This window comes from Streptomyces sp. NPDC018693 (assembly GCF_044391385.1).
Taxonomy (GTDB): domain Bacteria; phylum Actinomycetota; class Actinomycetes; order Streptomycetales; family Streptomycetaceae; genus Streptomyces.
This window is the reverse complement of the sequence record NZ_JBIRZZ010000022.1, coordinates 1-91,190: the sequence shown is the minus strand read 5'-3', so window position 1 is coordinate 91,190 and position 91,190 is coordinate 1. Positions and strand designations below refer to the sequence as shown.

The window sequence follows — 91,190 nt, the reverse complement described above, 5'->3', positions numbered from 1 at the left end:
GGCTGCACACCTACAATCACCACCGCGGACACACCGCGCTCAAGGGCCAGCCACCCGCCAGCCGCGTTCCGAACCTCACAGGGCAATACAGCTAGGGCGACACCTACTTCCCGGACTCGACGCGCTTCTTCAGGCCCGCCAGCGCGCGGTCGATGATGACCTTCTCCGCCTTGCGCTTGATCATGCCGAGCATGGGGATCTTGACGTCGACCGTCAACGAGTACGTGACCTCGGTGGACCCCGCGCCCGCCGGCTTCAGCAGGTACGAGCCGTCCAGCGAGCGCAGCATCTGGGACTTGACCAGCGTCCAGGAGACCACGTTCTCCCCGGTCCAGGTGTACGCCAGCGTCTGGTCGTCCTTGATCGCCCCCGCGTCCATGACCAGCCGCACCTGCTCGGCGCGCCCCTCCGCGTCGGCCGCCAGGACCTCCGCCTCCTTCACCTCGCCCGTCCAGTCCGGATAGCGGGCGAAGTCGGCGATGACCGCCATGACGTCGGCCGGTGCCGCCTCGATCGTGATGCTCGAGCTGGTGTACTCCGCCATCGCCGTGGCTCCTCCAGATGCGGGCCGGTAGTTCGGGTCGTAGGCTACCGCGCACGGGCCCGCCCCCGGTCATCGCCTACCTGCGCGGTGTCACCATTCGAGCGCCCACGGCCGCCCGCTCCCCGCGAAGTGCCCCACGTTCACGCACTCGGTCGCACCGATCCGCATCCGCCGGACCAGCGGCTGATGCACATGCCCGAACAGCGAGTAGCGCGGCCGGGTCCGCCGGATCGCGTCCAGCAGCGCACGGCTCCCCCGCTCGAAGCGGCGCGCCACCGTGTCGTAGACCAGTTCCGGCACCTCCGGCGGGATGTGCGTGCACAGCACGTCCACCTCGCCGACCGCCTCGATCTTCGCCGCGTACTCCTCGTCGCTGATCTCGTACGGCGTCCGCATGGGCGTGCGCAGGCCGCCGCCCACGAAGCCGAAGACCCAGCCGCCGATCTCCACCCGCTCCCCGTCCAGCACGGTGGTGCCGGGACCGGCGTACTCCCGCCACAGCGGCGGCATGTCGACATTGCCGTACGTGGCGAAAGTAGGGGTCGGGAAGGCGGCGAACAGCTCGGCGTACTGCTTGCGCACCGCCTGCTCGATCACCGCGGCCCGGTCCGAGCCGATGCCGGCCCACAGCCGTGCGCCGAGTTCGCGCGCCTCCTCGTAGCGGCGGGCGGTGCGCAGCTCGACGAGGCGGGTGGCGTTCTCCGCGCCGAACAGGTCGGGGAAGATCCCCCGGGAGTGGTCCGTGTAGTCGAGGAAGAGCACCAGGTCCCCCAGGCACACCAGTGCGTCCGCGCCCTCGCCGGCCCTGGCCAGGTCGCGGGCGTTGCCGTGTACGTCACTGACCACATGGATGCGCGTCCTGCGGTTTCCGGCCGGTGTCGATGCCATGGCGATCAAGGGTAGGCGTGTGCGGCATGCGTGAACAGTGGCGGTCCGCCCCATGGTTACTGGCCAGTCGCCAACGGCCTGGATTACCGTACGCGCAGGAACAGCAACAGGAAGAGCAATCCGTGTGACGCAGGGAACATCTCGCCGGGACCCCCTGTCGAAGAAGCCATACCGGCGGGTAACGTCCGGTCGGTCCAGTCGTGCTCAGGAATTCAACCAGCGGGTCTCCCCACCCGTCGGCCACCCTGGAGCACTTGCCCGAGCCTTGGACCGCACCGTCGCAGCACACAACGTCGTGGCGTCGGCGCCCTGTGAGGAGCAGCAGTCTTGCGCGAGTTCAGCCTTCCGGCTTTGTACGAGGTCCCTGCGGACGGGAATCTGACCGACATCGTCCGCAGAAACGCCGCGCAGCACCCTGACGTCGCCGTGATCGCCCGCAAGGTCGACGGCGCCTGGCAGGACGTGACGGCCACCGTCTTCCTCGCCGAGGTGCGCGCCGCGGCCAAGGGCCTCATCGCCGCCGGCGTCCAGCCCGGCGACCGGGTCGGCCTGATGTCCCGCACCCGCTACGAGTGGACGCTGCTCGACTTCGCGATCTGGAGCGCGGGCGCGATCACCGTGCCGGTGTACGAGACCAGCTCGCCGGAGCAGCTGCAGTGGATCATGTCGGACTCGGGGGCGACGGCCCTGATCACCGAGCTGGACAACCACACGGCGGCCGTGGAGTCGGTGCGTGAGACGCTGCCCGCGCTGAAGCACGTCTGGCAGATCGAGGGCGGCGCGATCGAGGAGCTGCGCCGGCTCGGGCAGGACGTCTCCGACGGGACCGTCGAGGAGCGCAGCTCGCTCGCCAAGGCGGACGACCCGGCGACCATCGTCTACACCTCCGGCACCACCGGCCGGCCCAAGGGCTGTGTGCTGACGCACCGCAACTTCTTCGCGGTCTGCGGGAACGTCGTCGAGCGTCTGCGCCCCCTGTTCCGCACCGGCGAGTGCTCGGTGCTGCTCTTCCTGCCGCTCGCACATGTCTTCGGGCGTCTGGTCCAGATCGCGCCGATGATCGCGCCGATCAAGCTGGGCTGTGTCCCGGACATCAAGAACCTCACCGACGAGCTGGCCTCCTTCCGGCCCACGCTGATCCTGGGCGTGCCCCGGGTCTTCGAGAAGGTGTACAACGCCGCGCGGGCCAAGGCGCAGGCGGACGGCAAGGGCGCGATCTTCGACCGGGCGGCGGACACCGCGATCGCGTACAGCAAGGCGCTGGACGCCCCTTCGGGCCCGTCGATCGGCCTGCGGATCAAGCACAAGGTGTTCGACAAGCTGGTCTACGGCAAGCTGCGCGCGGTCCTCGGCGGCAAGGGCGAGTACGCCATCTCCGGCGGCGCCCCGCTGGGCGAGCGCCTGGGCCACTTCTTCCGCGGCATCGGCTTCACGGTGCTGGAGGGCTACGGTCTGACCGAGACCACCGCCCCGACCGCGTTCAACCCCTGGGACCGGCAGAAGATCGGCACGGTCGGTCAGCCGCTGCCCGGTTCGGTGATCCGGATCGCGGACGACGGCGAGGTGCTGCTGCACGGCGAGCACATCTTCAAGGAGTACTGGAACAACCCCGGCGCGACCTCGGAGGCGCTCGCCGACGGCTGGTTCCACAGCGGTGACATCGGCACCCTCGACGAGGACGGCTACCTCAGGATCACCGGCCGCAAGAAGGAGATCATCGTCACCGCGGGCGGCAAGAACGTCGCCCCGGCCGTGATCGAGGACCGCATCCGGGCGCACGCGCTGGTCGCGGAGTGCATGGTGGTGGGCGACGGGCGGCCGTTCGTGGGCGCGCTGGTCACCGTCGACGAGGAGTTCCTGGGCCGCTGGTGTGCCGACCACGGCAAGCCGGCGGGCTCCACCGCGGCGTCGCTGCACGACGACCCGGATCTGCTCGCGGCGATCCAGTCGGCGGTCGACGACGGCAACGCCGCGGTGTCGAAGGCGGAATCGGTGCGGAAGTTCCGCATTCTCCCCTCCCAGTTCACGGAGGACTCGGGCCATCTCACGCCGTCGCTGAAACTCAAGCGGAACGTGGTGGCGAAGGACTTCGCGGACGAGATCGAGGCGATCTACGCGAAGTGACCGACGGCTCCCTGACGGTGCGTCATGGCGCGGTGTCCTCGGCGAGGACCCGCGCCATGGTGCGTTCGGCGAGGGCGGTGATGGTGACGAAGGGGTTCACCCCTATGGAGCCGGGCACCAGCGAGCCGTCGGTGATGTACATCCGTGAATACCCCTTCACCCGGCCGTAGTTGTCCGTCGCCCTGCCCAGCACGCAGCCGCCCAGCGGGTGGTAGGTGAAGTCGTCGGCGAACACCTTGTTGGACGAGCCGAACAGGTCGTAGCGGTAGATGGTGGCGTTGGCCGCGTTGATCCGGTCGAACAGCTTCTTCGCCATGCCGGAGGAGACCGCGCTCTGGGCGGCACTCCACCCCAGGCGCACGGATCCTGACGAACTGTCGTACGTGAACGACGCCCGCTCCCGGTTCTTGGTGATCGCCAGATAGAGGCTGACCCAGTGTTCCAGGCCGGTCGGCAGTGGGGCGATCTCCGCGAAGACCGGGTTGGCGGCGTTGTCCCAGTCGTCGATGCCCATCACCGGCATGGTCGACTGGTTGGCGCCGACGGTGTCCCACAGGTGGTTGGCCCGCCCGAGCATCACATTGCCGTTGGTGCCCCAGCCGGTGCCGACGCCGGCGTCCAGCGCGGGGAGCGTGCCGGTCTCCCGGGCGCGGACGAGGAGTTCGGTGGTGCCGACGCTGCCGGCGCCGAGGAACAGGTAGGTACAGCCGTACTGCCTGGTCTCGACGACCCTGCCGGTGTCGTCGATGCGGTCGGCGGTCAGGACGTACGTGCCGTCGGCCGCCCTGCTGATGCCGGTGACCCGCTCCAGGGTGTGGATCGTGACGTGCCCGGTGCCGAGGGCGGCGGCGAGGTACGTCTTGTCGAGGGTGCGCTTGCCGTGGTTGTTGCCGTAGATCACCTCGCCGGCGAGGGCCGACTTCGGCGCCGTACCGGCCGCCTCGCGCTGCATGTGGCCGAAGTCGTAGACGTTCGGTACGAAGGTGGTTCTCAGGCCGGTGTTCTGGGCGTGCTTGCGGGAGATGCGGGTGAAGCGGTACCACTCCGTGGACTCGAACCAGGCCGGGTCGATGGTGTTGACGCCGAGTGCGGCGCGGGCGCGCGGGAAGTAGGTGCCGTACATGGCGTCGGCGTCCACGGTCGGGAACTGCTCGGTGAAGTAGGCGCGTGGGGGTGTGACCGCCATGCCGCCGTTGACCAGTGAGCCGCCGCCGACGCCGCGGCCCACGTACACCGACATGTGGTCGAAGCGGACGCGGTCCAGGACGCCGGGGTAGGCGCTGATGTCCTTGTTGACGATGTCCAGCCAGAGGAAGGTGGCCAGGGGGGCCTCGGTGCGGGTGCGGAACCACATGGAGCGGCGGTCGGGGGAGCGGGTCGAGCAGAAGATCCTGCCGTCGGGGGCGGGGGTGTTCCAGAGCCGGCCCATCTCCAGTACGAGGGTGCGGATGCCGGCCTGGGCGAGGCGGAGGGCGGCGACCGCGGCGCCGTATCCGGAGCCGATCACGATGGCCGGCGCGGAGTCGACCGCGTCGGGCTGCGCGGCTTGGGCCGCGTGGAGGTTGATGCGGGTGAAGCCGAGGGCTGCCGCGGTTTGCAGGGCGGCCATGCCCAGGATTTGACGTCTCGTCAGTTTCGCTGTCATGGGCGCAGCATCGGGGGAATCCTGGGTTCCGCCAAGGGGCTTCGCCTGGCGGGTGCGCCATCCGATGTGCCTGGTCCTCGTGGATGGCGGCTGCGGGTTGCGTGTGGCTGGTCGCGCAGTTCCCCGCGCCCCTGGGGGCGCTCCTACAGCAGCGTTTTCAAGTGCTCCGCCAGTAGGTCCCAGCGCCACTTCTCCTCCACCCACTGGCGGCCCCGGTCGCCCATCCTGCGGCGCAGCTCCGGGTCTCCCAGGAGGGCGATGATCCGTTCAGCCGCCTCGTCCGGGGAACCGCCCCTCACCACCCAGCCGGTCTCGCCGTCGAGGACCGCGTCGGGGGCGCCGCCGGAGTCGCCGGCGACCACCGGGAGGCCGGTTGCGGACGCCTCCAGGTAGACGATGCCGAGGCCCTCGACGTCCAGGCCGCCCCGCCGGGTCCGGCACGGCATCGCGAAGACGTCGCCGGCGCCGTAGTGGGCGGGCAGGTCGGACCAGGGGACGGAGCCGGTGAAGCGGACGGAGCCGGCGACCCCGGTCTCGTGGGCCAGGCGGCGCAGGTCCTTCCCGTAGGGGCCGCCGCCGACGATGAGGAGGACGGTGTCCGGCTCGGCCGCCAGGATGCGGGGCATGGCCTGGATGAGCGTGTCCTGGCCCTTGCGGCGGACCAGGCGGGAGACGCAGACGACCACCGGGCGGTCGGTGAGGCCGAGCCGGGCGCGGACCTCGTCGCCGCCCGAGCCGGGGTGGAAGGTCTTCTCGTCGACGCCCGGCGGCAGCTGGACCATGCGGGAGGCCGCCGCGGGGGTGAGCGCGGTCGCGATGCGCGAGCGGGTGTATTCACCCAGATAGGTGATCGTGTCCGTGGCCTCGCCGATCCGGCCGAGCAGCTGCCGGGCGGCGGGCAACTGGGCCCAGCCGGCCTCGTGCCCGTGCGTGGTGGCGACCAGCCGTTCGGCGCCCGCCCTGCGCAGCGCCGGCGCCATCAGCCCGAGCGGCGCGGCCGCCCCGAACCACACCGACGTACAGCCGTGTTCCCGCAGCAGCCCGACGGCCCGCGCGGTGGCCCCCGGGGTGGGCAGCAGCATGGTCGTGCGGGCGCGTACGACGGTGAAGGGCTGCTCGGCGTCGAAGGCGGCCGTCGCCTCGATGCCCTCCCGGCTGCGCTTCCAGGTGGAGGCGTGGACGACGAGGCGCTCGGGGTCGAGGCGGAGCGCCATGTTGTGCAGGAACGCCTGGATGCCGCCCGGGCGGGGCGGGAAGTCGTTCGTCACGATGAGGGTCTTGTGCATCGCCGCCGACTGTATCCAACCGGGGCTCGTCGCCGACCACGGCCGCGCTTCGTGACTCTCTCCCGGTTCGTCACGAGACCATGGGCCGCACCACGGAAGCGGATGAACAGGGGCACAGGTGGAGATCACGGACACAAGGCGATCGCTGCTGGCCGGGCTGTCGGCGGCGTGGGGTGTCACACGGCTGGTGTTGCTGCTGTGCGTGTTCAAGGTGCTGGTCTTCCCCGGCGTGGATGTCACCACCGATGTGTCGGTGATCTACCAGGGCTGGTACGACGTCCTGCGCACCGGGGCCTTCCCGCTGCACGACGTCACCTGGCAGTACCCGCCGGCCGCCGCGCTGCCGATCCTCTCCCCCGCCCTGCTGCCGTTCCTCGGCTACGCCTCGGCCTTCTTCGTGCTGGCCTTCCTCGCCGACCTGGCCGTCCTGGCACTGCTGCTGCACGCGGGCCTGCGCGCCGGCCGTAGCCCGCGCGGCGCGTGGTTGTGGGTGGCGGGCCTGCCGCTGCTGGGCCCGACGGTGTACGCGCGCTACGACGTGATGGTGACCGCCGTCGCGGTGGCCGCGCTGGTCGCCGGGGTGCGGCACCCGCGCGTGCTGGGGGCGCTGGTGGGGTTCGGGGCGCTGCTGAAGGTGTGGCCGGTGCTGCTGCTGGCCGGGGCCGGGAAGCGGCGGGCGTGGGGTGCGGCGGCGGTCACCGTGGTCGCCCTGGCGGCGCTGTTCGCCGTGACCATGCCGGGCGCGTTCGCCTTCCTGACCTTCCAGCGCGAGCGGGGCACCGAGGTGGAGTCGCTGGGCGCGCTGGTCTTCCATGCGGCCCGGCGGTTCGGCTGGGACGGGCTGACGCGGCTGCACTACGGCTCGGTGGAGTTCCTCGGCCCCGGCGTGCACGCGGTGAGCCTGCTCGCCCTGTTCCTGACCGCCGTCGCCTTCGGCTGGCTGCTGCTGTGGCGGCTGTTGTCCCGGCGGCTCCCGCCGCAGACGCTCGCGGAGGCCGCCTTCACCGGGGTGCTGCTGTTCACCGTGACCAGCCGGGTGCTCAGCCCGCAGTACCTGGTGTGGCTGGTCGGCCTCGCGGCGGTCTGTCTGTGCTTCCGGGGCGGGCGGATGGGCCTGCCCGCACTGCTCCTGCTGGCCGCGTGTCCGGTGACGGCCCTGGAGTTCCCGGTGTGGTTCGACCACGTCGTGGCAAGCGACCCCCTGGGCGTGTCCCTGCTCTTCGTGCGCAACGGCCTGCTGGTGTCGGCCGCGCTCCTGGCATGCGTACGCCTGTGGCGCTCGACCGTACCCGAGCACCCCCCGACCGCACTCCCCGGTCAGGCCATCCGTACGAGGGGAACGTCGCTGCCGTCCTGACGCCGGGCGCGCCGGGCCGGCGACATCACCGCCGCGCACTGTGCGCCATAGAGAGTGCCATCGCCAGGCACACGCCCGGCAGTCCGAGCGGTCCCGACAGGGCGTACGCCAGTGGTAGCTGCAGTGCGGTGCCCAGGAGGGTGCTCCGCAGGAGCGCGGGCGCTCCCCCGCTGCCCTCGAAGACCCGGCAGGGCATGCTGCGCGTCGCCCGGGCGACCGGCGAGGCGGAACGGGCCTGGCTGAAGGAGGCCGTCGCCGTGCTCGATCAGCCGCCGAGCTGAGCGACCAGATACCGCCGCCACTCGGCGGTGAAGTCCTCCAGGCTCATCCCCAGTACGTCCCGCAGCGCGCCCTCGACCGCGCCCGCGCGCTTCCCGTGCGCACCGACGGCCCGGTAGAACGCGTCGAGCCGGTCCTCGCCCCAGCGGTCCGCGATCATCCGGCACGCCATCCAGCCGCCCTCGTACGCCTGCGCCAGCCGGGTCGCGTCCCCGCCGAAGCCGAACTCCTCGTCAGCCGGCAGCCCGGCCGGGACCCGGTCCTCGGTGACCGCCCGCCCCAGTTCGGGCGCGGCCTCGGCGGGACCGCGCCCGGTGTCCCGGTAGCCGACCCAGTCGGCATAGCCCTCGGACAGCCACAGCGGGGTCGCGCCGTTGGTGTGGGCGCGGGTGGCGACATGAGTGGTCTCGTGGGTGACGACGACCTGCCGGCCGACGGCGCCGAGCAGCTCGTAGGCGTCCGGGTTGACGACGATCCGGTCCGCGGGTGCCTTGGGCGCGCCGCCGGTCTCCCCGGTGGTGACGGCGGCTATCCCCCGGTAGGCGGAGGCGGGCGAGCCGAGCAGACCGGCCATGCCCTCCAGCGACTTCGGTACGAGGACGACGACGCGCTGCGCCCAGTCCGTGCCCCAGGCCGCCGACACGGCCGGGACGGCGCGGTCGGCCAGGTCGGCGAAGGTCCGCAGCCGCGCCCCGGGCTGGCCGACACCCATGACGAGGCTGTGCTCACCCCGGACGACGGTCACCGTGCCCTGGTCCCACAGTTGTTCGCCTGCCTGCCGCGCGGGCTCCTCCGAGGCCACGGCCCACCCGCCGTCGGCGTCCCGGGCCAGCCGCAGGGTACGGGCGACGGTGAGGGGCGCCCGGTCGTGGTCCCGGACCCGGTAGCTCAGGTCGGCGTCGACGGCGAGGGCGTCCCCGTCGCGGTGCGTCGCGGTCACCCGGTACGACCAGTGGGCCAGCGGCACCTCCCGCAGCTGCGCGTACCCGGCGCTCGTCCCCGTGTCGGCGTAGGCGCCCGCGTCGTGCGCGAGGACCGCGGCGGCCCGCCGGTCGAGGAGCCGCTGCGCGTCCGCGAGGACACTGTCACCCTCGGTCCGCCCGCCGCACGCCACCAGGGAGACGAGCAGCAAGCACACCCCTATGACCCCGGATCCGCGCGCCCGCCTTCGACCAGCCATCTTCCCGATCGTACGGCGACACCCCCCAAGCGGAACCCACCCGGAACCGGGCCGCCCCTGGCCGGCAGGCCGACCGCGACCGAAGCAGGCACCGACGACTCTGCCCGGCACCGCCCCGACCGACGGGCTCACCGGCGACCCCGCCCCCGAGGCTCAAGCAACCCTGCCGTGCGCGGCCCCACCGACGGCCTCATCAACTACCCCCCGACCAGGACAAACCCGAGCAACACCACCCGACCGAGCCCCCACCGACAAACTCACCGACGCCCCCCGACCGGGCCCGACTCAAGGACTCTGACCGATCGAGCCCCGGCCGACAGGCTCATCGGTGGCGGCTGGGGGGAGGGCCCGGACCCGCCGGGGCGGGCTCGAGCACCGGCCCGACACGGACCCACCGGCCCGTGTCCGGGCGGGGTGGGTCAGGGGCGGGTCACCGAGTTGACCGGCATCATTCCGACCGGGTCGTAGCGCACCGGTGCGCCCGGGTACGGGGCGTGGACGACCTGTCCGTTGCCGACGTACATGCCGACGTGGCTGGCGTCGGAGCGGTAGGTGACGATGTCGCCGGGCTGGGCCTGGGAGAGCGGGACGCGCCGGCCTGCGTGGGCCTGCGCCTGGGAGGTGCGCGGCAGGGAGACCCCGGCCTGCGCGTACGACCACTGGACCAGGCCGGAACAGTCGAAGCCGGAGGGGCCGTTGGCGCCCCAGACGTAGGGCCTGCCGACCGCCGAGCGGGCGGCGGCCACGGCGGCGGCCGCACGGCCGGAGACGGGCACGTCGGCGCCGGGGTCCGGCATGTCCGTGCGCCCCGAGCGGGAGGACCGGTCGTAGTCGGCGCGCTCGGCGGACGACAGGGAGTTGAGCAACTGCCGGGCCCGGGCGAGCTTCTGCTCGACGGTCTTCTTGTGGCTCGCCACGGCCTTGCGGCTCTTCTCCAGCTCGCTCAGCCGACCGGTGGCCTCGGAGCGCTCCCGGGCGAGCTCGCGCATGGCGTCCTGGAGTTCCTTCAGCTCCCCGGCCTGGTGGACGGTGATCCGGTCCAGGACGGCCGCCTTGTCGAGGTAGTCGTCGGGGTCGTCGGAGAACAGCAGCGCGAGGGAAGGGTCGAGGCCGCCGGCCCGGTACTGGGCGCCGGCCAGCGACCCCAGCTCGTCCCGCATCTCGTTGATGCGCGCCTGCTGCCGCGCGATGCGGTCCTGCGCGTCACCGACCTGCCGACGCAGCGTGTCGGCGCGCTCATCGGCCTTGTTGTACGCCTCGGTCGCTTTCTCGGCCTCTTCGTACAGGCGGTCCACCTCCGCCCGGGTGTCGTCGTGCGGAGCGGCCGCGGCCGGTACGACGGTCAGCCCGCCGAGTGCCGCGGCCGCGGCGGACAGCAGACCCAGCGCGCCGGCCGCGCCGCGATCGGACCCGGACGGTGCAAGGCGACGATGATGGGACCCCACGAGAAGCCGCGCTCCTCCCACTGACGGACAGGGAAACGCGGCCGACAGTAGCCCCGCGACCAGGGACGGACCAACGACCCCCTCGACTGCACGCAGCGTGACGCCCCGCCGCTGACGCAGGTCACCGGCGGGGCGCGGGGTCAGTTCGACCGATGGCGATTCGCCCGTTCGGGGGGTGTCGTGTCCTGATCTTGGAAGCGACCCGACAGGGTGATGATCAGATCCGCACGCCGAACTGGAACGGCATGTTGTTGATCGACTCGTAGCGCACGACGGTGCCGGTGCGCGGGGCGTGCAGGATCTGGCCGTTGCCCGCGTAGAAGCCGACGTGGTGCAGGTCGCCGTAGAAGAAGACGAGGTCGCCGACCTTGAGCTGGCTCTGCGAGTAGATGCGCGGTCCGGCACTGGCCTGCGCCTGGGAGGTGCGCGGGATGCCGACACCGGCCTGGGCGAAGGCCCAGGACGTCAGGCCCGAGCAGTCGAAGGAGTTGGGGCCGGAGGCGCCGTAGACGTACGGGGAGCCCAGCTTGCTCTGGGCGGCCTGGAAGGCGGCCATGGCGCGGCTGGAGCCGGAGGGGGCATTGCCGAGGTCGACGCGGGCGCTGGAGGAGCGGCTGGCGCGGGCCTCCTCGGCGGCGATCGCGGCCTTCTCGGCGGCGGTCAGGGTGTTGAGGAGCTTCTGTGCCTCGGCGAGCTTGGCCTGGACTTTCTTCTTCTGTTCGGCCAGTTCGGTGCGGGTGGCGGAGAGGTCCTTGAGCTTGGCGGTGGCCTCGGAGCGGTCCTGCGCCAGCTCGCGCTGCTTGTCCTGGATCTTCTTCAGCGACTCGACCTGCTGGGCGCTGAGCTGGTCGGCGGTGGCCGCCCTGTCCAGGTAGTCGTCCGGGTCGGACGACAGGAACAGTTGGAGGGAGGAGTCGATGGTGCCCGTGCGGTACTGCGCGGCGGCCGCCAGACCTATGGAGTCGCGCAGGTTGTTGAGCTCCTCCTGGCCCCGGGCGACGTTGTCCTGGATGGTGGAGATCTCCTTCTGGAGCTTCTCCTGGTTCTCCTTGGCCCCGTTGAGTCTCTCGGTGGCGTGCTCCGCCTCCTCGTAGAGCTTGTCGACCTTGGCCTTGACCTCGTCCTTGGAGGGCTTCTCGCTCGGTGCCGCGTTGGCGGCCTGGGAGCTGAGGGCAACGGCTGCGGCAGCAGCGGTGGTCAGCACGGTCACGCGCGTGCGGCTGGGCTGCTTGGGTCGACGGTGGGACGCCACGGAGACGGGCTCCTTCTTTTGAGTGATCACCCGTGTGGAGGTTCGACGCAAGACCCTAGTGACCCACTCGTGATCACTTCAAATCCTCAGGCGAAAAATCCCGTCACACCGCGCACATTTTCCCCGGAACTCACCTGTAGTGACACCCCCTTGACACTACGTTGCCCGACGATCGACCCAATTCGGGCATTACTTATAGACGTTGACCTTCAGGACAAGCGCTTGAGGAGTACCGCAGAAGCCACCGGCCGCGCCCCCGCCCTGGCGACGCCGTCGGCCACCTCACGGTCGGTGGAGGCGACGATGACGGGCCGGCCGGGCGGCTCCGCGCGCACCAGCTGGCGGATGAGCTCGTCGGCCGTGACGCCCGGCTTGGAGAACAGCACCCGCACCCCGCGCGGCGGCGCCAGCAGCACCGGCGCGGCCAGTTCCGCCCCGTCGAAGACACAGGTGACCTCGGCGCCGGTCTGCGCGGCGAGCTGGGAGAGCTGACCGAGCAGCCGCAGCCGCTGCTTCTCCAACGGCATCTGCGGATAGCCGGTCTTGGTGACGTTGTAGCCGTCGACGACCAGATGCGCCTGCGGCAGGGCGAGCAACTGGTCGAGGATCGCCGGGTCGTGCTCGGACAGCGCGCGGGCGGCGATGTCCTTCGGGGTCATCCGCCCCGGTTCGACCGCGTCCACGGTCTGAGCGGGCCGTACCGAGACGGGCGGCAGGGCCAGTTCGCGGCGCAGCCCCTGGGCCGCGTCCAGCACGGTGTCCAGCAGCAGCCGTACCCGCATGTCCTCCACACTGCGCCCCTCGCGGGCCGCCTTGCGGCTGGCCTCCAGTGCGGCCTCGGTCTCCCCGAGCCGCGCCCGCAGCCGCCGGGTCTCGCTCTCCGCGGCGGACACCTGGGCCTGCCCCTCGGTGCGTACGGCCTCGAGCTCCCCCTGCAGCTTGCGCAGCGCGGCCTCGCCCCGCTTGACGTCACTGAGCGCGGCGCGCAGCTTGCGCTGAAGCGATTCCGCTTCCTTGCGTGCGCCCTCCAGGTCGGCGCGCAGCCGCTCGGTCTCGGCGCGGGTCTGTTCCCGGGCCTGTGCGAGCTGGTCGCGCAGCCGCTCCAGTTCGGCCCGGCTCTCCTCGTCGGCGCGCTCGGCGTCCGCCCGCTGCGCCTCCTCGCCGGCCGCGGTGACCAGCTTCACCCAGCCGGTGGGCCGCAGCACGTAGGCCGCGGCCGCCACGTCGAGCGGGTCCGCGGCCGGGGGCGGCGAGCCGGAGTCGAGGGCACCGGCGAGTTCCGGCTGGGCCTCTCTCAGCTTCTCCCCGATGCGCTGGCGGAACAGCGGATCGGTCTCCAGCGCGGCCGCCATCGCGTTACCCGCGAACTTGGCCCGCCGGTTGGGCGCGAAGCGCGCGTACTGGCGCAGCTGCGCGGGCAGTTCACCGACGGTCAGCCCGCCGAAGCCGTCCGAGACGATCTGTACGACCCTGCGGCGCACTCCGTCGGGCAGCGGACGGTCGAGCACCTCAGCGGCGCCGTCGCCCGGCCCCCCGCCTGCGGTCTCCACCATCCGTCACACCCCACTACCTGTTACGACCGGTCGCCCGGCTCACTCCGCGCCCGGCCTGTCCACGAGTTCCACCTTGTCCACGGCGTTGCACCAGCGGCACCGCACCGACTCGATGGTCTCACTGAGCACCTCGCGCTCCTCGACCTTGGGCTCACCGGCCAGGTCGAGGTGGACGTACTCGACGACCTTCGACGAGCGCGTCACATCGAACCGCGTGAGGTTGCCGCAGAGGGTGCAGCGCCACCGCGTCGTGGCGGTCGGCAGGGGAACCGTCATCGTGACTGTGCTCTTTCCTTCTAGGTCTTCCATTGTCGGTGACGCGCCGGACACTCCCGGTGCGTGTGGCTCGTAACCCTACGGCCTGGCGGGGACTCGCCGCCCGCCCGTCCAGGACGGCGAGGCGGTCTGCGCCATTCCGCCCGGTTACGTCATGCTCTGTGTTCATGATCGGCAAGTGGAGCGGCGGCGTCCGCGGGATGATCCGGAACCCCTCGGCGCCGGTGACGTACGCACTGATCGCCCTGTGCTGTCTGATCTTCCTGATCGGCCCCGCCTCGGGCCTGAATCCGGCGTACGGCACCGGCGACGAGCTGCTCGCCGCGCAGCGGGCCTACTTCCGGCGCTGGGGCGTGGTCCCGGCCGAGCTGTTCGAGGGCTCGGCACGGGCCGCCCTCACACCGGCGACCGCTCTCTTCGTCCATGGCACCTGGGTGCACCTGCTGGGCAACATGCTCTTCCTCTTCGTCTTCGGCGCGATGACCGAGGACCGCATGGGCCGCGTGGAGTTCACCCTGTTCTACGTCGGCTGCGGCTATCTCGCCCTGCTGGCGTACGCGGCCGCCAACGCCTCCTCCGAGCAGTCGCTGGTGGGTGCGTCCGGGGCGATCTCGGCGGTGCTGGGGGCCTTTCTGTTCCTGTTTCCCCGGGCGCGGGTGACCAGTCTCCTGCCGTTCCTGTTCTTCCTGCCGCTGCGCTTCCCGGCGTGGGTGGTGCTGCCGTTCTGGGCTGCGCTGCAGTGGCTGGCGGAGCGTTCCGCGCGGGGGCAGGGGGTGGCGTATCTCGCGCACCTGGTGGGGTTCGGGCTGGGCTTCGGTTACGCGTGGGCCAGGTACGGCCGGAGGACTAGAGTGAGGGCCGCCCCAGCTCCGGCCCCCGAGGGAGAGAACCAGCCGTGATCACCGCGATTGTTCTGATCAAGACCAGCGTGGACCGGATTCCGGAGATCGCCGAGCAGATCGCTTCGCTGGAGAGTGTGAGCGAGGTGTTCTCGGTCACGGGTACGTACGACTTGATCGCCATGGTGCGGGTGCGGCGGCACGAGGATCTGGCGGAGGTCATTCCCGGGTCGATCAGCAAGATCCCCGGGGTGGAGGCGACGGATACGCATGTCGCTTTCCGGACGTATTCGCAGCATGATCTGGAGGCTGCGTTCGCGATCGGGTTGGATTCTTGATCGCCTAGTCGTCTGCGGGGCGCGGATCGTGTGCGAGTGGCGGCCGTTTTTGGCTGGTCGCGCAGTTCCCCGCGCCCCTTGGGCACTCAGCTGAGCGCCAGCTGCTTTGTTGCTGTGACGAAGCGAGTGATGTGCTCTTCCGGGGTGCCCGCGCCGAAGCTGATGCGGATGGCGCTGAGGGGCTCCTCGCCGCAGTCGCCCTGGGTCTCGGGGGTGGCGTTCAGGAGGGTGCGGACCAGGGGGTGGGCGCAGAAGAGGCCGTCGCGGACGCCGATGCCGTACTCGGTGGAGAGGGCGGTGGCGAAGCGGGAGCTGTCCCAGCCGTCGACGACGAAGGAGATCACGCCGACGCGCGGGGCGTCGTCGCCGAACAGGGACAGGATCCTGACCTGCGGGACCTCGGCCAGACCCGCGCGGACCCGCTCGATCAGGTACTGCTCCCGGGCGACCAGGGCGTCGAAGCCGGCCTCGGTGAGGGCCTTGCAGGCCGAGGCGATCGCGTAGGCGCCGATGACGTTGGGCGAGCCCGCCTCGTGCCGCGCCGCGCTCTCGTGCCACTCGACGTCGACCCCGCCGTCCGTACACCTGGTCACCCGGCGGCTGGCGCCGCCGCCCGCGAGGTACGGCTCGGCCGTGCGCAGCCAGTCGGCGCGGCCCGCGAGGACGCCCGAGCCGAACGGGGCGTACAGCTTGTGGCCGGAGAAGGCGACCCAGTCGACGTCGAGGTCACGGACGGACACCGGGTGGTGCGGGGCCAGCTGGGCGGCGTCCAGGACGATCCGGGCGCCATGGGCGTGGGCGACGGCCGCCAGTTCCCGTACGGGCCACAGCTCGCCGGTGACGTTCGAGGCGCCGGTGACGCACACCAGGGCCGGGCCGTGAGGGTCACGGTCGGCGAGGGCGCGCTCCAGGGTGTCCACCGCCTGCCGCGGGGTGCGCGGCGCGTCGAGGTAGGCGACCCGGGTGCCGCGCCAGGGCAGCAGGGAGGCGTGGTGCTCGGTCTCGAAGACGAAGACCTGGCAGTCGGCGGGCAGGGCGGCGGCGAGCAGGTTGAGGGAGTCGGTGGTGGACCGGGTGAAGATCAGCTGGTCGTCGGGGCGGCAGTCGAGGAACTCGGCGACGGTGGCGCGGGCGTTCTCGAAGAGGTCCGTGGACAGCTGGGAGAGGTAGCCTGCGCCCCGGTGGACGCTGCCGTAGTACGGCGCGTAGGCCGCCACGTCGTCCCAGACGCGCTGGAGGGCGGGGGCGCTGGCCGCGTAGTCGAGCGCGGCGTAGGTGGCTTCGCCGCCCGTCGCCAGCGGGACGGTGACATCCTGGCCAAGAACGGGCAGCGGGGCACAAATGGTCTGGTCAGCGGCAAGCGTGGAGACGGACATGGCGGAACTCCCGTGAAGACAGCCGGAATCACCGGCGGAGAAGTGAAGAGGGGTGTGCGGAGGCGGGGCTCTGCGGCCCTATCGCATTCGCTTGCTCACGGAAGGCTCCTCAACGACCAGGACCCCTGGTGCTGCGCCTCATCAGAAGCGTGAGGGGTCCGCGCTTGCCGCAGACCTCTCTGCCTGCGGCCTGGTCTTCACCCGGGGCACCCCGCCACGGACGGAGGGTTGCCGGACAGTCGGCCGGGGCCGTATGACTGTCACTCATGACCTGGTACGGGAACGTACGCCAAGTGATCGCGGTCCCGCAACCCGTGTCCGGATGACGGGACCGCCTCACTCGGTTGGGTTCACGCGTTGCTGACCGCCACCCAGCGCTCCAGCGTCCGCTTCGCCGCGCCGGAGTCGATGGACTCCCCCGCCCTCGCCATGGCGGCGCGGATCTGCTCGGTCAGCGGCGCGTCCGTCGGGTCGAGGGCGACCAGCGCCGCCGCCGAGTTGAGCAGTACGGCGTCCCGTACGGGGCCGGTCTCGCCGTCGAGGAGACGGCGGGCGACCTCGGCGTTGTAGGAGGCGTCCGCACCCCTCAGGGCCTCGACGGGAACCAGCTCGATGCCGACGTCACGCGGGTCGAACGCCTCCTCGGTGACCTTGCCGTCACGGACGACCCAGACACGGGAGGTCGATGTGGTGGTCAGCTCGTCGAGGCCGTCGTCACCCCGGAAGACGAGCGAGGAGTTGCCCCGCTCCGCGAAGACACCCGCGACGACCGGCGCCATACGCGGATCCGCGACCCCCACCGCCTGCGCCTTCACCTGGGCCGGGTTGGTCAGCGGACCGAGGATGTTGAAGGCGGTGCGGATGCCCAACTGCCCGCGCGCGGCGGCGACATGACGCAGTGCCGGATGGAACTTCACGGCGAAGCAGAAGGTGATCCCGGCCTCCTCGGCGACCTCCGCCACCCGGCGCGGGGTGAGTTCCAGGTTCACGCCGAGCTTCTCCAGGACGTCCGAGGCACCGGAGGCGGAGGAGGCGGCGCGGTTGCCGTGCTTGACCACCTTCGCGCCGGTACCGGCGATCACCAGCGCGGACATGGTGGAGATGTTGACCGTCTTCGCGCCGTCGCCGCCCGTGCCGACGATGTCGACGGTCGCCCCCGGCACCTCGATCACATTGGCGTGCGCGTACATCGTGCGGACCAGGCCGGTGATCTCCTCGACCGTCTCGCCCTTGGCCCGCAGCGCGACCATGAAACCGGCGATCTGCGCGTCGGTCGCCTCACCGCTCATGAACCGGTCCATCGCCCAGGCGGTGTCCTCCATGGACAGATCCCGGCCGGTCAGCAGACCGTTCAGCAGAGCGGGCCAGGAACGGCCCGCCGCGGTGTCGCCTCCAGCGGGGGTCACAGCGCTCATCAGCCGCTCCTGAGTGTCGTAAGGGAGTGTGATCCCCAGCCTATCGAGCCCGGGGCATGCCGAAGGGCCCCGTCCGAACACCGGACGGGGCCCTTCAGGTGTGTGGCGTGGCGACGCCGCAGCGATCAGTGGTGGCCGTGGCCGCTCGTGATCTCCTTGTACTCCTCGACGGTGGGCTTCGCGATCTGCGAGTCCTCGCCGTAGTACGCCTCGCTGAGCTTGGCGCGCAGCTTCTCGGTGGTCTTCACCTTGCGCTCGACGCCGTTCTCGTCGACGGTCGCGCCGATCGCGACCGGCTCGTACTGCTCGTGCGCGGTGAGGGTGTGCAGCGCCTCCTGGCTGAGCGGCTCGTGCACCTCGATGAACTCACCGTGCGGCAACCGCTTGATGGTGCCGGTCTCGCGACCGTGCAGCACCTTGTCGCGGTCGCGGCGCTGCAGGCCGAGGCAGATCCGCTTGGTGACGATGAACGCGATCACCGGGCCGGCGATGAAGCCGATCCGGACGAACCACGTCACCGCGTTGATCGACAGGTGGAAGTGGGTGGCCCACAGGTCGTTGCCACCACCGACCAGCGTGATCATGTACAGCGTGATCCAGGCGACACCGAACGCGGTACGCGTCGGGGCGTTGCGCGGACGGTCCAGGATGTGGTGCTCGCGCTTGTCGCCGGTGACCCACGACTCGATGAACGGGTAGACCGCGAGGGCCACCAGCACCAGGCCGAACAGCATCAGCGGGATGAACACGCCCAGGACCAGGGTGTGGCCCCAGAAGTTGACCTCCCAGCCCGGGAAGTAACGCACCAGACCCTCGGCGAAGCCCATGTACCAGTCGGGCTGGGCGCCCGTGGACACCTGGTCCGGCCGGTAGGGGCCGAGCGCCCAGATCGGGTTGATCTGCGCGATCGCCGCGATGGCCGCGATGACACCGAAGACCAGGAAGAAGAAGCCTCCGGCCTTGGCCATGTAGACCGGCAGCAGCGGCATGCCGACGACGTTGTTGTTGGTCTTGCCGGGACCCGCGAACTGCGTGTGCTTGTGGTAGAAGACCAGGATCAGGTGGGCGACCACCAGGCCGAGCATGATGCCCGGCAGCAGCAGGATGTGGATCGAGTAGAAGCGCGCCACGAAGTCGTCGCCGGGGAACTCGCCCCCGAAGAGGAAGAACGAGATGTACGTGCCCACGATCGGCGTCGCGAGGATCGCGCCCTGGGTGAAGCGGACACCGGTGCCGGAGAGCAGGTCGTCCGGGAGCGAGTAGCCGGTGAAACCGGTGAACATGCCGAGGACGAACAGCAGGAAGCCGAACAGCCAGTTGATCTCACGCGGCTTGCGGAACGCGCCGGTGAAGAAGACGCGCATCATGTGCACGAACATGGCCGCGAGGAAGATCAGCGCCGCCCAGTGGTGGATCTGCCGGATCAGCAGACCGCCACGGATGTCGAAGCTGATGTCGAGCGTCGACTTGTACGCCTCGCTCATCAGCTGGCCCTGCATCGGCACGTACGAGCCGTGGTACTCCACCTCGTTCATCGACGGGTGGAAGAACAGCGTCAGCCACACACCCGTGAGGATGATGATGATGAAGCTGTAGAGCGCGACCTCGCCCAGCATGAACGACCAGTGGTCGGGGAAGATCTTGCGCATGTTGGCCTTGGCCAGGGAGTAGATCCCGAGCCGGCCGTCGGCCCAGTCGGCGACGCGCTCGCCGGCCGGTGCCTTCCCGCGGGAGCGGGACTCGTTGTTCTCGTTGGTGCTCATCCGCGCTCCCAGAATGCAGGACCGACGGGCTCTTCGAAGTCGCCGAGCGCCTCGAGGTAGCCCTCGTCGTTCACGCCGATGCGCAGCTGCGGCAGGGCGTGACCGGCGGGACCGAAGATCACCCGGGCACCGTCGGAGAGGTCGAAGGTGGACTGGTGGCAGGGGCACAGCACGTGGTGCGTCTGCTGCTCGTACAGCGAGATCGGGCAGCCGACGTGGGTGCAGATCTTGGAGTACGCCACGATGCCTTGGTGCGACCACTCCAGCTCGCGCTTGTCCTTGATGTCCTCCGGCTGGAGCCGGACGATCATCAGGGCCGCCTTGGCGATCTCGTTCATGAAATCGTGGTCGTGCTCCTCCAGGCCCTCGGGCTTGGCGAAGGTGAGCGAGCCGACGACGACGTCCTCGGGACGCAGCGGCTCGTTCGTGTTCATGTTGACGAGCAGCTTGCCCTTGGACCACAGGGTGTGGCGCAGGCTGGTCCCGGGCAGCGGGCCGAGGTCGCGCAGCAGCACGACACCGGAGAGCGGGACCAGGGCCAGCGCGCCGAACATGGTGTTGCGGATCAGCTTGCGGCGGCCGAGCGCGGACTCCTTGGCGCCCTGCTTGAAGTCGGCCATGACCTTGGCCTTGACCTCGGGGGGAGCCTCGATCGGGTGCCGCTCGTCGGCGATCTCCACGTCGGACATCAGGGTGCGGGCCCAGTGGACCGCGCCCGCGCCGATGCCGAACAGCGCCACGCCGAGGGTCAGGCCCAGCGCGAAGTTCAGCGCGTTGATGTGACCGATCGGGAAGACGAAGACCGACTTGTCGTGCGGGATCGCGACGTAGGAGGCGATGAAGCCGACGGTGGCCAGCATCGACACCGTGAACATCAGGGCGACCGCGCGCTCGGACCGCTTGGCGGCCCGCTCGTCGATGTCCTGGATCCGGTGCTCGTGGGGCGGCAGGCCGGGGTCGGCGAACGGGTGCTTCTCGTCCGCGACGCTCACCGCACCATGGGCGGTGTCCTGCTCGGGCAGGTTCTCTTCAGGAATCTCTTGGCTACTCATGACTTCTTGGCCTTTGCGGTCCGAGCGGCGACCCAGACGGCGACCGCGATCAGGGCGCCGAGACCGAAGATCCAGGCGAAGAGGCCCTCGGCGACCGGCCCGAGGCCGCCCAGCTCCAGACCACCCGGATTGACCGTCTCAGCACTGTTGACCGCGTTCAGGTACGCGATGATGTCCTTCTTGTTCTGCTCCGACATCGTGCTGTCGGGGAACGACGGCATGTTCTGCGGGCCGGTCAGCATGGCCTCGTAGATGTGCTTCGGGTCCACGCCCTCCAGCTCCGGGGCGTACTTGCCCTCGGTCAGGGCGCCGCCCTTGCCGGTGAAGTTGTGGCACTGCGCGCAGTTGTTGCGGAACAGCTCGCCACCCTTGGCGATGTCCGCGCCCTCGGGGTCGTACTGCCCCTCGGTCGGGACGGCCGGGCCGGCGCCGAGGGAGGAGATGTACGCGGCGAGCTGGTCGATCTGCGCCTGGGTGTAGATGACCTTCTTGCGCGGGACCTGGGCGCTCTGGGAGGTGGCCGCCGGCATACGGCCGGTGCCGACCTGGAAGTCCACGGCCGCGGCGCCCACGCCGATCAGGCTGGGACCGTCGGAGCTGCCCTGACCGCCGGTTCCGTGGCAGCTGGCGCAGCCGACGGCGTAGAGCTTCTTGCCCTCGTCGATGGCGAGAGACTGCGAGGATGCAGCGGTTTCGTCGGCCTGCGCCTTGCCCGCGGGCGCGAACGCGGCGTACAGCCCCCCAGTGCATGCCAGCGCGAGGAGTAGGACGACGAGCGCCGCCAGCGGATGGCGTCGTCGTGCGGAGAGCTTTTTCACGGATTACCCCGGTGTCAGGATCTTCTGCGTCGATGCTTCTGGAAGTGGGTGCGGGTTCGGGCCCGGCTACTTGATCATGTAGATCGTGGCGAAGAGGCCGATCCAGACGACATCGACGAAGTGCCAGTAGTAGGACACGACGATCGCGGCGGTCGCCTGCTCGTGGGTGAACCTCCTGGCCGCGTAGGTCCGGCCGAGGACCAGCAGGAAGGCGATGAGTCCGCCCGTCACGTGCAGGCCGTGGAAGCCGGTGGTCAGGTAGAAGACCGAGCCGTACGGGTCCGACGAGAGCGACAGGCCCTCGTGCTTCACCAGCTCGGTGTACTCGAAGACCTGACCGCCGATGAAGATCGCACCCATGACGAAGGTGACGATGAACCACATCCGGAGCTTCTTCACATCACCGCGCTCGGCGGCGAAGACGCCGAGCTGGCACGTGAGGGAGGAGAGCACCAGGATCGTGGTGTTCGTCGCCGAGAACGGGAAGTTCAAGGCATCTGCCTTCTCACTCCAGAACTCGGGACCCGTCACCGATCGAAGGGTGAAGTACATCGCGAAGAGGGCCGCGAAGAACATCAGCTCGGAACTCAACCAGATGATGGTTCCGACGCTGGTGAGGTTCGGCCGGTTGACCGACGGGTGCGCGTGCCCGGTTTCTACTGTCGTTGCTGTCGCCACGACCGACATTATGTCGGTCGCTTATCCCGCCCTCACTCCGGGGGGTGCCGTTCGGAGTGTTGCTGCCCGCCGTACCGGTGTTGACGTGGTCTTCAGGGGAGTAGCATCCGGCTCAACGGGCTTGACTCTACGACTCTCTACGACGCTGACGTCCCGGAGGAACGATGAAGCCGACCGCCACGGTGCTGGTCTACAGCGACGACTCCAACACGCGCGAGCAGGTGCGGTTGGCCTCCGGCCGGCGGCCGGCTCCCGATGTGCCCCTTGTCGAGTTCGTGGAGTGTGCCACGCCGGCCGCGGTGGTGCGTGAGCTGGACAAGGGCGGTATCGATGTCTGTGTGCTGGACGGGGAGGCCGTGCCCATGGGGGGCATGGGGCTGTGCCGTCAGATCAAGGACGAGGTGTTCGAGTGTCCGCCGGTGCTGCTGCTCATCGGTCGGCCTCAGGACGCGTGGTTGGCGACCTGGAGCCGGGCTGAGGCGGCTGTGACGCATCCTGTGGAGCCGGTGGAGTTCGCGGCGGCCCTCGCGGAGCTGCTGCGGCAGAAGAGGCTGCTGAGCGCCTAGGGAGGGTGCGGGCGCGGGTTGTACGGCGGCTGCGGGCCGGTTGCGGCTGGTCGCGCCCACGCGGCGGGGCCGCAGATCGATGCGGCCCCGCGCCCCTGGGTGGGTCATACGGCCGTCGGCTTCAGTGCGAACGTTTCCTTCGGGGTCTGCCGGGTGGCTGTCAGGGCGCTGCCCTGTTGCCACTTCTCCCAGGTGACGTTCCAGTCGCCGAAGCCGTTGCCGAAGGGCTCCATCGTGTTGCCGTAGCTGTTGACGACCTGGACGACGTCGCCCTCTCGGACGTTGTCGAAGAACCACTCGGCGTTGGCGGTGCTCATGCCGGTGCAGCCGTGGCTGACGTTGGCGTAGCCCTGGGAGCCGACGGACCAGGGGGCGGCGTGGACGTACTCGCCGCTCCAGGTGACGCGGGTGGCGTAGTAGACCGGGAGGTCGTAGGACTCGGCGGAGCCCTCGGCGATGCCGATGGTGGTGCCACGCATCCGGACGAAGTACTCCTTGCCGAGTACGACCTTGACGCCGTTGCGGGTCTCGAAGCCGGGCTTGCCGGTGGTGACCGGGAACTCCTTGATCACCTCGTCGTTCTTGTAGAACTTCAGGGAGTGCGCGGACGCGTCGGTGACGGCGATGACGCGGTCGCCGATGGTGAGTTCCAGGGGTTCTGCGGCGCCGCCCCAGAGGCGGTCGCCGATCTTTATGCCGTCCAGGTTGCTGCGGACGGTGACCTTGGCGTGTGCGGGCCAGTACTCCTTGGGCCGGTAGTGGAGCTTCTTGTCGTCCACCCAGTGCCAGGCACCCGGCACCGAGGGCGTGGAGTCGACCTTCAGGCCGCGTTCGACTATGACTCGCTGGGCCGGGTCCTTGACCGGCAGGTCCAGTTCGGCGGTGAGGGGCTGTCCGACGCCGTAGGTGCCCGCCTTGGGGCCGAGGGTGACCTTGAGGCGCTTCTTGTCCTTGGGCCGGCCCGTGTCGAACGTGAGGACCCGGCGGCCGGGTGCGCCGTCCTTGTCCTCGGTGCTCACTCGGACCGTGTAGCGGGCGTCTGCGGCCAGCGGCTCGGTGCTGTGCCAGCGGCGGCCGTCGGCGGAGAGTTCGCCCGCCACGTACCGCCCGGTTGCGTCGACGGCGGTGACGTCCGTGATGCGGCCGTCGTCGTCCTCGGCGGTGATTTCCAGGGGCCGGTCGGGGTCGGCCTTCTGGCCGTCCTTCTGGGGGCCCTTGAAGGCGATCTGGTCTGTCGCGTCGTACGGGCGGGCCGCGAGCGGGTTGCCGTCCGAGCCGCATGCGCTGGCGCCCGCCCCCAGGGCGATCACCAGCAGGGTGCAGCCGACGACGGTGCGGGGACTGGGTGAGGGGCTCATGACCTCACGCTAGGAAGGCTCGTCAACCGCGGCGCGCGGGGTGACACGGATGGAGGATCCGGTTTACTGCAAAAGAGGGAGCCCGGACGCTCCTGACGGAGTGTCCGGGCTCCTGTGCGCTCGGGCGTGTGCTACTGGGTGCGGTTCTCACCGCGGTAGTACTCGAAGACCCAGCCCCAGACGCCGATCAGGATGATCGGCGTGGCGAAGTACAGCAGCCACCAGCCGACGGCCACGCCGAGGAAGGCGAGGGCGCCACCGACGGCCAGGGACAGCGGCTGCCAGCTGTGCGGGCTGAAGAAGCCCAGCTCGCCGGCGTCGTCCGCGACGTCCGCCTCCTTGTTGTCCTGGGCACCGGTGTCGACCCGCCGGGCGGTGAAGCCCAGGTAGAAGCCGACCATGATGCACAGGCCGAAGGCCAGGAAGAGGGCCGTGGTACCGGCCGGCTCCTTCGACCACACGCCATAGACGATCGCCATGGCGAGGACGAAGACGCTCAGCCAGATGAACATCTTGCCCTGGATCTTCACTTGCCGGCCTCCTTGCTGCCCGCGACCGCGGCGGCGCCGTGGCCGGCGTACTCCAGCTGTTCGAGGGCGGCGATCTCGGGGTGGTGCAGGTCGAACGCCGGGGATTCGCTGCGGATCCGCGGCAGGGTGAGGAAGTTGTGCCGCGGCGGCGGGCAGGAGGTCGCCCACTCCAGGGAGCGGCCGTAACCCCACGGGTCGTCGACCTCGACCTTCTCGCCGTACTTGGCCGTCTTCCAGACGTTGTAGAAGAACGGCAGGATCGACGCGCCGAGGACGAACGAGCTGATCGTCGAGATCGTGTTCAGGGCGGTGAAGCCGTCGGCCGCCAGGTAGTCGGCGTACCGGCGCGGCATGCCCTCGGCGCCCAGCCAGTGCTGGACCAGGAAGGTGCCGTGGAAGCCGATGAACAGCGTCCAGAAGGTGATCTTGCCGAGGCGCTCGTCGAGCAGCTTGCCGGTGAACTTCGGCCACCAGAAGTGGAAGCCGGAGAACATCGCGAAGACGACGGTGCCGAAGACGACGTAGTGGAAGTGCGCCACGACGAAGTACGAGTCGGAGACATGGAAGTCCATCGGCGGCGAGGCCAGGATGACGCCGGTGAGACCACCGAAGGTGAAGGTGATCAGGAAGCCGGTCGCCCACAGCATCGGCGTCTCGAAGGACAGCGAGCCCTTCCACATCGTGCCGATCCAGTTGAAGAACTTCACACCGGTCGGGACGGCGATCAGGAACGTCATGAAGGAGAAGAACGGCAGCAGCACGCCGCCGGTGACGTACATGTGGTGCGCCCAGACCGTCACCGACAGGCCCGCGATCGCGATGGTCGCCGCGATCAGACCGAAGTAGCCGAACATCGGCTTGCGGGAGAAGACCGGGATGACCTCACTGATGATGCCGAAGAACGGCAGGGCGATGATGTACACCTCTGGGTGGCCGAAGAACCAGAAGAGGTGCTGCCACAGCAGGGCGCCGCCGTTGGCCGGGTCGAAGATCTGCGAGCCGAACTTGCGGTCCGCCTCCAGGGCGAACAGGGCGGCCGCGAGGACCGGGAAGGCCAGCAGGACCAGGACACCGGTCAGCAGCACGTTCCACGTGAAGATCGGCATGCGGAACATGGTCATGCCGGGGGCACGCATGCAGATGATCGTGGTGATGAAGTTGACCGAGCCGAGGATGGTGCCGAAGCCGGAGAAGGCCAGACCCATGATCCACATGTCGGCGCCGATGCCCGGCGAGCGGACCGCGTCCGACAGCGGGGAGTAGGCGAACCAGCCGAAGTCGGCCGCGCCGTCCGGGGTGAGGAAGCCACCGACCGCGATGAGCGAGCCGAACAGGTACAGCCAGTAGGCGAACATGTTCAGCCGCGGGAAGGCGACGTCCGGGGCGCCGATCTGCAGCGGCATGATCCAGTTCGCGAAGCCGGCGAACAGCGGCGTCGCGAACATCAGCAGCATGATCGTGCCGTGCATCGTGAACGCCTGGTTGAACTGCTCGTTCGACATCATCTGCAGACCCGGGCGGGCCAGCTCGGCGCGCATGACGAGCGCCATGACGCCACCGATGACGAAGAACGCGAACGACGTGACCAGGTACAGCGTTCCGATGGTCTTGTGGTCGGTGGTGGTGAGCCACTTGACCGCCTGCAGACCGGGCTGCTTGCGCCGGACCGGCAGCTCGTTCTCGTACGAGTCTTCAGCTGCCGCGGCACCCTGAGGTTCGTTGAGGATGCTCACAGTTGGTTCGTCTCCCGGTTCTTCTCATGGGCGGTCTGCTCGATGCCCGCGGGAACGTAACCGGTCTGCCCCTTCTTGGCGAGGTCCTTGAGGTGCTGCTCGTAGCGCTCGGGGGAGACGACCTTCACGTTGAACAGCATCCGGGAGTGGTCGACGCCGCAGAGTTCGGCGCACTTGCCCAGGAAGGTGCCCTGCTTGTTCGGGGTCACCTGGAAGGCGTTGGTGTGGCCCGGGATGACGTCCTGCTTCATCAGGAACGGCACCACCCAGAAGGAGTGGATGACGTCACGCGAGGTGAGGACGAAGCGGACGGTCTTGCCCTCGGGGAGCCAGAGGGTCGGACCGGGGTTGTTGGTCTGCGGGTTCCGCTCACCGGGGACACCGCAGGTGTACACGCCGCCCGCGTTGTCCGGGAATTCCGCCTTGAACCGGTCCGGGATCGCGGCCAGGTTCTCGTCGGTCTTCGCGTCACCGGTGGAACCGTCGACGTTCTCGATGTAGTTGAAGCACCAGCTCCACTGGAAGCCGACCACGTTGACCGTGATGTCGGGCTTCTTCGACATGTCGAGGAGCTTCGACTCGTCGCGGGCCGTGAAGTAGAACAGGACCGAGACGATGATGATCGGGACCACCGTGTACAGCGCCTCGATCGGCATGTTGTACCGGGTCTGCGGAGGTACCTCGACCTTGGTGCGGCTGCGCCGGTGGAAGAAAGCACTCCACAGGATCAGGCCCCACACCAGCACGCCGGTAGCGAGCGCGGCGGCCCAGGAACCCTGCCACAGGGAGAGGATCCGCGGAGCCTCTTCCGTGGTGGGGGTGGGCATACCAAGGCGGGGGAAGTCCTTGTATGTGCAACCGGTTGCGGTCGCCAGGACCAGGCCCGCGGTCAGTGCCTGCAGCAGCTTCCGCCGCATCGGGCGCCGCGGCGAGCGGTCGGAGCCGTTGGGACTCACGTAGCGCCTTCCCGAGAGTCTCGCCCGCGCGTTGGCTGCGGCCTGCCTTCTCGCTGGTCGGTCGCCGCCCTGCGTCGGGCAGGGGTTTGATGTTTATGCGGACCAAACCCTACTGGACGCGATTTGGGGTCGCGCGGGAGGGGTGCCTAGTGGGTTGGGTGGTTCGCTGGTTTGGCGGGTGCGGGCCGTTCGGGGCTGGTCGCGCCCCTCGGCGGAGCCGCGCGGGGACACAAGTCCCACGCCCCTGGGTTGGGCACCCCGCTGGGGTCTTAACGTTGCTGTATGGCCTATTTCGACGCTGCCTCCGCCGTTCCCCTCCACCCTGTCGCCCGTCAGGCGCTGTTGGCCGCGCTGGATGAGGGGTGGGCGGATCCTGCCCGGCTCTACCGGGAGGGGCGTAAGGCGCGGGTGCTGTTGGACGCTGCTCGGGAGGCCGCCGCCGAAGCCGTGGGCTGCCGGGCCGACGAGCTGGTCTTCACCTCTTCCGGGACGCGGGCCGTGCACAGTGGGATCGCGGGCGTGTTGGGCGGGCGGCGGCGGGTGGGGCGTCACCTGATCGTGTCGTCGGTCGAACACTCCTCGGTGCTGCATTCGGCCGAAGTGCACGAAGCGGACGGTGGGTCGGTGACGCGGGTGGCCGTGGATCGCGGGGGTGCGGTGAGCGCCTCGTCGTACGCGGAGGCGCTGCGGTCGGACACCGCGCTGGCCTGTCTGCAGTCGGCCAACCACGAGGTGGGGACCGAGCAGCCGGTGGCGGCCGTGGCGGAGGTGTGCCGGGAGGCCGGGGTGCCGTTGTTCGTGGACGCGGCGCAGTCGCTGGGGTGGGGGCCGGTCGAGGGGCCGTGGTCGGCGCTGGCGGGCAGTGCGCACAAATGGGGCGGGCCGTCGGGGGTCGGGCTGCTGGTGGTGCGCAAGGGGGTGCGGTTCGCGCCGCAAGGGCCGGTGGACGAGCGGGAGTCGGGGCGGGCGCCCGGTTTCGAGAACCTTCCGGCGATCGTGGCGGCGGTGGCGTCACTGCGGGCCGTACGGGCGGAGGCGGCGGCCGAGGCGGTACGGCTGCGGGAGCTGACCGAGCGGATCCGGGTGCGGGTGCCGGCCCTCGTACCGGATGTTGAGGTGGTCGGGGATCCGGGGCGGCGGCTGCCCGGGGTCGTCACCTTCTCCTGTCTCTATGTCGACGGGGAGACCCTGCTGCACGAGCTGGATCGTGAGGGTTTCTCCGTCTCGTCCGGATCGTCCTGCACGAGCAGCACGCTGACACCCAGCCATGTGCTGAGGGCGATGGGGGTGCTGAGCGAGGGGAACGTGCGGGTGTCGCTGCCGGCGGGGACGGCGGAGGCGGACGTGGAGCGGTTCCTGGAGGTGCTGCCGGGGGTGGTGGCCGGGGTGCGGGAGAAGCTCGGGGCTCCGGCGTCGGCTCCGGTGGCCGAGGTCCGTGAGGACGCGCTCGTCGTGGACTCCCTGGGCAAGCGGTGCCCGATTCCGGTCATCGAGCTGGCGAAGGTGTTCGGGCAGGTGCCGGTGGGCGGGCTGGTACGGGTGCTGGCCGACGACGAGGCCGCCCGGCTGGACATCCCGGCGTGGTGCGAGATGCGGGGCCAGGAATACGTGGGGGAGGAACCGGCGGAAAGGGGAACGGCGTACTTGGTCCGCCGGGCGACATGACCGACCCTTTCAGAGGCGCGGGGCTGTGTCGACATGCGGCTGGCCACCGCCGCGTGAGCGCGACCAGCCCCCACGCACCCGCACCCGGCACTCAGCCCAGATGCTCCCGGACCTCCGCCGCCGCCTCGTCCCCGTACGCCTTCATGAACCGGTCCATGAAGTGCGCCCGCCGCAGCTGATACTCCTGCGTGCCCACCGTCTCGATGACGAGGGTCGCCAGCATGCACCCGATCTGCGCCGCCCGCTCCAGCGAGACGCCCCAGGCCAGTCCCGACAGGAACCCCGCGCGGAAGGCGTCGCCGACACCCGTGGGATCGGCCTTGCGCTCCTCCTCCGGGCAGGCGACCTCGATCGGGTCCTCGCCGGCGCGCTCGACGCGGACGCCGCGCGCGCCGAGGGTGGTCACCCGGTGACCGACCTTCGCGAGGATCTGCTCGTCGGCGAGGCCGGTCTTGGTCTCGATGAGGCCCTTCTCGTACTCGTTGGAGAAGAGGTAGGTCGCGCCGTCGAGGAGGATGCGGATCTCCTCACCGTTCATCCGGGCGATCTGCTGGGAGAAGTCGGCGGCGAAGGGGATCGAGCGGGAGCGGCACTCCTCGGTGTGGCGGAGCATCGCCTCCGGGTCGTCGGCGCCGATGAGGACCAGGTCGAGGCCGTCCACGCGGTCGGCGACGGTCTTCAGCTCGATCTGGCGGGCCTCGCTCATCGCGCCGGTGTAGAAGGAGCCGATCTGGTTGTGGTCGGCGTCGGTGGTGCACACGAAGCGGGCGGTGTGCAGGGTCTCGGAGATGCGGACCGAGGCGGTGTCGACGCCGTGGCGGTCCAGCCAGGCGCGGTACTCGTCGAAGTCGAAGCCGGCGGCGCCCACCAGGATGGGCTTCGTGCCGAGCTGCCCCATGCCGAAGGCGATGTTCGCGCCGACGCCGCCGCGGCGTACGTCCAGGTTGTCGACCAGGAAGGAGAGCGAGACCGTGTGCAGCTGGTCCGCGACGAGCTGGTCGGCGAAGCGGCCGGGGAACGTCATGAGGTGGTCGGTGGCGATGGAGCCGGTGACTGCGATGCGCACGGCGTGGAATCTCCTGTGTGGAGGGGGATTGACAGTTCACGCTACCCGGTGGACGGGGGCCGCAGAAGCGGATGAAACTACCCGATAGTAGATCTTTCTTCGCAGGCCGGTCCGTGCATACGGTGCCGCTATGACGAACCTCAAGGCTCCCTTCACGCCTGTCGATCTCGAGGGCGATCTCGCGTCGCTGCGCGGTGACTGCGCCCGGATGGCTCCGCACTGGGCGGCTCCGGAGCGGATCATCCCACTGCCGGTCCCGCCGTCGCTCATCCATGGCGTGAGCGTGCCGGCGCGGTCGGCGCGGCTGCTGGAGGCCATGCCGGAGTACGGAAACTAGCCGAGGTACAGGCGCTCCGGGCGCTCTTCGCGCTCTGGGCGCCGCTTCGGGGAACCGTGCGCTCCCCCGCTGCGTCCCATCGCTGTCCCCCGTAAAGGGGATGCGGGATACGACCTCCGGCAGGCCGCCTCTGGGGCGGTGCGGGACCGGGGTCGACCGCAGGGACAGCTGTGCAGCCGAAGGAGCGATGCGGTGAACACCGAGCGACCCGACCACGACGACGCCGCGCGGGACACCGACGGGGCGGCGGAACACGTGGAGAAGGGTTCTCCGCAGGGGAAGGGCGCCACCGGGGACCGGGTGACAGCGGCGGAGCGGACCGCGCCCGGGACCGGACCCGCAGCAGCGGGCACCGAGGCTGCCGAGGTCGGCTCAACCCCTGAGGGCAGGACCGACCAGCAGTTCACCGAGATGGGCGACACCCGAACGGCCGCCGAGCCCCAGCCCGAGGGCACCCACGCGGCCACCCGCGCCAACGGCGAGGACGCCCGCCCGGCCACCGACACCGAGGCCACGGACACCCACCCGGCCCTCGACACCGAGGCCAAGGACAACTACCCGGCCACCCGCACAGAGGCCGAGGGCGACCGCCCGGCCCCCAGCGCGCAGGACGGGCCGCCCGCCGCTGACCCCGGGAGCGCTCGCCCCGCCCCTGACGCCGAGAAGCATCAGCTCGGCCCCGAGGCCGAGCATGCCCACCCGGCCCACGGGCCTGAAGAGCACGTGGACCTCGGTGTGCGGAGTGGGCGGCGTCGGTCTCGGCTGGTCGTCGCGGCCGTGGCCGCTGCTGTGATGGTGGTGGGAGGGGGTGGCGCGTATCTGGCCGCCAGCGCTGATGGTGGGGGCGGGGTGGGGGCGCCGTCCGGGGACGGGACGCCTCCGGTGCTGGTGCTGGACGGGTATTCCGTCGCGTCCGAGACGAACAGCGGCAGCAGTAACGGGATCGCGCCCGGGGAGCCGAATCCGTACGGCGTGGTCTACGAGGCCGACGGCGCCTTGCCCGAGGGGCCGGGGTCGGCTGCCGTGCGGTGGGTCCGGGGCGAGGTCGGCCAGGATGACGTGGTCCGGCTGGCCGAGGCGCTCGGGGTCGACGCGGCGCCGGTGCTGGAGAAGGACGTCTGGCGGGTGGGGGGCACCGCGGACGGCTCGGGACCCGTGCTGCGGGTGGACCGGCAGTCGCCGGGCGCGTGGACGTTCAGCCGGTACGCCGCGGGCTCGGACAACTGCCCGCGCGACGCCACCGTATGCCCGCACAAGACCTCCCCCTCCCCCGCCGGTGACCCGGTCGGCGAGGACGCCGCCCGGAAGGCCGCCGCGCCGGTGCTGAAGGCGGTCGGCCAGGACGACGCCAAGGTGGACGCGAGCCAGGTCATGGGCGCCGAGCGGGTGGTGAACGCGGACCCGGTGGTCGGCGGACTGCCCACGTACGGCTGGTCCACCGGGATCATCGTCAACGCGCTGGGGGAGGTCGTCGGCGGAAACGGGCGGCTGGCGGAGCCGGTCAAGGGTGAGACCTACCCCGTGCTCGACGCCGAGGAGACCCTGGGGCTGCTGAACTCCGCCCAGGGAGGCGGTCACGGCATCGGCATCGGAGGCTGCGCGACCCCCGTGCCGCACGAGGACCAGGCCGACGGCCCCTGCGAACCCTCGACCGTCGCCCCGGACAAGGACACGCTCACCGTCGAGGACGCCGTCTTCGGGCTGGCTCCGCACACCTCGGCCGGCCGGCCGCTGCTGGTGCCGTCGTGGCTGTTCACCGTGCGGGCACCGGGGGCGTCGGACACGTACACGGTGACGCATCCGGCCGTCGACCCGAGGCATCTCGCCCCGGCCACGGCGACCGCCACTCCCCCGCCCGGTGTCCCCACCGAGCAGCCCAGCCCCCGGCCCACCGGCCCCGGCGACGAACCGACCGCCTCGGACGGCACCCGGGACGTGGACGTGGAGGCGTACTCGGCCGAGGGCAGGGAGCTCACCGTACGGTTCACCGCCGGCGTGTGCGCCGACTACACGGTGAATGCGGTCGAGGGTGAGGACAAGGTGACGGTCACCGTGACCGAGAAGTCCTGGCCGAACAAGGTCTGCATCCTGATCGCCAAGGTGTACCACCGGACGGTGCAGCTGGACGAGCCGCTCGGCGGCCGGACGGTCGTCGGCTCGGACGGCGCGGAGATCCCGCTGGAGAAGCCGGGAGCGCGGCTGCCGGACAAGACCTCCGACCAGCCGCGGTAGCCGACGGGAGAAGACATGAAGGCGGCGGCCCCGGGGCAGGGGCCGCCGCCTTCACCGCGTACAGGCGTACCGCGGCTCAGCTGAAGGAGTCGCCGCAGGCGCAGGAGCCGGTCGCGTTCGGGTTGTCGATCGTGAAGCCCTGCTTCTCGATGGTGTCCACGAAGTCGATCGTGGCGCCGCCCAGGTACGGGGCGCTCATGCGGTCGGTGACGACCTTGACTCCGCCGAAGTCCTTCTCCACGTCGCCGTCGAGGGAGCGCTCGTCGAAGAACAGCTGGTAGCGCAGGCCGGAGCAGCCACCGGGCTGGACGGCGACGCGCAGCGCGAGGTCGTCGCGGCCTTCCTGGTCGAGCAGCGCCTTGACCTTGGACGCGGCGGCGTCGGTCAGGATGATGCCGTCGGTGACGGTGGTGGTCTCGTCCGATACGGACATCTACATCTCTCCCGGGTTGGTACGGAGACTGCTTGCCGACGAGTGCAACCGGCGGGGCCGCGGATTCATTCCGCGACGGGTTCTTTCTCGCCCAGGTTCTTTCTCGACTTCCGGCGGTCCTCTTCATGCTCGCACACGCCCCGGGCACCGGAAAGCGACCCAGCGGGATTCACGTCACACCGACGCTATGCCCATCGTCAAAGTGACGTGAAGCAGGTTATGATATATAGCGTCAGTTCGACGAAAAGTAGAAAGGGTGCGTGTCGTGACCACCGCCCAGACCCAGGAGCTCGACATACAGGAGCTCGACGTACAGCCGACTCCGCTCGCCCTGCTGCTCCTCGGCCGTGAAGCCGACCCGAAGAGCGAGCGCGGCGTCGAGTGTCCCGGTGACCTGCCCTCCCCCTCCGACCCGGATCTGGTGGAGCGGGCCCGTGCCGCCAAGGAGAAGCTCGGCGACAAGGTCTTCGTCCTCGGCCACCACTACCAGCGCGACGAGGTCATCCAGTTCGCCGACGTCACGGGCGACTCCTTCAAGCTGGCCCGGGACGCGGCCGCGCGCCCGGAGGCCGAGTACATCGTCTTCTGCGGTGTCCACTTCATGGCCGAGTCCGCCGACATCCTGACCTCCGACGACCAGAAGGTGGTCCTGCCCGACCTGGCCGCCGGGTGCTCCATGGCCGACATGGCCACCGCCGAGCAGGTCGCCGAGTGCTGGGACGTGCTGACCGAGGCCGGCGTCGCCGAGCAGGTGGTGCCGGTGTCCTACATGAACTCCTCGGCCGACATCAAGGCGTTCACGGGCAAGCACGGCGGCACGATCTGCACCTCCTCCAACGCCCGGCGCGCCCTGGAGTGGGCCTTCCAGCAAGGCGAGAAGGTCCTCTTCCTGCCGGACCAGCACCTCGGCCGCAACACCGCCGTGCGCGACATGGGCATGTCGCTCGACGACTGCGTGGTCTACAACCCGCACAAGCCGAACGGCGGGCTGACGGCCGACGAGCTGCGCGCCGCCAAGATGATCCTGTGGCGCGGCCACTGCTCGGTGCACGGCCGCTTCAACCTGGAGTCGGTCGACGACGTGCGTGAGCGCATACCGGGCGTGAACGTCCTGGTGCACCCCGAGTGCCGGCACGAGGTCGTGGCCGCGGCGGACTACGTCGGCTCGACCGAGTACATCATCAAGACCCTGGAGGCCGCCCCGGCCGGCTCCAAGTGGGCCATCGGCACCGAGCTGAACCTGGTCCGCCGGCTGGCGAACCGTTTCGCGCCCGAGGGCAAGCAGGTCGTCTTCCTCGACCGCACGGTCTGCTTCTGCTCGACGATGAACCGCATCGACCTGCCGCACCTGGTCTGGGCCCTGGAGTCCCTGGCCGAGGGACGGCTGATCAACCGCATCGAGGTCGACAAGGAGACCGAGGCGTTCGCCAAGCTGGCCCTGGAGCGCATGCTGGCGCTGCCGTAGCCCCGGCCCGACCGGACCTGGACCGGCGTCGGCGTGTTCCTCACGCCGACGCCGGTGTGCGTTCCGGGTCGGACGGGTCGACGGAGAAGACCGTGCCGTCGGGGGTCGCCACCACCAGGGCACCCTCGTCCAGGAGCACCGAGGGCGAGCCGCCGTTGCCGAGCGCGCCGGCCCGGGGGGAGGACTCCCACAGCACTTCACCCGTCCGGGTGTCCAGGGCCGCCACCCGGCCGCCCGCGGTGGCCAGGTAGAGGGCGCGGGCCTCGGGGTCGACCTTCGGGGTGCCGGGCTCCTCCAGGGTGGTCCGGGTCTGCCACACCTTCTCGCCCGTCTCCGGCGACACCGCGGTGACCTGCCCCTCGGTGGAGGTGAAGTAGACCATGCCGCCCGCGAACTGCACCTCTCCGGCCACGTACCGGTCGGTCAGCCTGATCGTCTTCCGCTCGCCGCTGTCCGGGTCGATCCACTGGAGAGCCGTGTACTCCATGCCGCTGCCGCTCTCCTGGTTCTCCCACCACTGGGCGTAGAGCAGGCTGCCGTCCTCGACGAGACCGACGAGTTCGCCGTCGTCCCTGGTGATGGGCAGCCGCTTCGACGTGCCGTCGGCGGGATCGAGGGCGTACACCTGGGCGGCGTCGGAGCCCTCGGCCATGGTCACGCACTCCATGTACGGACGGCCGTCGAGGTCGTAGTACGAGCAGTAGTGGTTCGCGGGCAGGGCCGTCGTCCAGCGCTCGGCTCCGTCGCGCGCCGACCGGGCGGTCACCGACCTGCCGTCGACGGCGGTGGTCAGGACCAGCCCGCCGGACAGCACCATGTCGGTGAAGTCGGTGTTCGCCTGCCAGGACCAGAGCCGGGCACCGCTGCCGGCGTCCAGGCCGATCACGGAGACCTTCTCGTAGTCCCCGTCGGTGTTCGAGATGGTCTCCTGCACGAGGACCGTGCCGTCGTGCACGCCGAGCGGGGAGGAGTCGTATCTGTCCGGCGCGATGCCCTTGGGCGCGATGTCGGCCCGCCAGACGGTCTCGCCCGTCCGCGCGTCGATGCGCACCGGGAGTACGCCGACGCCGCCGCAGTAGGCGGCCCCCTCGCTGACGTGGCAGAACGGCTGGCCGTCGACGGCCCCCGTACCGCCCAGGGGCTGCTCGGCACCCTGCCGGGCGGTCTTGAGCACCGTGGTCTGCCACGGCTGCCAGCCGTCGGGCAGGTCCCGCCACCGCGAGGCGGCCGAGGGGCCCGCGGAGTCGGCCGTGGCCGTGCCCCGGTCGTCGTTCTCCGGCAGGCCGATCAGGAGATACGCGGTGAGCGCGACGGCCAGGACCCCGACCGCGCCGGTCAGGGCGAGGAGGCGGGAGCGGCCGCGGCGCGCGGGCGGTACGGGGGTGTGGTCGGCGGCGGTCGGGGTGCGGACCGCGTCCGGGGACGGCAGGCGCAGGGTGACCGTGGGCATGTCGCCGGGGGCCGGCTCGGGCAGGACGGCGCCGAACTCCCCCGCGAGGTCGTCCAGCGAGGGCCGTTCGTCGGCCGTCTTGGCCAGGCAGCGGGCCAGCACCCCGCGCAGCGGTTCGCCCACCGCGTCCAGCGCCGGTTCCTCGGTCATCACCCGGTACGCCGTCAGATAGGGGCTGTCCGCGTCGAAGGGGCCGTGTCCGGTCACCGCGTAGACCAGCAGCGCCCCGAGGGAGAAGACGTCCGAGGCGGGGCCCACCGAGCGGGCGTCCGTGAACTGCTCCGGGGACATGAAGGGCGGGGTGCCGATCATGTGCCCGGTCTCGGTGAGGGTCTGGTTCTCGGCGGCCCGGGAGATCCCGAAGTCGATGACGCGGGGTCCGTCCTCGGCCATGAGGACGTTGGCGGGCTTCAGGTCGCGGTGGACGACGCCGGCGCGGTGGATGTCGCGCAGCGCCTCCACCAGCCCGAGCGCCAGGCGCCGCAGTTCCGCGCCGCGCAGCGGGCCGTGGGTCCGTATGCGTTCGGCGAGGGAGGGCGCGGGCACGTACTGGGTGGCCATCCAGGGCCGTACCGCCTCCGGGTCGGCGTCCACCACCGGGGCGGTGAAGGCGCCGCTGACCTTGCGGACGGCGGCGATCTCCTGCTGGAAGCGGGCGCGGAAGACGGGGTCCTCGGCGTACTGGGCGTGCACCAGTTTGACGGCGACCTCACGCCCGGATCTGGATCTGGCCCGGTAGACGACGCCCATCCCGCCGGCGCCCAGCCGGTCGACGATCCGGTATCCGCCGAGTGACCTCGGGTCGTCCTTGTGCACAGGCACCGCCCGGATCCCCTTCCCCCCGCTGAGCAGTTCGGAGCACAGGATATGAAAGCCGCGCGGGGGAAGGGGAACGGGTGGAGCCACCGGGTCGGACTCCGGCCGGTTCAGGTTCGCCCTTGTGCTCTCGCAGCGCCGCAATAGGGCGGCCGCCTGGGCCATGTCCCGGGACACGTTCCTGAGCAAGGTCGTCGGTCCCCACTTCGAGCACCTGTGCCGTGAGTGGGCCTCCTGGCACGCGGAACCCGACACCTTCGGCGGTCTGCCCATCGAGGTCACCTCGGGAAGCGTCCCCGATCCGGCCGCGCGCACCTCCCACGAGGTCGACGTCGTCGTACGCGGCGCCGTCGGCCAGGACCGCGGCATCCTGCTGTCGATCGGCGAGGCGAAGTGGAACAAGGTCACCTCGGACTCCTCACGGCACGAGGCATCGACACGAGCCACACCCGCCCCGCCTGCTACAGCGGCGCCGGCTTCACCCCCGCCCTGCACGCAGCGGCCGAGCGCGGCGAAGTGGTCCTCGTTGATCTCGGGCGCCTGTACGGCGGGGGGTAGGCGCCGGCAACCGTGGGGCGCGGGTGCGACGGGCCGGACGGCGATCAGGATCGTGTGCCACGATCGAGGCAACGGTTCCCGATCCCGTGGCCAGGTGATCTCCCCACATTCGCCCCCAGAAAACTGCGGCTCTACCGGGGCGCCGACTCCTGGATGCCCTGCGACGGCGTCGCCCTGGTGCTGGAGGTGACCTCCACCAAGCCCAAGTCCGACCGAGAGGCCAGACGCCGCTGCTACGCCCGCGGAGGCATCCCGCTGTACCTGCTCATCGACCGGGACGCCTCCTCGATCACGCTGTTCGGAGACCCGGAGAACGGGGACTACCGCGAGCTGTGCACCCGCCCTCTGGGCAAGCCGCTCACTCTGCCCGAGCCGTTCGCGTTCGATCTGGAGACCGCGGATTTCCTCTGAAGCGCATCGCACCGATGCTTACTTCACGACCACATTCTGAGCTCTTTGGTCGCAGCACCCCAACCGCATATATCGTTGCCGCACCGACTACGAAGAGCCCACCGCCGCAGACGACGGAAGCAACGCAACCCGCTGTGAATGCCGCTGCCGCAATGCCCCTGGCCGGGGTGAAGCTGTTGCTTGCCGATCAGGGGGTCGGCGGGCGGGAGTTGCGGTTCGCGGTCGTGCGGCTGGCCGAGGCGCTTCAGGATTCGGTGCGGGTCGCCGTCAGCCGTGGGTACGCGGGTCAGTCCGTTCTGGGGCGTACCAGGCCCGACTCGTAGGCGATGACCACCAGTTGGGCTCGGTCGCGGGCGCCCAGTTTGGCCATGGCCCGGTTGACGTGGGTTTTGACTGTCAGGGGGCTGACCGCGAGGCGTTCGGCGATCTCGTCGTTGGAGTGGCCGCCGGCGACCTGGACGAGGACCTCGCGTTCGCGGACGGTGAGGGCGTCGAGGCGGGCGGAGCGGGACGGATCGGTGTCGGGGCCGTCGCCCTGGGCGAGGAAGCGGGCGATGAGGCCCTTGGTGGCGGCCGGGGAGAGCAGGGCGTCGCCGCCGGCGGCGACCCGGATGGCGTTGAGGAGTTCCTCCGGTTCGGAGCCCTTGCCCAGGAAGCCGGAGGCGCCCGCGCGCAGGGACTGCACGACGTAGTCGTCGACCTCGAAGGTGGTCAGGATGACCACACGGACCTCGGCGAGGGACGGATCGGCGCTGATCAGGCGGGTGGCGGCGAGGCCGTCGGTGCCGGGCATGCGGATGTCCATCAGGACGACGTCCGCACGCTCCTCCTTCGCCAGGCGGACCGCCTCCGCGCCGTCGGACGCCTCCCCCACGACCTCCATGTCGGGCTCGGAGTCGACCAGCACGCGGAAGGCGCTGCGCAGCAGGGCCTGGTCGTCGGCGAGCAGGACGCGGATGGTCATACGGTCTCCCCCGGATCTCCCGTCGTGGCGGTACGGGTCCTGAGGGGCAGGATCGCATGGACGCGGAAGCCGCCGCCGTAGCGGGGCCCGGTGGTGAGGGTGCCGCGGAGGGCGGAGACGCGTTCGCGCATGCCGAGCAGGCCGTGGCCGCCGCCCGGCGCGGGCGCCCGGTCCTCGTCGGGGCTGCCGTCGTCGAGGACCGTCACCTCGATATGGGGGCCCACCCGGACCACGCTGACCTCCGCCTTCGCGTCCGGGCCCGCGTGTTTCTGCACGTTGGTGAGGGCCTCCTGGATGACCCGGTAGGCGGCGAGGTCGACGGCCGCCGGGAGGGGCGTGCCGTGGTCGGCGCGGGCGACCTCCACCTGGAGTCCGGCGCTGCGGAAGGTGCCGGCGAGCTCGTCGAGGCGGTCCAGGCCCGGGGCCGGCTCGGTGGGGGCCTCCGGGTCGCCTGACTGGCGGAGCAGGCCCACGGTGGCGCGCAGCTCGTTCAGGGCGGAGCGGCTGGCCTCCCGTACGTGGGCGAGGGCCTCCTTGGCCTGGTCGGGGCGCCTGTCCATGACGTGTGCCGCGACCCCGGCCTGCACATTGACCAGGGCGATGTGGTGGGCGACCACGTCGTGCAGGTCTCGGGCGATGCGCAGCCGCTCCTCGGCGACGCGGCGACGGGCCTCCTCCTCACGGGTGCGCTCGGCGCGTTCGGCGCGCTCACGGATCGCCTGGACGACGGCTCTGCGGCTGCGTACGGCGTCCCCGGCGGTGGCGCCGATGCCGGTCCAGGCGAGGATGCCGAGGTTTTCCTGGGCGTACCAGGGCAGTGGTCCGGCGAGCATCGCCGCGCCGGTCAGGACGGTCACGGTGAGCAGGCCGACCCGCCAGGTGGTGGTGCGGTCAGTGGTGGACGCGACGGTGTAGAGGGCGACTACGGCGGACATCGCGACCGGGGCGCGCGGGTCGCCGGTGAGGGACTCGACGAGGGAGACGGTGCCGGTGAGGGCGAGGACCGTCATGGGGGCGCCGCGGCGGAAGACGAGGGCGACCGCGCCCAGGGTCATGAGGACCAGGCTGAGGCTGTCCGGGGTGCGGACGCCCCAGGTGACGCCGTTCTCGCCGCGCGGGTCGACGAAGGAGCCGACGACCATGCAGACGAGTACGGCCGCGGCGAGGGTCGCGTCCAGGGCGAGGGGGTGGGCGTGCAGGCGGCGCCGGGCTTCGGTGAGGGGGGTCACTGTGGAGTTACCGTCGCTTTCGGTCACCGTCGCCCGACCCGGCCTTTCATCCCAGGTGAGCCGGCGCTGAGCCGGGCGGGCCTCAGCCTGGGATCAGACCGTCGTCGCTGAGCATGTCCCGGACCTCCTCCAGGGTGGCGTCCGGGGCGGGAAGGATCAGTTCCGAGGGTTCGAGGGCGTCGTCCGGCAGGGGGCTGCCCAGGCTGCGAACGGCGTCGAGGAGGTTGCCGAGGGTGCGGCGGAAGCCCTCCTCGTCGCCGCTCTCCATCTCTTCCAGGAGTTCGTCGTCCAGCTTGTTCAGCTCGGCGAAGTGGGAGTCGGCCAGCTTCACCTGGCCCTCTCCCATGATCCGTACGATCACATCGCCCTCCTCGGCGTGGGCCCTACTGCTTGTCGAAGCGCGGGGTGTCCTGCGGCTGCTGCTGGGACTGCTGCTGGCCGGTTCCGCCCTCGATGGCCTGCCGGTCCGAGGTGCCTCCCGCCAGCTCCGCCTTCATGCGCTGCAGCTCCAGCTCTACATCCGTACCACCGGAGAGCCGGTCCAGCTCGGCCTGGATGTCGTCCTTGTGCATGCCGGACTGGTCGTCGAGGGCGCCGGAGGCGAGCAGTTCGTCGATCGCGCCGGCCCGGGCCTGCAGCTGGGCCGTCTTGTCCTCGGCCCGCTGGATGGCCAGCCCGACGTCGCCCATCTCCTCGGAGATGCCGGAGAACGCCTCGCCGATGCGGGTCTGGGCCTGGGCGGCGGTGTACGTGGCCTTGATGGTCTCCTTCTTCGTACGGAACGCGTCCACCTTGGCCTGCAGGCGCTGGGCCGCCAGGGTGAGCTTCTCCTCCTCGCCCTGGAGGGTGGCGTGCTGTGTCTCCAGGTCGGTCACCTGCTGCTGGAGGGCGGCCCTGCGGGACAGCGCCTCCCTGGCCAGGTCCTCACGGCCCAGGGCGAGCGCCTTGCGGCCCTGGTCCTCCAGCTTGGACGACTGCGACTGCAGCTGGTTGAGCTGGAGCTCCAGGCGCTTGCGGCTGGTCGCCACGTCGGCGACGCCGCGGCGCACCTTCTGGAGCAGCTCGAGCTGCTTCTGATACGAGTAATCGAGGGTCTCGCGCGGGTCCTCGGCCCGGTCAAGGGCCTTGTTCGCCTTCGCGCGGAAGATCATCCCCATACGCTTCATGACACCGCTCATGGGCTTCGCGCGCCCCCTTCTGACGGACTCCAGCTCCAGCTCTGCGACAGAACCCACAGTACGGGCCCTATCTCCATTGACGCACTGTTCGGGGACCGATGCGCTCATCCCCGAGGACGACTGCGGACCGTCCCCCTCCGGCGTGAGGAGTAGGTGATACCCGCAACGTCCCCTCTGTCCCTCTACGACGTCCGGTGTTGCCGGATCGTTCCCCGCCGGGCTGGGGTCCATGCCCGGGGAGCGCTTACCCTTGGGTTTTGTGTTCCGTAGCCGTGCCAAGGAAGAGAAGGCCCAGGCCGCCGACAAGGCGCTGGTGACCGACTCCAAGCAGCCCCGTGACCCGCAGGCCCCGAAGGGCAGGCCCACGCCCAAGCGCAGTGTGGCCCAGTCCCAGCGTCGCAGCGTGGCCAATACGCCGATGACGCGCAAGGAGGCCGCCAAGCGTCAGCGCGACGAGCGCCGCGCGGCGCTGGAGAAGCAGCGCCAGGCGCTGGCGACCGGCGACGAGCGGTATCTGCCCGCGCGGGACAAGGGCCCGGTCCGCAAGTTCGCGCGCGACTTCATCGACTCGCGGTTCAACGTGGCCGAGTTCTTCCTGCCGATGGCCGTGCTCATCCTCGTGCTGAGCATGATCCGGGTGGGCCAGCTGCAGGCGCTCGCGCTGCTGCTGTGGGCCGCGGTGATCGCGCTCATCGTGCTGGACTCGTTCCTCAGCGGCTTCCGTCTGAAGAGGCGGCTCAAGGAGCGCTTCCCCGACGAGAACAAGCGGGGCGCGGTCGCGTACGCGCTCATGCGCTCCCTCCAGATGCGCCGGCTCCGGCTGCCCAAGCCGCAGGTCAAGCGCGGAGAGCGGCCCTGAGCACGAGTTCCTTCTCCGGGCGCGCGGCCGCGTCCTGGCTGAGCAGGCTGGGCGGGCTGCGGGATGTCGTACGACAGGAGCTGGTGGCCCGGCAGCTCGACGAGCAGATAGCCGGGCGGTTCCCGGTCGGGCAGCGGCTGCGGGTGCTCGACGTCGGGATGGGCCAGGGCACGCAGGCGCTGCGGCTGGCCCGGCTCGGCCACCAGGTGACCGGCCTGGAGCAGGACGCGACAATGGTCGCCGCGGCCCGCGAGGCGCTCGCCCGGGAGCCGGAGGGCATCCGGGCGCGGATGCGGATCATCGAGGGGGACGGCCGGGACACCGGTGTGCACTTCCTGCCCGGCAGCTTCGACGTGGTGCTCTGCCACGGCGTGCTGATGTACGTCGAGGAGCCGGACGCCCTGTTGGCGGGGCTGGCCCGGGTGCTCGCCCCGGGCGGTCTGCTGTCGCTGCTGGTGCGCAACGGCGACGCGCTGGCCATGCGGCCGGGCCTGTCCGGTGACTGGGCCGGGGCGCTGGGATCCTTCGACACGGTCGCCTACCGCAACCGGCTGGGCCTTGACGTCCGCGCCGACCGGCTGGCCGCGTTGACCGGCACGCTCGCCGGGATCGGGGCGCCGCTGCACGCCTGGTACGGGGTGCGGGTGTTCACCGACACGGCGGCGGACGGCGCGGAGGTCCCGACGGACGTGGAGACGCTGCTGGCGGTCGAGGAGCGCGCCGGGCGGACGGATCCGTACCGCGGGGTGGCGGCGCTGCTGCACCTGTGCGGGGTGCGGGGCTGACCCCCGATCGGGGGAACAGCGCGGGCCGGGTCCACGGCCCGACCTGAGACTCGGGGGCATGGACCCTTCCCGTGGCCGCGCTGCGCGGCCGGCCGTGCCCGCCGCCGCGCTCGTCGTCGTGGTCATGTGCTGTGCCGCCGTGCTGTCCGGATGCTCCGGGTCGGCCGGGACGCGGGACACCGCCGCGCAGGCCGCCGCCCCCGTCGCCAGGGCCGCGAGCGACCTGGAGGACGACTACCGGAAGGTGATCAGGGACGTCCTGCCGTCGGTCGTGCAGATCCAGGCGGCCCAGGACCTGGGGTCCGGCGTGGTGTACGACGACAAGGGGCACATCGTCACCAACGCGCATGTCGTCGGCGACGAGAAGACCTTCCGCGTGACCACCGCCAACAGCGAGGACCCGCTGGCCGCGACGCTCGTCTTCTCCTACCCGCAGCAGGATCTCGCCGTCATCAGGCTGGACCGGGCGCCGAGCGGGCTGAAGGCGGCCTCCTTCGGGGACTCCTCCAAGGTGGAGGTCGGGCAGATCGTGCTGGCCATGGGCTCGCCGCTCGGGCTGTCGTCGAGCGTGACACAGGGCATCGTCTCGGCGACCGGACGGACCGTCAGCGCGGGCCGTAGCGGCGGGGGTACGGGTGCGACCATCCCGAACATGGTGCAGACGTCCGCGGCCATCAACCCGGGCAACAGCGGGGGCGCGCTGGTCGACCTGTCCGGGAAGGTCATCGGCATCCCGACGCTGGCGGCGACCGACCCCGGGTTCGGGGACAGCGCGGCGCCGGGCATCGGATTCGCGATCCCCGCGTCGATGGTGCGGACGGTCGCCGACCAGATCATCAAGGACGGCAAGGTCACCGACTCGGGGCGGGCGGCGCTCAACATCACGGCACGCACGGTCGTCGACGAGAACTACCGGGCCGCCGGGGTCGCGGTGGTGGACGTGGCGGACGGGGGCGCCGCGGACGACGCGGGGATCGAGCCCGGGGACATCATCACCAGGCTCGGGGACACCGACATCACGACGATCACCTCGCTGGCGGAGGCACTGGCCGCGGACCGGCCCGGGGAGCGTACGACGGTGACGTTCACGCGGAACGGGGACGAGCGGACGGTCGAGGTGACGCTGGGGGCGCAGTGAGCGGGGCGGGGGCCTCCGGGTCCGGTGGGCCCCCGCCGTCCTGACCTGGGGTCAGGATCCCTCGTTCTCGGCGTGCAGGCTCATCGGGCCGTAGATCTCGGTCGCGTCCTCGAACAGCCGCACCTGGTCCGCGCCGCCGGCCAGCAGGGCCTTCCAGTTCTCACCGATCCATGACTCGGCGTCGCCCTGCGTGGTGAACTCCTCCGGCTCCACTGCGGGCTGGACCTCCGTCCCGTCGGCCTTCTCGAACCGCCACGTCCATGCCGCCATGTACGCCTCCCTGGTGTGAACACGTGCGGGCACTTTATCTCGGGTGATCTTTCGGGTGCGGGTGGTTGGTGGGCTGGTCGCGCAGTTCCCCGCGCCCCTCTTGGTTACGCCCCTTCGGGGCTGCCAAATGCGCGGCACATGTCTCTCCGGGTGAAAATCGGGGCGTGGAAGTGACTTTGCTTGGTACCGGTGCTCCTGCGGGGCTGCCCCGCCCCGACTGCCCCTGCGCCGTGTGTGCCACCTCGCTCGGGGTGGATGCCCGGGCTGCCACCGCCCTGCTCGTGGACGGGGCGCTGCTGCTGGACCTGACTCCCGGGGCGGCGTTCGCGGCGGCTCGGGCCGGGCATTCGCTGGGTGGGGTGCGGCAGGTGTTGTTGTCGCATCCGCATGAGGGGCCGGTCGTCGAGGTGCCGGCCGGGCTGCCGCAGCCGGGGCGGGTGCCGGACGGGCGGGAGTTGGCCCTGCTGACGGGGCATCGGGTGCGGGCGCTGGCGATGGACGCGGGCGGTACGGGGTACGCGGTGAGCGGGCCGGACGGGCAGCGGCTGCTGTATCTGCCGCCGGGGAGTGCTCCGGCCGGGCTGGAGGAGGGGGCGGCGCCGGCCGAGCGGTACGACCTGGTCCTCGCGGACGTGGTGGGGCGGCCGGACGCGCTGGCGAAGCTGCGGGCGGTGGGCGCGGTCGGTCCTACGACGGATGTCGTGGCCGTCCATCTGGACCATGACGTGCCGCCGGGGGCGGAGTTGCGGCGGCGGCTGGCGGCGGCCGGGGCGCGGGCGGTGGCGGACGGGGAGACGCTGGTGGTGGGCGTGTACGAGGACGTACCCGATGTGCCGCGGCGGACGCTGGTGCTGGGCGGGGCGCGGTCGGGGAAGTCGGTGGAGGCCGAGCGGCGGCTGGAGTCCTTCCCGGATGTGCTGTACGTGGCGACCGGGGGTACGCGGGGCGGGGACACCGAGTGGGCGGCGCGGGTGGCGGCGCACCGGGAGCGGCGGCCGGGGTCCTGGCGGACGGCGGAGACATGCGATCTGGTGCCGTTGCTCGGGGAGGACGGGGCGCCGGTGCTGATCGACTGTCTGTCGCTGTGGCTGACGGATGCGATGGACTCCGTCGGGGCGTGGGACGACGCGGTGTGGGCGGACGGGGGTGAGCGGGAGTTGCGCAAGCGGGTGGCCGGGTTGGCGGCGGCGGTGCGGGGGGCTCGGCGGACCGTGGTGCTGGTGTCCAACGAGGTGGGGTCGGGGATCGTGCCGGCTACGGCGTCCGGGCGGCGGTACCGGGATGAGCTGGGGCGGTTGAACGCGGCGGTGGCGGGTGAGTGCGAGGAGGTCGTGCTGGTGGTGGCGGGGCAGGCGGTGGTGTTGCGGGGGTAGGGGTGCGGTGCGGGGTGCCTCCCCCGGAGGGGGGGCACGACTGCCCGCAGCTGGGTCAGCTCTTCTTCCGGGCGATCACCCGGTACGTGTTCGAGAAGCGGGTGTGGCGGAGGGCCGGGGACAGGGTCAGGTCCAGGGCTGCTGTCAGGGCGGCGAGGGGGCGGGCGGCGGCGCGTAGGCGGGCGTGGGTCAGGCGGAGGCGTACTGCTGTGGCGAGGTCGTGGGGGATGTGGGGCGTGGTGTGGTCCGTCGAGATGATGTCGCAGCCCTGGGACTCGAGTTCCGCGCGGAGGTTGGCGGGTGGGATGAGGTGGAGGTGGCGGGGCTGGTCGTGGGCCGGCCACCACTTGCCGAGGGCCGTCGCGGAGGCGCTGGACGGGTTGGGGAGTTCGAGGAGCAGGTGGCCGCCCGGGCGGAGGGCGGAGAGGGCGGCGCGGAGTTCCGCTCGGGGGTCGCTGGTGTGCTGGAGGTGGTGGAGCATGCTGACGACGTCGTAGCGGGCGCGTAGGCGGGAGGTGATCTCAGGGGCGGTGAGGCGGCCGATGTGGGCCTCCTCGATCCGGCCGGCCGCTCTGGCCCGTTCCACCCGCGCGGTGGTGTCCAGGCCGTCGAACGCCGTGTAGGTGAACACCTCCTGCGCCGCCTCCGGGAAGCGCGCGTCCCCGGTGCCGACGTCCAGCCAGCTCTCCGGCTCCGGGAACGGCAGCATCGTCCGGGCGATGGCCCGCAGGCGTCTTCGGCCGACGGCGGTGGGCTCCGCCGGGTAGAGGGCCAGTCCCTCGGGCGTCAGGCGGGGGTTCTGGAAGGCGTGGGCGCAGTCGCGGCACTCGTCCAGCGTGAAGGTGCCGGGGCGGTGGTGGCGGAGGTCGGGGGTGCGCAGTCGGGTGCGCAGGCGCTTCGAGCCGCACCAGGGGCAGTCGTCGCGGCGCGGCTCGTGGATGGGCCGTGGGGGGCGGCGTGGGGGCATGGGCGACTCCGTCGTCATTCCGTGACAAAACGGAACGTATGGGATCGTGATCTCCGGCGCAAAGACGCTGCGGGGGTGTGGGCACGATTGCGGCGCGGAACCGTTCGATCGGTGCCGGTACTGTTCGGCGAATGAGCTCGCTTAATCTCGACGACTTCACCGATCTGATCGAGCGCCCCGACGGCGGGGTGCGCCGCGACGCGGAGGCGCGCCGGGAACGTCAGATCGTGCCGCCCGGATCGCTGGGGCGTCTGGACGACCTGGGTGAGTGGCTGGCCGCGGCGCAGGGCCGGGTGCCGGTACGGCCCATCGAGCGGCCGCGTGTGGTGCTGTTCGCCGGTGACCACGGCGTCGCCGGGCTCGATGTGTCGGCACGGCCCGCGGGCAGCGCGGCGGAGCTGGTGCGGGACGTCCTGGCGGGCGGCCGTCCGGTGGCCGTGCTCGCGCGGCGGCTCGGGGTGTCCGTGCGGGTGGTGGACATGGCGCTGGACTGCGAGCCGGACGCGTTCCCGGAGGATGTCGTACGGCACCGGGTGCGGCGCGGCAGCGGGCGGATCGACGTCGAGGACGCGCTCACCCTGGAGGAGGCCGAGGCGGCCTTCCGGGCGGGGATGGCGGTGGCGGACGAGGAGGCCGACTCCGGTACGGACCTCGTCGTGCTCGGCGATGTGAGTGTCGGCGGGACCACGGCGGCCGGGGTGCTGGTGGCGGCGTTGTGCGGGACCGACGCGTCGGTGGTGACCGGGCGGGGTGGGCTCGCGATCGACGACCTGGCGTGGATGCGGAAGTGCGCGGCGATCCGGGACGCGTTGCGGCGGGCGCGGCCGGTGCTCGGGGACCAGTTGCAGTTGCTGGCGACCGTGGGCGGGGCCGACCTCACGGCGATGACGGGTTTTCTGTTGCAGTGCGCGGTGCGGAAGGTTCCGGTCGTGCTGGACGGGGTCGTGACGGCCGCCTGTGCGCTGGTCGGGCAGCGGATCGCCTTCCGGGCGCCGGACTGGTGGCTGGCCGGACACAGGTCCGGGGAGCCGGGGCAGGCGAAGGCGCTGGACCGGATGGCGCTGGAGCCGCTGCTCGACCAGGGGGTGCAGGTCGGCGAGGGCGCGGGTGCGCTGCTGGCGCTGCCGCTGGTCCAGGCGGCGGCCGCGCTGGCCGCGGAGGTCCCGGAGGTCTCCGACGGCGAACCGGACGAGGAGCCCAAGGAGTAGGGACCGGCCTCAGGCCGCGGGGCCGGGGCCGCCCCGTCGTGAAACTGAGCGCCGTCGCAGCACGCAACGCCATCCCGTGCCGCAGGCACCATCGCCCACGCCGCAACACTGACCGGCCCGCTGTACGCGCGCGTGGCGCCCGTGGATGGCGACGGGTGGGACGGACACGGGGAGTGCCCTGCACGCGCGCGGGCGCCCCGCGACGCCCAGGGCGCTCCAGCGGCCCGCAGCGGTGCCCCGCACGCACGCATGGGCGCCCCCTCGCTGCGACGCCCCGCTCATCGACCTGCCGGCCGCCGACGCGCAGCCAGTAGACATTGGCCCGTCGTCGGCGGCGGCAGTCGTCGAGGAGCGCCACCGCGTGTACGCCGACGACGACGGCCCCCTCACCCTCTGGGGCAGCAGCGGCCCCTACAACATCCGCCCCCGACGGAAGTCGACACAAGCGCTCCGACCGGGCATCAGATCGGTCCCCCGGCCGACGGCCGACGGGAGCGACCACCCCGTGCACGCCACAGCGACGGCCACCCTCACCCTCTGGGGCAGCGGCCGCCCTACTCAGCCGCCGTCGGCGGGCACCGGCCGGAGCACCCTCGGCCGCGCGTCCGTACCGGCCTCCGGCCGGGAATCTGTGTCGGCACCCAGCGGAACAGGGACATCCACAACGGCACCCGGCTACGGCCCCCCTCTGGGGCGGCAAACGCCCGCAGGGAATCTCCGTCGGCACCTTGCGGGACATCTGAGGCGGTATCCAACAAGGCATCCGGCCCGCCCCGTAAAGCGTCCAGGCCAGTCCCCGGCAGGAATCTCCTCCACCCCCAGCAGGGACATCCACAACGTCACCCGGCGACGGCCCCCACCCCCTGGGGCAGCGGCGGCCCCACGCTGCCGCCGTCGGCAGCAATCGACCCTCGCGGCCGGGGATCAGGGCCAGCCCCCAGATGGCGGCCTCGGCCGCGCGTCCGCACCGACCCGGCAGGAATCTTCGTCGGCACCCAGCGGGATATCTGGGGTGGCATCCAGTCCGCCCTCGGCAAAGCCTCCAGGCCAGCCCCCCGGCAGAAAACTCAGCCGCCCCCAGCAGGGACATCCGCAACGGCGCCCGGCTACCGCCCCACCCTCTGGGGGCAGCGGCCGCACGCAGCCGGCGGCGGGAATCGGCTGGAGCGCCCTCGTCCGGGCATCAGGACCGGCCCCCGGCCGGCGGTCTCGGCCGCGCGTCGGTACCGGACTCCGGCCGGGAGTCTTCGTCGGCACCCGGCGGGACATCCTCGGCGGCACCCGGCAAGGCATTCGGCCCCGTTCCCGGCGGGACGTCCGCGTCGCGCCCCGGCGAAGCATCCGGGGCGGCATCCGACAAGGCATCCGGGGCGGCCCCCGGCACAGCGTCCGGGGCGGCCCCCGGCGGGGCGTTCGTGTCGGCCGCCGTCAGAGTGTTGGAGCCAGCCCTCGGTCGGGTGTTCGGGTCGGCTCCCGGGGAAGTGTCGGGTGGGTGTTGAGGGGGGCTGTTCGGTTTGCCGCCCAGCCAGTCTTCCAGGGCGCGGCGGGGGCGGGACCAGCGGCGGTCGTGGTGGTAGGCGCGGAGGGTGGCGCGGGCTCGGGCGCGGGGGCGGTGGGTGTAGAAGCGGCGGGACCAGGGGGAGTCGGGGCGGGCGAGGCGGATCGCGCCGATCAGGGCGAAGGCGGGGATGATGGCGCCGAAGACGGCGGTGCGGGTCTTGCCCTTGCTGAGGGCGATGAGCGCGAAGAGGAAGTTGACCGAGACCGTCGCGATGGCCGTGCCGCGGTCCTGCATCTCCTCCTGGGAGAGGTCGTTGACGCCGAAGGGGGCGAACCCGACGAGCACCAGGCCGACCAGGGCGGCCGTGATCACGACGACCTCGACGCTCTGCCGGCCGGCCTCGCTCCAGTAGACGTCGTTGAGGTGAAGGATCAGCGCGAACTCGTCGAGCACCAACCCGGCCCCGATGCCGAAGACGACCGCGCTCAGCGCCGGGCCGAACCCCCGCCCACCACCGGCGACCGCACCGAAGCCGCCGATGACGGTGAGGATGACGCCCGGCACGACGTGGTGGATGTGCAGACCGCCCGCCGCCTCGACGTTGCCGAACGGGCCCTTGCCCGCGCGGATGAGCCGGGTGATGACGCGGGTGATCAGGAAGGTCAGGACGAAGGCGGTGAGGGCGAGGAGCAGCGGGAGTTTGCCCGGTTCGACGATGTTCCGATAGAACCAATGTCCCATATGGGCACTTTGCCCTGACCTCCCCTCTGGCCGCATCCCCAGCCGCATCCCCGGCCGCCGATGAAGCCCGGCCGAGCGCCGGTTACCCTGCGCCGGTGACCGACACCCCGCCCCGCTCCTCCCTCGACGGCCTGCGCTTCGCCTTCGGCACGCTCACCGTGCTGCCCGTCCGGGTCCACCGCTGGGACCGAGGGGCCGCGCGCGGCGGGATGCTGGCCGCGCCGGCGGTCGGCCTGGTCGTCGGCGGCTGCGCGGCGACGCTCGGCCTGCTGCTGCTCGCCTCGGGCGCGGGACCCTTCCTGGCCGCGGTGGCCTCCGTCGCCGTACCCGCCGTACTGACCCGTGGCCTGCATCTGGACGGGCTCGCGGACACCGCGGACGGGCTGGGCAGCGGGAAGCCCGCCGAGGACGCGCTGCGGATCATGAAACAGTCGGACATCGGGCCCTTCGGAGTGCTCACGATCGTCCTGGTCCTGCTCGCCCAGGTGGCCGTGCTGGCGCAGCTCTACGACGGCTCCTGGGCGCGGGGCGCCCTCGCGGCCGTGGTCTCGGCGGTCGCGGCCCGGCTGGCGCTCACCCTGGCGGCGCGGACGGGGGTGCCCGCCGCCCGGCCGGAGGGGCTGGGGGCGGCGGTCGCGGGTGCGGTGCCGGTGGCGGGGGCGGTCGGGGTCGCGGCCGTCTGTGTCGCCTGCGCGGCCGGGGCGGGTGGCACGCTGTTCGGGCCGTACGACGGTGTCCGTACCGCCCTCGCCGTCGCCCTCGCCGTGGCCGCCGCCGAAGTGCTCCTGCACCACTGCACGCGCCGCTTCGGCGGGGTCACCGGAGACGTGTTCGGCGGGCTGGCGGAGACGGCGGCGACGGCCGCGCTGGTGGTCATGGCGCTGGGCTCCTGACACCCGGTCCCGGGCGGGTCTCAGCAGGCGCGGCGCCACGCCCCCAGCTCGTACTTCTTCAGCAGTGAGCTGAGCTTCAGGCGGCGCGACTCGGCGCAGAAGCGGCTGGTGGGGAGTTCGTACTCGACGTGGAAGACGGCCTTGCCCGCCTCGATGAAGGGGCTCAGGGTCTCGCACTCGTCGTACTGGGCGCACTGCTCGTTGACCGCGAAGTCGAAGTCGTCGAGCAGTTCGGGGATCTGGTCGAGGTCGTTCTTGAGGCCGACGGACAGCCCGCGGTCGTGGGCGAGGCGGGCGACCAGGCGGTTGTAGCGGAGCTGGTCGGCGGCGGTCAGCGGGAAGCCGGTGTCGTTGAGGTAGCCGTCCATGTTGTCCGGCTCGACCGCGTCGAAGCCCTTGTCGCGGCACATGTCGAGGCGGGATGCCATCAGGGGCTCCAGGACGTCGGTGCGGCGGATGTCGAGCCAGCGCTCGCCGTCCCAGCCGTTGCCCTTGCCCAGCAGCGCCTCGGGGAACTCGTCGGCGTCCGGGCGCCAGTCCTCCCAGGCGCCGGTGGACAGGTAGCAGATGACCTTGCGGCCGTCGTCGTGCAGGGCGGCGACGGTCGCCTCGGAGTGGTCGAAGCCGTCGATGTCGTAGACCGGCACGTCCACGGAGGTGTCGAGGCGGCCGCTGAGCTGCCACTGCCAGGCCGTGCCGGGGCTGGGCCGCCAGCGCTCCGCCGGGGGCCGTTCGTCGTCCTCGTCGGGGGTCGTCGTACAGCCTGCGAGCAGCAGGGCGAGCAGGGCGGCGGCGAGCGGTATCGGGCGTCTCAACGGAACGGCTCCAGGGTGTGCGGCAACGTACCCCAAGGATGATCTCCCGTGCCGGGCACGCACAGTGGATCCGGGCCCCGAGCAAGCGCGCAAGGGCCGCGCAGTCGGCGTCCGCCGGGACGCCGTGGACGAGGTGGCACTCGCGGGTGTCCAGGGGGGCGGGCGTGCCCGGGTCGGGGCGGAGCGTGCGGTACGTCGTCCAGGGGCCCTCGAAGGTCACCAGGACGTCGGCGATGCGGGCGTAGGCGGGGTGGGGCCGGGTGCCCGGGTTGAGGACGAGGCTGGTGCAGCCGGCGGAGCGGGCCGCGCGGGCCAGGGTCCGGTAGTACGGCAGCTCGTCGGGGCCGGAGGCGACCTGGTCGAGGAACGCGCCGTCGGTGTCGTACCAGGCGTGGTGGCGGGCGAGGTCGCCGGCGATCTCGGCGGGCGGGCGGCGACCGTAGGCGGTGTCGGTGTAGCCGAACACCCGCACCTCCGCCGCCCGCAGCCGGGCCGCGACCTGCGCGAAGGCCGGGTCGGGGGCCGTGCCGGGACCGCTGGCCGGGTTGAGGACGACGCCGTGCAGCCGCGGGGCGGCCCCCAGGATCGCCGCCCACTCGGCGGGGCGGACGTCGGGGTGCTCGTAGTACGGCACGAGGAGAGTGCCGCTCGGGCGGGGGCTCATCGGTGTGCGGTCGCCCTTCCCAGGAGGGCGCAGACCAGGACGGCCTGGGCGGTGGCGGCGGCGCCGTAGACGGTCAGGGCGACCGAGTGTGGGGGGAGGTGGGACAGGAGGGCCGCCGTCTGGGTGAGGGCGGCGGTGCAGGCGATGGCGGTGGCCCCGAGGATCGCGCCGAAGGACTGCAGGAGCAGCCCCGTCCAGAGGACGACGCCCAGCAGGAGCAGCCCGGTCAGGCGGACGCCGGCCAGGCCCGGGGAGTGCGGCCACAGGGCGGAGGTGAGGAGGGCGAGGGTGAGGAGGACCAGGAGGTAGCCCGTGAGGCAGGCGATGACCGTACGGGCCGTGGTGCGGCGGAGGGCGCGGGCGGTGCCGGTGGAGCGCAGGCCGGCCAGGCTGCCGCTGCGGAAGCGGTGCAGCAGCCACTCGGCGGGGCCCATGCTGAGGGTCAGGGCCACGGCTGCGGGCGCGGCGAGCGCGCCGGCCGACTCCCCCGCGAGGACGTCGCCGAGGGCGGCGTACAGCAGGAGTACACCGCTGCCGAGGCCGAACAGGGCGTACGGGAGGGACGCGGTCGGCCAGGGGGAGCCGGTGCGGTCCCGTGTGAACAGCTCTCCCAGTTCCTGGAGGGTCGGCCGGACCTCACGCAGGCCGAGGATCATCACCGCCGCCAGTGAGCCCAGCAGCAGGAGCGGTCGGAGCGGCCCGGGGACGGGGTGGACGAGGGCGACCACCGCGCCGGCCGCCATCGGTGCCAGCGCGGCCAGCAGGAGCTTCTCGCGGCCCAGTACCAGCAGGGTGGTCGAGGCGCCCAGGTAGCAGGACTGGCCGACGGCGAAGACGAGGGCGGCCGGGTGGGCCGGTCCGGTCGCGGCGAGGGCGACCAGGGAGCCGAGCAGGGCGCCCGCGGGTGCGCCGACCAGGAGGCAGCGGCGGGCGGCGGCCCGGTCGCCGAGCCCGAGCCAGGTGTACGCGCGGTGGGACAGGCCCTGGTTCCAGCTCCAGCCGCACAGCGCGCCCGCGAGCAGCGGCACCGTGCCGGCCGGGAGGCCGAGGTCGCCCCGGGGGCCGGCCAGCAGGGGTGCGCCGAGGACGTAGGCGAGACCGGGGAGGGCGACGACGAGGCCGCGCAGGAGGCAGCCCAGCAGGCCGGCCCGCCAGGGGTCGTGGGGCGGGCCGTCGGGTTCGGGGTGGCTGCGTGGGACGCGTTCGTAGAGTTCCTCGGCGAGCGCGAAGGAGTTCTTCACGCCGTAGCGTTCGCGGATCTGGTCGTCGGACAGGCCGTCGGACTCCAGCAGGGCGGCCACCTCGTCCGGGTGGACGGCGGCCCCGACGAAGTCCGCCAGGCGGTCGGCGAGTTCGTCGATGGGGTCGGGTCCGGGCCGGCCGGTGGGGGCGCGCCGGCGCGGGAGCGAGGGCAGGGTGATGGGGCGGGCGCCCGGGGGCAGCCAGAGGGAGCCGCTCACCAGTCGGTTCCGTCCGTCGCGACGGCCGCGTACCAGGGGTCGCGCAGTTCGAGGGTCCAGTCGGCGACCGTCTCGACGGTCGGCTCGTAGACCTCGGGCTGTCCGGCCAGCTCGCGGTAGATGGTGCGGAAGTTGTCGACCGAGCGTTTGAGGGTGAAGCGGTCGATGACGCGCTGGCGGGCCAGCTCGCCCAGGGCCAGGCGGCGTTCGTGGTCCTTCAGGAGGGTGAGCGCGGCGGCGGCCATCTTCTCGGGTTCGCGCGGCGGGACCACCAGGCCGGTGTCGCCGACGGCCTCGCGGACACCGCCGACGTCCGTCGAGACCGTCGTACGGCCGCAGGACATGGCCTCGATGATGGAGAAGGGGAACCCCTCGGAGATGGAGGAGAGCATCACGATGTGGCCGGCGGCGTAGGCACGCCGGACCTCGCTGATGCGGCCCTCGAAGGTGAGGCCGTCGGTGACGCCGAGTTCGGCGGCGAGCTTCTCCAGGCGGGTCGCGTACGCCTCGCCGCCGGCCGGTACCGGGCCGAACAGCCTGAGGCGGGTCTCGGGGAGGTGGGTGCGGACCAGGGCGTAGGCACGGAGCAGGGTCTCCAGGTCCTTGATGGGGTCGATACGGCCGCACCAGCTGAGGGTGGGGACCTCCGGCTCGGGGCCGGCGTGCGGGAAGGCGTGCGGGTCGACGCCGTTGTAGACCGTGCGGATCCTGGTGGGGTCGGCGCCGCCGCGCTCCTCCCAGCGGCGGTTGTACTGGTTGCACGGGGTGATCAGGTCGGCGGCCCGGTAGCCGTGTGAGTTCAGTTCACGGTAGAAGGCGAGCATGAACGCCTTCACGGGCCAGCGCTGGGCGTCGCGCCGATAGCCGAGGTAGCGCTCCCGCAGGTAGATGCCGTGCTCGGTGAGGAGGAAGGGCACGCCCTCGAAGTGGTGGGCGGCGAGCGCGGGGAGGGTGGCGAGGCCGCTGCTGACGGCGTGCGCGACACAGTCCTCGGGCAGTGGGGTGCCGAGCGGGCGCAGGGCGTGTTCCAGCAGGTCGGTGGCGATCAGGGCGTCGTGCACGGTGGGGTGGGCGGCGGCGGTCGGCAGATGCGGCATGGTCCATGTCCACATCAGGGAGCGCAGCGCGGTCTCGGTGCGCAGCGCCGCCGACAGCCGCCCGTCGCGGGCGAGTTCGGCCAGTTCGTACAGGGCGGTGCCGAAGTCGCAGCGGGCGTCGGGGTCGAGGAAGGAGAGCAGGAACCGCTCGTAGGAGTCGACGAAGCGGCGGCGGGCCCGGCCGAGGGGCGCTCGTGCGCGGCCGGGGCGTCGGCCCCAGGTCGGTACGGAGGTGTGGCGGTAGACGTTGGGCGGCAGCTCCCAGGTGACGGGTTCGCGGCCGGTGCCGGTGAGCGAGACGAGGTGGAAGTCGACCTCGGGCATGCCCTTGACGAGTTGGTCGCACCAGGTGCTGACCCCGCCGTGGACGTGCGGATAGGTGCCCTCCGTGAGCATGGTGACATGGCGGCCTGTACGCGACATCGCTGCGCGGCTTCCCCCCTGTTTGCGGATGTTTGTGCGGGGAACTGCTGGCCGGAGGCCGGGTGCGGGTCTCGTTGTGGCTGGTCGCGCAGTTCCCCGCGCCCCTTGGGGCGTTGCCGCTTACGGCAGCTTCAAAGTGAGCGAGGACTGCAGCGCCGCCGGGGTGGTCCAGTCCGAGCGGGCCCCCGCGTACGGTGTGCCGAAGACCGTGGTGCCGAGGAGCAGTTGCTTTCGGGTGCCCTCGGGGGCGGTCACCGGGATCTGGGTGCCGGACGGGGCGGTGACCGTGACGGTCGTGCCGATGCGGTACGCCGTGACCTTGTTGGCGGCGACGGCGGCCTGCCAGGCGGCGCGGTTCTTCAGCTCGGTGCCGATGGCGGACTGGCGGACGTTCTGCAGCGGGGTGTTGTCCGCGAAGAGCGCGCGGTAGTCGGCGAGGACGCGTTCCATGACCGGGTAGAGGATGCGGTCCTCGGCCAGGTTGGACTGGTGGGCGTAGTGCGGGCGCGGGTCGCCCGAGATGGCGTGGCCGAGGGCGGTGCGGGCCTCCATGGGGACGATGTAGTCGTCGTACCCGGTGGCGGTGTCCAGCGGGGTGATGCAGGTCGACGAGGGGTTGTCCTCGCAGACGCCGCTGCCGCCGTCGGCGCGGGAGGTGTAGACCCAGTTGTACTCGTCGGCCATCTCCGCCTTGGTGCCGACGTTGTAGTAGACGTTCATGGGGTGGCGGGGCACGGTCAGTGCCTTGCCGACGGCGCGCTGTTCGGGCTCGCGGGAGTTGTCCGAGCCGGTCCACTTGATGCCGTTGTCGGCGAGGGCGCCGGCCAGGTGGGGGTTGTCGTCGGGCTGCTGGGGCAGGGTGCGCAGGCCCGAGTGCTCGCCGGTGACCAGCTCGGTGCGGTCGAGCGGAAGGCCCTTGTTCACCGCCCAGTTGTGGTTGTTGCGGATCTGGGCCGAGATTTCCGGGCGGCTCATGTACTGGGTGGAGCCGTCGGCGTTCTTCGCGCAGCTCCAGGGCACGGTGGAGGTGTCCTGGACGCAGCCGAGGAAGGGGTGGGTGTAGGTGTGGTTGATCCAGCGGTACCTGGCCCTGTCGGCGAGCAGCCGGTCGGTGAGCGGGTCGCTGCCGCCGTGCTCGCTCTTCCACTCCTCGCCGGAGCCGGCGTTGTAGACCATGTCCATGATGAAGCCGTGCCGGGTCTGCCACTGGGCGGCGTAGGCCGCGTCGTCGGCGGTCATCCGGATCGGTTCGGTGCCCTCGCCGTCGCCGCCGACGCAGTCGAAGTCGCCCGGGGTGCAGTTGCGTTCGGTGTCCCAGCGGGCGTCGGGCGCGAACACGTCGTCGACGTGGACGGCGAAGTGGTTGCGGGTCCGGCCGAGGTGGACGCCCTGGGTCAGCCACTCGACGATGCCGCGCGCCAGCAGCCGGAACTGCTGCTGGTACTGGTTGTAGGCGAAGGTGACCACCAGCTCGCGGCGCCCGTCGTGGGCGTACTCGCCGACCAGGCTGCCGGTGGTGCCGCCCGCGGACACGTCGACGTAGCTGGTGAAGCCCTCGCGGGGCGCGGCCACATAGCCGTAACTCTCCAGAACATCCGGTGAGTTGTCCTCCAGCGCGAAGGTGCCGTCGAGGTAGCCGAACCAGCCGGACCGCCCGGCCGCGGTGACGGTCGCCGGGCGCCCGTCGAGCGAGCCGGCGTACGAGCTGTACTCCAGGCCGACCTCCGGGTGCGCCCAGGTGTAGGCGTCCACCTGGGGGATGCCGTACGTCCGCTCGTACGTCTCCAGCGCGGTCTGCTCGGCCGAACCGGGGCCGAAGGGAGCCTCGTTGGGCAGCACCACCCCTTGGTACTTCGCCCGCGGGGTGCCGCCCACCGTGTCGCTGAGGAAGGCGGCGTTCACAGTGGGCCGGTTCGGGTCGTTGAGGTTCACGGTCGTGTACGGGATGCCGCTGCTCCTGAGCTGGGCGGTGATCGCCTGGACGGGGCTGTCCCCGTTGTCGACCACCAGCACCCTGAGGTCGATCCGCGGCTCCCCCGCCGCCGAGGCGCCCGGGGCCCCCACCCCCAGTGCCGTCAGCAGTCCGGTCGCCGCCGCCACCGCGGCGGCCCTTCTCCCTCTGCTCCGTCCATGCGCGTGCTGCGCCATGGTCTGTCCCTCCCCCAGAAAATGGATCCGCGGACGGACGTCCGGTCGTGGACGTATCGCGGCAGATCCATGGAAATCACGCAACGCGGTGAGCCGGTCGCTGCACCGAACCCGACGAGTGTGACCCACCTCATGGAACGCAAGGATCGGGAAATGGCCACGACACCACCCACGGGTGAACACTCGCAGGAATGAGCGGACGCCCACGCACGCGTAGGCTCATGACGGGGCTTCCTCCACCGGTTCGCCGCGCCGGAGGGGACGACCCCGTGCGACCGCTCCCGAGGCCCCGCTCTAGGGTCGGCTGTCGGGCCCGGTCGACCCACTCCGCTCGACCACAGCAACTTCACATCGGAAGCGAGATTTCACCACCGTGACTGCTCTCACTCTCAGCACCGCCGCGGCGCCCGGCCTGCGGGCCGACGCGATCGTGATCGGTGTCGCCAAGGGCGCGAAGGGCCCGGCTGTCGCCCCGGGCGCCGAGGCCGTGGACAATGCCTACGAGGGACGGCTCGCCGGCGTTCTGGAGACCCTCGGCGCATCCGGCGCCGAAGGCGAGGTGACGAAGCTGCCCGCGCCGGCCGGCTTCAAGGCGCCGCTCGTGGTGGCGGTGGGGCTGGGCGGTGAGCCCGAGAAGGACGCGGGTTACGACGCCGAGGCCCTGCGCAGGGCGGCCGGTGTCGCCGCCCGCGCACTCGCCGGGTCCAAGAAGGCCGCCTTCGCCCTGCCGCTGGCCGACGCCGGCGACGTCGGGGCGGTCGCCGAGGGCGTCCTGCTCGGCGCGTACTCCTTCGACACGTACAAGGAGGAAGGCCGTAAGGCACAGGGCGGCCCCAAGGCCAAGAACGGCAAGGCGCCGCTCGCCGAGGCCGCGCTGCTCGGCGGCAAGCCGCGCGACGCCGCCCACAAGGGCGCGATCGCCCGCGCCACGGCCGTCATCGAGGAGCTGAACCGCGCCCGCGACCTGATCAACACCCCGCCGAACGACCTCCACCCGGCCGCGTTCGCCGCGATCGCGCAGGCGGCCGGCAAGGAGCACGGCATCAAGGTGCAGGTGCTCGACGAGAAGGCACTGGCCAAGGGCGGCTACGGCGGCATCCTGGGCGTCGGCGGGGGCTCCGCCGCGGCGCCGCGCCTGGTGAAGCTGACCTACACGCACGCGAAGGCGGACAAGCACCTCGCGTTCGTCGGCAAGGGCATCACCTACGACTCGGGCGGCATCTCGCTGAAGCCGGCCGGGCACAACGAGACGATGAAGTGCGACATGAGCGGTGCGGCCGCCGTGTTCGCCGCGGTCGTCGCCGCCGCGCGGCTCGGCCTTCAGGTGAACGTCACCGGCTGGCTGGCGCTCGCCGAGAACATGCCGTCCGGGACCGCCGTCCGTCCGGGTGACGTGCTGCGGATGTACAGCGGCAAGACGGTGGAGGTGCTCAACACGGACGCGGAGGGCCGGCTGGTGCTGGCCGACGCGCTGTGGGCGGCGTCGGAGGAGAAGCCGGACGCGATCGTGGACGTGGCGACGCTCACCGGGGCGATGATGCTGGCGCTGGGCAACCGGACGTTCGGTGTCATGGGCAACGACGACGCGTTCCGCTCCGCGATCGTGGAGGCGGCCGAGGAGGTCGGGGAGCCGGCGTGGCCGATGCCGCTGCCGGAGCATCTGCGCAAGGGGATGGACTCCACGGTGGCCGACATCGCGAACATGGGTGAGCGGATGGGGGGCGGGCTGGTCGCCGGGCTCTTCCTGAAGGAGTTCGTGGGTGAGGGGATCACCTGGGCGCACCTTGACATCGCGGGGCCCGCGTTCAATGAGGGCGGGGTCTTCGGGTACACGCCGAAGGGCGGGACGGGGTCTGCGGTTCGTACGCTCGTTCGACTTGCCGAGCTGACCGCCGCGGGGGATCTGGGCTGATTTTCGCCTGGAAGCCCGGTTCATTCCGTCGTAGGGCGAGTGCAGGGGCGTGGGGAGCTGGTCGCGCAGTTCCCCGCGCCCCTGCGGGTTGTAGTGGGGTGTCTCACACACCGGCCCGGCGTCTCGGTTCGGCGGGACTAGTGCGAAGATGGGGCTCGGCAGGACAGGGCCCCACCCACAGGGCCGAAGCAAAGAGCGGCCGGACACCAGCCGCCGACCGGTCACCGACGACCGGCGTACGGCGCACATGCATGGAGGACGTGACGTGGCGAACGACGCCAGCACCGTTTTCGACCTAGTGATCCTCGGCGGTGGTAGCGGTGGTTACGCCGCGGCCCTGCGCGGGGCGCAGCTGGGCCTGGACGTCGCCCTGATCGAGAAGGACAAGGTCGGCGGCACCTGCCTGCACCGGGGTTGCATTCCCACCAAGGCCCTGCTGCACGCGGGCGAGGTCGCCGACCAGGCCCGCGAGAGCGAGCAGTTCGGTGTCAAGACCACCTTCGAGGGCATCGACATCGCGGGTGTGCACAAGTACAAGGACGACGTCATCTCGGGCCTGTACAAGGGTCTGCAGGGGCTCGTCGCCTCCCGCAAGGTGACCTACATCGAGGGTGAGGGCCGACTGTCCTCGCCGACCTCCGTCGATGTCAACGGTCAGCGGATCCAGGGCCGCCACGTCCTCCTGGCCACCGGTTCCGTGCCGAAGTCGCTGCCGGGCCTGGAGATCGACGGCAACCGGATCATCTCCTCCGACCACGCGCTCGTCCTGGACCGCGTCCCGAAGTCCGCGATCATCCTGGGCGGCGGTGTCATCGGCGTCGAGTTCGCCTCGGCGTGGAAGTCCTTCGGCGCGGACGTCACGATCATCGAGGGCATGAAGCACCTCGTCCCGGTCGAGGACGAGAACTCCTCCAAGCTTCTTGAGCGCGCCTTCCGCAAGCGCGGCATCAAGTTCAACCTCGGCACCTTCTTCCAGAAGGCCGAGTACACCGCCGAGGGCGTCAAGGTCACCCTGGCCGACGGCAAGGAGTTCGAGGCCGAGGTGCTGCTGGTCGCCGTCGGCCGCGGCCCGGTCTCGCAGGGCCTGGGCTACGAGGAGGCCGGGGTCGCCATGGACCGCGGTTACGTCCTCGTCGACGAGTACATGCGCACCAACGTCCCGACCATCTCCGCCGTCGGTGACCTGGTCCCCACGCTCCAGCTCGCGCATGTCGGCTTCGCCGAGGGCATCCTGGTTGCGGAGCGTCTTGCCGGTCTGAAGGTCGTCCCGATCGACTACGACGGTGTCCCGCGGGTGACGTACTGCCACCCGGAGGTCGCCTCCGTCGGTATCTCCGAGGCCAAGGCCAAGGAGATCTACGGCGCGGACAAGGTCGTCGCTCTGAAGTACAACCTGGCGGGCAACGGAAAGAGCAAGATCCTCAAGACCGCGGGCGAGATCAAGCTCGTCCAGGTCAAGGACGGTGCCGTGGTCGGCGTCCACATGGTCGGCGACCGCATGGGCGAGCAGGTCGGCGAGGCCCAGCTGATCTACAACTGGGAGGCGCTGCCGGCCGAGGTCGCCCAGCTCATCCACGCCCATCCGACGCAGAACGAGGCGCTCGGCGAGGCTCACCTGGCCCTGGCGGGCAAGCCGCTGCACTCGCACGACTGACCGACCCTCGGTCGAAACACGTCGAACGCGACGACACAGACTTCCGTAATTCGTAAGGAGCAACCGAAACCATGGCGGTTTCCGTAACCCTTCCGGCGCTCGGCGAGAGCGTCACCGAGGGCACTGTCACCCGCTGGCTGAAGGCCGAGGGCGAGCGCGTCGAGGCCGACGAGCCGCTGCTGGAGGTGTCGACGGACAAGGTCGACACCGAGATCCCCTCCCCCGCCGCCGGCATCCTCGCCTCCATCAAGGTCGCCGAGGACGAGACCGTTGAGGTCGGCGCCGAGCTGGCCGTCATTGACGACGGCACGGGCGCCCCCGCTGCCGCCCCGGCCCCCGCTGCCGAGCAGGTCGCGCCGCCGGCTCCCGAGCCGGCCCCGGCCGCCCAGCCGTCCACCGAGCAGGCCGCCCCCGCCCCGGCGCCCACCGCCGAGGCCGCCGCAGGCGCCGGCACCGCCCAGGGCACGGACGTGGTCCTGCCCGCGCTGGGCGAGTCCGTCACCGAGGGCACCGTCACCCGCTGGCTGAAGTCGGTCGGCGACTCGGTCGAGGCCGACGAGCCGCTGCTGGAGGTGTCGACGGACAAGGTCGACACCGAGATCCCGGCCCCCACCTCCGGCACACTGCTGGAGATCGTGGTCGGCGAGGACGAGACCGCCGAGGTCGGCGCCAAGCTCGCCGTCATCGGCGCCCCGGGTGCCGCTCCGGCCGCCGCCGCGCCCGCGGCCCCGGCCGCCCCGGCTCCGGCTCCCGCCCCGGCCGCTCCCGCTGCCCCGGCCCCGGCTCCCGCCGCCCCGGCCGCCGCCGCTCCGGCCCCGGTCGCCCCCGCGGCCCCCGCGGCCCCGGCGCCCGCGCCGGCCGCTCCGGCTCCGGCCGCCGCCCCGGCCGCGCCCGCCGCCGCCCAGCCGACCGACGAGGGTGCCTACGTCACCCCGCTGGTGCGCAAGCTCGCCGCCGAGAACGGCGTCGACCTGGCCGCCGTCAAGGGCACCGGCGTCGGCGGTCGTATCCGCAAGCAGGACGTCATGGCCGCCGCCGAGGCCGCCAAGGCCGCTGCCGCCGCTCCGGCTCCGGCCGCTGCCGCCCCGGTCGCGCCTGCCGCCAAGAAGGCCGCCCCGGCCCTGGAGGTCTCCCCGCTGCGCGGCCAGACCGTCAAGATGACCCGCATCCGCAAGGTCATCGGCGACAACATGGTCAAGGCCCTCCAGGAGATGGCCCAGCTGTCCTCGGTCGTCGAGGTCGACGTCACCAAGCTGATGCGGCTGCGCAACCAGGCGAAGGACTCCTTCGCCGCGCGTGAGGGCGTCAAGCTCTCCCCGATGCCGTTCTTCGTGAAGGCGGCGGCCCAGGCGCTGAAGGCCCACCCGGTCATCAACGCCAGGATCAACGAGGCCGAGGGCACGATCACCTACTTCGACACCGAGAACGTCGGTATCGCGGTGGACTCCGAGAAGGGCCTGATGACCCCGGTCATCAAGGGCGCCGGCGACCTCAACATCGCGGGTATCGCCAAGGCCACCGCCGACCTGGCGGGCAAGGTCCGCGGCAACAAGATCACGCCGGACGAGCTGGCCGGTGCGACCTTCACCATCTCCAACACCGGTTCGCGCGGCGCGCTGTTCGACACGATCATCGTGCCGCCGGGCCAGGTCGCGATCCTCGGCATCGGTGCCACGGTCAAGCGTCCGGCCGTCATCGAGACGGAGGAGGGCACGGTCATCGGCGTCCGCGACATGACGTACCTGACCCTGTCCTACGACCACCGCCTGGTGGACGGCGCCGACGCCGCGCGCTACCTGACCGCCGTCAAGGCGATCCTGGAGGCGGGCGAGTTCGAGGTCGAGCTGGGCCTGTAACCCCCATCACGGCAACAGTCGGTGCCCTGCCCGGAAATCTCCGGGCGGGGCACCGACCCGTTAGGGGCGCGGGGAACCGCGCGACCAGCCACCGACAACCCGCAGCCGCCCGACGGCAGACGAACCGACCCACTGGGCGCCCCGGCCCCCCGTGTAAGTCTCGTCTCACCTGCACCAAAGCACCCCCGTCAGCCCCTCCGGCGGAGCGCACCGGCCTTATTGTCTAAGCGTCAAAGCCCTCCCTAAGGAGCCCTCATGACCGCGCCCGTCGTCCACTCGCTGCGCGAACAGATCCGCGAGCACATCGTGGAGGGGATCGTGAGCGGGCGCTGGAAGCCGGGCGAGCGGATCGTGGAGCGGCGGATCGCCTCCGAGCTGGAGGTCAGCCAGACGCCGGTGCGTGAGGCACTGCGCGAGCTGGAGTCGCTGCGACTGATCGAGTCGGCGCCGAACAAGGGCGTCCGCGTGCGGAACCTGACCGCGGCCGACCTGGAGGAGAGCTACCCGGTCCGGGCCGGTCTGGAGGCGATCGCGGCGGAGCTGGCGGCGCACAAGCTGGCGGCGGACTGCTCGGCCCTGGAGTCGCACGTCACCGCGCTGTACGAGGCGGACCGCAGGTCGGACGGCACGGCGCAGGTACGGCACACGGTGGCCTTCCACCGGGAGATGGTGCGGGCGGCCGGGAACTCCGTGCTGCTGCACACCTGGGAGGGCCTGGGCATCGAGGTGTTCACCGCGCTGTCGATCCGCTGGCTGGGCACCGTGCAGCAGTCGTACGCCGAGGAACACGAGGAACTGGTCCAGGCGTTCCGCCGCCACGACCCGAGGATCGCGGACCTGGTGAAGGCCCACGTCCTGGGCTGCGCGCCGCGGCACGAGGGCGAGTGACGCGGGCTGGATCCGGGCCCGAACACCAGAGCAGACCCCCGCTCAAACGCCCGCTCACCTGCGCAAACCTGCGTTAACCGCGTCACCCGGTGCCACCGCTGGAGGCACCGCGTGCCGACTTTGTCGTGATCAAGAGGTTTTCCCCGTCAACCCTTTGATCGATCATCGATCAGGGGGTTACAGTCGCCGGTGGCTTGCCACCCAAGCCTCAGCCCTGTCCTGCCAAAGACAAAGGGCACCCCCGAACCCTTACCGATGAGGGAACCCCCTTCGACTGAGGAAGGCGGCGACATGACCGACCCCAACGCCATCCAGCCGAGCGCGCTCGACCAGCTCCCCGACCGTGACCCGGAGGAGACCGCCGAATGGCGGGCCTCACTGGACGCGGTCGCCAAGGCGGCCGGGCCGCACCGTGCCGCGTACCTGATGCGCCGCACGCTGGAGCGCGCCGAGGGCAACGGCATCGCGCTGCCGAAGCTCCTCGAGACCGACTACGTCAACACCATCCCCACCGCCGCGGAGCCCGCTGTTCCCGGTGACGAGGAGATGGAGCGCCGGATCACCGCCTGGAACCGCTGGAACGCGGCCGCCATGGTGACCCGCGGCTCGAAGTACGGCGTCGGCGGCCACATCGCCACCTTCGCCTCCGCGGCCTGGCTGTACGAGACCGGCTTCAACCACTTCTTCAAGGGCAAGGAGGGGGACGGCTCCGGCGACCAGCTGTACATCCAGGGCCACGCCTCCCCCGGCATCTACGCCCGTGCCTTCCTCGACGGCCGGCTCGGCGAGCACCACCTCGACAACTTCCGCCAGGAGTCCGGCGGCAACGGCCTCCCGTCGTACCCGCACCCGCGCCGTCTGCCCTGGCTGTGGGAGTTCCCGACGGTGTCGATGGGCCTCGGCCCGCTCTCCGCGATCTATCAGGCGCGCTTCAACCGCTACCTGACCAACCGCGGCATCAAGGACGTCTCCGCCTCGCACGTGTGGGCGTTCCTCGGCGACGGCGAGATGGACGAGCCCGAGTCCACGGCGGCGCTCGCCCTGGCGAGCCGCGAGGGCCTGGACAACCTGACCTTCGTCATCAACTGCAACCTGCAGCGCCTCGACGGCCCGGTCCGCGCGAACTTCAAGATCGTGCAGGAGCTGGAGGCCCAGTTCCGCGGCGCCGGCTGGAACGTCGTCAAGACGCTGTGGGGCACGGCGTGGGACGAGCTGTTCGCCCTCGACACCACGGGCGCGCTGGTACGCCGGCTCCGTGAGGTACCGGACGCGCAGGTGCAGACGTACCAGACCCGCGACGCCGCCTACATCCGCGAGGACTTCTTCGGCAAGGACCCGGCGCTCGCCGAGATGGCGAAGCTGCTGAGCGACGACAAGATCCTGGAGTGCTTCCACCTGTCGCGCGGTGGCCACGAGGCCCGCAAGGTCTACGCCGCCTACAAGGCAGCCCTGGACTTCAAGGGCGCGCCGACCGTGATCCTGGCCCAGACGGTCAAGGGCCACACCCTCGGTGAGGGCTTCGCGTCGAAGAACGCCAACCACCAGATGAAGAAGCTGACGGTGGACGAGTTCAAGACCATGCGTGACCTGCTGGAGCTGCCGATCGCGGACAGCGCCTTCGTCGACGGCCAGGTCCCCTACGGCCACCCGGGCGCCGACGCCCCCGAGGTCCGCTACCTCCAGGAGCGCCGCGCGGCCCTCGGCGGCCCGGCCCCGGCCCGCCGCGTCCACCCGGTCGCGCCGCTGCCCGCCCCGGCGGAGAAGGCGTTCGCCTCCTTCGACAAGGGCTCGGGCTCGCAGAACGTGGCGACGACCATGGCGTTCGTCCGGCTCGTGAAGGACCTGGTCCGCGACAAGGAGACCGGCAGGCGCTGGGTGCCGATCGTCCCCGACGAGGCGCGCACCTTCGGCATGGAGTCGCTGTTCCCGTCGCTGGGCATCTACTCGCCCAAGGGCCAGACGTACGAGCCGGTGGACCGCGACCAGCTGATGTACTACAAGGAGGCCAAGAACGGCCAGATCCTCAATGAGGGGATCACCGAGGCCGGTTCGATGGCCGACTTCATCGCCGCCGCGTCGTCGTACGCGACGCACGGCGAGGCGATGATCCCGTTCTACATCTTCTACTCGATGTTCGGCTGGCAGCGCACGGCCGACCAGATGTGGCAGCTCGGCGACCAGCTCGGCCGCGGCTTCCTCATCGGCGCCACGGCCGGCCGTACGACGCTGACCGGTGAGGGCCTGCAGCACGCGGACGGCCACTCCCCGGTGATCGCCGCGACCAACCCGGCGGCGCTGACGTACGACCCGGCGTTCGCCTACGAGATCGCCGTGATCGTCCGTGAGGGCCTGCGCCGGATGTACGGCGAGGCCAAGCCGGGTGAGGACCAGGACGTCTTCTACTACCTGACGGTCTACAACGAGCCGCTGCCGCAGCCCGCCAAGCCGGCCGGCCTCGGGATCGACGAGGGCATCGTCAAGGGCCTGTACCGCTTCAACACGGCGGAGTCGGCGGGGCTGGCCGCGGCCGCGAACGCGCCGCGCATCCAGCTGCTCGGCTCCGGTACGGCGATCCACTGGGCCCTTCAGGCGCAGAAGCTGCTCGCCGAGGAGTGGGGTGTGGCCGCCGACGTGTGGTCCGCGACCTCCTGGACCGAGCTGCGGCGCGACGCCATGGAGGCCGACGCGGCGCTGCTGCGCGGCGAGGAGCGGGTGCCGTACGTCCGTCAGGCGCTGCAGGGTGCCGAGGGGCCGGTGCTGGCCGTCTCCGACTACATGCGTCAGGTCCCGGACCAGATCGCGCAGTGGGTCGAGCAGGACTACTCCTCGCTCGGCGCCGACGGCTTCGGCCTGTCGGACACGCGTGACGCGGCCCGCCGCCACTTCGGCGTCGACGCGCAGTCGATCGTCGTGGCGGCGCTGGCGCAGCTCGCGAAGCGGGGCGAGGTCAAGGCGACGGCCGTGAAGGAAGCCCGCGAGAAGTACGGCCTGTAGGACATCGAGGCGCCGCTGCGGCGGAGGGGAGTGCCTGGCCGGTTCTGGGCCGGCACACTCCCTTCCGCCGCGGCGGCGCCGAGCTGTGTTCAGCCCTCTGCCGGAGGGATCCTCGCCTCGTCCGGTTCAGGGCCCGGATCGGGGTGGCGGCGGAGTTGGATGATGGCGGCGGTCAGGCCGCCCCATACGATCAGGATCGCGATGATCATCATGATGACGGCGCTCGCGGACATCAGCGGTCCCCCTCTCCGGGCCGTCGGTGCTTTCGATGGGCCTCCGCCTCGTCGGCGGTCTCCATGTCGAGGTCGATGAGCCCGCCCCGGGCCGCCTTCCAGGGGATGAGGGAGAGCAGCACGCCGACCAGCAGCGCGCCGATCGCCACACTCCAGCCGGCGCCCAGCAGGAACTCGGTGGAGTAGCCCTCGTAGTTCTCGTCGAACTCGTCGCGCAGGCTGTCGACCATCATCCAGCCGAGGACCACCGGGGTGATGACGCCGAGGCAGATCCGCCACCAGTGGTTGAGGTGCACGGCGGAGGTGGCGTCGGCGTCCCGCTGGAGTTCGGGCAGCTTCCGCATCAACCAGGCCACCGCGATCACGCCGACGAGTGCGGCCAGCGCGATGCCGTACTGGTTGATGAAGTGGTCGGAGGCGTCGAGGAGATAGACGCCCTCGTTGGTCGGGAACAGCAGGATGGAGGCCACGGCCACGGCGCCGCCGACGCCGAAGACGGCGGGGATGCGGTGCATGCCGGTGCGGTCCTGCACGGCGGAGACGACCACCTGCACGATGGAGATCAGCGAGGACAGCCCGGCGATCACCAGCGACACGAAGAAGATGACGCCGAAGAGCCCGCCCAGCCACATCTCGGAGATGATCGTCGGGAAGGCCACGAAGGCCAGGCCGAGCCCGGCGGTCGCGACCTGGTCGACCGGCACGCCCGCGCTCTGCGCCATGAAGCCCAGCGCGGCGAACACGCCGATGCCGGCGAGGATCTCGAAGGAGCTGTTGGAGAACCCGGCGACCAGCGCGGAGCCGGTGAGGTCGGCGCGGCGCCGCAGGTAGGAGGCGTAGGTGACCATGATGCCGAAGCCGATGGACAGCGAGAAGAAGATCTGGCCGTAGGCGGCCACCCACACGCTGCCGTTGCCGAGTTCGGACCAGTCGGGCGTGAAGAAGGCGTCCAGGCCCTCCGCGGCGCCGTCCAGGGTGAGCGCCCGGATCACCAGGGCGACGAAGAAGACCACCAGCAGCGGGATGAAGACCTTGTTGGCCTTCTCGATGCCGCGCCGGATGCCGAACGCCAGGATGACCAGCACCACCACCCAGACGGCGATGAGCGGCCACAGCACGCCGGAGACGTATCCGGAGACGAAGCCGGGGCTGTCGGCGGCCTTGAGGAAGGTGCCGAAGAGGAAGCCCTCGGGGTCGTCGCCCCATGCCTGGTCGGCGGCGAAGCCGACGTAGCGGACCGCCCAGGCGATGATCACCGCGTAGTAGGTGGCGATCACGAAGGAGATCGCCACCTGCCACCAGCCGAGCATTTCGGCGGGCCGGGCCATCTGGCGCAGCGCGGCGGGGGGTGAGGTCCGGTATCTGCGCCCGATCGCGTATTCCATGATGAGCAGCGGGATACCGGCCGTGAGCAGGGCGATGAGATACGGCAGGAGGAAGGCGCCGCCGCCGTTGTCGTAGGCGACGGCCGGAAAGCGCCAGATGTTGCCGAGTCCGATGGCGGAGCCGATGGCCGCCAGCAGGAATCCGGTGCGGGTGGCCCACTGCTCTCGGGGCTGTCGCGCGGGGTGGTTCGCCGGTTGTTTCGCCATATGCGTGTCCTCGTTCAGGGACGTCCCGATTGAACCGCTGAACTGTGAAACCTTGAAGGGAAACCTGGATCCTGATCGACGTTAACAGCGGTTCAGGGTCTGCCACAGGGTGTGTGCGGCCAGGCAGGTGACGCACCCGGCAGAATGACGGTCATGCGTGCCGCGCGGCTCATCAGGATGGTGCTTCTGCTGCAGTCCCGGCCGTCCATGACGGCGGCCGAGCTCGCCCGGGAGCTGGAGGTGTCCGAGCGGACCGTGACCCGGGACGCGCAGGCGCTGTCGGAGGCGGGGGTGCCGGTGTACGCCGACCGGGGGCGGGCCGGCGGGTACCGGCTGGTCGGCGGGTACCGGACGCGGCTGACGGGGCTGGCGCGCGGTGAGGCCGAGGCGCTGTTCCTGTCGGGGGTGCCGGGGGCGCTGCGGGAGATGGGACTTCAGGACGCGGCGTCGGCGGCGCGGCTGAAGGTGTCGGCCGCACTGCTGCCGTCGCTGCGGGACGCGCCGCGCAGTGCGGCCCAGCGGTTCCATCTGGACGCGCCCGCCTGGTTCCAGGAGCCCCGGACGCCGGAGCTGCTGCCCGTGGTCGCCGAGGCGGTGTGGGACGACCGGCGGATCGGCGCCCGCTACCGGCGCGGGGACGACGCCGTCGAGCGGGAGCTGGAGCCGTACGGGCTCGTACTGAAGGCGGGCGTCTGGTACCTGTGCGCGCGGGTGACCGGCGGCACCTCCTTCCGTACGTACCGCATCGAGCGGTTCACCGCCGTGGAGCCCCGCGAGAAGCGCTTCGGCCGGGACGCGGACTTCGATCTGCCGGCGTTCTGGGAGGGGCAGGCGGAGCGGTTCGCCCGGTCGATCCTGCGCGCCGAGGTCGTCGTACGGCTGACGGAGTCGGGGGTGCGCCGGCTGCGGCACACCGTCGATCCGCTCGCCGCGCGGGAGGCGCTGGCGGCGGCGGGCGAGCCGGACGCGGACGGGTGGCTGACGGTGACGCTGCCGGTGGAGTCCGAGGAGGTGGCGCACACCCAGCTGACCGCGCTGGGCCCGGACGCGGAGGTGCTCTCCCCGGCGTCCCTGCGCGGCCGGATGCGGGACGACGCGGCCCGGCTCGCCCGGTTGTACGGCCGCGGCTGAGGGATTCCCCGGCACTTCCGGGTGCGTACCACGGCCGGAGGGACGATGCTGTAACCCGTGATGGACGAGACGGAGTTCTGGGAGCTGGTGGACACCTCCCGCGAGGCCGCCGAGGGCGACCCGGAGGAACAGGCCGACGTGCTCGTGTCCCGGCTGCTGGAGCTGGACCCGGACTCCGTGCTGGACTTCGCCCGTCACTTCGAGTCCCGTTACAACCGCGCCTACCACTGGGATCTGTGGGGCGCCGCCTGGGTGCTCCTGGACGGGGCGAGCGACGACGCCTTCGACTTCTTCCGGTGCTGGCTGATCGGACAGGGCCGCGACGTCTTCGAGAGCGCCCTGCACGACCCGGACTCGCTCGCCGACCTGCTGGACGACTTCGACGAGGAGATCGACGGCGACGGCGAGGAACTGGGGTACGCGGCCGACGAGGCGTACGAGCAGCTCACCGGCACCGTCGCCCCGGACCTCGGCATCCCGCCCGCGACCGCCGAGCCCGAGGGCACGCCGATCGACTTCGAGAACGAGCGGGTGCTCGCCGAGCGCTACCCGAAGCTCTGGGCCCGCTTCCGGGACTAGCCCTGGCTAGGCCGCGCCGCGGCGGCGGGTGGTGGTGTCCGCCGGGATGTACGCCTGTGTCCGGTCGGCCATGACCTCGTGGTGCAGCGGGGCCTTGTTGGCCTGGTCGAGGGCGGACGCGGTGGTGGCGGCCGGGCCCAGGACGACCGCCGCGACGGTGCAGAGCACCGCCCAGGTCCGGCTCACGGTGCTCGTACGGTTGCTGTTCATGGTGGTTCCCCGCCCTCCGGTCGGCTCGTGTTGTGCATGACCGTAGGGGGCGGGGATGGGAACAGCCTGAACGCCGGCTGAGGCGTTCCTGTGAACGGCGTCCGGCCCTGCAGCCGTGCCGCATCGCGTCTGATGTCCGGGAGGCGGGCCAACAGGGCGGCGCCGGGGCAGCTCGTCAGGTAGCCGTCGTCGTGGCCGGTCACCACGGGCAGCCGGGCGGTGGTGCCGGCGGGGTAGCGGCTGAGGCTGTTGCTGGAGGTGAGGCGGACGGTGGTGCGCGGGTCGATGCCGGACAGGCCGAGCTTCCAGGCGGCCAGCGCGGCGATCGCGTCGGTCATCGCGCGGGGCACCGGGACACCGGCGGTGAAGGTGCCGAGGGCTGCGATACCGGTCGTGCGGTGGTTGAAGCCCTGGGTGTGGGCGCCGGTGACGGGCCGGTCGGGGCCCCCGGCGCGGCCCTCGTAGATGGTGCCGCAGCGGTCGACGAGGAAGTTGTAGCCGATGTCGTCCCAGTCGCGGGCACCGGTCTGGCCTGCGTAGAGGTGGCGGATGATGCGGGGCGCGTCGGCGCAGTCGTAGCCGTTGGGCGAGTCGGTGTGGTGGACGAAGACGGCGACGACCGCGTCGTCGTAGCGCGGGGGCGGCTGGGCGTGCCGGGTGAGGTCGTCGAGCCAGGCGGAGCGCGGCACGATGCGCGGCCGGGGGGCGCTGTGCGTCGGGGCGGGGCGGACGGTGGGCGACCGGGCGGCGACGGCGGAGCGCGCGACCTGGTCGACGCCGCCCGCGCAGAGCGGCAGGGCGAGCAGGGCGGCGAGTCCGGGCAGACAGCCGAGCACGATCAGGGCCGGCCGGGGAAGCCGTCCGCGCGGCCGTGTGCGCAGCCGTATTCGCATGATCCCACTGTGGGGGTGTTCCGGTCCGTCCGCGATGTGTGCTGTGCCACCCGGTGGAACCATCGTCCCGGTCCATGACGTTTTCCTCAGGTGCGCACGCGCGCGTGGCCGGTTCCGGTTCCTCCGGGTGGCACGCGCGCGTGGCTGGCTGATCACAGGGCCCCTCCCCCACGTACTAAGGGGTCCGAGAGAAAGGCGGCTACGTGGACCTCCTCGACATCCTGCTGGTGCTGGTCGTGCTGGCCTACGCCGGTTCCGGCTACCGGCGCGGCCTGCTGGCGGGCTGTGTCTCGCTCGCCGGTTTCGTCGGCGGCGCGGCGCTCGGCGTGTGGGTGCTGCCGTGGGTGATGGAACTGGTGACTCCGGGGAGCACGGCGGCGACGGTGACCGCGGTGTGCACGGTGCTGGTCCCGGCGGTGGTGGGGCACGAGCTGGCGGGCCGGCTGGCGCTGCGGCTGCGGCGGGAGCTGGACCGGGGTCCGCTGCGGGTGGCCGACGGGGTCGGCGGGGCGGTGGCCAACGGGGTGGCGGTGCTGATCGTGGCGTGGGTGGCGGCGAGTGTGCTGGGCGCGTCCTCCTCGCCGTTGGTGACGTCGGCGATCCGGGACTCCAGGCTGCTGGGCACGGTGGAGGACGCCATGCCGGACACCACTCCGGCGTGGTTCGCGCGGGCCACCTCGGCGCTCACCGAGGCGGGCTTCCCGCAGGTGTTCAACCCGTTCGAGAACGAGTCGACGGCCGAGGTGGCCCGCCCGTCCGGGGACAGCGTCACGGCGGCCGCGACCGAGGCGGCCCGGCGGAGCACGGTGAAGATCGAGGGCGTGGTCGGCGACCAGGGCCGCGAGGGCAGCGGATTCGTGTACGCGCCGGAGCATGTGATGACCAACGCCCATGTGGTGGCCGGCATCGACCGGCCCACGCTGCGCGTGGGGGGCGTCGGGCGGTCGTACGAGGCGCGCGTGGTGCTCTTCGACCCGGAAAAGGACGTGGCCGTGCTGTACGTGCCGGAGCTGCGCGCCCCCGTGCTCTCCTTCGACGCGGAGGCCCGTCGGGGCGACCAGGCCGTGGTGGCCGGCTATCCGCAGGACGGCGACCTGAATCTGCAGGCGGCGACGGTCGCCAACCGCGTGAAGGCGACCGGGCGGAACATCTACAACGACGCGGCCGTCACCCGCGAGATCTACTCCATCCGCTCCACGGTCCGCCCCGGCAACTCCGGCGGCCCCCTGCTGACCACCGAGGGCCGGGTGTTCGGCGTGGTGTTCGCCCGGTCCACCTCGGACGCCGAGACGGGCTACGTCCTGACGGCCGCGGAGGTCGCCGACGACGCGCGCCGGGCGGCGACCGCGACGGCACCGGTGAACACGGGCGACCTCGTCAGCTCCTGACCGCTCTCAGAGCCGCTGCCCCATCATCACGTCGTCCACGTACTCCCCGCCGAGCAGGAACTCCTCCGGCAGGACGCCCTCCACCACGAAGCCCTCCGACTCGTAGAGCTTCCGGGCCGGGGTGTTGTGGCCGAGGACGCGCAGGGTGAGGCGGCGGGCGCCACGGCGGCGGGACTCGGCGACGGCGGCCCGGATCAGCGCGCGCCCGACGCCCCGGCCGCGCGCCTCCTCGGCGACGGCGAGGCCCTGGATCTGCAGGACGTGCGCGTTCGAGGCGAGCGGGGTGGGGAAGCCGAGGCGGACATAGCCGACGGGCCGGCCGCCGGCCTCGGCGACGAGGCAGTTCCCGACGGGGTGCCGCTCGTCGAAGAAGGCCGGGTACGGCGGCTGCGGCTTCGGCATCACCGCGTGCAGGGTGGACCAGGTGCGGCGGTCGAGCAGCGCCAGCTCCTCGTCGTCTCCGGGCAGGGCCCCTCGTATGCGAAGTTCGTGCGGCTCTGGCATGCGGGTCAGCCTAGGGCGGGAGTCGCGTGATCAGACATGGGTTTTACGGCGGTGGGGAGCAGGATGGGCGCATGCGACGCATCGCGGTGGCCGGGGCTTCCGGTCTGATCGGCAGCGCCCTGGTGCGGTCCCTGACCGCCGACGGGCACGAGGTGGTGCGCCTGGTGCGCCGGGCGGCCCGCGGCGGCGACGAGGCGCGGCGGGATCCGGAGCGGGAGTACGTGGATCCGGCCGGGCTGGCCGGGTGTGACGCGGTGGTGAATCTGGCCGGTGCCGGGGTGGGCGACCGGCGCTGGACGGCGGCGTACAAGCGGCGCATCCACGACAGCCGGGTGCTGGGCACACGGGCACTGGCCCGGGCGGTGGCCGGGCTCGACGAGCGGCCGCGGGTGTTGGTGAACGGCAGCGCGATCGGCTTCTACGGCGAGACCGGAACTCGGGTGGTCGACGAGGGCGCCCCGGCCGGGTCGGGGTTCCTGCCGGAGGTGTGCGTGGCGTGGGAGGGCGCGGCGGCACCCGCCGAGGCGGCGGGGGTGCGGACGGTGTTCGTGCGCACCGGGCTGGTCGTGGCGCGCGGCGGCGGGGCCTGGGCGAGGCTGTTCCCGCTGTTCCGGGCGGGGCTCGGCGGGCGGATGGGCGACGGGCGGCAGTACTGGTCGTACATCGCGCTGCACGACGAGGTGGCGGCGATCCGGCATCTGCTGGACCGGGACGATCTGTCGGGGCCGTTCAACCTGAGCGCGCCGGAGCCCCTGACGAACCGTGAGATCACCGCGGCGATGGGGCGGGTGCTGCGCCGGCCGACACTGGTGGCGGTGCCGGCGCCGGTGCTGCGGGGGGTGCTGGGCGAGATGGCGGGGGATGTGCTGGGCAGTGCGCGGGTGGTGCCGCGGCGGCTGCTGGAGTCGGGGTTCAGCTTCGCGTTCCCGGGGATCGAGGAGGCGATCCGCGCCGCGTGAGGGTCTCCGTGCGGTCGCATGACGCTCCTTCAGCCCCTATGCGACCGTCGTGCGACCGTGCTCTGTCCATGCGCGACTGTTCCTGACCGGGCGCGGCGCTGACACTCGACCCGACTCGGGTATCCGGGACGCCCGTTGGGGGCATGACGTCTCCACCGGCCGCGCAACCTCGAGGAGGGGCACGTGCTAGAGCCCGCGTACCAGGCAGACGTCGTCGTGGTGGGAGCCGGAGTGGCCGGACTCTCGGCCGCCCATCGGCTGACCGGCGCAGGTGTGACGACCGTGGTCCTGGAGGCCGCCCCGTACGCGGGCGGCCGTATGTCGACCGAGAAGATCGACGGCTTCCGGCTCGACCGCATCGGACAGCTGCTGTCCACCGCGTTTCCCGAACTGGGCCGGACCCCGGGGCTGGACGCCCTGGTGCTGCGCCCCTTCGCCCCGGGTGTCCTGCTGCACAGCGACGGACGGCACCACCGCGCCGGCGCACAGGCGGGCGCGGGAGGCGCAAGGGGCGCACTCCACGTGGTGCGCGCCCTCGCCGGCGCGCCCCGGGGTTCGGGGCTGGCCTGGGGGACGGGGGTGGCCCGGGGGGCGGGGGCGGCCCGGTCGTCTCTACCGCGACCGTCCGGGGCGCTCCGGGCGGCCGGGGCGGCCTGGCCGCCCGGGGTGGCACGGCCGGCCGTCCTGCCCCGGCAGCGGGTGGGCGCTCCGGCCGGTGGCCGGGCGGGGGCGCGCGGGCCGGTGCCGCCGCCGAGGGTGCGGCCGGGTGCGCCGCTGGGCACGGCCGTGGACCAGGCCCGGCTCGGGGCCGCGCTGGCCCGGCTCGCGGGCATGCCGGTCGAACGGCTGCTGGCCCGACCGGAGTCACCGGCCGGGCAGGCCCTCGCCGCCCGGGGGCTGCCGGCCCGCACCGTGGACGGCTTCCTGCGGCCGCTGCTCGCCGCCCTGCTGTGCGACCCGGAGCTGACGACCTCCAGCCGGTGCGCGGACCTCGCGCTGCGAGCCTTCGCGACCGGGCGGCTGTGTCTGCCGGAGGGCGGCGCGGAGGTGCTGCCCGAGCTGCTCGCACGGACGCTGCCGCCGGGCACCGTGCACACCGGCGTCCGCGTCACGTCGGTGTCCACGAACTCCGTGACCACCGCCGAGCACGGGGAGTTCCGCTGCGGGGCGGTGCTGGTCGCCACGGACGCGCGTACGGCGGCGGAGCTGCTGCCGGGGCTGCGGGTGCCGGAGTTCCACCCGGTGACGGTCGTCCACCACACGCCGGACGAACCGCCGGGCACCGGGGCGGCGCTGCTGCTGGACGCGGACCGGGGTGGCCCGGTCGCGCACACGGCGGTGGTCAGCGAGGTCGACCCGAGCCGGGCGCCCGCGGGCCGCACGCTGGTGTCGTCCACCGTCCTGGGCACGCCGCCCGCCGGGATCGACACGGCGGTCCGTATGCACCTGGCCCGGCTGTACGGGGTGCCGACGGACCGCTGGGAGACCCTGGCCATCCACCACACCGCCGAGGCCGTCCCCGCGATGCGGGCCCCGCACGATCTGCGGCGCCCGGTGCGGCTGCTGGCGGGCCTGTACGTGTGCGGCGACCACCGGGACACCAGCACGGTCCAGGGCGCGCTGCACTCCGCCCACCGGGCGGCACGGGCCATCCTGGCGGACCTGGGGGCGGCGGGCTCGATGCATTCGGCCGACCCCTTGCCGACGACGCCGAAGGCCGCGTAGGGCGGGACACGCCGGGGGTTGCGGCCGCTTCGGCACCACCCTGCACCGTCGTAGCTGAGCGCCGTCGCGGGGGAAAGGGCGCGGCGAAAACAGAACGGCGGGGCAGGGAGGCGGCGGCACAGGGAGGGGCGGCGGGCAGGTGGGCGGCTGAAACACGCAGGAGGCCGGTGCCGCGGCCCCGAGGGGCCGCAGCACCGGGGGGACGCCACCGGGGCACCGCACCACCAGGGGCGACACGCCACCCGGGGGGACACGCCACCGGGGCGCGGCCCCCTGGGAGCACTGCGGCGCCGGGGCTGGCGTCGGGTCAGCCCAGGGCTGCCGTCACCCTGTCGCGGTAGGTGCGGACCGCTGCCGCGTCCTTGTAGGGCTCCAGGCGGCGTTCGAAGTCCCTCACGTACTCCACCGCCCGGACCGAGCGCATCTCCGCCGCCTGGCCGGCCGCCTCGGCGGCGAGCTGGCACGCCTGGTCGAGTTCGCCGAGGCCGAGGCGGGCGGAGGCGAGGACGACCCGGCAGAACAGGCGGCTGCGGGCGTGCGCGGCGGGGCGGAGCTGGAGGGCGCGTTCGGCGTGCTGGGCGGCCGCCCGGAACTGCTGGAGGTCGCGGTGGCAGTGGCCGAACTCGTCGGCCAGCTGCGCCTCGTCGAAGAAGCGCGCCCAGAAGGGCACCTCGTCGCCCGGCTTGGCCGCCTCCAGGGCGCGTTCGGCACGCACCAGCGAGCCGGTGCAGGCCCGCACCTCGCCCAGCACCCCGTGCCCGCGCGCCTCGATCGCGTGCAGCAGCGCCTGCACGGTCGGCGGGGCGCTGGTGCCGATGCCCTGCTGGGCCACCCGGGCCAGCTGGACCGCCTCCCGGCCGTGGCTCAGGTAGACGGCCTGGCGGCTCATGGTGATCAGCACATAGGCGCCGTACGCCCGGTCCCCGGCGGCCTGGGAGAGGCGCAGCGCCTGCACGAAGTAGCGCTGGGCGAGCCCGTGCGCGGCGATGTCGTACGACGTCCAGCCCGCGAGCCGGGTGAGGTCGGCGGCGGCGGCGAAGAGCTTGCGGCCGGTCTGCTCGCCGTAGACGCCGCGCAGCATCGGCTCGCACTCGTGCTCCAGGTAGCGCACGAGGGCCTGGCGGGCGTGGCCGCCGCCGTACATGTCGTCGAGGGTGCGGAAGAGGTCGCCGACCGAGCGGAGCGCGCTGATGTCGCCGCTGGTGACGCGCTGGCCGGGGCCGCGCTCGCCCGCGCCGCGCGGCCGGGCCGGCGGCACCCCGGCCACCTGCGGCTCGGCGGGCGTCGGGGGCAGCTTGGCGGGGCGGGTCTGCCCGGGGACGCGGGCGACGGGCAGCTCACCCCGGGCGACCCGCTCGTCGGACCGGCCGATCAGCCAGTCGCGGCTGGGCACGACCAGTCCGGCCGGGGTGAAGGCGATCTTGCGCAGTTCGGCGTGGCTGCCGGAGTCCTTGCGCCACAGCCCGCTGACGATGTCGACGGCCTCCTCGGGGGTGCCGGCGAACTCCAGGCCGGCGTACACCGGCGCACAGGCGTCCAGGCCGAGGTCCTGGGCGGTGAGGCGGCGGCCCAGGCGCCGGGTGAAGACCTCGGCGATCAGGGCGGGGGTGGTGCCGCGCGGCTGCTGCCCGCGCAGCCAGCGGGTGACGGACGTCTTGTCGTATCTGAGGTCCAGCCCGTGTTCGAGGCCGAGCTGGTCCACGCGCCGGGCGAGACCCGCGTTGGAGAACCCCGCTTCTGCGATGAGCGCGGCGAGTTGGCGGTTGGGAGTGCGCTGCGCGGGTCGTTCCGTCATGGTGCGGTGCGGTCTCCTGCCTTCCGGGCCTCTGAAGTGCCCGGATTGCCTGTGAGCAGCCCTTATGGCCTCGTGGACGGCGCGAATGTAGCTGAGCGTAAGCAGGCCGTCGCACATTTCCGCGCTCGTTCATCCGATCGTGTGAGAATTGCCCGCAGGGCTGACGTCCGCCGGGCAGTCGTACAGTGGCGTGGGCGTGTTTCATGCCTTACGACTTCGAGGAGGCGCTTGCCGTGAGTGAGCTGCGGTTCGTCCGGATGGGCTTCGGCGCGGACATGGTCGACTACCGGGTCGCGTGGGACGAGCAGCGCCGGGTGCACGCGGCGCGGTTCGCCGACGAGATCACGGACACCGTGCTGCTCCTGGAGCACCCGCCCGTCTACACGGCGGGCCGGCGCACCGCCGACAGCGAGCGCCCCCTGGACGGCACCCCCGTCGTCGACGTGGACCGCGGCGGCAAGATCACCTGGCACGGCCCGGGCCAGCTGGTGGGCTACCCGATCCAGAAGCTGCCCCGCCCGGTGGACGTCGTCGCCCACGTACGGCGCCTGGAGGAGGCGCTGATCCGCACGTGCGCGGAGTTCGGCCTGGAGACCAGCCGGGTCGAGGGCCGCAGCGGGGTGTGGGTGCTCGGCGACCCGGTCGAGCGACGACCGGCGCTCGGCGGGCTGTCCCTGGACTTCGACCCGCGGCTGACCGACGAGGAGTTCGACCCGCGCCTGAACGGCCCGGAGTACGCCCCGTCCAACGCCGGCCAGCGCCGCGAGGACCGCAAGATCGCCGCGATCGGCATCCGCGTCGCCAAGGGCGTCACCATGCACGGCTTCGCGCTGAACGTGAACCCGGACAACGCCTGGTTCGACCGGATCATCCCCTGCGGGATCCGCGACGCGGGGGTCACCTCCCTGGCCAACGAGCTGGGCCGGGACGTGACGATCGAGGACGTGCTGCCGGTCGTCGAGCGGCACCTGAGGGACGTACTGGAGAACGCGGAGCTGAAGCCGCGGGAGATCGAGCGGGCCTCGGCGTAACCGGCGCCGGGCCACCAAATCCACGGGCGTACCCTGGGGAACGCCGAAGAATCAAACGCTAGGGAGCCGACGTGTCCGCAGTCGCACCGGACGGACGCAAGATGCTGCGCCTGGAGGTCCGCAACAGCCAGACCCCCATCGAGCGCAAGCCCGAGTGGATCAAGACCCGGGCGAAAATGGGTCCCGAGTACACCGAGATGCAGAAGCTCGTGAAGAGCGAGGGGCTGCACACGGTCTGCCAGGAGGCCGGCTGCCCCAACATCTACGAGTGCTGGGAGGACCGCGAGGCGACCTTCCTCATCGGCGGCGACCAGTGCACCCGGCGCTGCGACTTCTGCCAGATCGACACCGGCAAGCCCGAGGCGCTCGACCGTGACGAGCCGCGCCGCGTCGGCGAGTCCGTGGTCACCATGGACCTGAACTACGCCACCATCACCGGCGTCGCCCGCGACGACCTGGAGGACGGCGGCGCCTGGCTGTACGCGGAGACGGTCCGCCAGATCCACCAGCAGACGGCCGGCCGCGCGGCCGGCCGCACCAAGGTGGAGCTGCTGGCCCCGGACTTCAACGCCGTCCCGGAGCTGCTGCGGGAGGTCTTCGAGTCCCGCCCCGAGGTCTTCGCGCACAACGTCGAGACCGTCCCGCGGATCTTCAAGCGCATCCGCCCCGGCTTCCGCTACGAGCGCTCGCTGAAGGTCATCACCGAGGCCCGCGACTTCGGGCTGGTCACCAAGTCGAACCTGATCCTCGGCATGGGCGAGACCCGCGAGGAGGTCAGCGAGGCGCTCAAGCAGCTGCACGAGGCGGGGTGCGAACTGGTCACCATCACGCAGTACCTGCGGCCGAGCGTGCGCCACCACCCCGTGGAGCGGTGGGTCAAGCCGCAGGAGTTCGTGGAGCTGAAGGAGGAGGCCGAGCAGATCGGCTTCTCCGGGGTCATGTCCGGTCCGCTGGTGCGGTCGTCGTACCGTGCCGGGCGGCTTTACCAGATGGCCGTGGAACAGCGTCATTCAGCTGCTCCTCAGCAGGAAGGCTCCTTCGTCGCGACCCAGGCGGTGTGAGCCCGCCCCGTGTGAATTCACGCACAAGCAACTACCGGCCAGTAGTGTCCGGTTCGCTGCGGCCCCGACCGTCCTCGCAGATGAGGGCACCGGTCGGGGCCGCGCCCGTGTTGCGGCGCCCCGAATCCACCCGTATCAAGGCTTCATTGGTGTTTGACCGGTCGGTCACGTCCTGGTAACACCAGACAGTGACGCTGGGTACCTCCCATCCCGCAGCCTTAGGGGGATCACATCATGCAGGCCGCGCCCGTCCGGGCCACCGCCATCCCGTCCTTCACCACCGCCCTGCGCGCCGTGGAGTCGCTGCTCATGAGCGGCGGTCAGCGCACCGCCCGGCGCAACGCCTGGACCTCCGTCCTGGAGGACCGCCGTCGCGCCAAGGACCGCGTCGAGACGCAGCGCGTCCTCGAAGAGGTCAGCTCCGCCCGTCCGTGACCGACCCCGCCCCCTCCCCTGCCGGGGGGCGCCCCGGGACACTGCCGTCGTCGGCACTCCGGGGGCCACGTAGACTTCGTGGCATGGCGAGGAAGGACAACGCGGCCGAGGCCGCGAACCCCGGGCGACTGAAGCAGATCGCCCTGACCTACAAGATGACCCGCAGGGCCGACAAGAAGATCGGTCTTGTACTCGCGGCTGTCGGAATCGTCACCTTCGGTGTCTTCCTCGCGATCGGCTTCTTGATCGGTCACCCCATCTATCTCGGCATCCTGGGCCTGCTGCTCGCCTTCCTCGCGACGGCGATCGTGTTCGGGCGCCGGGCCGAACGGGCCGCCTTCGGCCAGATGGAGGGTCAGCCGGGCGCCGCCGCGGCCGTGCTCGACAACATCGGCCGGGGCTGGACGACCACCCCCGCGGTGGCGATGAACCGCAGCCAGGACGTGGTGCACCGGGCCGTCGGCAAGGCCGGCATCGTGCTGGTCGCGGAGGGCAACCCGAACCGGGTGAAGAGCCTGCTGGCCGCCGAGAAGAAGAAGATGAACCGCATCGTGGCCGACGTGCCCGTGCACGACCTGGTCGTCGGGACCGGCGAGGGGCAGGTCGAGCTGAAGAAGCTGCGCACGACGATGGTCAAGCTGCCGCGGGTGCTGACGGGGCCGCAGGTCACGGCCACCAATGACCGGCTGCGGGCCATGGGGGACCTGATGAGCAACATGCCGTTGCCGAAGGGGCCCATGCCGAAGGGCATGAAGCTGCCCAAGGGCGGGCCCAAGGGACGCTAGTCCGCTGTGCGACTGGGCCCCGGGGAACCTTCGCGGTTCCGCCGGGGCCCTTTGTCGTTTCGTTCGCGGGTGCGGGTGACTGTGGCTGGTCGCGCAGTTCCCCGCGCCCCTGGTGGGTCGGACTCAGATCCGCACTTCTACCGTGCGGGCCAGTCTGTCGTGCAGACCCCGGCCGTCCCGGTCCCAGATCAGGGCAGGGATCGCCAGGCACAGCAGGAAGGTGCGCAACAGGGCGCGCAGGGGGTTCACGGTGCCGGTCTCCAGGCTCAGGACGCGGATGCCGAAGAGGCGCTTGCCCGGGGTGAAGCCGACGGTGCCGACGGTGAGGGCGCTCATGGCGAAGAAGACCAGGAGGGCCCAGTTGCTGGTGGCAGGGGTGTAGCCGTCTGTGATCAGGCCGTATGCGATCAAGACGCACAGACCCCAGTCGACGGCCAGGGCGCCGAGGCGTCGGCCGGGGCGGGCGAGGGAGTTCGGGCCCTCCTCCGGCAGACCGAGCTGCTCACCCCGGTAGCCGAAGTCGGCACCGGCGTCTTCCATGGCCGCGCGCGGCCCGGAGAGCCACGATCCGATTGCTTGCCTGTTGTCCACCCGCCCACGGTACTGCGGGCGCATTTGACCACTGCACCGCGGGGTGTCCTGGGGCTAGGCTCGGAGCGGGGGCGGTTAACTTCTGCGAAACAAATGGGTCACGCACGAGAAATCACCCGTCCCTAGGGTCGACGACAGCGTGTGCCACCGCACTGGCCGCACGAACGAACTACCACCCCGGCATGGCGGTCGGGAGTAGGAGGAGCTGGATGTTCCAGAACGCCGACGAGGCCAAGAAGTTCATCGCGGACGAGGACGTCAAGTTCATCGACGTCCGCTTCTGCGACCTGCCGGGCGTCATGCAGCACTTCACGGTGCCCGTCGAGGCGTTCGACCCGGACGAGGAGCTCGCCTTCGACGGTTCGTCGATCCGCGGCTTCCAGGCCATCCACGAGTCCGACATGGCGCTGCGCGCGGACCTGTCGACGGCCCGTGTCGACCCGTTCCGCCGCGACAAGACGCTCAACATCAACTTCTTCATCCACGACCCGATCACGGGCGAGCAGTACTCCCGTGACCCGCGCAACGTGGCGAAGAAGGCCGAGGCGTACCTGGCGTCGACCGGTATCGCGGACACCGCGTACTTCGGTCCCGAGGCCGAGTTCTACGTCTTCGACAGCGTCCGTTTCGCCACCTCGGCGAACGAGTCCTTCTACCACATCGACTCCGAGGCCGGCGCCTGGAACACCGGTGCGCTGGAGGACAACCGGGGTTACAAGGTCCGCTACAAGGGCGGCTACTTCCCGGTCCCGCCGGTCGACCACTTCGCCGACCTGCGCGCCGAGATCTCCCTGGAGCTGGAGCGGGCCGGCCTGAAGGTCGAGCGCCAGCACCACGAGGTGGGCACCGCCGGCCAGGCCGAGATCAACTACAAGTTCAACACGCTGCTCGCGGCCGCCGACGACCTGCAGCTCTTCAAGTACATCGTGAAGAACGTCGCCTGGCGCAACGGCAAGACGGCGACCTTCATGCCGAAGCCGATCTTCGGCGACAACGGCTCGGGCATGCACGTCCACCAGTCCCTGTGGACCGGCGGCCAGCCCCTCTTCTACGACGAGGCCGGTTACGCGGGCCTGTCGGACACCGCCCGCTACTACATCGGCGGCATCCTCAAGCACGCCCCGTCGCTGCTGGCCTTCACCAACCCGACGGTGAACTCGTACCACCGTCTGGTCCCGGGCTTCGAGGCGCCGGTGAACCTGGTCTACTCGCAGCGCAACCGCTCCGCGGCCATGCGCATCCCGATCACGGGCTCCAACCCGAAGGCCAAGCGCGTCGAGTTCCGCGCGCCCGACTCCTCCGGCAACCCGTACCTGGCCTTCTCGGCCCTGCTGCTGGCCGGCCTGGACGGCATCAAGAACAAGATCGAGCCGGCCGAGCCGATCGACAAGGACCTCTACGAGCTCGCCCCCGAGGAGCACGCGGGCGTCCCGCAGGTCCCGACCTCCCTCCCGGCCGTCCTCGACTCTCTGGAGGCCGACCACGAGTTCCTCCTCCAGGGCGACGTCTTCACGTCGGACCTGATCGAGACGTGGATCGACTACAAGCGCGCCAACGAGATCGCGCCGCTGCAGCTGCGTCCGCACCCGCACGAGTTCGAGCTGTACTTCGACGTGTGACCGGGCCGCGCACGCGCCTCGCGTGACCGGTACGACGCCCCCGTTCCTGTTTCTCAGGGCGGGGGCGTCGGCGTATCGTTCCAGTAATACTGTTGTTCGACAGGGTTGTGCGAGAGGGTCACGGGGGTGGCTGCGGAGATGTCCGGACAGGACGACAACGAGCGTGAGTTCGATCTGCGCTGGGCCGACTCAGCCGAGCACAAGGAGCCGTCCGCGCGGGCGCGGATGCTGGCCGCGCGGTGGAAGGAGAACCCTCCTGGGCCGGTGCCCTTCCGGGGAGAGCCCGAGGGCAGGGGACGTCGGCTGCGGCCCCGGTCGCCCTGGTGGTCGACGGCCCTTGTGCTGGGCTGTGTGGTCGCGGTGATCCTGGTGCTGGGGTATGCGGGCTTCCCGCGGTCCTACTAGGAGTGCCCGCGGGTAGCACAACGCAATGTCAGGGGCGGGGATGCGTGAGGACAGGTGGGGCGGGGAGGCCGCCGTGGCGCGGCTTCTGGAGGGGGCCTCGCTGGAGGAGGCGCTCGACGCGGGGGATCCCGCCGCGTGGACCGCGCTGGACGAGGGCGTGCGTGACGTCGGCTGGTACGGGCGTGAGCTGCTGCCGACCCGCGCGTGGGTCGTAGGTCATCACCCCGAGCACACCGCCGAGGCGCGTCTCGCACTCGCGCTCTGCCACCCCGACGGCCGGGTGCGGGAGGCCGCGGTGCGGCGGGCCGGCGAGTACCCGGCGCTGCTGCCGCTGGTCGTGATCCGCGCCGCCGACTGGGTCGAGCCGGTGCGTGAGCGTGCGTGGGAGCTGCTGCGTGAGCGGCTCGACGCGGGTACGGCGGTGCGGCTGGCGTCGCTGGTCCTGCGTGTCGGGCGGCGGGAGCGCGGTGCCTTCGCGGTCGAGGTGCTGACACAGGTGCTGCGCGGTGCGCCGACAGCCGCCCTCCTCCAGGACACCGACCGCGCCGTGCGCCGCCTGGCCTACCGCATCGCCGTCGAGGAGCGCTCCCTCTCCCCCGCCGAGCTGGCCCGTGTGGCGGCCCAGGACGCGGACGTCGTCGTACAGGACCTGTGCGCGGAGGCCGCCCTGGCCGCCGTACAGCCGGACGGCAGTGCTGACGACGTCCTCACGCCCCTGCTCCGCGCGCGCAGTCCGCGGGCCCGGTCGGCCGGGGTGACCGCGCTGCGGCGGGCCGGGCGGTTCGAGCGGGCGGAGGGGTTCCTCGCCGACCGGTCGGCGCTGGTGCGGGCCTGTGCGCGGTATGTCGTACGGCAGGGCGGGGGCGATCCGGTGGCCTGGTACCGGGCGCGGTGCGCCGACCCCGGTGGTCCCGGGGTGCCGCCGGGCGCGGCGGTCGGGCTGGCCGAATGCGGTGACCGTGCGGACGCGGAGCTGCTCTGGCCGCTCGTCGGCCACCCGGTGGCGGCGGTGCGGGCACGGGCGGTGGCCGGTCTGCGGATCCTGGACGCGGCGGACGTACGACGGCTGTGGCCGCTCCTGGACGATCCGGCGCCCGGGGTGGTGCGTGAGGTGACCTCGGCCGTGCTGCCGTCTGCGGCGCTGGTGCCCGAGGAGTGGCTGAAGGAGCGGCTCGGAGCCCAGTGGCCGGCCGCCGCTCGGGTCGCTGCGGTCCGGTTGCTCAAGGCCCGGGGCTGAGCCGGGGGCGCGCCCGGCGCTGGGGGAGGCACGACTGCCCGCAGCATGTCGGGGAACTGTGCGACCGGCCCGGCAGGGACCTTTTGCCCGGACTGGGGACGTTCAGGACCGCGTCATGGGGACCGGACGGTGCACACTGGCAGTGGGGCGAGTGCCTGACTGCGGGGTGGTTCAGATGCGGAGCCGTTTCCGGAGTGATCGGCGGTTGACCGTTCGGATGACGGTCACCATGTTTTTGCTCGGGTTGTTGTACGTCGCGTTCGTGGCCGCGCTCGTCGTGCTGCTGAAGTCGTGGGTGCTGGTCGTGGTCGTCGCGGCGGCGCTGCTCGGTGCCCAGTACTGGTTCTCGGACCGGATCGCGCTGTTCGCCATGCGCGGGCGGGTCGTGGAGCGGGAGGAGTATCCCGAGCTGCATGCCGTGGTGGACCGGCTGTGTGCCATGGCGGACATGCCGAAGCCGACCGTCGCGGTGTCCGAGATGGACATGCCGAACGCGTTCGCCACCGGGCGGAACGCCGACAAGGCCGTCGTGTGTGTGACGACCGGCCTGCTGCGGCGGCTGGAACCGGGCGAGCTGGAGGGCGTGCTCGCGCACGAGCTGTCGCATGTGGCGCACAAGGACGTCGCGGTGATCACGATCGCGTCGTTCCTCGGTGTGATCGCGGGGCTGATCGTGCGGTTCGCCTTCTACTCGCAGCTCTTCGGGGGCGGGCGCAGGGACCAGAACACCGCGGTGGTGTTCATGGCGGTGATGGGCGTGTCGGCCGCCGTGTACGCGCTGTCGTTCCTGCTGATCAGGGCCCTGTCCCGGTATCGGGAGCTGGCCGCCGACCGGGCCGCGGCGCTGCTCACCGGGCGGCCCTCGGTGCTGGCGTCGGCGCTGACGAAGGTGTCCGGTGACATCGCGCGGATCCCGACGAAGGACCTGCGTACGGCCCAGGCGTTCAACGCGTTCTACTTCACCCCGGCGACCGGCCGGGAGCCCGGTGTCGAGCGGTTCTTCTCCACCCACCCGCCCCTGCAGCAGCGGCTGGAACAGCTGGGGCGGATCTCCGGCGAGCTGGGCGAGGCCGCGGCGCCCGACAAGGGGTGAACGGGAAGCATGGGGATTCTGGACATCCTGCTCGGTCGTTCGAAGCCGGTCGCACCCGATCTCGATCAGCTCTTCGGGCTGCCGTCGGCGGCGATCACGCTGGAGGCGGCCGCCGGGTTCACCCCGACCGGGCAGGGCGCGGTGTGCTTCGCCACGGTGGAGGGTGGGGCCTTCGAGCAGACGCACCGGGAGGTGCGGGCGCTGCTGGACGCGGACACCGGGCGCACGGGTCCGCCGGTCGAGCTGACCCGGGACGACTACGGCTACTCCTGGCTGGTCTCGCACCGCTCCCCCGACCAGCTCGTGGAGCTGGTCAACGATCTGCACGCGGTGAACAGCGCCCTGGAGGCGGGCGGCTTCGGCCCGCAGCTGCTGTGCTCGCTGGCGGGCTTCCGGGACGCGGACAACGGTCAGCGGCGGCTGGCGCTGGTGTACCTGTACAAGCGGGGGTCCTTCTACCCGTTCGCGGCGCGGCCCCGGGCGGGGGCGCGGGGCGGGCCCCCCCACGGCAAGCCGGGGTAGGGGGGGCGGGCGCCCCCCCCCGGGATCGGGCAGGCCCCCCGGCGCGGGGTGGCCGGGGGGGGGCGGGGCGGCTTACCGGGGCGGGGGGGGGGGGGGGGGGGGTGGTGTGGGGGGGGGGGGGGGCGCCGCCGGGGGGGGGGGGGGGGGGGGGGGGCGCCCCCCCCGCGACAACTCACTGGAACTGCAGGTGAAGGCGGCTCTGGCGAACGACCTGAGGATCGAGCAGGACCTCGGGCGCTGGTTCCCGGTGTGGGGCGCCCCCGGCCTGTGATCCGCTCCGTACGAGGCTTGCCGTACGAGGCTTGCCATACGAGGCTTACAGGTTGCGCTCGCGCTTGTAGCGGCGCTCCCACTTGGCCTGCTGGTCGCGGCGGTCGCGGTATGCCTTGTACGTCGTCGGGGCGCCGCCCGGTGCGGGCGCCGAGGGTGTCGAGGATGTCGTCGAAGGTGTCGAGGACGTGTCGCGGGCGGATCGCGCGTACAGGTACAGCACGGCGATCGCGGCGAGCCAGTAGAGATGGTTTCCGAATCCGAGGACGACCAGGACGGCGGTCCCGGAGAGTACGACGGTGCTCATGACGGACCTCCCTGGGCGTGAGTGCGGTGGCGGAAGGGGCTTCCGGTGACTCCGGTGCCTGACACGCCTTCAGGGTAGAAAGCCGGGCGGTCGCCGTGCAGCTCCTTTTCCGCGGGCCGGTGCTTCGCTGACGCAGGCTCATGCTCCCGGTGCCGCCGTGACCACGCCCGCCGCGACGGCCGCGCCGAGGGCCGCGTGGTCGGCGGTGGTCTGGTCGGCGTAGTCCAGCGCGAAGTCGGTGACGGCGCGTTCGAAGGTGTCGGCGGAGCCGAGGTAGGCGGCGATGGCGATGCGGTCGCCGGAGCGGGCGTGGGCGCGGGCCAGCGCCGTACCGCACAGGCGGGCGTAGCCGAGCAGGTCGGCCGGGCCCATGCCGGCGACGTCGGCGGAGCCCTTCGTGTCGCGCAGCTGACGCCAGTAGAAGGCGCGGCCCTGAGGGCCGGTCATCCAGCCGAGGAAGATGTCGCCGGTGGCCTGCAGCAGCCGCTGGCCGGCGACGACCCGGTGCCCGGGGTGGACATAGGGCCCGCTCGGCAGATGCGCCTCCAGGACGGACGGGCTCGCCTCCTTGATCTGCAGGAACAGCGGGTCGTCGCAGTCCCGTCCGGTGAGCAGGACGACGAAGCAGCGGGTGCCGACGCTGCCGACGCCGACGACCTTGCGGGCGGCGTCGACGAAGCGGTAGCGGTCGAGGAGGAGGCGGCGCTCCTCGGCGAGGGTGGAACGGTAGTCGTTGAAGATCTTGCGCAGAGCGGCGGCGTCGGAGGCGCCGGCGGGTTCCAGCAGCGGCGGGTCGTGGACGATACGGCGGCGTCCGTCGACGACCTCGGTGAGCTTGCCGAGCGCCTGGAGGCTGGTGCGGCGGCGGGCGCGGGTGAGGCTGGACTCGACGCGGCGGCGCCGGCCGGCGGAGCGGGCGAGGGCGCGGAGCTGGTCGGCGTCGATGGCCGTGTACCAGACGGCGAGTTCGCCCTGCCGGGCCAGCCGCCGCATGGTGGTGCGGTAGGCGGCCGCGGACTCACGGGCGGCGTGGCGGACCTTGGTGTCCTTGTGCCCGTTCTCGCGTCCGGCGACGGCGATGGAGGCGGCGAGGCGTTTGACGTCCCACTCGAAGGGGCCGGGGTAGGTCTCGTCGAAGTCGTTGAGGTCGAAGAGGAGGGTGCGCTCCGGGGAGGCGTACAGGCCGAAGTTGAGGAGGTGGGCGTCGCCGCACAGCTGCACGGTGAGGCCGGTGTGGGGCTGGGCGGCGAGGTCGGCGGCCATCACGGCGGCGGCGCCGCGCAGGAAGGCGAAGGGGGAGGCGCTCATCCTGCCGTACCGGATCGGCAGCAGCTCGGGCAGCCGGTCCTGCCCCTGCCGTTCCAGTACGGCGACGGGGTCGGCGCGGTCGACGGGCGGGAGCCAGAGGGCGTGCCCGGAGCGGGGGACGCGCTTGCGGGCGAGTCGGCCCTGGTCGGCCCGGTCGGCGGGGGTGGTCATGGGGTGGGCCGTCCGGAGACGGGGCGGGTCCGCGTCCGCGTGTGCTGCTGCCGTGGCGTCATCCGGTCCGGCCTCCCTGTCCGCGGGCACCTCCCTTATGGCAGCAGTGAAGGGCGAGTGGGGGCGTGGCGCATGCGGAGTACGGCAGATGGGTGAGGGGGCGGGGGTGTGGTGGGGGTGCGGGTGGGTGGAGGTGCGTTGTCAGTGGCGGCGGGCAGGATGGTGGCAGGCGCGGGTGGGCCTCGGTCGGCCCGGCGGGGCTCGGGCGGGGGACCGGACGGAGGGGTGGCATGGGTATCAGTGAGGCGCGGCGGTACGTCGATGGGGCCGAGCGGCGGGCCCGGCTGGCGGTGCGGCACGGGCTGGCGGGGAGCGCGCGGGCGGGGAGTCCGGAGGAGGTTGCCGAGGCGCTGGTGGCGTTGCACGGCTCGGATCCGGCGACGGTGTACCTGGCGATAGGCGCGCGCCTGGCGGACCCCGCGGACACCGTGGTGGAGACGGACCGGGCGCTCTACGAGGACCGCTCGCTCGTGCGGATGCATGGCATGCGGCACACCGTGTTCGTGTTCCCGACCGCGCTGACCGCGGTGGTGCACGCCTCGACGGGCCTCGATGTGGCGGGGCGGGAGCGGGCGGCGCTGGTGAAGGACATGGCGAAGGCGGGGGCGCCGGACGCGGTGTGGCTGAAGGAGGTCGAGGAGTCGACCCTGGCCGCCCTCGACCGGCTGGGGCAGGCGACGGCGGCCGAACTGGCGCGTGAGGAGCCGAGACTGCGCGAGCAGTTCGTGTACGCGGCCGGGAAGAGCTACGAGGGCGTGCACACGGTGTCGACGCGGTTGCTGCGGCTGCTCGGGACGGAGGGGAAGGTGGTGCGGGGCCGTCCGCTGGGCTCGTGGACGTCGAGCCGGTTCCGGTGGGCGCCGGCGCCGGAACACCCGGAGCTGGACGCCGCCGAGACCCAGGCGGAGCTGCTGCGCCGCTGGCTGGCGGTGTGCGGTCCGGCGACCGAGGCGGACCTGAAGTGGTGGACGGGGTGGCGGGTGACGGACGTACGGCGGGCGTTGCGGGCGTCCGGGGCGCGGGAGGTGACGGTCGACGAGGGGACGGCGTATGTCGTGGCCGGTGACGAGGAGGCGGTGACCACCGGCCCGGCGGAGCCGTGGGCGGCGCTGCTGCCCGCGCTGGATCCGACGGCGATGGGCTGGCGGGAGCGGGACTGGTATCTGGCGCCGGAGTCACGGGGCGCGCTGTTCGACCGGAGCGGGAATGTGGGGCCGACGGTGTGGTGGGACGGGCGGGTGGTCGGGGGCTGGGCGCAGCGCGCGGACGGGGAGGTCGTGTGGCGGCTGCTGGAGGACGTGGGCCGGGAGGCGGAGGCGGCGATCGGACGGGCGGCGGAGCGGCTGAGGGGCTGGGTGGGGGCGACGCGAGTGCGGCCGCGCTTCCCGACGCCGCTGGACAAGGAGCTGAGCGCCGCCGGGGGGTGACGAGGCGCCAGGATCCCTTCTCAGGTCGGTCACCGGCACCCCGCCACTGCCCACAGCGCGGCACGCGATCCGGCTGCCCGCCTGCGACGCCGCCCTTCCGGTGGTCCTCGACCGGTACCGGCTCACGGAGCGCAAGAGGCAGCTGCCGTTCGCACCGTGAGCCGGGTGCGGCCGAGCCTGACTCAGCGGCTGTAGCGCATCAGGGCGCGGACCATGTGGCACGTCGTGTCGGACGGCGGGTGGACGCCGATCCGTTCGGCCGTGCTGCGGATCTTCTCGTTGCGGGCCTGGTTGGGCAGGTACACCCCCGAGTCGAGGAGGGCTATGGCGAGGCGCATGGCCTTGAGGCGGCGGTTGTGGGTGACGTACCACTCGCGGGGACGCCCGGGCGGCAGCGGCCGCTTCTGCACGGGCGCGCACGGCAGTTCGAGCAGGACGGGTCGCTTGGCGGTGGACTGGGTCGGCAGCGGCTTCGGCTTGGTTGCGGCAGCGGGCACAGGCATCCTCCTGTCGCGGTCAGGGCTCCGACCGGAAACCCCGGCGGAACCCTCGAACACAGCTTCAATTCTACCGCCCCCCACTGACAAAAGGCCCTGGCCAGAAGCCACTTCGGGCCTCGCCGCAACGGCGAGATGCGCGGCCGTCGCCAAGGCGGGGACCAGTCGCCGGCGCAAGCACGCGAGTAGCGTGGGCGACATGGAGATCTGGATCAACCCTGCCTGTTCCAAGTGCCGTAGTGCGCTCACCCTGCTCGACGCGGAGGGGGCCGACTACACCGTCCGTCGCTATCTGGAGGACGTGCCGAGCGAGGACGAGATCCGGGAAGTCCTGGCCGGGCTCGGGCTGGAGCCGTGGGACATCGCGCGGACGCAGGAGGCCGCGGCCAAGGAGCTGGGGCTGAAGGAGTGGCCGCGGGACGAGGCGTCCCGGGAACGGTGGATCGAGGCGCTCGCCGCACACCCGAAGTTGATCCAGCGGCCCATCATCACCGCGGACGACGGTTCGGCCGTCGTCGCGCGTACGGAGGAGGCCGTGCGGGACGCCCTCGGCCGGAAGTGACCGTTCCTAGTGCCGCATCAGGCAACGTTCGCCCTGTCGACCACGGCTCGTAGCCGTTGATCGGCGGCGTGACGGTTTCGCCAGATGATGTAGCGGCGG

General features: G+C 71.7%; 79 protein-coding genes, 7 pseudogenes and 1 riboswitch. Of the genes and pseudogenes, 40 read left to right on the top strand and 46 right to left on the bottom strand.

Going from position 1 to position 91,190, the window contains the following annotated elements:
* Positions 1-103: 103 nt before the first annotated feature.
* A complete protein-coding gene (locus ACH5AC_RS35325; protein WP_398866408.1) occupies positions 104-544 on the bottom strand; it encodes an SRPBCC family protein in 441 nt (146 codons plus the stop codon).
* A 90-nt stretch (positions 545-634) separates the two neighbouring features.
* The gene (locus ACH5AC_RS35320) at positions 635-1,432 is read right to left on the bottom strand and encodes a metallophosphoesterase (protein WP_398866407.1); all 798 of its coding nucleotides are present in this window, start codon (positions 1,430-1,432) and stop codon (positions 635-637) included.
* Positions 1,433-1,759: 327 nt separating this feature from the next.
* Here ACH5AC_RS35320 and ACH5AC_RS35315 point away from each other — a divergent pair, with 327 nt between their 5' ends.
* Entirely contained in the window at positions 1,760-3,556 is a 1,797-nt protein-coding gene (locus tag ACH5AC_RS35315) for an AMP-dependent synthetase/ligase (protein WP_398866406.1), read from the top strand.
* A 22-nt stretch (positions 3,557-3,578) separates the two neighbouring features.
* On the opposite strand, the gene ACH5AC_RS35310 is transcribed toward ACH5AC_RS35315, so the two are convergent.
* On the bottom strand, positions 3,579-5,165 hold the full coding sequence (locus ACH5AC_RS35310) for a GMC oxidoreductase (protein ID WP_398866405.1): 1,587 nt from the start codon (positions 5,163-5,165) through the stop codon (positions 3,579-3,581).
* Positions 5,166-5,344: 179 nt separating this feature from the next.
* Positions 5,345-6,487: a glycosyltransferase family 4 protein gene (locus ACH5AC_RS35305; RefSeq protein ID WP_398866404.1), complete on the bottom strand. Its 1,143-nt coding sequence runs from the start codon at positions 6,485-6,487 to the stop codon at positions 5,345-5,347.
* Between the two features lie 118 nt (positions 6,488-6,605).
* Between ACH5AC_RS35305 and ACH5AC_RS35300 the strand changes: the two genes are divergently transcribed.
* A complete protein-coding gene (locus ACH5AC_RS35300) occupies positions 6,606-7,844 on the top strand; it encodes a glycosyltransferase 87 family protein (protein ID WP_398866403.1) in 1,239 nt (412 codons plus the stop codon).
* On the opposite strand, the pseudogene ACH5AC_RS35295 reads toward ACH5AC_RS35300, so the two are convergent.
* Positions 7,805-8,028 (bottom strand): annotated as a pseudogene (locus ACH5AC_RS35295) (MATE family efflux transporter); the annotation flags it as partial. The gene ACH5AC_RS35300 and the pseudogene ACH5AC_RS35295 sit on opposite strands and share 40 nt — an antisense overlap.
* Here ACH5AC_RS35295 and ACH5AC_RS35290 point away from each other — a divergent pair.
* On the top strand, positions 7,985-8,125 hold the full coding sequence (locus ACH5AC_RS35290) for a hypothetical protein (protein WP_398866410.1): 141 nt from the start codon (positions 7,985-7,987) through the stop codon (positions 8,123-8,125). The pseudogene ACH5AC_RS35295 and the gene ACH5AC_RS35290 sit on opposite strands and share 44 nt — an antisense overlap.
* Here the strand turns inward: ACH5AC_RS35290 and ACH5AC_RS35285 are convergent.
* The 5 genes from ACH5AC_RS35285 to ACH5AC_RS35265 form a co-directional block, all read right to left on the bottom strand.
* A complete protein-coding gene (locus ACH5AC_RS35285; RefSeq protein WP_398866402.1) occupies positions 8,110-9,303 on the bottom strand; it encodes a hypothetical protein in 1,194 nt (397 codons plus the stop codon). The two genes, ACH5AC_RS35290 and ACH5AC_RS35285, sit on opposite strands and share 16 nt — an antisense overlap.
* A gap of 419 nt (positions 9,304-9,722) precedes the next feature.
* Complete coding sequence (locus ACH5AC_RS35280; protein WP_398866401.1) at positions 9,723-10,748, bottom strand: NlpC/P60 family protein; 1,026 nt, start codon at positions 10,746-10,748, stop codon at positions 9,723-9,725.
* A gap of 217 nt (positions 10,749-10,965) precedes the next feature.
* The gene (locus tag ACH5AC_RS35275; RefSeq protein ID WP_398866400.1) at positions 10,966-12,000 is read right to left on the bottom strand and encodes an NlpC/P60 family protein; all 1,035 of its coding nucleotides are present in this window, start codon (positions 11,998-12,000) and stop codon (positions 10,966-10,968) included.
* A 209-nt stretch (positions 12,001-12,209) separates the two neighbouring features.
* On the bottom strand, positions 12,210-13,553 hold the full coding sequence (locus tag ACH5AC_RS35270; RefSeq protein WP_398866399.1) for an NYN domain-containing protein: 1,344 nt from the start codon (positions 13,551-13,553) through the stop codon (positions 12,210-12,212).
* Between the two features lie 39 nt (positions 13,554-13,592).
* Positions 13,593-13,829, bottom strand: coding sequence for a hypothetical protein (locus tag ACH5AC_RS35265; protein WP_398866397.1), 237 nt, complete (start codon positions 13,827-13,829; stop codon positions 13,593-13,595).
* A 167-nt stretch (positions 13,830-13,996) separates the two neighbouring features.
* Between ACH5AC_RS35265 and ACH5AC_RS35260 the strand changes: the two genes are divergently transcribed.
* Together ACH5AC_RS35260 and ACH5AC_RS35255 are read left to right on the top strand one after the other, a co-directional pair.
* Positions 13,997-14,728: a rhomboid family intramembrane serine protease gene (locus tag ACH5AC_RS35260; protein WP_398866396.1), complete on the top strand. Its 732-nt coding sequence runs from the start codon at positions 13,997-13,999 to the stop codon at positions 14,726-14,728.
* On the top strand, positions 14,725-15,006 hold the full coding sequence (locus ACH5AC_RS35255; protein WP_398866395.1) for an Lrp/AsnC family transcriptional regulator: 282 nt from the start codon (positions 14,725-14,727) through the stop codon (positions 15,004-15,006). Before ACH5AC_RS35260 ends, ACH5AC_RS35255 begins: the two co-directional genes overlap by 4 nt.
* 86 nt (positions 15,007-15,092) lie before the next feature.
* On the opposite strand, the gene ACH5AC_RS35250 is transcribed toward ACH5AC_RS35255, so the two are convergent.
* The 6 genes from ACH5AC_RS35250 to ACH5AC_RS35225 all read right to left on the bottom strand — a co-directional run bounded on the left by ACH5AC_RS35250 (position 15,093) and on the right by ACH5AC_RS35225 (position 22,117).
* Positions 15,093-16,382 carry an aminotransferase class V-fold PLP-dependent enzyme gene (locus tag ACH5AC_RS35250; protein ID WP_398866394.1) on the bottom strand — a complete coding sequence of 430 codons (1,290 nt, stop codon included), beginning with the start codon at positions 16,380-16,382 and terminating at the stop codon, positions 15,093-15,095.
* A gap of 155 nt (positions 16,383-16,537) precedes the next feature.
* Positions 16,538-16,654, bottom strand: a riboswitch (SAM riboswitch).
* A gap of 78 nt (positions 16,655-16,732) precedes the next feature.
* A complete protein-coding gene (gene trpD / locus ACH5AC_RS35245; protein ID WP_398866393.1) occupies positions 16,733-17,797 on the bottom strand; it encodes an anthranilate phosphoribosyltransferase in 1,065 nt (354 codons plus the stop codon).
* Positions 17,798-17,922: 125 nt separating this feature from the next.
* Complete coding sequence (locus tag ACH5AC_RS35240; protein ID WP_398866392.1) at positions 17,923-19,560, bottom strand: cytochrome bc complex cytochrome b subunit; 1,638 nt, start codon at positions 19,558-19,560, stop codon at positions 17,923-17,925.
* Complete coding sequence (locus tag ACH5AC_RS35235) at positions 19,557-20,612, bottom strand: Rieske 2Fe-2S domain-containing protein (RefSeq protein WP_398866391.1); 1,056 nt, start codon at positions 20,610-20,612, stop codon at positions 19,557-19,559. The genes ACH5AC_RS35240 and ACH5AC_RS35235 overlap by 4 nt, the downstream gene beginning before the upstream one ends.
* Positions 20,609-21,430 (bottom strand): c-type cytochrome, encoded by an 822-nt coding sequence (locus ACH5AC_RS35230; RefSeq protein WP_398866390.1) that lies wholly within the window; start codon positions 21,428-21,430, stop codon positions 20,609-20,611. The genes ACH5AC_RS35235 and ACH5AC_RS35230 overlap by 4 nt, the downstream gene beginning before the upstream one ends.
* A gap of 66 nt (positions 21,431-21,496) precedes the next feature.
* The gene (locus ACH5AC_RS35225) at positions 21,497-22,117 is read right to left on the bottom strand and encodes a heme-copper oxidase subunit III (RefSeq protein WP_398866389.1); all 621 of its coding nucleotides are present in this window, start codon (positions 22,115-22,117) and stop codon (positions 21,497-21,499) included.
* Between the two features lie 155 nt (positions 22,118-22,272).
* Here ACH5AC_RS35225 and ACH5AC_RS35220 point away from each other — a divergent pair, with 155 nt between their 5' ends.
* Complete coding sequence (locus ACH5AC_RS35220; RefSeq protein WP_398866387.1) at positions 22,273-22,674, top strand: hypothetical protein; 402 nt, start codon at positions 22,273-22,275, stop codon at positions 22,672-22,674.
* A 104-nt stretch (positions 22,675-22,778) separates the two neighbouring features.
* Here the strand turns inward: ACH5AC_RS35220 and ACH5AC_RS35215 are convergent, their stop codons facing one another.
* The 4 genes from ACH5AC_RS35215 to coxB form a co-directional block, all read right to left on the bottom strand.
* Positions 22,779-24,032 (bottom strand): Ig-like domain-containing protein, encoded by a 1,254-nt coding sequence (locus tag ACH5AC_RS35215; RefSeq protein ID WP_398866386.1) that lies wholly within the window; start codon positions 24,030-24,032, stop codon positions 22,779-22,781.
* Positions 24,033-24,163: 131 nt separating this feature from the next.
* Positions 24,164-24,562, bottom strand: coding sequence for a cytochrome c oxidase subunit 4 (locus ACH5AC_RS35210; protein WP_398866385.1), 399 nt, complete (start codon positions 24,560-24,562; stop codon positions 24,164-24,166).
* Positions 24,559-26,295, bottom strand: a complete 1,737-nt coding sequence (ctaD, locus tag ACH5AC_RS35205; protein ID WP_398866384.1) for a cytochrome c oxidase subunit I — start codon at positions 26,293-26,295, stop codon at positions 24,559-24,561. Before ctaD ends, ACH5AC_RS35210 begins: the two co-directional genes overlap by 4 nt.
* On the bottom strand, positions 26,292-27,251 hold the full coding sequence (gene coxB / locus ACH5AC_RS35200; RefSeq protein WP_398866383.1) for a cytochrome c oxidase subunit II: 960 nt from the start codon (positions 27,249-27,251) through the stop codon (positions 26,292-26,294). The genes ctaD and coxB overlap by 4 nt, the downstream gene beginning before the upstream one ends.
* A gap of 282 nt (positions 27,252-27,533) precedes the next feature.
* On the opposite strand from coxB, the gene ACH5AC_RS35195 reads away from it, so the two are divergent.
* Positions 27,534-28,916 carry a cysteine desulfurase/sulfurtransferase TusA family protein gene (locus ACH5AC_RS35195; protein WP_398866382.1) on the top strand — a complete coding sequence of 461 codons (1,383 nt, stop codon included), beginning with the start codon at positions 27,534-27,536 and terminating at the stop codon, positions 28,914-28,916.
* Positions 28,917-29,007: 91 nt separating this feature from the next.
* Here ACH5AC_RS35195 and ACH5AC_RS35190 read toward each other — a convergent pair whose 3' ends face one another.
* Positions 29,008-29,982: a carbohydrate kinase family protein gene (locus tag ACH5AC_RS35190; protein WP_398866381.1), complete on the bottom strand. Its 975-nt coding sequence runs from the start codon at positions 29,980-29,982 to the stop codon at positions 29,008-29,010.
* 130 nt (positions 29,983-30,112) lie between these two features.
* Between ACH5AC_RS35190 and ACH5AC_RS35185 the strand changes: the two genes are divergently transcribed.
* A complete protein-coding gene (locus ACH5AC_RS35185; RefSeq protein ID WP_398866380.1) occupies positions 30,113-30,319 on the top strand; it encodes a hypothetical protein in 207 nt (68 codons plus the stop codon).
* A gap of 192 nt (positions 30,320-30,511) precedes the next feature.
* Positions 30,512-32,551, top strand: a complete 2,040-nt coding sequence (locus ACH5AC_RS35180; protein WP_398866379.1) for a hypothetical protein — start codon at positions 30,512-30,514, stop codon at positions 32,549-32,551.
* A 76-nt stretch (positions 32,552-32,627) separates the two neighbouring features.
* Here the strand turns inward: ACH5AC_RS35180 and ACH5AC_RS35175 are convergent, their stop codons facing one another.
* Positions 32,628-32,984 (bottom strand): iron-sulfur cluster assembly accessory protein, encoded by a 357-nt coding sequence (locus ACH5AC_RS35175; protein ID WP_006135694.1) that lies wholly within the window; start codon positions 32,982-32,984, stop codon positions 32,628-32,630.
* Between the two features lie 265 nt (positions 32,985-33,249).
* On the opposite strand from ACH5AC_RS35175, the gene nadA reads away from it, so the two are divergent.
* Positions 33,250-34,449, top strand: a complete 1,200-nt coding sequence (gene nadA / locus ACH5AC_RS35170) for a quinolinate synthase NadA (RefSeq protein ID WP_398866378.1) — start codon at positions 33,250-33,252, stop codon at positions 34,447-34,449.
* A 40-nt stretch (positions 34,450-34,489) separates the two neighbouring features.
* On the opposite strand, the gene ACH5AC_RS35165 is transcribed toward nadA, so the two are convergent.
* Entirely contained in the window at positions 34,490-36,721 is a 2,232-nt protein-coding gene (locus ACH5AC_RS35165) for a PQQ-binding-like beta-propeller repeat protein (protein WP_398866377.1), read from the bottom strand.
* Between the two features lie 387 nt (positions 36,722-37,108).
* On the opposite strand from ACH5AC_RS35165, the gene ACH5AC_RS35160 reads away from it, so the two are divergent.
* Positions 37,109-37,273 carry a hypothetical protein gene (locus ACH5AC_RS35160; RefSeq protein WP_398866376.1) on the top strand — a complete coding sequence of 55 codons (165 nt, stop codon included), beginning with the start codon at positions 37,109-37,111 and terminating at the stop codon, positions 37,271-37,273.
* Positions 37,274-37,378: 105 nt separating this feature from the next.
* Positions 37,379-37,684: pseudogene (locus ACH5AC_RS35155) on the top strand (Uma2 family endonuclease); the annotation flags it as partial.
* A 286-nt stretch (positions 37,685-37,970) separates the two neighbouring features.
* Here the strand turns inward: ACH5AC_RS35155 and ACH5AC_RS35150 are convergent.
* The 4 genes from ACH5AC_RS35150 to ACH5AC_RS35135 form a co-directional block, all read right to left on the bottom strand.
* Entirely contained in the window at positions 37,971-38,648 is a 678-nt protein-coding gene (locus tag ACH5AC_RS35150) for a response regulator (RefSeq protein ID WP_398866375.1), read from the bottom strand.
* Positions 38,645-39,877 (bottom strand): sensor histidine kinase, encoded by a 1,233-nt coding sequence (locus ACH5AC_RS35145; protein WP_398866374.1) that lies wholly within the window; start codon positions 39,875-39,877, stop codon positions 38,645-38,647. Before ACH5AC_RS35145 ends, ACH5AC_RS35150 begins: the two co-directional genes overlap by 4 nt.
* An 82-nt stretch (positions 39,878-39,959) precedes the next feature.
* Positions 39,960-40,238, bottom strand: coding sequence for a hypothetical protein (locus ACH5AC_RS35140; protein WP_398866373.1), 279 nt, complete (start codon positions 40,236-40,238; stop codon positions 39,960-39,962).
* 22 nt (positions 40,239-40,260) lie between these two features.
* A complete protein-coding gene (locus ACH5AC_RS35135) occupies positions 40,261-41,043 on the bottom strand; it encodes a PspA/IM30 family protein (RefSeq protein WP_398866372.1) in 783 nt (260 codons plus the stop codon).
* 241 nt (positions 41,044-41,284) lie between these two features.
* Here ACH5AC_RS35135 and ACH5AC_RS35130 point away from each other — a divergent pair, with 241 nt between their 5' ends.
* The 3 genes from ACH5AC_RS35130 to ACH5AC_RS35120 all read left to right on the top strand — a co-directional run bounded on the left by ACH5AC_RS35130 (position 41,285) and on the right by ACH5AC_RS35120 (position 43,837).
* Positions 41,285-41,914 (top strand): DUF3043 domain-containing protein, encoded by a 630-nt coding sequence (locus ACH5AC_RS35130; protein WP_398866371.1) that lies wholly within the window; start codon positions 41,285-41,287, stop codon positions 41,912-41,914.
* Between the two features lie 83 nt (positions 41,915-41,997).
* Entirely contained in the window at positions 41,998-42,699 is a 702-nt protein-coding gene (locus ACH5AC_RS35125) for a class I SAM-dependent methyltransferase (protein ID WP_398866370.1), read from the top strand.
* A gap of 58 nt (positions 42,700-42,757) precedes the next feature.
* On the top strand, positions 42,758-43,837 hold the full coding sequence (locus ACH5AC_RS35120) for a S1C family serine protease (RefSeq protein ID WP_398866369.1): 1,080 nt from the start codon (positions 42,758-42,760) through the stop codon (positions 43,835-43,837).
* Between the two features lie 51 nt (positions 43,838-43,888).
* On the opposite strand, the gene ACH5AC_RS35115 is transcribed toward ACH5AC_RS35120, so the two are convergent.
* Complete coding sequence (locus tag ACH5AC_RS35115) at positions 43,889-44,107, bottom strand: hypothetical protein (RefSeq protein ID WP_398866368.1); 219 nt, start codon at positions 44,105-44,107, stop codon at positions 43,889-43,891.
* A gap of 164 nt (positions 44,108-44,271) precedes the next feature.
* Here ACH5AC_RS35115 and ACH5AC_RS35110 point away from each other — a divergent pair, with 164 nt between their 5' ends.
* Positions 44,272-45,480, top strand: a complete 1,209-nt coding sequence (locus tag ACH5AC_RS35110) for a bifunctional adenosylcobinamide kinase/adenosylcobinamide-phosphate guanylyltransferase (protein WP_398866367.1) — start codon at positions 44,272-44,274, stop codon at positions 45,478-45,480.
* A 55-nt stretch (positions 45,481-45,535) separates the two neighbouring features.
* Here the strand turns inward: ACH5AC_RS35110 and ACH5AC_RS35105 are convergent, their stop codons facing one another.
* On the bottom strand, positions 45,536-46,447 hold the full coding sequence (locus ACH5AC_RS35105) for a class I SAM-dependent methyltransferase (RefSeq protein WP_398866366.1): 912 nt from the start codon (positions 46,445-46,447) through the stop codon (positions 45,536-45,538).
* 131 nt (positions 46,448-46,578) lie between these two features.
* Here ACH5AC_RS35105 and cobT point away from each other — a divergent pair, with 131 nt between their 5' ends.
* Positions 46,579-47,655, top strand: a complete 1,077-nt coding sequence (gene cobT / locus ACH5AC_RS35100; protein ID WP_398866365.1) for a nicotinate-nucleotide--dimethylbenzimidazole phosphoribosyltransferase — start codon at positions 46,579-46,581, stop codon at positions 47,653-47,655.
* Between the two features lie 1,495 nt (positions 47,656-49,150).
* Here the strand turns inward: cobT and ACH5AC_RS35095 are convergent.
* Positions 49,151-49,897 (bottom strand): annotated as a pseudogene (locus tag ACH5AC_RS35095) (hypothetical protein); the annotation flags it as partial.
* A 95-nt stretch (positions 49,898-49,992) separates the two neighbouring features.
* Here ACH5AC_RS35095 and ACH5AC_RS35090 point away from each other — a divergent pair.
* On the top strand, positions 49,993-50,790 hold the full coding sequence (locus ACH5AC_RS35090; RefSeq protein ID WP_398866364.1) for an adenosylcobinamide-GDP ribazoletransferase: 798 nt from the start codon (positions 49,993-49,995) through the stop codon (positions 50,788-50,790).
* Between the two features lie 20 nt (positions 50,791-50,810).
* Here ACH5AC_RS35090 and ACH5AC_RS35085 read toward each other — a convergent pair whose 3' ends face one another.
* The 5 genes and pseudogenes from ACH5AC_RS35085 to ACH5AC_RS35065 all read right to left on the bottom strand — a co-directional run bounded on the left by ACH5AC_RS35085 (position 50,811) and on the right by ACH5AC_RS35065 (position 57,397).
* Positions 50,811-51,605 carry an endo alpha-1,4 polygalactosaminidase gene (locus ACH5AC_RS35085; protein WP_398866363.1) on the bottom strand — a complete coding sequence of 265 codons (795 nt, stop codon included), beginning with the start codon at positions 51,603-51,605 and terminating at the stop codon, positions 50,811-50,813.
* A gap of 160 nt (positions 51,606-51,765) precedes the next feature.
* Positions 51,766-52,269: pseudogene (locus ACH5AC_RS35080) on the bottom strand (spherulation-specific family 4 protein); the annotation flags it as partial.
* Positions 52,266-53,729, bottom strand: a complete 1,464-nt coding sequence (locus ACH5AC_RS35075) for a hypothetical protein (RefSeq protein ID WP_398866362.1) — start codon at positions 53,727-53,729, stop codon at positions 52,266-52,268. The pseudogene ACH5AC_RS35080 and the gene ACH5AC_RS35075, both read right to left, overlap by 4 nt.
* The gene (pelF, locus tag ACH5AC_RS35070) at positions 53,726-55,249 is read right to left on the bottom strand and encodes a GT4 family glycosyltransferase PelF (protein WP_398866361.1); all 1,524 of its coding nucleotides are present in this window, start codon (positions 55,247-55,249) and stop codon (positions 53,726-53,728) included. The genes ACH5AC_RS35075 and pelF overlap by 4 nt, the downstream gene beginning before the upstream one ends.
* A 120-nt stretch (positions 55,250-55,369) precedes the next feature.
* The gene (locus ACH5AC_RS35065) at positions 55,370-57,397 is read right to left on the bottom strand and encodes a hypothetical protein (protein ID WP_398866360.1); all 2,028 of its coding nucleotides are present in this window, start codon (positions 57,395-57,397) and stop codon (positions 55,370-55,372) included.
* Positions 57,398-57,770: 373 nt separating this feature from the next.
* Here ACH5AC_RS35065 and ACH5AC_RS35060 point away from each other — a divergent pair, with 373 nt between their 5' ends.
* The 5 genes from ACH5AC_RS35060 (at position 57,771) to aceE (ending at position 66,701) form a co-directional block, all read left to right on the top strand.
* The gene (locus ACH5AC_RS35060) at positions 57,771-59,309 is read left to right on the top strand and encodes a leucyl aminopeptidase (RefSeq protein WP_398866359.1); all 1,539 of its coding nucleotides are present in this window, start codon (positions 57,771-57,773) and stop codon (positions 59,307-59,309) included.
* Positions 59,310-59,574: 265 nt separating this feature from the next.
* Entirely contained in the window at positions 59,575-60,963 is a 1,389-nt protein-coding gene (gene lpdA / locus ACH5AC_RS35055) for a dihydrolipoyl dehydrogenase (RefSeq protein WP_398866358.1), read from the top strand.
* A gap of 71 nt (positions 60,964-61,034) precedes the next feature.
* The gene (gene sucB / locus ACH5AC_RS35050; RefSeq protein WP_398866357.1) at positions 61,035-62,819 is read left to right on the top strand and encodes a 2-oxoglutarate dehydrogenase, E2 component, dihydrolipoamide succinyltransferase; all 1,785 of its coding nucleotides are present in this window, start codon (positions 61,035-61,037) and stop codon (positions 62,817-62,819) included.
* Between the two features lie 255 nt (positions 62,820-63,074).
* The gene (locus tag ACH5AC_RS35045; RefSeq protein WP_398866356.1) at positions 63,075-63,707 is read left to right on the top strand and encodes a GntR family transcriptional regulator; all 633 of its coding nucleotides are present in this window, start codon (positions 63,075-63,077) and stop codon (positions 63,705-63,707) included.
* A gap of 291 nt (positions 63,708-63,998) precedes the next feature.
* On the top strand, positions 63,999-66,701 hold the full coding sequence (gene aceE / locus ACH5AC_RS35040) for a pyruvate dehydrogenase (acetyl-transferring), homodimeric type (protein WP_398866355.1): 2,703 nt from the start codon (positions 63,999-64,001) through the stop codon (positions 66,699-66,701).
* 89 nt (positions 66,702-66,790) lie between these two features.
* Here aceE and ACH5AC_RS35035 read toward each other — a convergent pair whose 3' ends face one another.
* Both ACH5AC_RS35035 and ACH5AC_RS35030 read right to left on the bottom strand, forming a co-directional pair.
* A complete protein-coding gene (locus ACH5AC_RS35035; protein WP_398866354.1) occupies positions 66,791-66,934 on the bottom strand; it encodes a methionine/alanine import family NSS transporter small subunit in 144 nt (47 codons plus the stop codon).
* Positions 66,934-68,526, bottom strand: coding sequence for a sodium-dependent transporter (locus ACH5AC_RS35030; protein ID WP_398866353.1), 1,593 nt, complete (start codon positions 68,524-68,526; stop codon positions 66,934-66,936). Before ACH5AC_RS35030 ends, ACH5AC_RS35035 begins: the two co-directional genes overlap by 1 nt.
* A 153-nt stretch (positions 68,527-68,679) precedes the next feature.
* On the opposite strand from ACH5AC_RS35030, the gene ACH5AC_RS35025 reads away from it, so the two are divergent.
* Complete coding sequence (locus ACH5AC_RS35025; protein ID WP_398866351.1) at positions 68,680-69,657, top strand: helix-turn-helix transcriptional regulator; 978 nt, start codon at positions 68,680-68,682, stop codon at positions 69,655-69,657.
* A gap of 60 nt (positions 69,658-69,717) precedes the next feature.
* On the top strand, positions 69,718-70,236 hold the full coding sequence (locus ACH5AC_RS35020) for a DUF4240 domain-containing protein (protein WP_398866409.1): 519 nt from the start codon (positions 69,718-69,720) through the stop codon (positions 70,234-70,236).
* A 6-nt stretch (positions 70,237-70,242) separates the two neighbouring features.
* Here ACH5AC_RS35020 and ACH5AC_RS35015 read toward each other — a convergent pair whose 3' ends face one another.
* Both ACH5AC_RS35015 and ACH5AC_RS35010 read right to left on the bottom strand, forming a co-directional pair.
* A complete protein-coding gene (locus tag ACH5AC_RS35015) occupies positions 70,243-70,446 on the bottom strand; it encodes a hypothetical protein (protein ID WP_398866350.1) in 204 nt (67 codons plus the stop codon).
* Complete coding sequence (locus ACH5AC_RS35010) at positions 70,443-71,339, bottom strand: peptidoglycan recognition protein (protein WP_398866349.1); 897 nt, start codon at positions 71,337-71,339, stop codon at positions 70,443-70,445. Before ACH5AC_RS35010 ends, ACH5AC_RS35015 begins: the two co-directional genes overlap by 4 nt.
* Positions 71,340-71,542: 203 nt before the next feature.
* Here ACH5AC_RS35010 and ACH5AC_RS35005 point away from each other — a divergent pair, with 203 nt between their 5' ends.
* Positions 71,543-72,727, top strand: a complete 1,185-nt coding sequence (locus ACH5AC_RS35005; protein WP_398866347.1) for a MarP family serine protease — start codon at positions 71,543-71,545, stop codon at positions 72,725-72,727.
* A gap of 6 nt (positions 72,728-72,733) precedes the next feature.
* Here ACH5AC_RS35005 and ACH5AC_RS35000 read toward each other — a convergent pair whose 3' ends face one another.
* Positions 72,734-73,231, bottom strand: a complete 498-nt coding sequence (locus tag ACH5AC_RS35000; RefSeq protein ID WP_398866346.1) for a GNAT family N-acetyltransferase — start codon at positions 73,229-73,231, stop codon at positions 72,734-72,736.
* A 71-nt stretch (positions 73,232-73,302) separates the two neighbouring features.
* On the opposite strand from ACH5AC_RS35000, the gene ACH5AC_RS34995 reads away from it, so the two are divergent.
* Both ACH5AC_RS34995 and ACH5AC_RS34990 read left to right on the top strand, forming a co-directional pair.
* Entirely contained in the window at positions 73,303-74,190 is an 888-nt protein-coding gene (locus ACH5AC_RS34995) for a TIGR01777 family oxidoreductase (protein WP_398866345.1), read from the top strand.
* Positions 74,191-74,373: 183 nt separating this feature from the next.
* Positions 74,374-75,915 (top strand): NAD(P)/FAD-dependent oxidoreductase, encoded by a 1,542-nt coding sequence (locus ACH5AC_RS34990; RefSeq protein WP_398866344.1) that lies wholly within the window; start codon positions 74,374-74,376, stop codon positions 75,913-75,915.
* 307 nt (positions 75,916-76,222) lie between these two features.
* Here the strand turns inward: ACH5AC_RS34990 and ACH5AC_RS34985 are convergent, their stop codons facing one another.
* The gene (locus tag ACH5AC_RS34985) at positions 76,223-77,710 is read right to left on the bottom strand and encodes a regulator (RefSeq protein WP_398866343.1); all 1,488 of its coding nucleotides are present in this window, start codon (positions 77,708-77,710) and stop codon (positions 76,223-76,225) included.
* A 233-nt stretch (positions 77,711-77,943) separates the two neighbouring features.
* Here ACH5AC_RS34985 and lipB point away from each other — a divergent pair, with 233 nt between their 5' ends.
* From lipB to ACH5AC_RS34965, 4 genes are all read left to right on the top strand, one after another.
* Positions 77,944-78,741 carry a lipoyl(octanoyl) transferase LipB gene (gene lipB, locus ACH5AC_RS34980; RefSeq protein ID WP_398866342.1) on the top strand — a complete coding sequence of 266 codons (798 nt, stop codon included), beginning with the start codon at positions 77,944-77,946 and terminating at the stop codon, positions 78,739-78,741.
* Positions 78,742-78,812: 71 nt separating this feature from the next.
* A complete protein-coding gene (gene lipA / locus ACH5AC_RS34975) occupies positions 78,813-79,802 on the top strand; it encodes a lipoyl synthase (RefSeq protein ID WP_398866341.1) in 990 nt (329 codons plus the stop codon).
* A gap of 234 nt (positions 79,803-80,036) precedes the next feature.
* Positions 80,037-80,237, top strand: a complete 201-nt coding sequence (locus ACH5AC_RS34970; RefSeq protein ID WP_398866340.1) for a hypothetical protein — start codon at positions 80,037-80,039, stop codon at positions 80,235-80,237.
* 83 nt (positions 80,238-80,320) lie between these two features.
* On the top strand, positions 80,321-81,022 hold the full coding sequence (locus tag ACH5AC_RS34965) for a DUF4191 domain-containing protein (RefSeq protein ID WP_398866338.1): 702 nt from the start codon (positions 80,321-80,323) through the stop codon (positions 81,020-81,022).
* A gap of 123 nt (positions 81,023-81,145) precedes the next feature.
* Here the strand turns inward: ACH5AC_RS34965 and ACH5AC_RS34960 are convergent, their stop codons facing one another.
* A complete protein-coding gene (locus tag ACH5AC_RS34960) occupies positions 81,146-81,613 on the bottom strand; it encodes an RDD family protein (protein WP_398866337.1) in 468 nt (155 codons plus the stop codon).
* Between the two features lie 209 nt (positions 81,614-81,822).
* Here ACH5AC_RS34960 and glnA point away from each other — a divergent pair, with 209 nt between their 5' ends.
* From glnA to ACH5AC_RS34930, 6 genes and pseudogenes are all read left to right on the top strand, one after another.
* The gene (gene glnA, locus ACH5AC_RS34955; RefSeq protein ID WP_398866336.1) at positions 81,823-83,232 is read left to right on the top strand and encodes a type I glutamate--ammonia ligase; all 1,410 of its coding nucleotides are present in this window, start codon (positions 81,823-81,825) and stop codon (positions 83,230-83,232) included.
* A gap of 138 nt (positions 83,233-83,370) precedes the next feature.
* Entirely contained in the window at positions 83,371-83,637 is a 267-nt protein-coding gene (locus ACH5AC_RS34950) for a hypothetical protein (RefSeq protein WP_398866335.1), read from the top strand.
* Between the two features lie 40 nt (positions 83,638-83,677).
* Positions 83,678-84,874, top strand: coding sequence for a hypothetical protein (locus ACH5AC_RS34945; protein WP_398866334.1), 1,197 nt, complete (start codon positions 83,678-83,680; stop codon positions 84,872-84,874).
* Positions 84,875-85,049: 175 nt separating this feature from the next.
* The gene (htpX, locus tag ACH5AC_RS34940) at positions 85,050-85,967 is read left to right on the top strand and encodes a zinc metalloprotease HtpX (RefSeq protein WP_398866333.1); all 918 of its coding nucleotides are present in this window, start codon (positions 85,050-85,052) and stop codon (positions 85,965-85,967) included.
* 9 nt (positions 85,968-85,976) lie between these two features.
* A pseudogene (locus ACH5AC_RS34935) lies at positions 85,977-86,457 on the top strand (hypothetical protein); the annotation flags it as partial.
* 189 nt (positions 86,458-86,646) lie between these two features.
* Positions 86,647-86,760: pseudogene (locus ACH5AC_RS34930) on the top strand (hypothetical protein); the annotation flags it as partial.
* A 45-nt stretch (positions 86,761-86,805) separates the two neighbouring features.
* On the opposite strand, the gene ACH5AC_RS34925 reads toward ACH5AC_RS34930, so the two are convergent.
* The gene (locus ACH5AC_RS34925; protein ID WP_398866331.1) at positions 86,806-87,066 is read right to left on the bottom strand and encodes a hypothetical protein; all 261 of its coding nucleotides are present in this window, start codon (positions 87,064-87,066) and stop codon (positions 86,806-86,808) included.
* Between the two features lie 138 nt (positions 87,067-87,204).
* Positions 87,205-88,545, bottom strand: coding sequence for a DUF2252 domain-containing protein (locus tag ACH5AC_RS34920; RefSeq protein WP_398866330.1), 1,341 nt, complete (start codon positions 88,543-88,545; stop codon positions 87,205-87,207).
* 290 nt (positions 88,546-88,835) lie between these two features.
* On the opposite strand from ACH5AC_RS34920, the gene ACH5AC_RS34915 reads away from it, so the two are divergent.
* Positions 88,836-90,032: a winged helix DNA-binding domain-containing protein gene (locus ACH5AC_RS34915; RefSeq protein ID WP_398866329.1), complete on the top strand. Its 1,197-nt coding sequence runs from the start codon at positions 88,836-88,838 to the stop codon at positions 90,030-90,032.
* A 182-nt stretch (positions 90,033-90,214) separates the two neighbouring features.
* On the opposite strand, the gene ACH5AC_RS34910 is transcribed toward ACH5AC_RS34915, so the two are convergent.
* Positions 90,215-90,529 carry a hypothetical protein gene (locus ACH5AC_RS34910; protein ID WP_398866328.1) on the bottom strand — a complete coding sequence of 105 codons (315 nt, stop codon included), beginning with the start codon at positions 90,527-90,529 and terminating at the stop codon, positions 90,215-90,217.
* Positions 90,530-90,728: 199 nt separating this feature from the next.
* Between ACH5AC_RS34910 and ACH5AC_RS34905 the strand changes: the two genes are divergently transcribed.
* A complete protein-coding gene (locus ACH5AC_RS34905; protein ID WP_398866327.1) occupies positions 90,729-91,091 on the top strand; it encodes an arsenate reductase family protein in 363 nt (120 codons plus the stop codon).
* Positions 91,092-91,108: 17 nt separating this feature from the next.
* On the opposite strand, the pseudogene ACH5AC_RS34900 reads toward ACH5AC_RS34905, so the two are convergent.
* Positions 91,109-91,190 (bottom strand): annotated as a pseudogene (locus tag ACH5AC_RS34900) (transposase); the annotation flags it as partial.

Excerpts from the sequence above, each read along its gene's own strand:
- ACH5AC_RS35325 (WP_398866408.1), bottom strand. The coding sequence starts at position 544 with ATGGCGGAGTACACCAGCTCGAGCATCACGATCGAGGCGGCACCGGCC.
- ACH5AC_RS35320 (WP_398866407.1), bottom strand. The coding sequence starts at position 1,432 with ATGGCATCGACACCGGCCGGAAACCGCAGGACGCGCATCCATGTGGTC.
- ACH5AC_RS35310 (WP_398866405.1), bottom strand. The coding sequence starts at position 5,165 with ATGGCCGCCCTGCAAACCGCGGCAGCCCTCGGCTTCACCCGCATCAAC.
- ACH5AC_RS35305 (WP_398866404.1), bottom strand. The coding sequence starts at position 6,487 with ATGCACAAGACCCTCATCGTGACGAACGACTTCCCGCCCCGCCCGGGC.
- ACH5AC_RS35285 (WP_398866402.1), bottom strand. The coding sequence starts at position 9,303 with ATGGCTGGTCGAAGGCGGGCGCGCGGATCCGGGGTCATAGGGGTGTGC.
- ACH5AC_RS35270 (WP_398866399.1), bottom strand. The coding sequence starts at position 13,553 with ATGGTGGAGACCGCAGGCGGGGGGCCGGGCGACGGCGCCGCTGAGGTG.
- ACH5AC_RS35265 (WP_398866397.1), bottom strand. The coding sequence starts at position 13,829 with ATGACGGTTCCCCTGCCGACCGCCACGACGCGGTGGCGCTGCACCCTC.
- ACH5AC_RS35260 (WP_398866396.1), top strand. The coding sequence starts at position 13,997 with ATGATCGGCAAGTGGAGCGGCGGCGTCCGCGGGATGATCCGGAACCCC.
- ACH5AC_RS35250 (WP_398866394.1), bottom strand. The coding sequence starts at position 16,382 with ATGTCCGTCTCCACGCTTGCCGCTGACCAGACCATTTGTGCCCCGCTG.
- trpD (WP_398866393.1), bottom strand. The coding sequence starts at position 17,797 with ATGAGCGCTGTGACCCCCGCTGGAGGCGACACCGCGGCGGGCCGTTCC.
- ACH5AC_RS35240 (WP_398866392.1), bottom strand. The coding sequence starts at position 19,560 with ATGAGCACCAACGAGAACAACGAGTCCCGCTCCCGCGGGAAGGCACCG.
- ACH5AC_RS35235 (WP_398866391.1), bottom strand. The coding sequence starts at position 20,612 with ATGAGTAGCCAAGAGATTCCTGAAGAGAACCTGCCCGAGCAGGACACC.
- ACH5AC_RS35225 (WP_398866389.1), bottom strand. The coding sequence starts at position 22,117 with ATGTCGGTCGTGGCGACAGCAACGACAGTAGAAACCGGGCACGCGCAC.
- ACH5AC_RS35220 (WP_398866387.1), top strand. The coding sequence starts at position 22,273 with ATGAAGCCGACCGCCACGGTGCTGGTCTACAGCGACGACTCCAACACG.
- ACH5AC_RS35215 (WP_398866386.1), bottom strand. The coding sequence starts at position 24,032 with ATGAGCCCCTCACCCAGTCCCCGCACCGTCGTCGGCTGCACCCTGCTG.
- ACH5AC_RS35195 (WP_398866382.1), top strand. The coding sequence starts at position 27,534 with ATGGCCTATTTCGACGCTGCCTCCGCCGTTCCCCTCCACCCTGTCGCC.
- ACH5AC_RS35185 (WP_398866380.1), top strand. The coding sequence starts at position 30,113 with ATGACGAACCTCAAGGCTCCCTTCACGCCTGTCGATCTCGAGGGCGAT.
- ACH5AC_RS35175 (WP_006135694.1), bottom strand. The coding sequence starts at position 32,984 with ATGTCCGTATCGGACGAGACCACCACCGTCACCGACGGCATCATCCTG.
- ACH5AC_RS35150 (WP_398866375.1), bottom strand. The coding sequence starts at position 38,648 with ATGACCATCCGCGTCCTGCTCGCCGACGACCAGGCCCTGCTGCGCAGC.
- ACH5AC_RS35135 (WP_398866372.1), bottom strand. The coding sequence starts at position 41,043 with ATGAAGCGTATGGGGATGATCTTCCGCGCGAAGGCGAACAAGGCCCTT.
- ACH5AC_RS35130 (WP_398866371.1), top strand. The coding sequence starts at position 41,285 with ATGCCCGGGGAGCGCTTACCCTTGGGTTTTGTGTTCCGTAGCCGTGCC.
- ACH5AC_RS35120 (WP_398866369.1), top strand. The coding sequence starts at position 42,758 with ATGGACCCTTCCCGTGGCCGCGCTGCGCGGCCGGCCGTGCCCGCCGCC.
- ACH5AC_RS35115 (WP_398866368.1), bottom strand. The coding sequence starts at position 44,107 with ATGGCGGCATGGACGTGGCGGTTCGAGAAGGCCGACGGGACGGAGGTC.
- ACH5AC_RS35105 (WP_398866366.1), bottom strand. The coding sequence starts at position 46,447 with ATGCCCCCACGCCGCCCCCCACGGCCCATCCACGAGCCGCGCCGCGAC.
- cobT (WP_398866365.1), top strand. The coding sequence starts at position 46,579 with ATGAGCTCGCTTAATCTCGACGACTTCACCGATCTGATCGAGCGCCCC.
- pelF (WP_398866361.1), bottom strand. The coding sequence starts at position 55,249 with ATGTCGCGTACAGGCCGCCATGTCACCATGCTCACGGAGGGCACCTAT.
- ACH5AC_RS35065 (WP_398866360.1), bottom strand. The coding sequence starts at position 57,397 with ATGGCGCAGCACGCGCATGGACGGAGCAGAGGGAGAAGGGCCGCCGCG.
- sucB (WP_398866357.1), top strand. The coding sequence starts at position 61,035 with ATGGCGGTTTCCGTAACCCTTCCGGCGCTCGGCGAGAGCGTCACCGAG.
- ACH5AC_RS35045 (WP_398866356.1), top strand. The coding sequence starts at position 63,075 with ATGACCGCGCCCGTCGTCCACTCGCTGCGCGAACAGATCCGCGAGCAC.
- aceE (WP_398866355.1), top strand. The coding sequence starts at position 63,999 with ATGACCGACCCCAACGCCATCCAGCCGAGCGCGCTCGACCAGCTCCCC.
- ACH5AC_RS35035 (WP_398866354.1), bottom strand. The coding sequence starts at position 66,934 with ATGTCCGCGAGCGCCGTCATCATGATGATCATCGCGATCCTGATCGTA.
- ACH5AC_RS35030 (WP_398866353.1), bottom strand. The coding sequence starts at position 68,526 with ATGGCGAAACAACCGGCGAACCACCCCGCGCGACAGCCCCGAGAGCAG.
- ACH5AC_RS35025 (WP_398866351.1), top strand. The coding sequence starts at position 68,680 with ATGCGTGCCGCGCGGCTCATCAGGATGGTGCTTCTGCTGCAGTCCCGG.
- ACH5AC_RS35020 (WP_398866409.1), top strand. The coding sequence starts at position 69,718 with ATGGACGAGACGGAGTTCTGGGAGCTGGTGGACACCTCCCGCGAGGCC.
- ACH5AC_RS35015 (WP_398866350.1), bottom strand. The coding sequence starts at position 70,446 with ATGAACAGCAACCGTACGAGCACCGTGAGCCGGACCTGGGCGGTGCTC.
- ACH5AC_RS35010 (WP_398866349.1), bottom strand. The coding sequence starts at position 71,339 with ATGCGAATACGGCTGCGCACACGGCCGCGCGGACGGCTTCCCCGGCCG.
- ACH5AC_RS35000 (WP_398866346.1), bottom strand. The coding sequence starts at position 73,231 with ATGCCAGAGCCGCACGAACTTCGCATACGAGGGGCCCTGCCCGGAGAC.
- ACH5AC_RS34995 (WP_398866345.1), top strand. The coding sequence starts at position 73,303 with ATGCGACGCATCGCGGTGGCCGGGGCTTCCGGTCTGATCGGCAGCGCC.
- ACH5AC_RS34985 (WP_398866343.1), bottom strand. The coding sequence starts at position 77,710 with ATGACGGAACGACCCGCGCAGCGCACTCCCAACCGCCAACTCGCCGCG.
- ACH5AC_RS34970 (WP_398866340.1), top strand. The coding sequence starts at position 80,037 with ATGCAGGCCGCGCCCGTCCGGGCCACCGCCATCCCGTCCTTCACCACC.
- ACH5AC_RS34965 (WP_398866338.1), top strand. The coding sequence starts at position 80,321 with ATGGCGAGGAAGGACAACGCGGCCGAGGCCGCGAACCCCGGGCGACTG.
- glnA (WP_398866336.1), top strand. The coding sequence starts at position 81,823 with ATGTTCCAGAACGCCGACGAGGCCAAGAAGTTCATCGCGGACGAGGAC.
- ACH5AC_RS34950 (WP_398866335.1), top strand. The coding sequence starts at position 83,371 with ATGTCCGGACAGGACGACAACGAGCGTGAGTTCGATCTGCGCTGGGCC.
- ACH5AC_RS34945 (WP_398866334.1), top strand. The coding sequence starts at position 83,678 with ATGCGTGAGGACAGGTGGGGCGGGGAGGCCGCCGTGGCGCGGCTTCTG.
- htpX (WP_398866333.1), top strand. The coding sequence starts at position 85,050 with ATGCGGAGCCGTTTCCGGAGTGATCGGCGGTTGACCGTTCGGATGACG.
- ACH5AC_RS34925 (WP_398866331.1), bottom strand. The coding sequence starts at position 87,066 with ATGAGCACCGTCGTACTCTCCGGGACCGCCGTCCTGGTCGTCCTCGGA.
- ACH5AC_RS34920 (WP_398866330.1), bottom strand. The coding sequence starts at position 88,545 with ATGACCACCCCCGCCGACCGGGCCGACCAGGGCCGACTCGCCCGCAAG.
- ACH5AC_RS34915 (WP_398866329.1), top strand. The coding sequence starts at position 88,836 with ATGGGTATCAGTGAGGCGCGGCGGTACGTCGATGGGGCCGAGCGGCGG.
- ACH5AC_RS34905 (WP_398866327.1), top strand. The coding sequence starts at position 90,729 with ATGGAGATCTGGATCAACCCTGCCTGTTCCAAGTGCCGTAGTGCGCTC.